Below are 115,343 nucleotides of genomic sequence, written 5' to 3'. Positions count from 1 at the left end.
TTTCACCAGCAATTAGTACATCAACAGCAAAACCAAGCTTTAATGCTGCGTTTATGGTTTTAGAAGTTTCAGGCTTTAAACTGCCATTGTCATGATCTGCTATAACTAATGTTTTCATTTAAATCACCTTCGCTTGTGTTTTTAATAAATCAACTAACTGTGCTACATCATCAACAATGATACCGCCACTGCGTTTTGCCGGTTCATGTACCGCAACAAGTTCGATACGCGGAGTTAAGTCTACACCTAAGCTATCAGCTGCAATTACCTCAAGTGGTTTACGTTTGGCTTTCATAATATTTGGCAATGATGCATAACGGGGTTCATTCAAACGTAAGTCTGTTGTGACTACGGCCGGTAACTTTAATGAAACTGTTTGTAAACCGCCATCAACTTCACGCGTCACATTAACAGTGCCATTTGCTATGTCGACCTTTGATGCAAACGTACCTTGCCCGCGCTCGGTAAGAGCCGCCAGCATTTGACCTGTTTGATTGTTATCTGAATCAATCGACTGTTTACCTAAAATCACCAGTTCAGGGGCTTCTTGCTCGACGATTTTAGCAAGCAGCTTTGCAACGTGCAGTGATTCTAATTTTTCGTCAGTCTCAATATGAATCGCTTTATCGGCGCCCAGTGCCAGTGCTGTACGTAATTGTTCTTGAGATGCTTTAGCACCAATGGTTACAGCAATTACTTCAGTGGCAGTGCCCGCCTCTTTTAAGCGGATAGCTTCTTCAATGGCAATTTCGCAAAATGGGTTAAGTGCCATTTTCACATTAGTTAGATCAACGTCGCTATTATCTGCTTTAACGCGTGCTTTTACGTTGTAGTCGATAACTCTTTTTATTGGAACGAGAACTTTCATAGGAACTCCATAATTATTTAAACCTACAAGCTAACGTGTACGTCAACCTATTTATTTTATGAAATCAGACTACTTCCTGTTGACGTAAACGTCAACCTAAAATAACCTTAAACTATTCATCGCCTGTAACGTTTCATTTGCAAGTATGAAATTGCCCTCGTAAAGGCACAGGTCCGTCACATAAAAGAGGTTAATATGGTCGAACGCGAAACCATGGAATTTGATGTCGTTATTGTCGGCGCAGGCCCTGCAGGCTTAGCTACCGCCATACGATTAGCGCAACTAGCACGAGAAAAACAACAAGAGTGCATGATCTGCGTGGTTGAAAAAGGCTCCGAAGTGGGCGCCCATATTTTATCGGGCGCAGTATTTGAAACCACCGCTTTGGACGAGTTACTGCCCAATTGGCAAGAACTTGGCGCACCAGTGACCACTAAAGTAACCAGTGATGAAATATATTGGTTTAATAATGACAGCAAAGCCACCGCTATCCCTCACTTTGCCGCACCTAAAACATTTCATAATACTGATAACTATATTGTCTCTATGGGTAATGTATGCCGCTGGCTTGCAGAGCAAGCAGAAAACCTAGGGGTTGAGATTTTCCCAGGTTTTAGCGCACACTCACTGATTATTGAAGATGACACAGTAAAAGGCATTATTACCGGCGATATGGGCCTTGATAGCAATGGCAATGAAAAAGATGGCTTTATGCCTGGCATGGAACTTCGTGCTAAATACACTGTATTTGCTGAAGGTTGTCGTGGTCACTTAGGTAAACAGCTGACCAATCAGTTTGCACTTGATCAAGATGCCTCACCGCAACATTATGGTTTAGGCTTTAAAGAAATTTGGCAAATCGATCCTGCTAATCACAAGCAAGGCACGGTAGTTCATGGCACCGGTTGGCCCTTAAGTGCAGATACTAACGGTGGTGCGTTTATGTACCACAGTGATAATAATCAAGTTGTAGTCGGCTTAATTGTTGATTTAAATTACTCAAACCCGCATTTAAGCCCGTTTGATGAATTTCAGCGCATGAAACACCACCCAATATTTAAAGATGTATTAGCCGGTGGCGAACGTATTGCTTATGGCGCTCGTGCGATTGCAAAAGGTGGCTTGCACTCATTACCAAAAATGCACTTCCCGGGTGGTTTGTTGGTCGGCTGTGACGCGGGCACCTTGAATTTTGCCAAAATCAAAGGCAACCACACAGCGATGAAGTCAGGTATGATTGCCGCTGAGGTGATCTTTAACGCGCTTACAAACGAGCAACAGCATACTGACTTAGTTGACTACAGCGAAGCATTTAAACAAAGTTGGGCTTATAAAGAGCTATACCAATCACGTAACTTTGGCCCTGTGATGCATAAGCTAGGAAAATTTCTTGGTGGTGCGTATAACACCCTTGATCAAAATATTTTTGCAGGGGCATTACCTTTTACTTTTAAAGATAATATCCCAGATCACGCAACGCTAGTTGATAAAAATCAGGCCAGTGTCATTGATTACCCGAAGCCTGATGGTCAACTCAGCTTTGATAAATTATCTTCGGTGTTTTTATCAAATACCAATCATGAAGAATCTCAGCCGTGTCATTTAAAACTAAAAAATAGCGCTATTCCTATCGATGTTAACTTAGTTAAATTTGACGAGCCTGCTCAGCGCTATTGCCCGGCGGGTGTGTATGAGATACAGCAAATTGCCGGCAAAGACGAGTTTGTGATCAATGCACAAAACTGCGTGCACTGTAAAACCTGCGATATTAAAGATCCGAGTCAAAACATCACCTGGGTAACACCTGAGGGAGCCGGTGGTCCCAACTACCCAAATATGTAATCTAAATACAATTAAAGCGCTTGATACAGCGTTAAAATAATATTTTACATATAAATTATAAACCTATCCTAAATTGCAGGGGCTTCGGCCCCTTTTTTGCGCTATGCTAATAAGAATTATATATGAGTGAGATATTTTTATGCCGTCGTCTAATGTTGTATTCCGTTTTTTAGCAGAGCCCACCGATGTGAATTTTGGCGGGAAGGTTCATGGCGGTGTCGTCATGAAGTGGATTGACCAAGCAGGTTATGCCTGCGCTGCTGGTTGGAGTGGTCATTACTGTGTCACTGTATCTGTCGCTGGGGTTAAATTTCGTCGCCCTATTCTAGTTGGTCAAATTGTTGAAGTTGAAGCTAAAATTGCCCACACTGGCAAAACCAGTATGCAAATCTTTATACAAGTTCGCTGTGGCGATCCGAAAACGCGTAATTTAGTTGAGACTAACCACTGTGTAATTAGCTTTGTTGCCATGGACGAAACAGGTTACCCCGTAGCAGTGCCAGAATACATCGCAGTGAGTAATGAAGACAAAAAATTAGAAAACTACGCAATTAAGATGAAAGAGATTGCCATAGAAACTGAAACTTTATTGCATAAATCAGAACCCTGATCACCTAAACTATCTATCTGTAAAAGCTACATCCTAGTCAGAAATCTTTTCTCCAGCCAAACTGAACGAGCGTTTAAATAGCGCTCATTGGTATACTTTGTATGCTATAAAAGACTATAACTGGCTGTTTTAAAGCCAAATTAATCATGGCACGCACCATGCAATATTAAAAGTAACCGGTAATTTAAAGGTTATATTTTTTATTTTGTAAAGGAGCTATTAAATGATTAAATCAATTTCACTTTCTGCTATCTCATTAGCATTGTTAGGTTTTAATACTGCTGCTAGCGCAGAGACAACAAACATGGATTACCCTCGCGTATATACCGGTATTGGTTACGGCCAATACTCATTCCAATTTGAAGATTCTGAAAACGACATCGATTTTGACGACGACTCACAGATGCTCAAAGGCTATGTTGGTTCACAATTTAATAAGTATTTGAGTTTAGAACTGGCCTATCAAAACTTTGATGAAGTAAGTGATATAGATAGTTACGCTGAGGTAGATGGTATCTCCCTTGCTGCACGATTAGCAGCACCAATAACAGAAAGCTTTTCTGTCTACGCTAAAGGTGGTTGGTTAGAATGGGACGCCGAGGTCACCAGTGATATTCCAGCCCTTGGTGAAATATCAGCCGATCAAAGTGGTGGCGATATATTCTACGGTGCAGGTATTGAATATGCATTTACCAGTAATATGCAAATACGCTTTGAGTACGAGCGTTACGAATTAGAAGACGATATTGATCCAGATATGGACGTGGCATCAGTATCTGTACAATATATGTTTTAAGGAATGCTTAACCTGTTCTGAGGTTATTTAGCAGTAAAAGGCAGCTTCGAGCTGCCTTTTTTGTTGTTAGCGGTTAGAATATCGTATCTTTAACAGTAATTGAGTTTCATGAGCGATTTTCAACTAACGGCTATTGGCCATATTCAATCTCCTTATAAACAAAAGTTCGCCATTCCTCGCCAACCGCGTTTAGTTCCACAAGCAAAAGCTAAGTTGGTATTTGCTGCTGATTTTAACCGTGAAGAATTTGTTCGTGGTTTAGATGAATTTAGCCATATTTGGTTATTGTTTCGCTTTCATGAAACTGCTGATAAAGGCTACTCAGCCATGGTTAGACCACCGCGTTTAGGCGGTAATGAGCGCAAAGGCGTATTTGCCACACGCGCGACCTTTAGACCCAATGCCATAGGCATGAGTGCCGTCAAGCTTGAAGGCATAGAGTATAAAAATGGCCAGCTGTGTTTATTATTGGCAGGCATAGATTTACTTGATGGCACCCCGATTTTAGACATCAAACCATATTTACCTTATTCAGATGCCATGGTTGATGCCAACTGCAGGCTTTGCTGACACGCGCCCAGAAACGCAAATGACCGTTGAGTTTAGCCCGCAAGTGCAGGCGTTTATTGAACAGCAAACCAACTTCCCAGAGTTGCATGACTTTATTAGTAATGTACTTAAGCAAGATCCTCGCCCTGCCTATAAAAAGCAAAAAGAGGGTGAACAAAGTTATGGAATGACCTTGTATGATTTTAATATCCGTTGGCAAGTAAACGACGAGCATAACTATGTCACTAGCATAGAAAAAAGTTAGAAAAACACACTTAGCGCTTTAGTGTAAAAGCAACCGCTGCTAAACTGAGTGCCCAATTGAAATAATAATTTTATAACTATCGGAATAAACATGCGTACCAGTCAATATATACTCGCAACACTTAAAGAAACGCCATCAGATGCTGAAATTGTATCGCATCAATTAATGTTAAGAGCGGGCATGATCCGTCGCGTCGCGTCGGGCCTATATACTTGGTTACCCTCTGGATTACGCGTGTTACGAAAAGTCGAAAACATTGTGCGTGAAGAAATGGACAAATCAGGTGCAATCGAAATGTTGATGCCTGTTATTCAACCTGCGGATCTATGGGAAGAGTCTGGCCGTTGGGAGCAGTTTGGCCCAGAACTTATGCGTTTTACTGACCGTCACAATCGTACTTTCGCGTTAGGACCAACCCATGAAGAAGTGATCACCGACTTTGTTCGTAAAGAAGTAAGTTCGTATAAACAATTACCGCTTACTTTGTATCAAGTACAAACAAAAGTGCGCGACGAACGTCGTCCTCGTTTTGGGGTTATGCGCGCGCGTGAATTTACTATGAAAGATGCCTATTCATTTCATTTAAGTGAAGAATGTTTAGATGCAACTTATCAAGTAATGCACAAAGCATACTGTAATATATTCGATCGCTTAGGCCTTGATTACCGTCCTGTTATTGCTGATACCGGCTCTATCGGTGGTAGTGTATCTCATGAATTTCATGTGTTAGCTGAATCAGGTGAAGATGCTATCGCCTTTAGTGATAAAAGTGACTATGCAGCAAACATCGAAAAAGCAGAAGCATTAGCGCCAAGTGAAGCGCGCCCTGCTGCCGCAAAAGAATTAAAAGTATTCCCTACGCCTGATGCGAAAACTATCGACGAGCTAAAGAAACACTATGGTGTAAAACCTCATCGCAGTGTTAAAACACTGATTGTTTACGGCGCGCCAAATGAAGATGGTCAACGTGGTTTAGTTGCATTAGTAATACGTGGCGATCATGAGCTTAACGAACTTAAAGCTGAAAAACATCCATTAGTAGATTCTCCACTGGAAATGGCAAACGAGGCTGACATAATTACAGCCATTGGTGCTAAACCAGGTTCATTAGGCCCTGTTGGCTTAACCATGCCAATTTTAGTAGACCGTACAGCCAACGTAATGGCTGATTTTGTAGCCGGTGCTAACAAAGATGACGAGCATTACAGCGGTATTAACTGGGATCGCGATGTAACTGAGTATGAAGTTGCTGATCTCACGTAATATTGTCGAAGGTGATCCTAGTCCATGTGGTAATGGTACTTTACATATTAAACGCGGTATCGAAGTTGGCCATATCTTCCAGCTTGGTACTAAGTACTCAGAAGCGATGAAAGCGGGAGTATTAAACGAAAGCGGTAAGAACCAAATAATGACTATGGGTTGTTATGGTATTGGTGTATCGCGTATTGTCGCAGCGGCTATTGAGCAAAATAATGATCAATACGGCATTATTTGGCCACAGCCAATCGCCCCGTTCGATTTAGCCATTGTGCCAATGAATATGCATAAATCGCATCGTATACCGGATATCGCTAATAACCTTTACGACGGTTTAAAAGCCGCAGGCTTAGACGTGTTATTTGATGACCGTAAAGAGCGCCCAGGTGTGATGTTTAACGACATGGAATTACTCGGTGTACCTTTCACGTTGGTAATTGGTGAGCGTAATCTTGATGAAAACAAGGTTGAGTTGAAAAATCGCCGTACTGGTGAAAAATTAATGATAGATATTGATACCGCTGTTGAAGCAATCAAAGCGGCCATGAACGCTTAATCATCAGCACCTTCTGAAAAAAAACCGCGTAATGCGGTTTTTTTGTTTTTGCACGATCATTAATTGTCATAGATGTTTCGTCAAACAGTCTTATAAACGTCATTCAAGTTGCTTAACTTTGTTGTTATTACACCGTGAGTAACCTCCTATGCACGACATCGAAAAAAGTGATAAAAAGTACTACCCAGCTGTTTGGATATCCGATGTACATTTAGGCTATAAAGATTGTCGAGCAGATTACCTACTCGACTTTTTAAATAGTATTGAGTGCGATACCCTTTATCTAGTGGGTGACATCGTCGATTTATGGTCGATGAAGCGAAATTTTTATTGGCACCCTAGTCACTATCAAGTATTAGCTTGTATTCAAGCCAAAGCAGTTCAAGGTACTCGAGTGATTTATATTCCTGGCAATCACGATGAAACATTCCGACACTACGTCAATAACAGCCTATTTGGTATTGAAGTCCACCAGCAGTTTATTCACACAACCAAAGCCAACAAACGATTTCTTCTGGTTCACGGTGATGATTTTGACTCAGCAACTAGGTATAACAAACTGATCAGTATTGCCGGTGATACAGGTTATGACTTTTTACTGTTTTTAAATCGCTGGACTAATCGTATTCGACGCCTATATGGTGGTAACTATTGGTCACTTGCTGCTTGGATAAAAGCCCGCGTTCATAAAGCGCGTGAAGCAATAGAGGCATTTGAAAATGCTGCTATTCATGAGGCTAAAAAGCAAGGCGTAGACGGTATTATTTGCGGTCACATTCATCACCCACAACTCAAAGTCGTTGATGGCATTGTTTACTGTAATGATGGCGATTGGATAGAAAGTTGTACCGCAGTAGTAGAGCAAGAAAATGGTCGTATCGAATTGCTACACTGGTCTGACACTCAAACAGTGATTAATTCTGCTGATATTACCAAACTTAATCAAAATCTTGGTGGACCAAAGGCTAAACCTGAAAAATCAGTAGCTTAAAATTTAGACTGTGTGGTTTATTTTAACCACATAGCTAATTTATCTTTCAAAACTTTTGGCTTTATGGGTTTGGTAATATAATCATTCATACCAGCTGTAATACAACGCTCTCTGTCACCTGCCATAGCGCTGGCTGTCATAGCGATAATAGGCACTTTTGCATAGTCAGCACCAGCTTTGCTGCTGCGAATTGCAGAGGTTGTGTCATAGCCATTGAGGCTTGGCATTTGGCAATCCATTAAAAGCAGATCAAATAAAGGTGTGTGCTCTGTATTTAATATTTCTAGCGCATCTAGGCCATCGCTGGCACATACAATAGTGACACCGGTATTTTTTAATATTGCTTTGGCAACTTCAAGGTTGATCATATTATCATCAACCAATAATACCTTAAAGTTTGATAAATCGTATTCAACATATTCTGTTTGCTCACTACCTTGGCTAGCAACCAAAAAACTATTATTAACACCAAACAAACTTGCTAACTTATAGCTAAATTGATCTTGAGTAAGCGGCTTATTTAGCACATGGCAATTTTCAGGTACCTGCTCTTTGGCTTTTTTACTAAGCAGTAAATCACGCAAGATTAATACATATTTTTTATTCTGCTTATTACATAAATTAATCAGTGTTTGTAAGTATGGGTGATCATTATCAACAACCAGTAAATCAACTTTTAACTCTTGATATTGTGCTTGGTAGTCAAATCGTTGAATATTATTGGCCGCTACTTGGCAATTTTTAATCAATAAATTAGTGACATTGTTATATACACTGTCGCTATCTATCAGCACGCCAACCTGAATATCTTTTGCCAACTCAACGGCAGTATTAAGTCTTTTCTCAGCTGCAATATGTAATTGCACTTGCGCTGTAAAACAGCTTCCCTTGCCCTTTTCACTGGTTACACTAATATCACCGCCCATCAATTGTGCCAGCTTACGACAAATTGATAAACCAAGCCCTGTACCTCCAAAGTGGCGAGTGGTACTGGTGTCCTCTTGAGTAAAGGCCTCAAACAGCTTATCGATATTTTTTTCAGCAATGCCGATGCCTGAGTCTTCAATAACAAAGCTCATTAATAACTTTTCTTCAGTAAGATACTGACACCCAACAGTCAAACTGACTTCACCTTGATGAGTAAATTTGAATGCATTATTAAGTAAGTTTATTAATATTTGTTTTAATCGGTGGCTATCTCCGACTAACATACGGTCAATAACTTTATCAGTATACAAAAACACTTCTAAGCCTTTACGCTGTGCTTGCAGTGCCATTGAGGTGATCATATCACTGCATACAGTAATCACATCAAAACTGTGATTATCAATACCAAGTTTACCAGCTTCGATTTTTGAAAAATCCAAGATGTCATTAATCAATGTCATTAATGAGTTAGCGCTGCTATTGGCCAGATCTAAATATTGCTGTTGCTGCTGCGTTAGCGTGTCCTCTTTGAGCATTTCCAGCATCCCTAATACACCATTCATAGGCGTACGTATTTCATGGGAAATATTAGCAATAAAATCACTTTTAGTTTTACTGGCTGCCAAAGCTTGTTCAATCGCACTTTCAAGTTCAGTTGTGCGTTGTTGCACTTTTTGCTCTAACGTACTATTGAGTTTTTCAAGCTCAACTTGGGTCTGTTTAAGTGAATTAATGTTTCGTAAAATCGCTGCTACTTGGTAGCGCTGGGTAAAGATATCAAACACGCTAGTAAGTGTAATTGAGTAAAAGTGTTGTTGATCTTGCGGGTCAATAAATACGCCTTCAAATGATGGTTTTGATCCCTGTGCTATTGTTTCATCAATACATGACTTATCACCTTCTGCTAGCGAAAATAATTGCGTAAACTGGGTGTGATCAATAATGATATCAAAGCATTGTAATGCTGTTTTATTAGCATTACTGATAAGGCCATCCTCTTGTACTGTTAAAATTGCATCGAGAGAATTTTCAATAATCTTGTTATTACGCTCCTTCAAGGTGTGAAGCTCTAATTTGCGGTTTATATACCTTTGGTATAACCACACTAATAACCACAAAGCAGTGAAAAGTGAAATAATTACCAACACAAAATGATCACGGCGCTTAGCAACGTCTGTTAACAAAATATCGGTATTAATTGATACCGCAAGTTCAAGGGGCAACATGCTAATGTTATTTTCTAAACTAATACGTTGTTTTAAATAATAATGACTTGGTAAATCATGAAAAGGTAAAGTCGCTTGGCTACTCATATCTTGGCTTTGACTAAATACACTTGACCAAGTAATGTCTTGACCAAACTCAAAACCAAATCGTAGTTTAGGATCTGGGTGAAATAAAAACTGCTGCTGATCATTTAACAGATAAACATCAACCCCAGCAGATGAACTAAAAGTAACACTATTAAATAACTCGTCAGCAAAATAATTTGTTACTAATACAGCAAATACTGCTCCTTGTTTATTAAATACCGGCTTCGCAACTCGGTAGGTGCTCACGTAGGGTATCTGAATTTGACCATGCTCTCGATTATAGTTAATCGGTGATATATAGACAGATTCACTATCTAACCTGCTGGCATTAAGCATGTAATCCCGTTGCCCTTTTTGTTGTAATAAGTCTCCCTCGAGGCGCACCACAACATCATTGATCCTATCAACACGGACAATTTCTTGACCATTATCAGCAAGGGTAATATATCTGGCTTGTAATAGCTGCTGGTCAGTGCGCATAAAGCCACTAAATATTTCAGCTAAGCGCGTTTGCCATATTGCGATGGGCGTATTTAATAGTGGATCAATAAGGTTATTTGCAGCGGCTCGACTAATACCACTGATAGGCGGCGTGACATTTAAAAAGTTGATTGACAAGACACTGTCTTTTAAATGCCCTTTTAATATTTGTGCTTTTGTATCAAGCTCTTGCTGTAGTGTGGTTTGGGCAATCTGGTAAACATCTTTGCGTGCTTTTTGCTCATAAATATATAAAGCAGGAGTTGCTAAGATGAAAAAAACAGCAAAGCTAATAAAGAAAGTTTATTACTGCGAAATAAATTAGAAAATGTCAGAGGGTAGCGCATCAAAATTGCCAGTTTGCTTTCAAAACAAACTATATTATAGAGCAATTAAAAAAGTTATCTTTGAGCTTTTTATCGATTCTTAGTTTTAACCATGAAACTATAAATAAATAATAAAAAATGACGAGCTATCCCGTCATTTTTTATTATTTAACTGAGAGTATTGTAACAACTACGCCCAGCCTACTTCTTTACAACTTGTTACCTAAATAAGACTTCTTCTTTATTAAACCATTTAACACAAAATGCTAATAGTGCACCGGCAACAATCACGGTCGCTAAAAAGATTAGTCCAAGTAACGTGTAATCAATCGTACCTTTGATAATTTCTTTAATCGCTAAAGCCACATTAGTAACCGGAATAAATGCGGTTTTAGCTGTTAGCTCAACATTCGGTAATAAAGCAACAATGATAGGAAATATCACCCCCATGCTCAGTGGTGTCATATAATTTTGTGCTTCTTTAAAACTACGCGCATAAATCGATATTGCTAACGCAAGAGAAGAAAAAATCGCCGCTACGGGTAATAAAATAATAAAAATGAGTGCCAAATCTAATACTCGTAATGAACTAAATGCTGTTTTTATCACATCCAAATCAATGAAAGAAATCGCGATACTGATCCATACGCCCATACTCAACACGGTTATCGTTGTGGTGGCGATTGACGCTGCAAGTAAAGTAATAAATTTACCTAATACAAGTTGCGTACGGGTGATTGGTGTCAGTAGTAACGTTTCTAATGTGCCGCGTTCTTTCTCACCTGCACCTAAATCAATTGCTGGGTATGTTGCTCCCATCAAAACTAATGGGATCAGTAAGTAAGGAATAAAGCCGCCTATTTTCTCACCTAAATTTTCTCGTTTATCAGCGGTATCAACTTTTACAACTTTGATTGGATCAATAATCGCACTTTGTTGCTCAACTGAAACACCATAACTCAATAGTTTTTCAGCTCTTAGCTTATTACCAAATTCTTTAGCAAGCTCTTTTACTCTGTCGAATAAAAAGTTAATCGCTTTGGCATCGTTATAAACCACTTGCCACTGGCTCTGTTTTGCGTCATCAAGGTTTTGTTTGGCATCTGCGGGTAAGAAAATACCCATATCAATGGTGCCAGCTTTAACGGCCTCAGTAAGCTCTGCAACTGTATTAAAGGTGTGTTCACCTTTGTATAATTGAAAACTTTTATGGTAAAAAACTTTATCTGTGAATGATTGCGCATATTCGCCATTGATAATGGCATAGGTATGAACTTTTTGTTCGGCTTCAAGTGTTGCTTGAGAACTAATAAATGCCATCACCGCAAATAATAATGGAAAGATAGCAACTGGCAATGCGACAATAAAAATGAGTGTTTTTTTATCACGTAATAGCTCTTTTAATTCCTTTTTAAATACTTCAAACATTATTTTTCTCCGTCAAAATATTCATAAACGCTTGATTTAGTTCGTCGCTTTTACCCACTTTTTTAAATTCGTCAAGACTGCCGTCAAAACAACTGATACCTTCGTTGATCACCGCAACGCGGTCACACAGTAGCGCTACTTCATCTAAATGATGGGTTGAAAATATAACAGGAGTCCCTTGCGCTTTAAGCCGTTTGATAAACTCGATCACCGTTTGAGTGGTCATTATGTCTAATCCAGTGGTCGGCTCATCAAGTACTACGACTGCCGGGTGGTGCACAACTGCGCGGGCTATATTGGCTTTTTGTTTCATACCCGTTGATAAATTATCAGCACGTTTATCAATAAAGCTATGCATGTCGAGTAAATCAAATAACTCTTCACACCGTGACCTAATCGCGTCTTTACTCATACCGTGCAGTTTTGCAAAATATTCGATATTTTCTTTTACCGTTAAACGGCCATATAAACCGGTACTGCCAGATAGAAAACCAATAGACTTACGACCAAATAGTGGTTTTTTTATGATGTCTTCACCAGCAATAATTATTTGCCCTTCATCGGGTTTTAACGCTGTCGAGATCATTCTTAGCGTGGTGGTTTTTCCTGCACCATTAGGGCCGAGTAAGCCCAGCACTTCGCCTTTATTACAATGAAAGCTGACATCTCGCACCGAATGAAAATAATCTTTATCTTCACGGGGATCTATTTTATCGACTTTGTTTTTTTTATGGTCTTTAGTTAGCTTAAATTTCTTTTTAAGCCCCGTAACTTCTATCATGTTCATGTCCTTCGTTTTGGTCTAAAGTAATCTGTATTACTATAAAACTCGGGGTTATTATTATCATACCAGCCTGGTACGCCTAGCAGTGGTAATGGTGAGAGCTGGCTATTGTCCCTTAAACAGTTATCGACGCTAATCATCTCATAAAGGGTTTGATCAATATACTGATACTGCTGGGCTAAATCTTTACAAAATATGTCACTCGGTACTTTTACAAATAATGCTTTACCTGTCAGACCAATATACGGCTTTGTTAGCATTTCATAATTAGCGTGGCCGAACATAAATGGCGCAATGGTTTTCCCCCACAACGCTCTTTGCTCAATAAATGCCTGCTGCCATTGATGATTTTTAAGTAACGCAGGCCAAATTTCATCACTTACAGCAAGTACAACCCCACATTCATCAAACAAGGTTAAGGCATTGCGGTGTTTTGAGCGTACTTTAGTGCCGTGAAGTGTGATCTCTTCTACATGACGTTGATTGATTAATGCTTTAGTTTTAGGAAATAAACACCAGATAAGTCCACCAAATAAGTCATGCCAATTTTGTTGTCGCGTTGGTACTTTACCGGTATCAAAAATGATTTGCTCATAATAGCGCTCTTCCTCACTAAAGCAGGCGTCATCAACAAAGCGAATTGTTTGCTGATTTGCATTTTTAGCATCTAAAAATGATGAAAACCACGCACATTGCGGCCAGTCGGATAAACCATTTAAAGAAAACAGTGTATTTAAATGGCTAAATGCACCATTTTCTAAACTGGGGCTATGCCATTGTTCGTAAGGGGTAAAACGCTTCATGAGTATCTTTAGCTTTACAATTATTATGGTTGGAGTTTACCGCAAAAACTGGTTCTCTTTAATAGAAGTTCTTATACTGAGCTCACTTAAAACAAAAAAAGAGCGACTATGAAACGTTATTTTTCTCTGACACTCCTTGCAACTGCGGTACTTGCAGGATGTGCAACAACAAGTCTCACCTCTGATGATGTTAGCAAAGGGTATTATTCAATCAATGCCCAACAACTCGCAGAGCATGTCAAAGTGCTTGCCTCCGATGAATTTGGAGGCCGCGCTCCATCTTCAAAAGGTGAAGAACTCACACTAGCTTACCTTACTGAAGAATTTAAAAAACTAGGTTATCAACCAGGTAATGGCGACAGCTTCTTACAAGAAGTTCCGTTGGTGTCTCTTGAAGCAGATCCAAACATGGTGTTAACTATCGGCGGCAAAGATTACCAGTATAAAAAAGACATGGTAATGGGCAGCAGTCGCATTAGCGAACGCCAAAGTATTAAAGACTCTGAACTGGTATTTGTTGGTTATGGTGTTAATGCCCCAGAATATAATTGGAATGATTACGCAGGTTTAGATGTTAAGGGTAAAACTGTGGTGATCTTAGTCAACGACCCTGGTTTTGCCACTAAAGATCCTGCTTTGTTTACCGGTGATGCCATGACTTACTATGGCCGTTGGACTTACAAATACGAAGAAGCCAGCCGTCAAGGTGCTGCTGGGGCTATCATCGTTCATGAAACTGCACCGGCCTCTTACCCTTGGTCTGTGGTTGAAAACTCATGGAGCGGCGAGCAGTTTGGTTTTCAAAAAGAAAACAATAATATGGACAGAGTCGCTGTTGAAGGTTGGGTAACCACAGAGGTTGCTAACGAGCTTTTCACTAAAGCAGGTTTAGATTTTGCCAGTGCAAAAGCCAATGCAGCAAAAGGCGCTTATCATGTTGATATGGGCGATTTAACAGCGTCTATTGCGGTTAAAAACACCATCAAAAAATCAATTTCATATAACTTCATTGCGACTTTACCTGGTAGTGAAAAACCAGATGAGCATATTATATACTCAGCACACTGGGATCACTTAGGTACTGATAAAAACCGTAAAGGCGACCAAATCTACAATGGAGCACATGATAACGCGACAGGCACTGCAGGCTTAATTGAAGTAGCAGAAGCGTTTGCAAGCTTACCAAAGCACCCTAGCCGCTCAATGACTTTTTTGGCAGTGACAGCTGAAGAGCAAGGTTTATTAGGATCTAAGTATTATGCTGCACACCCAGTGATAGCAGCAAATAAGACAGTCGCTAATATTAATATGGATAGCTTGAACTTGTTAGGCAAAGTAAAAGATATCAGCGTAGTTGGTATTGGTAAATCAGAAATGGACTCGCTATTAGCACAGGCAGCTAATGCACAAGGGCGCACCGTCTCGGGCGATCCTAAACCATCTTCAGGCGGGTACTATCGCTCTGATCATTTTGCTTTCGCCAACATGGGTATTCCAGCGATGTATGCGGGTGGTGGCAGTGAAGCACTTGACGAAGATACGGCTAATTATCGTAAACGCATGAGCTTAGTGCTACGTGGTTGTTACCATCAACCATGCGACAGATACCGTGATGAATGGGATCTATCTGGAGCTGTACAAGACTTACAACTGTTTTATCAAGTAGGTTTTGACATTTCTGAGCAACCACAATGGCCAAAATGGAATGCGAACTCAGAATTCCAAAGAAAATAATGTAAATGATATTGATTTTCATTTAATTTAAATCTAAAGTGCAACTTAGATAGCTTTTAGGTTGCACTTATGTTTTCACTTTCACTGCCCAAAATTAGTTTTCCAGCGTCCACACATTTTATTATCAATAATAAACGGCTGTTATTACCGCTATTGTTATTGTGTTGTTTAGCTTATGCTCCTTTGCGAGCAATGACATTAACGGCAATGAGTGATGCGTTTTTTCAAGTTAGTATATTTGTTGCCGCCACTTTATTTATCTATTACTACGCCATTGACCGGCTGCCTCACTTAGAGCTTGGCTATTTAAGTCAAAAATCCCCCTTGTTAGAAATTAGTTTTGCTTCATTACTCGGTGCTTTGCCAGGTTGCGGAGGCGCTATCATAGTAGTGACACAATTTACCAAAGGACAAGCGAGCTTTGGCTCTATCGTTGCTGTATTAACAGCGACCATGGGGGATGCTGCATTTTTACTATTAGCAACGAAGCCGCTTGAAGGCTTACTTATTATGATTATTGGCCTGAGCGTTGGTATTATCAGCGGCTCCTTAGTCAATGCATTTCATAAGCAAGATTATCTTCGCCCAGCAAAAAATGATTATGCTGATGAGTGCTTAAATCAGCCTAGTAAGGCAATTATAGTCAGTAAATCAATTTGGCAAATTATTATGATGCCCAGTCTTATTGTGGCAATAATGATTGCTTTCAATACTGACTTTTCAGCCTTTGACGCTCTACTTGCTGAATCAATAACCTTATTTGGCGCTATTATGGCGCTATTGGCTGTTACCACTTGGGCGCTGTCGTCTAAAGGTCAAAGCTATCAACAAGTAACTTCAGAAGAAGAAACTATAACGCCCCCTTCAAAGCTATATAAAGTTTTGCAAGACACCCATTTTGTCACGGCATGGGTAGTTGCCTCGTTTATGCTATTTGAGTTATTAGTAACATTTGCCGGTGTAGATTTAAAAGCCTGGTTTACTCACTATGCATACTTAGCGCCTTTAATTGCCGTTTTGATTGGTTTTTTACCTGGCTGTGGACCACAAATAGTGGTAACTACATTGTATATTCAAGGCATCATTCCCTTTAGTGCCTTAGCTGCGAATGCAATATCAAATGACGGCGATGCCCTTTTCCCTGCAATCGCAATGGCACCACGTGCCGCATTTGTGGCAACAATATATTCGGCAATTCCCGCTTTACTCGTTGGTTATGGCTTATATTTCTTTGGGTTGTAAGTCACTGACATAAAAAAGCTCAGCGACTGCTGAGCTTTTCATTATACCAATCGTGTTAAGTTACTGACCATTTATAGCGACAGATAAATACAGTGATAACAAGGCATAAATTTTGACATATAGTTGTTCTACTTGAAAAAATTATAACGCAGTTAGCGCTTTATTTAGCTCGCTAGAATGGTTAAATATTTAAGTCAATTGGTATTATTCATTATTTAATTAAACAGTAGCGGATTCTAGAGCAACTTCTTTTGGATTTGGGCCATGATCATTTTCACCTTCTTGCGAATCTTGTGCTAGGAAGATAATCAATACAATCCAACCAACTATTGGCACTAGCCAAAGTAACTGCCACCAACCAGAACGATTCGTATCATGAAGACGACGAGCACCTGCACTTAGTTGCGGGATCAACACAGCCAAACTATATACTGTGCTTATGATGATTGTATCTGTCAACTCATCGAATACACCAGTTACGAACGAAAAAATAATATTGAACAGTATAAACATCCAATATGCTTTGCGACGACTACGTCCATTAAAATCGGCATAACGACGCATTGCTTCCATGAAGTATTTCATAATAATTCCTTAATTTTTTTAAATTCCCTTACGGGTGTCGCTTTTAGCAACAACAATATAATAAATAAAAAACAACAATATGAAAACAAAAAACCAGCATTAAGCTGGTTTTAAAATAGGTAACGTTTAAAGTTAACTCATTGCCATCATCATTTTAGCTGGATTTTCTAAATACGATTTCCACAAGTTATTGAATCGCGCTATCGTAGCGCCATCAATCACTCGGTGATCGCCTGACCAACTAACTTGCATAATTGCAGCAGACACCACTTGCCCTTTGGCATCAAAACGCGGTAGATGTTGTAATTTACCCAATGCCACAATCGCCACTTCTGGCTTGTTGATAATTGGCGTCGCAACTGTGCCGCCAATCGCGCCAATATTAGAAATGCTAATTGTGCCGCCTTTGAGATCGTCAGGGCTAACACGTCCTTCACGGGCAGCATCCGTCAATCGCGTTACTTCATTGGCTACATCAACAATACTCTTTGTTTGACATTGTTTAATATTTGGCACTAACAAACCAATTTTAGAGTCAACTGCCATACCGATATTGTGATCATCAAAGTAGCTAAGCTCAGTGCATTCATCATTTATTTTCGAGTTTAATACCGGAAATTCTTTCATAGCCAGCGATAAGGCCTTGATGAAAAATGGCATCATTGTCAATTTAACGCCTTGTTGCTTATATTGCTCTTTTAAATCACTGCGCAAAGCAATCAAAGTTGTTAAATCAATCTCATCACAAAATGTAAAATGTGGGATAGTCGTTACCGAAGCAACCATTTGTTTAGCCATTGCTGCTTTGATGCCTTTAATTGGCTCAATGCGCATGCCGCCAGTGTCGCTAGCTGTGGTTTTCGTAACGTCAGGCTTCGTTTGCAGTGGTGATGTATCAATACTATTTGGCACTTCCCCTTTCACAAACTGTTCAATGTCCTCTTTGTAAATACGGCCATTCTTACCACTGCCTGGGACTGTGGTTAGATCAACATCAAGTTCACGTGCTTTGCGTCTTACTGCCGGTGATGCGACCGCCTTTTTATTAATTACAGGGGCTGTTACTGACTTTTCAACTACTGCTGGTTTTTGCTCTACCGCTTTGGTTTGTGCTTTCACTAATGCATCATTGATATCGACAACATTTGCTTGAGTGCCTGCAATCGACATTTGAAAAAGTGGACTGTGTACTTGCGCAACATCCCCTTTAGCATAATAAAGTTTTACCACTGTGCCGGTATATTTAGCTGGAATTTGTACGAGTGCTTTATCTGTCATTACATCACAAACGGCTTGATCTTCTTCTATCAAATCGCCTTCGCTGACTAACCACTCAACAATTTCACACTCAACAATTCCTTCACCAATATCGGGAAGGATAAAATCCTCAACGACTTCAGAGTCAGTATTTGTTTGCGTGTGCTCTATTACGCTGGTTGTTTCTGGTTGAGTATGATCGGCTGTAGTCTCACCAGCTACATCCATTGCAAACAGCGGGGCATGCACTAAAGCAATATCCCCTTTAGCATAATAGAGCTTACTGATCACACCATCATGAACCGCAGGAATTTGCACCAGTGCTTTGTCTGTCATTACATCACAAATCGGTTGATCTTCAGCTACGGTGTCGCCTTCGGCTACTAACCATTCAACAACTTCACATTCAACGATGCCTTCACCGATATCCGGTAAAATAAAATCTTTTGCCATGATGACTCCTAAAATTCGACCGATTGCTTGATTGCTGCGAGCACTTTCAACGCATCAGGTACATATTCTTTTTCAAGCGCTAATGGATACGGAGTATCTAAGCCGCAAACACGTAAGATAGGTGATTCTAAATGCAAAAAACATTCTTGTTGGATTGTCGCCGCAATTTCTGCACCAAAACCATTAGTGATTGGTGCTTCATGGCTAACAATAAGTCGCCCTGTTTTTGTCACTGAGTTAACAATCGTTTCCATATCCCATGGTAAAATACTGCGTAGATCAATCACTTCACAACTAATACCCTGCTCACTTGCACGTTTTGCAGCATCTTCGATGATTTCCATCTGTGCGCCCCAAGCAAGTAGTGTTACATCCGTACCTTCACTAACTATTTCAGCTTTACCAAGTTCAATGCTGTAATCTTGTTCAGGAACTTCACCCGTTGATGCACGATATAAACGTTTAGGCTCAAAGAAAATAACTGGATTATCATCTTTAATTGCAGCACGTAATAAGCCCTTTGCTTGGTAAGGGTTGCGAGGGACAACAATCTTAAGTCCCGGGGTATGTGCAAAATAAGCTCCAGGTGATTGCGAATGATATAAACCACCGGCAATACCACCACCGTAAGAGTACGGATAGTCAGGTTGCCAACATTAAACTCGTTACCGCTACGATAACGAAATTTAGCAGACTCATTTACTATTTGGTCAAAGGCTGGAAAGATATAATCGGCAAATTGAATTTCAGCAAGTGCTGGTGCGCCAAACGCTGCTAAGCCATTAGCAAAACCCATGATCCCTTGTTCGGTTAATGGTGTATTAAATACACGGTGCTGACCATATTTCTCTTGTAGTCCAGACGTTGCGCGAAATACGCCGCCAAAATAGCCAACATCTTCACCAAAAATACACGCTTGCGGATGTTCAGCCATAGTTATATCAAGGGCTGAATTAATCGCATGTAACATATTCATTTTAGCCATTACTTAATTCTCCCTGCAGTCACTGGGTAAGCATCGGGGTGTTGCTTGATATGCGTTTTCAATTGCTCGTATTGACGTTGCAAAGAAGGGATCGGTGTATCATATACATCCGACACCAACTCTTCTAAGGCCGGTTTTGCAATCACTTCAGCGCGTTTTAATGCGGCTAGGATATCTTCACGAATTTGCTCTTTGGCTTTATTGTCTTCTTCTTCATTAAGCCAGTTTTGCTTAATTAACCATTTGCGAAAACGTTCGATTGGACAAGATTGATAATTTGCTTCTTCGTCTTTTGAACGATAGCCACTAGGATCATCTGATGTAGAATGCGCGCCAAGGCGATATGCAATCGATTCAATTAAAATCGGCTCACCTGTTTTAGTGGCAAGTTCACGGGCTTTTTTAGTTGCGGCATAAACAGCAAGTGCATCAGCACCATCAACACGAATCGTTTTAATACCGTAACCTACGCCACGAGAAGCGATGCCGTCGCCCTTAAATTGCTCATCCGCAGGAGTTGAAATCGCATAGCCGTTATTGCGAGCAAAAAATATAACCGGTGACTTATGCACTGCGGCCATATTTAAACCAGCATGGAAGTCTCCTTCTGAAGCAGCCCCTTCGCCAAAGTAACAGATAGTTATGTTATCTATCGTTGAGCTTAGTTCACCTGATTTTGCATCTATGTGTTTAATTTTCTGCCCGTACGCGTAACCTGTTGCTTGCGGTATTTGAGTACCTAGCGGCGATGAGATAGTCATGTAATTAAGTGCACTTGAACCGTAGTGAATTGGCATTTGGCGACCTTTACCTAAATCCAACTCATTTGAAAACATTTGATTCATAAACTGATCAAGTGTGAAGCCACGATAATGAAGTGCAGCCTGCTCACGGTATTGCGCCATGATCATATCGTCTTGATCAAGTGCCGCAGCAGACGCTGTCACTGCCGCCTCTTCGCCTAAACATTGCATGTAAAAGCTTACCCGGCCTTGGCGTTGAGCAGCTTGCATACGCTCATCAAGTGCACGAATAAAACGCATTGTTTCATATAACCGCAGCGCAGTACTTTCATCAATATCGGGGGCTGTTGCACCGTCGTGGATATCGCCATCCTCGTTTAAAATACTCAAGGTCGGAATATTCAAGGCATGACCGTCAATAAATGAGAGATCATGACTAATATTCAGCGATACGTTATTTGGATTGCTCATAACCTACCTTCTTTTGTTGTCGTAAACAGTACAAGTCAGTTGTTATTATTGGCTGTGCTCTGCAGGATAAACTTTGCAGAAACTGTACTGTATTTAAATTAAAGCTGCTAACACTTTACGTTAACGTAAAGTGTTATTCAACTAATCATAGACGAAACAAAGTTAATTGGCGACAGTGGCATTGGAAAGTTAACTATACAAGAGCATAAAGTATATACAATCATATAGTTAACGATTTGAGCTGACCTGCAAAGCAACAAATTAAATAATATTATCAGTCAGTTGTAATGGTATTACCGTTAATAATGCACGTTGTCCAAGGGCGACATCGGCATTAGGAAATATAATTGCTTCGCCTTCAACATCTGCGTAATAACAGGTCTGACCATCCGTTGCGAGTAAATCACCTTTGCTAAACCCGGTAAAATTCTCGGCATCATCCGAAAAAGGAAACGAAAAATCGTGTTCAGTGCGATTGATTGATCGGTGCACAGCAAATAACTCAAAGTCACTTGCATCAAATTCTTTATATATCACTTCTTTTTGGCTAATTAATGCGATTAGGGTCGCTTTGGTTTTCGCAAAACGACTCATATCATTTTCACCAAACGGTTTTACTTGACCAAGTTCAACGGTAAATGAATCTGCACCATGAACAAAAGAAGAATAGTAACTAAAAGTGGTGGCTGGTGATTTCATCATTAGCACCGTATTTACTCCACAGCTTAATAAAAACTGTAGTTGCGATTTTTTCCACGGTTTACCATGTAAAAAGGGATATACAGCAAATTTATCATTTTTTGAACCACGAATAGCAGTATGCAAATCGTAATGACAGCGCTCTCGCTGCTGCCCACCGCGTTGATAAAAGTCACTAACATATTGTTCAAGCTTGGCCGCTCGTGTGCGCTCATTATTCATCTTTACACCTTCGACAGTGTGATGACCATTAAATAAACGGTTTAGATTTTCTTCTACAAAACGCTTGTCAATATTAATTGATTGCGGGTTACCAAAAATAAACAGTACACGCTGTGCTAGTTGTAAATCGCCTAAGATAATACGCTTAATTAATTCATCGCAAATTTCAATAGGTGCTGTTTCATTACCATGGATCGCACTTGAAAGTACCACATCGATTGTAGTAGAGCATTTTGGTTGAAACTCTATAACGCCGGTGTCATGAATAGTTACAGTGGTACCATTACTTAAAGTAAAAGCACTCGGTGCTAAGTGCCATTCATTATTACGGCTGAGAGTTAAAAAATCGCCTTGCTGTTGTAATTCGTTTAAATACTCTGAGTTGGCTGTCATAATCCAAATGCCTTCATATTATTATGCAAATGAGAAACAAAAACGGCTGAATAAATCAGCCGTTATAAAATAGTCTAAGCGTTATTAACTAATCACTGAATCAACCAACTTCTTGGCTTCTTTTTCTAATAGCGCTAAATGTTCTTCACCTTTGAATGATTCAAGGTAAATTTTATAAATGTCTTCAGTCCCTGATGGACGCGCTGCAAACCAGCCGTTTTCAGTAACTACTTTTAAACCACCAATAGCGGCATTATTACCAGGCGCATGAGTTAGCTTTTGTAAAATAGGCTCGCCCGCAAGTGTATCTGCCGTAACATCTTTCGCACTTAGCCCTTTAAGTCGCTCTTTTTGGGCAGAACTTGCAGGTGCATCTATACGTTTGTATATAGGCGCACCAAATTCGAGCTCAAGCTCTTTATAAAGTGCTGATGGGGTTTTTCCTGTTACAGCTAAAATTTCCGCGGCTAATAATCCCATGATGAAACCGTCTTTGTCGGTATTCCATACTGTACCGTCAAAACGAAGGAATGATGCCCCGGCACTTTCTTCACCGCCAAACGCGAGTGTTCCAGTACTTAGCCCTTCGACAAACCATTTAAAACCAACAGGTACTTCTCGTACTTGACGATTATTACGGGCAACTACTCGGTCAATCATCGCACTTGAAACAAGTGTCTTGCCAATTTCAACGTCTTTGGACCAATCACGATGATTTAATAAGTAATCAATGGCAACCGCTAAAAAGTGATTAGGATTCATTAAGCCGTCAGGAGTTACAATACCATGGCGATCATAGTCTGGATCATTGCCAATGCTTATATCAAAATCATCTTTAAGGGCGATTAGGTTTGCCATCGCATAAGGTGATGAGCAATCCATACGAATTTTGCCATCTTTATCAAGTGGCATAAATGCAAAGCGCGGATCGACACTTTCATTAACGATTGTTAAATCTAAAGCAAATTTTTCGGCGATAATAGGCCAAAAGTTGATCCCTGAACCACCGAGCGGATCAATACCCACTTTAATATTTGCCTTTGCAATCGCTTTTACATCAACAACATTAATCAAATCTTCAATATAAGGAGTCATTAAATCTTGGTATTTAATAAAACCTGAACGGGCAGCTTTTGCAAATGGGAATAGCTCAACTTCAACTAAATCTTCTAGTAGTAGTTGATTTGCTCTGTCTTCTATCCACTTAGTAACGTCAGTATCTGCCGGCCCGCCATTAGGTGGGTTATATTTAAAACCGCCATCTTCTGGAGGATTATGTGAAGGTGTAACAACAATACCGTCAGCTAATTCATGAGGATGTAATTTGTTATGACACACGACCGCGTGGCTAATCACCGGTGTAGGTGTAAAATCGTCGTTTTCTTGCGTGATCACTTGTACTTCGTTAGCAACAAGCACTTCAATCGCTGAATTGTAAGCCGCCTCACTTAACGCGTGCGTATCCTTACCTAAGAATAGCGGTCCAAAAATATTATTTTGTTTTCGGTAATCACAAATTGCTTGAGTAATGGCGAGAATGTGAGATTCATTGAATTTCACATCATATGAACAACCTCGGTGCCCTGAAGTACCAAAAGCAACACAATGTTCAGGGTTTTGCTCTAGATCGGGTTCATTTAAATAATAAGCAGACACTAATTTTGGTACATTTACTAAATCTGATTGTGTTGCAGGTTTCCCTGCACCGGAATGAATCGCCATTACATTTCCTTTATAAGTAGTCTCGAATTTTTTCAGCTTGTTCAGCACTATAGCCTAAGCCAAGTGCCACTTCGTGTAGCATCATTTTCTTACGGGTAGTATTTGAGTTGGTCATTACCCAGTATTCACTGTCGGTAATGTTTTTTGGATTCATACTGCTGCCACTGTTTACTAACGCTTCTTTGCTGGTTGCGAAGTAAACGCGATCACGCCCTTGCACATCCAATACCGCTGAAAAATCAGTTTTATGAGTTCTATGTAAAGCAGATAAAATAAACAAAAAGCGCCCTACTACGCCTTTTTGCATCGCCAACTCTTCTTTATTGAGTATATTAAAAACACTGGCATGCGCTTGTGTCAATGGTGTGACAGCGGCTGACTTTTTATTCTCGGTCGATGAGGTGTGTTCAGTTGTTTGAGTCGTCTTTGCAACCTCATGCGTGACGGGCTGTTCTGGTTTTTCTTGCGCGGCTAAATCATTTTCGCCGTGAATATTTAATAAACGACGTAAAATAGTTGAGGCGCTTTCGCCTATACTTTGAGTGTTACTTGCAATGTATTGATATAACTCGTCGTCTATGTCAATTTTTTTCATGTTATTCCTGTCGTTACGGGTCACATTTTTTCATCCATGCTGATTATACCCAAACCTGATTTAATTCTCTATGTTTTGCAATTTGTTATTTCACTAGGCAAACTAGGCACACTTTTATGAGATTGTTTTTGGAAACTGTGATGCTGTTAAATTACAAACAAACTGGCCAAGGGCCGCATGTAATTTTGATCCATGGATTGTTTGGTTCACTGGAAAATTTAAATGTTATAGCCAATGCATTGGCAGAAAATTTTACAGTAACGAATCTTGATTTACGTAACCATGGCCGTTCACCACACAGTGATATTATGGATTACCCGAGCAATGGCTGACGACGTACTCGCCTTAATGGACCATTTAAGTATTGATAAAGCCCATTTAGTCGGTCATTCTATGGGCGGGAAAGTTGCTATGCAAATAGCACATATTAATCCAAGCTCAGTAAATAAACTCGTAGTATTAGATATCGCTCCTGTTGCATATCAAAGTCGTCATGATGATATCATTGCGGCATTAAAGCTGGTAAAAAGCCATGCTATTAATGACCGCAAAGAAGCGGATAAATTAATGACGCAGCTAATACCTGAATTAGGTGTTCGCCAGTTTTTGCTAAAAAGCTATGCGAAAAACGAACTTGGTGAACTGCAGTGGCGCTTTAATTTGACTACCCTAAGTGAAAAATATCGCAATATTTTAGCAAATATTAAAGCAAATGATTCTTGTTTATGCGATACTTTATTTATCAAAGGGAACGATTCTGATTATATATTGCCTGAATATCGTGAAGCTATTATGGCTCAATTTAGCAACGCAAAAGCAAAAATTATTCATGGCGCAGGTCATTGGTTGCATGCCCAAAAACCAATGGCGGTTAATAAGTCTATCAATGATTTTTTAATGGCTTAATAAAGCAAAATTTAATCACGTATTTTTGACTTAGCGCACTAAATTATTACAATTTTATATGCTATAGTACGCGCCGTTTAATTTAAAGGTTATACGTTGATGGTCAGTCAGTTAATTAACGAATTTGATACCCTTGGGTTGTACTTTGGCTTAGCCGGTGTGTTCTTTTTTATCGGTATGGCTATCCAAGACGTACTAAAAAAGGGAATGTGCCTAAATTTGGCCGTTATGTAGTATGGCTTGTGCTATTTTTAGGGTGTTCTGGTTTTATCGCTAAAGGACTTATTCAAGTTTTTTGGCAAGGTGCGGGTGTGGGTTAACCATGGCTAAGTCTGAAACAGATAGAACAACGCTCGATTTATTTGAATACGAAAAACGCCCCGGCAGACCAAAAACGAATCCCCTACCAAGGGAGGTTCAGTTAAAGGTAAATAAACGTAATCAAATAAAAAGAGATAAAGCACGTGGTTTAAAGCGTGTCGAATTTAAAGTTTCATCGCAGTTATATCAAGCGTTAAGCGATATGGCCGATGCACAAAATATTAGCCGCAGTGCGCTGATTGAAACTATTTTACAAGAAAGATTGGCTATTGATAGATAAAAGGTTTTAAATCCATGGCAAGTGTAGGTATTTTTTTCGGAAGTGACACAGGTAACACAGAACATGTAGCTAAAATGATCCAAAAAGAATTGGGTAAAAAGTTAGTGGCTGTGCATGATATTGCTAAAAGTTCAAAAGAACAGATCGCAGAATTTGATTTAATCTTATTTGGCATTCCTACTTGGTATTATGGTGAAGCACAATGTGATTGGGATGACTTTTTCCCTGAATTAGAAGAAGTTGATTTTGAAGGCAAGCTTGTGGCTATTTTTGGCTGTGGCGATCAAGAAGACTACGCTGAATACTTCCTTGATGCGATGGGTATGATCAATGACATCGTTACTGAGCGTGGCGCTATTGTTGTGGGTCATTGGCCAACACAAGGGTATGATTTTGAAGCCTCGAAAGGCATGGCTGATGACAACCATTTTGTTGGTTTAGGCATTGATGAAGACCGTCAACCAGAGCTTACTGAACAACGTGTAAAAGCATGGTCAGCACAAGTTTATGAAGAAATGTGTTTAAGTGAACTTGCTGATTAAATGCACTTTATTGCTAGTAATCGTATAAAATAATGACGTTCGTTTTCCTATTACACATTTTATAAGTATTTCTAGCAATTGATCTTTGCACTTAATGACTAGGCACGTTATTCTTATCGTTGCTAATGTGTCGTGTACATCTTTGTAAGGTGTCTAGTATAACCAAATATAATTGAGACAGATTTAATGACTGATCATAACTTGGAATTAAAAAAAGCCGGCTTAAAAGTAACTTTGCCGCGTATTAAAATTTTAGAGATTTTACAATCTCCAGATAACCAACACATCAGCGCTGAAGATGTTTACAAAATTCTTTTGGACCTAGGTGAAGAAATTGGCCTTGCTACTGTGTACCGCGTACTTAACCAATTTGATGATGCGGGTATTGTTAGCCGTCACCATTTTGAAGGCGGTAAGTCTGTATTTGAACTCTCTGGTAGCACACACCATGATCACCTAGTATGTTTAAAATGTGGTAAAGTTGTTGAATTTGAAGATGAAATGATTGAACGTCGTCAACTTGAAATTTCAGAAGAAAATGGTATTAAATTAACCAACCACTCTCTTTATCTGTATGGCGAGTGTACTGACACTGCAGCATGTAAAGCATTTGCTGATAGCCAATAATTTATTAGCTGAATAAAAAAACCTGCAAATTGCAGGTTTTTTTATGTCTGTTACTTTTATCCCCTCGCCTTTGAGCGAAGGGATAAAAAACTACTGCTGTGTTTTAGTCCAAGAATCACGTAAACCAACTGTTTGGTTAAATACAATGTTCTCTGACTTAGTATCACGGCTGAAGTACCCTGTACGTTCAAATTGAAAACCTTGTGCAGGCTCTGCATTAGCAAGTGATGGCTCAAGTTTTGCATTTGCTAAAACCACTAATGAATCTGGATTTAAAGTTGTTGCAAAGTCTTCAGCTGCTGCAGGATTTGGTACGCTGAATAACCGATCATATAAACGAACTTCTGCGGTGATTGACTCACTGGCTGACACCCAGTGGATAACGCCCTTCACTTTACGTCCATCAGTTGGATTTTTGCCCAGCGTTTGTGGATCATAGCTACAAAAAATCGTGGTTATTTCGCCATTTTCGTCTTTTTCAACACGCTCTGCTTTAATAACATAAGCACCACGTAATCGAACTTCTTTATCAAGTACTAAGCGCTTGAATTTGTTATTTGCTTCTTCTTTGAAGTCTTCACGTTCAATATAAATTTCACGGGTGAACGGAACATCACGACGACCCATACTTTCATCATTTGGATGATTTGCAATTGATAAGGTTTCAACGGTATCAACAGCATAGTTTTCAATGATGATTTTAACCGGATCGAGAACGGCCATGGCACGTGGAGCATGTTCGTTTAAGTCTTCACGGATACAGGCTTCAAGCATGCCCATTTCAACCATGTTTTCTTGTTTGGTTACGCCAATACGTAAGCAAAATTCACGAATTGATGCTGGTGTATAACCACGACGGCGCAGACCTGCAATGGTAGGCATACGCGGATCATCCCACCCTTCAACATACTCATTGACCACTAAATCATTTAGCTTACGCTTTGACATTATAGTGTATTCAAGGTTTAACCTTGAAAACTCAATTTGTTGTGGATGACATTCAAGACTGATGTTATCTAACACCCAATCATATAAACGGCGGTTATCTTGAAATTCAAGTGTACACAATGAATGGGTAATGCCCTCTAGCGCATCTGAGATACAGTGCGTAAAGTCATACATTGGGTAAATACACCATTTATCACCGGTTTGATGATGATGAGCAAAACGCACACGATAAATAATAGGATCACGCAGCACCATAAATGAGCTGGCCATATCGATTTTTGCGCGTAATACACACTCGCCTTCTTTAAATTCACCAGCACGCATTTTTTCAAATAGTGCTAGGTTTTCTGAAGGACTAGTATCACGGGTTGGACTATTTTTACCAGGCTCTTTTAACGTGCCGCGATATTCACGCGCTTGATCAGCTGTTAAAAAGCACACATAGGCTAAGCCTTTATTAATAAGCTCTACAGCATAGTCATACAAAGTATCAAAATAATTTGACGAATACTTTATTTCACCATCCCAGTTAAAACCTAACCACTGAACATCTTCTTTGATTGAATTAACGTAGTTAATATCTTCTTTTTCAGGGTTAGTATCATCAAAACGTAAATTACATTGACCACTGTAGTCTTGCGCAATACCAAAATTTAAACAAATTGATTTAGCATGACCAATATGTAAAAAACCATTTGGCTCTGGTGGAAAACGAGTATGTGTAGACGCATGTTTACCTGATGCTAAATCTTCATCAATACGGGTTCTTATAAAGTTACTTGGGCGATTCTCAATTTCCGCCATAGGAATACAATCCTCACAATAGTGCATGGTGACAAAACTACTGCATTATACCCAAACCACCCCAAGATGCGAGTTTCAGTTGGAATTAAAAGCGATTTAGGCAAGGCATTGATTGCAAATAATAGTGGTTCTATTGGTAAAATCAATAACGCAGTATAAATCGTTTTTAAACCAACCTCGTTGGGCGTTTCGCAGGCACTTACTCTCATCGTTGTTACTTCTTAAAAGGGACTGCCATTGTTGCAAAGTAACGCCTTGATATTAAGCCCCTGTGAAACGCTGAATTCTGCATATTGAGGTGGTTTGGGTATATTATAAAAACAAACTTTAACATACAGTAATAGATGCGGGTTTATTACATATTGTGTGCTTAGCGGAAAATACTAGCTAAAGAACCACGCCTGGGTTGTTATTTAATCTCTTAATGACGATAAATTGTTCTAGCGCAATAAAACAGTCATTCAACCAAGCTACAGTGACGTCATTAAAGTAATTCTTTTAAGGAGAAAATAATGGCTTCACTTTCACAGCATCGCGTTTATATCCCAACTACTGCACGCGCAAACCAATATATCTTAGCGGAGTTCGTACCCAGTGCCGATTTATACGCACGTTTTAGTAATATACAGCAATGTTATGAACGTTTAGCACGACAGCTATTCTCTTCATGTGATGAATACGAGCTACACAATGTACATTTGATAGCAAACGATAAGCTCCCCGTTGTTAGGTTTCATGAAGAGTCGTATTGTTTACAAACAGAAAAACAAATTTTATTCTTTTATAACCCGCGTTACCATGAAGCGCATAAATGCATTTACGACAGCAGCAAACCCAGTAAAAAAATTCGCTTACTCTTCCTTGCTACTGGTGAAGACTTGCGTGCGAATGCTGCCATATTCCATACTCGGGTTAAAAAAGTACTCGAATACCTACAAAGCACATTATTGATCGATGAAGCAGCAATAAAAGTGCGTGATCATCAACATTTAACCTATGACTTGTTCGCCAAAGCGAAAGGATGTAAAGAAAGCTACGGTTATAAACTCAGAGGACTCTACCCTCGCTACCAAAGCCGCCATTGTACACTCCTGCAGAACATAATGAGATGACCTATACGACATTTGCGATCCCAATAACACGTACTATTAAAACTCAGTTTCATCATTTACTTAATAAGCCAACATTCACAGAGTTTTACCAGCACTTTTATGACGCATTTATTAAGCAATGCGCCGCCAAAAATTTACATTTAGCGGCGATGATAGCAAATGGTACGATGCCAATAATTAGAAACAGTAAGACTGATAACAACGATGGCAATCATGAATTGCAAAAGCTAAGTTTTTCAACCGACGATCAAAAAACGCAATACAGTCATTATTGGCATGATGAAAAACTAGTAGATTCACTGCATTTTGTTATTGTTGCCAGTGAAAAAGACGAACAAGGAATTGGCCACGGTCGGTTTATGAATCAAGTTGAAAGTGTGATCCGTACACTCATCGAACCATTATCTATTAATATAGAGCGCCAAGATATCACTGTGCGATTTTTTCAACATATCAATCATTATCTATAATAGCGAGCTTGTCGATAATGAACCCCTTAAGCTAAGTTCAGGTTAACTACAGACCTTATCCCTGCCAGTATTTTTAGCATGGTAAAGGTTTGTGTCAGCAACTTTTAATAACGTATTAAGGGCGAGTCCTGGCTGCATTTGTGCTACACCAGCACTGCTTGTTAAAGTGATTTTTTTATCGGTCAAGCTTAACGATTTTAAACAAATGCATAAGTTACCGATAAAATCATGCCCTTGTGCAAGTGTTAAGTTTGGCATTACCACAATAAACTCTTCACCACCAAAGCGAGCAAATTGATACTCAGTATCAGCTAACTGCTCTGTAAGTAACGCGCTAAAAGCAATTAGGGCTTGATCACCGATATCATGACCATATTGATCATTTACTTGTTTAAAATGATCAATATCTAAAATTGAAACTGAAAAGTTTTGTTGCTTCCCGATAAGTTGCGCTGCAATAAAATCGAGAATATAGCGACGGTTATGAGCTCCAGTGAGTGGATCTGTATTTGCTCTGCGTTGGCTTCGTAAATATGCTTTGCGTTGATTTAATGCGAAAATTGTAATGCTTAATATCGCTAATATACCAATAACAGAATAGGCTGCTTGTAACTGTCCTTCTTTAGCTAACTTATCTAAAGTAATTTGTTGGTATTTTAATTTCTCTTCAGCCAACTGCAATTTGATATCTTGTTGAGTAGATTCAAATCGTGAGCGTGCTTCTTGCTCGAGTTTCTGCTGCGTTGTTTCTTTTGCTTGCTCTGTAAGCTTAATCAATAACTTCAGTGCATTAGTAGCCTCTGCAAAACGACCTAATTGTTCTAGGCTTTGCGCCTTTAAGCTGAGTGTATTCCGGCTGTAACGGTTATTAAGCGGCCTATCGTAATCAGTCAACAATAACTCTGATGCTTGAATATATTCAAGTGCTTGCTCTGGTTGCTGTAATGCTAAGAAAGTTTTAGCAAATCCATTATTTAATGCAATTATATGCGCTGGATTTACAATCACTTTATTGACATAACTTTTAGCCAAGTATAGTAGTTGCAACGCTTGCGAATATTTTTTTGCTTCAGAGCAACATTTGCTTTACCAGCTGGCGCTAAAAAAGATAGCGCGGTGCTTTTACCATTGCTGATAACATTATCATTTCTTCATAACAAGCCGCCGCTGAATCAAGTTTTTCGGCGCGCTCATATGTCATGCATAAGATATAGATAACAGGCAAACCATTGACAACATTGCCGTTTTTACTGGCGAGATCGCGTGCTAAAACTGCATATTGCTCACCTTTCTCAAATAGTGACATGGTCGAATAATATGCAGCTAAACTATCATAAACATAAAGCATGGTAGTTGATGACATATTCGCAGTTTTGGCTTCAATGTAGGCATTTTCGATAATTTCTATTGCTTTAGGGTATTCCTCTTGCCAGAGCAACAGAGCCCCTTCAATTGACTCAGCTTGTACCAACATCTCTAAATCGTTTGCTTGAATAAAGGCATTTTGTGCTAAGCGGATTTGTTTAATACTTTCAGGTAACAGCCCTTCTTCTAAAGAAAAAACACTCCAATACATTAACCAATAACCTTGGATCCAATCATCGTCTTTAGGCAGTTGTTGTTGGGCAAGTTCAAAGTAACTTTGTGAACGTGCGATATCACCTTTAAATAAATACAGCCGCGCTAACAAAGTATTATTATAAGCGTGTTCAGTGGTAGAAATACGCTGAGCTGCTTGTGTAATAACTAATTCTTCGATCAACTGATTTGGTTCAGCTAATGCGCGTTGTTCGGTTACTAAAAATGCGGTACGAAATGAAGTAGATGAAAATAAATTGAAAGAGCAACAAAAGCATACAAGGTAGACTGTAAAATAAATTATTCGCATTACTGCTAGATCTTCCAATGATAAAAAGCAATCGCACATTATAACGGCAGTTTTGATTATTACCAGTAGAGTTTATTGAAACAAGCTATTGATTTTTATTATTAAATAAACAGCTAGAGATTCGGAAATTTATCATTATCTAGACATAATACTTTATAAATAATGGCAAAAAAAAGGCTCACTAAGTGAGCCTTTTTTCAAAACATAACAGGTTATTACCAGCCAGTTTTTTCTTTAAGTGCTTTACCGATATCAGCAAGTGAACGTACAGTTTTTACGCCCGCAGCTTCTAATGCAGCAAATTTCTCATCAGCAGTACCTTTACCGCCAGCGATGATTGCGCCAGCATGACCCATACGCTTACCTTCTGGTGCAGTAACACCAGCAATGTAAGAAACAACAGGCTTAGTAACGTTAGCTTTGATGTACTCTGCAGCTTCTTCTTCTGCAGTACCACCGATTTCACCGATCATTACGATCGCTTCAGTTTGTGGATCTTTTTCGAACATTTCTAAAACGTCGATAAAGTTAGTACCAGGAATTGGGTCGCCACCAATACCAACACAGGTAGACTGACCGAAACCTGCATCTGTAGTTTGTTTAACAGCTTCGTACGTTAAAGTACCAGAGCGAGAAACAATACCTACTTTACCAGGTTTGTGGATGTGACCAGGCATGATACCAATCTTAGTCTCACCAGGAGTGATAACACCTGGACAGTTAGGACCGATCATACGAGTACCTGTTTGATCTAGTTTAACTTTAACGTCAACCATATCAAGTGTAGGGATACCTTCAGTGATACAAACGATTAGCTCGATGCCCGCATCGATTGCTTCTAAGATAGCATCTTTACAAAAAGGTGCTGGTACATAGATAACTGATGCAGTTGCACCTGTTGCTTCTACAGCATCACGTACAGTGTTAAATACTGGAAGACCAAGGTGCGTTTGACCGCCTTTACCTGGGCTTACACCACCAACCATTTGTGTACCGTACTCAAGCGCTTGCTCTGAGTGGAAAGTACCTTGGCCACCGGTGAAACCTTGGCAGATAACTTTTGTATCTTTATTGATTAATACAGACATTATTTGCCCTCCGCAGCAGCAACAACTTTTTCAGCCGCGTCTGTTAGTGATTCAGCAGCAATGATATCTAGACCAGAATTCTTAAGAACTTCACGACCTAGCTCAGCGTTAGTACCTTCTAAACGTACAACTACAGGTACGTTTACGCCAACTTCTTTAACTGCGCCAATGATGCCTTCAGCGATCATGTCACAACGAACGATACCACCAAAGATGTTAACTAAAACAGCTTTAACGTTGTCATCTGAAAGAATGATTTTGAATGCTTCAGATACACGTTCTTTAGTCGCGCCGCCGCCAACATCTAGGAAGTTTGCAGGCTTACCACCGTGTAGGTTTACGATATCCATAGTACCCATTGCTAGGCCTGCACCGTTAACCATACAACCAACGTTACCGTCTAATGCAACGTAGTTAAGTTCAAAACTTGCTGCATGTGCTTCACGTGCATCTTCTTGTGATGGATCGTGGAAATCACGCATTTTAGGTTGACGGTAAAGTGCATTACCATCGATACCGATTTTGCCGTCAAGACAGTGAAGGTTACCTTCATCAGTGATAACAAGCGGGTTGATTTCAAGTAGTGCGAAATCGAAATCAGTAAACATTTTACCAAGACCCATGAAGATCTGTACGAACTGTTTCATTTGTACTGGGTTAAGACCCAATTTAAAACCTAGTTCACGTGCTTGGTAAGCTTGAGGACCTACTAATGGGTCGATCTCTGCTTTGTGGATAAGCTCTGGTGTTTCTTCAGCAACAGTTTCAATTTCAACACCGCCTTCAGTAGACGCCATGAAAACAACTTTGCGAGATGCACGGTCAACAACTGCACCTAAATACAATTCGTTGGCGATATCAGTACAGCTTTCTACTAAAATTTTAGCAACTGGCTGACCATTCTCGTCTGTTTGGTAAGTAACTAGGTTTTTACCTAACCAGTTAGCTGCAAACGCTTTAACTTCGTCGATAGTTTTAACTAGCTTTACACCGCCAGCTTTACCACGTCCACCTGCGTGAACCTGAGTTTTAACAACCCACATATCACCGCCGATTTTCTCAGCAGCTGCTGCAACTTCTTCAGGTGTATCGCAAGCGAAACCTTGAGAAACTGGTAAACCATATTCGGCAAAAAGTTGTTTTGCCTGATACTCATGCAAATTCATGATGCTTTATCCAATTTTTTATACTAAAAGAGCTGACTATTTTTATAAATAGACAGCTATCCCAAATTGCGCACCTAGTATAGATCCCAAGGCTTAACATGAAAACCCCAGTACGACCAAAGGCGCAAAAAAAGCTGTGAATATGACTCACAGCTTATATTTTATACTACTGAATTAAACATCCAGTAATAAACGAGTTGGATCTTCAAGTAACTCTTTAATTGTTACTAAGAAGCCAACAGATTCTTTACCATCTATTTGGCGATGATCATAAGATAATGCCAAATACATCATAGGAAGAATTTCAACTTTACCATTCACAGCCATTGGACGATCTTGGATTTTATGCATACCCAAAATTGAAGACTGCGGTAAGTTGATAATAGGTGTTGATAGTAACGAACCGAACACACCACCGTTAGTGATAGTGAAGTTACCACCAGTCATGTCGTCAAGTGTTAACTTACCATCACGACCTTTAAGTGCTAATTCACGAATACCTTTTTCGATTTCAGCAACAGATAGCTTATCGCAATCTTTTAGTACTGGAGTCACTAGGCCACGTGGCGTAGAAACTGCAATGCTGATATCAAAATAGTTGTGGTATACGATATCATCGCCATCAATTGATGCATTTACGTCAGGGAAACGTTTTAGTGCTTCAGTAACTGCTTTTACGTAAAAAGACATGAAACCTAAACGGATACCGTGACGTTTCTCGAACACTTCTTGATACTGCTTACGAAGATCCATGATTGGTTTCATGTTAACTTCGTTAAATGTCGTTAACATTGCAGTAGAGTTTTTCGCTTCAAGAAGACGATTAGCAATGGTTTTACGTAAACGTGTCATAGGAACGCGTTTTTGTGTACGGTCACCCATTGGTGCCGCTGGCGCTGCTTCAGCTTTCGCCGCAGGAGCTGGTGACTTCAAGAATTGATCAACATCTTCTTTTGTCACACGACCATTTTTACCAGAGCCTTTAATTTTAGAAGCATCTAGGCCTTTTTCTGCGATTAAACGACGCACTGACGGTGTTAACACGTCTGAACTATCGCTAGAATCAGCAGCTGGAGCTTGTTCTTTTGCTGCAGGGGCTGCAGCTGGTGCGCCACCGGCTTTAACTTTACCGATAACTTGGTCACCCAGTACTGTATCGCCTTCTGCGTGAATAATTTCACCCATTACGCCATCTTCTTGAGCAACAACTTCAAGAACAACTTTATCAGTTTCGATATCAACTAGGTTTTGATCGCGTGTTACTGCGTCACCTGGTTGCACATGCCAAGTAGCTACTGTCGCGTCTGCGACTGATTCTGGAAATACAGGTACTTTAATGTCCACTTCTTTACCTTCTGATGCTGGTGCTGATTGCGCCGCTGGCGCGTTTTCTTGTTTGTCTGAAGCTGGTGCAGCTTCGCTCTTTGCGTCTTCAGTTGGCGTAGCTGCATCAGCCTCACCAATGATACCGATCACTTGGTCGCCAAGTACGGTTGCACCTTCTTCTTGTGAAATTTCAGTGATCACACCATCATGTGGTGCAACAACTTCTAAAACAACTTTGTCTGTTTCGATATCTACTAAGTTCTGATCACGGCTTACTTTGTCGCCAACACTTACATGCCATGTAGCAACGGAAGCATCAGCAACCGACTCAGGAAGAACAGGAACTTTAATTTCTGTGCTCATTGCTTATCCTTTATTTTCAATAGTAAGCGCGTCTGCGACAAGCGCTTGTTGTTCTTTAGTATGCACTGACATATAACCACACGCTGGAGAAGCAGAGGCTTTACGACCTGCATATTTAAGCTTCGCACCTTGTGGGATTGCATCTACAAAGTGGTGTTGTGAACAATACCAAGCACCTTGGTTTTGCGGCTCTTCTTGACACCAAACAAAGTCTTTCACATGTTGATAACGCGCCATAATGGCTTCCATTTCATCATGTGGGAATGGGTATAACTGTTCAACACGCACAATAGCAACATTCTCTTGCTCAAGCTTACGACGCTCTTGTAATAGCTCGTAGTAAACCTTACCACTACAAAATACTACGCGTTCTACTTTGTTAGCATCAATATCATCGATTTCATCGATCATATTATGGAATACACCTTCTGCAAGCTCTTCAAGCGACGACGTTGCAAGTGGATGACGTAACAATGATTTAGGTGTCATAACAATCAGTGGGCGACGCAGTGGTCTTACTGATTGACGACGTAACATTGCATATACTTGTGCCGGTGTTGAAGGCACACATACTTGCATGTTGTGATCAGCACATAGCTGTAAGAAACGCTCTAAACGTGCTGAACTGTGTTCAGGACCTTGCCCTTCATAACCATGTGGCAATAAAATGGTCAGTCCACATAAGCGGCCCCATTTTTGCTCACCTGAACTTAAGAATTGGTCAAATACAACTTGTGCGCCGTTAGCAAAATCACCAAACTGTGCTTCCCACAGTACTAGTGATGTTGGCTCTGCTGTCGCATAACCATATTCAAACGCCACAACCGCTTCTTCTGAAAGCACTGAGTCAAATACTTGGAAAGTACCTTGATCTTCACTTAAGTGCTGTAAAGGCGTGTAAGTGGCCCCATCAGTTTGACTATGTACAACTGCATGGCGGTGGAAGAAAGTACCACGACCTGAATCTTGGCCTGTTAAACGAATATCAGTACCTTCAGTTGCGATCGTTGCATAAGCAAGTGTTTCTGCCATACCCCAATCAAGTGGTTTCTCACCGTTAGCCATTAATTTGCGATCATCGTAAATCTTTTTAACGCGAGACTGAGCTTTATATTGCTCAGGGTAACTTGCTATTTTGTTACCTAGTTCTTTTAATTTTTCAACTGGAACGCTGGCATCGTAATCAACACTCCATTCATGGCCAACATACTTAGCCCAATCAGATGAGTGTGATGTTTCTGGTTGAATTTCTTCAACAACACAATTGCCTTCGTCTAAACCATTACGGTAGTCATCAGCCAGTGCTTTAATTTCATCTTCGGTAAACGAGCCTTCAGCCATTAACTGATCTGCGTAGATCAAACGTGGCACTGGGTGTTTTTTGATTTTTTGGTACATGATCGGTTGAGTCGCATTCGGCTCATCCGCTTCATTATGGCCGTGACGACGATAACAAACTAAATCAATAACCACATCACGTTTAAATTGATTTCTGAAATCAAGTGCGATTTGCGTAACAAATGCAACCGCTTCAGGGTCATCTGAATTAACGTGGAAAATAGGCGATTGCACCATTTTTGCGATGTCTGTACAGTAATCTGTTGAACGTACATCGTATTGTTTGCTTGTAGTAAAACCAACTTGGTTGTTCACTACAATGCGAATACTACCACCACAACTAAACGCATTTGTTTGCGATAAGTTAAAGGTTTCTTGAACAACACCTTGGCCTGCCACTGCCGAGTCACCATGAATGGTGATAGGTAGTGCTTTAATACCTGAACTGTCACCCAAACGGTCTAAACGTGCACGAACCGAGCCCATAACTACTGGGTTTACGATTTCAAGATGCGATGGGTTAAAGGCAAGAGCCATATGAACTTTGCCACCTTTAGTAGCAAAATCCGAAGAGTAACCCATGTGGTATTTAACATCACCTGAGCTTAATGTTTCTTTATGCTTGCCAGCAAACTCATCAAATAGTTCTGATGGGTTTTTACCAAGCACATTGACAAGAACATTTAAGCGACCACGGTGAGCCATACCAATAACCGCTTCTTGTTGGCCACTTTCGCCAGCACGGTGAATAAGCTCTTTAAGCATTGGTACTAATGCATCACCACCTTCAAGTGAGAAACGTTTAGCACCAGGGAACTTAGCCCCTAAATATTTTTCAAGACCATCCGCTGCGGTTAATCCTTTAAGGATACGCAACTTTTCATCTTTACTGAATGTTGGACGTGATTGCACTGACTCTAAACGTTGCTGTAACCAACGCTTTTCTTCAGTTGATGTGATGTGCATATACTCAGCGCCAACAGAACCACAGTATGTGGTCATTAGAGCTTGATATAACTCACCTAAAGGCATGGTATCGCGGCCTACGGCAAACGATCCCACGTTAAATTCACGGTCAAAATCAGCTTTAGATAATTCATGATATTCAAGCTCTAAGTCTCGAACACGTTCACGTTGCCAAATGCCCAATGGATCTAGGTTGGCATTTTGATGACCACGGAAACGGAAAGCATTTATAAGCTGGAGAACTTTGACTTGTTTAGGGTCACTGCTTCCACCTTCTGCTACCACTACTTCTCTATGCTTGTTTTTCGCAAGCGCCGCAAACTGTGCACGAACTTCTGAATGCTTAACTTCAACATCCACACCATCAACTTTTGGTAATTGTTCGAACACTTCTCGCCATTCTTCTGGCACAGAAGTCGCATTGTCTAAATACGCTTCATAAAGCTCTTCTATATAAGCAACGTTGCCGCCGTTTAAATGTGAAGATTCTAGCCATGCCTTCATCACACCTTCGTGCATTTATAAGCCCTTTTCTTTAGCGCAGAAATTAATTGTAATAACAAGATGGCCAATTCACATTAGCCATCTTACATTTATCAAGATTATTAAACCGAACGGCTTATTAACATTGATTTGATTTGTCCGATTGCCTTAGTTGGATTAAGACCCTTAGGACAAACGCTAACACAGTTCATGATACTGTGACAACGGAACACGCTGAATGCATCGTCTAAATCAGCTAAACGCTCTTCAGTTGCCGTATCGCGGCTATCAGCCAAGAAACGGTAAGCATGAAGAAGACCAGCTGGACCTATGAACTTGTCTGGATTCCACCAAAACGAAGGACACGATGTTGAACAACATGCACATAGAATACACTCATACAAGCCATCTAACTTATCACGTTCTTCGATTGATTGAAGACGTTCACCCGCCGCTGGCGTGTCATTAATTAAGTATGGTTTAACTTTTTCGTATTGAGTGTAGAACTGACTCATGTCAATAACAAGGTCACGTACCACAGGTAAACCTGGTAATGGACGTATTACAATTTTACCTTTGCCATTTTTTTGTAGCGTAGATAAAGGAGTAATACATGCTAAACCATTTTTACCATTCATGTTAACACCGTCAGAACCACATACACCTTCACGGCATGAGCGACGGAATGATAACGTTGGATCTTGCTCTTTTAATAATAAAAGTGCATCCAAAACCATCATGTCGTGGCCTTCTTCCGTTTGCAAAGTATATTCTTGCATACGTGGGGCGTTATCAACATCTGGATTATAACGATAAACAGAAAATTGTACTTGTGCCATCGTCTCGCTCCTAGTAGGTACGTGCTTTAGGTGGAAATGCTTCGCGCAGTTTAGGCGCATAGTTAACATCACGTTTGCTCATTTCATCCGTTACCGGATTGAAAACAGAGTGACATAGCCAGTTTTCGTCATCACGATCTGGGAAGTCAAAGCGAGAGTGTGCACCACGGCTTTCTGTACGGAAGTTTGCAGCGACTGCAGTTGAGTACGCTGTTTCCATCATGTTATCTAGCTCTAGACATTCGATACGTGCAGTGTTGAAGTCTAATGATTTATCATCAAGACGCGCATGCTGCAGACGTTCACGAATTTCTTTAAGTTCTTTAAGACCTGCTGCCATTGACTCACCTTCACGGAATACCGAGAAGTTAAGTTGCATACATTGCTGTAGATCTTTCTTGATTTGGACTGGATCTTCGCCTTGACCAATTGTTGAGTTTTCCCAACGATTAAAGCGAGCAAGTGACGCTTCTAAATCTGACTCAGAGGCATCTTTAGATACTTCAACATCATTTAGGTATGTACCTAAGAAGTTACCAGCTGCACGACCAAATACCACTAAATCAAGCAATGAGTTACCACCTAAGCGGTTTGCACCGTGTACAGATACACAGGCAATCTCACCAACTGCAAATAAGCCTTCAACTACTTTCTCATTGCCTTGGGCATCGATTTGTAGTACTTGCCCATTTACATTGGTTGGTACGCCACCCATCATATAATGGCAAGTAGGAATTACTGGAATTGGCTCTTTAGCAGGGTCAACGTGAGCAAATGTTTTAGCAAGATCACATACACCAGGAAGACGTAGATTAAGCGTTTCTTCACCTAAGTGATCAAGCTTAAGCTTAATGTGTGGACCCCAAGGACCATCACAACCACGACCTTCACGGATTTCTGTCATCATTGAACGAGCAACAACATCGCGTGACGCTAAATCTTTTGCATTCGGTGCATAACGTTCCATGAAACGCTCGCCATCTTTATTTAAAAGATAACCACCTTCACCACGACAACCTTCTGTTACTAGCGTACCCGCACCAGCAATACCGGTTGGGTGAAATTGCCACATTTCCATGTCTTGCATAGAAATGCCGGCACGAGTTGCCATACCAACACCGTCACCAGTATTGATGTGTGCATTAGTCGTTGATGCGAAGATACGACCTGCGCCACCCGTTGCTAGTACAACAGCTTTAGATTTAAAGTAAACAACTTCGCCGGTTTCGATATCGATTGCAGTACAACCAACAACATTACCATCATCGTTTTTAACTAAATCTAATGCATACCATTCAGAAAATACATTGGTTTTGTTTTTAACGTTTTGCTGGTAAAGAAGGTGTAATAACGCATGACCAGTACGGTCAGCTGCAGCCGCAGTCCGTGCAGCTTGCTCACCACCAAAATTCTTCGATTGACCACCGAAAGGACGTTGGTAAACACGGCCATTTTCAAAACGAGAAAATGGTAGACCCATGTTTTCTAATTCAGTAATTGCTTCTGGGCCTGTTTTACACATATATTCGATAGCGTCTTGGTCACCGATGAAATCGGAACCTTTAACAGTATCGTACATGTGCCATTCCCAGTTATCTTCATGTGAGTTACCCAAAGCAACCGTAATACCACCTTGTGCAGACACAGTGTGAGAACGGGTTGGGAATACTTTAGAGATAAGCGCACAGGTTTTACCTGATTCAGTGATTGCAAGTGCTGCGCGCATACCCGCACCACCTGCGCCAATCACAACGGCATCAAATTCACGAACAGAATATTTCACTTAAACACCCCATAAAACGATTAGACCAATAGCTACGTATGCAACGGCCATAAGGTTTAATACAAACCCTAAAACAGCGCGTAATGTTGCATTTTTCACGTAATCAGTCAGTACTTGCCAAAGGCCAATACGGGTATGAACCATAATGCAAACGAGGGTAATTAACGTAAACCCTTTCATTGCGAGGTTTGAAAACAGGCCTTGCCATGCTTCAAAAGTAACTTCTGGTGTACATAAGAAGTAGCCGATAATAAAAATCGCATACGCGGTAATTACTAGTGCCGTGGTACGTAATGAGACATAATCTTGTACACCATCACGCTTTAGAGTTGCTTGATTTAAAACCATATCCACACCCCTGCTAGAACAGAAGCCACAACGCCAAGTGCCATAGCAATTTTAGCGCTGAGGTTACCTGATTCAAGTTCTTCCCAATGTCCCATATCCATAATGATATGACGAATACCGCCGATAAGGTGGTATGCCAATACGGAAATGGTGCCCCAAGCTATAAATTTGGCAATGAATCCGCTAAACAGACCCTTGACGAATTCAAAACCTTCAGCAGAAGAAAGAGACTCAGACCAAGCCCAAATGACAAACGTTAAAGCAAAAAATAACGCAACACCGGTGACGCGGTGAAAAATTGATGCTTTAGCCGTTGCCGGCATTGATATAGTTGTTAGATCTAGATTTACAGGTCTTTGCTTTTTCACAGTTACTTGCCCATCTTGCCCACTAGGAGCTCATCTACTTGTTTTTCTTAACCCACCAGAAAACGATTTTTCTGATGGAACTATCTAAGTAAAGCTTTTTGTTACGACTAAAATTCACATTTTTGCAAAGATTAGCTGTAAAAATAACGTTTACCTACAGACAATACGGTATAAAACCTTCGATAGTATATATAGCCAAAGGTCTTTTTACAATTCTTGTTTAGTTAGAGCTATTTGCGAATTAGCCAATGGTATAATATTTAATCCCGTCAGAATATTTATTATACATTTGTGCATAATGTTTATAAAAATTGACTTTAACCCCCTCTTTCACGTTAAAATGAAAAGGATGTGCTTAAACAGATTCAGAACATAACAATCAGAGTTGTTATCTTAATAGGAGATAAATAGATGGCGGATAAGAAAGCCACAGTCCATATTGATGGTCTAGATCCAATCGAACTTCCAATTTACCAAGGTACTGCTGGTCAGGATGTAATCGATGTACGTACGTTAGGTGCTCACGGTCATTTCACATATGATCCAGGTTTCATGTCGACTGGTTCTTGCGAATCTTCAATTACATATATCGACGGTGGCAAAGGGATATTACTTCACCGTGGTTACCCAATTGAACAACTAGCCGAAGACTCAGATTATGTTGAGTTGTGTTATTTACTGTTAAACGGTGAATTACCAACTAAAGAGCAATATACTGATTTTGCATCACAAATCACACATAGCACGATGCTTGATGAGAAAATTGCAAACTTCTTCCAAGGCTTCCGTTTTGATGCCCATCCAATGGCTATGCTATGTGGTGTAGTTGGTGCATTATCATCTTTTTATCATGAAGATCTTGATATTACTGATGCAACACAACGTAAAACAAGTGCTGTAAAATTAATTGCTAAGCTTCCAACTATCGCAGCGATGGCTTATAAATACAACGTAGGTCAACCATTCGTTTACCCACGCAATGATTTAAGCTATGCAGAAAACTTCTTACATATGATGTTCTCTGTACCAGCTGAAGAATATAAAGTTAATCCAGTGACTGCTAAAGCAATGGATAAAATCTTTATGCTTCACGCTGATCACGAGCAAAATGCATCAACGTCTACAGTACGCTTAGCTGGTTCTTCTGGTGCTAACCCATATGCATGTATTGCCGCAGGTATCGCATCACTTTGGGGCCCTGCACATGGCGGTGCTAACGAAGCATGTTTAAACATGTTAGAAGAAATTGGCTCTGTTGATCGCATCGACGAATACGTTGCTAAAGCAAAAGATAAGTCGGACCCATTCCGTCTTATGGGCTTTGGACACCGTGTTTACAAAAACTTCGATCCGCGTGCAACTGTAATGCGTCAAACCTGTCACGAAGTACTTGCTGAGCTTAATATTCAAGATCCGTTGCTAGATATTGCAATGAAACTTGAGCAAATTGCATTAGAAGACCCATACTTTGTTGAGAAGAAACTTTACCCTAACGTAGACTTCTACTCAGGTATTATCTTAAAAGCAATTGGTATCCCAACAAGCATGTTCACTGTGATTTTCGCAATGGCACGTACTGTTGGTTGGATCACACACTGGGACGAGATGTTATCTCAACCTGGTCATAAGATCAGCCGTCCACGTCAGCTATATACTGGTCACACACACCGTGATTACGTAGCAACAGACAAGCGTTAATTTTATAGTTGATGCTAAATAGGGCCGCATTTGCGGCCTTTTTTGTATCTAGTCCTTGAGAAATATCACAAAGCCATTACAATTCCGGTTCAGTTTTTAATTCGGCTTTGGTGTGCTTGATGTTGAAAAGTTATGTTTAATATAGAAAAAATTCGCGCAGACTTTCCTGCCCTAAAACAACTCATCAACGGGCAACCGCTGGTCTATCTTGATTCGGCTGCAACCACCCAAAAACCACTGTCAGTTATCAGCGCGACTGAGCATTTTTACGCACGTAATAATGCTAACGTTCATCGTGGCCGCCATACCTTAAGCGAACAAGCAACCCACGCCTATGAACAAGCAAGACAGACCGTTGCCAATTATTTTAATATCGACGCAAATGAGTTAGTTTGGACCAAAGGAGCTACTGAGGCAATAAACTTAGTTGCGAATGGTTTAACTGAGCAGCTTGATAATGATTCAACCATCATCATTTCAGCCTTAGAGCATCACGCTAATATTGTGCCATGGCAACAGTTAGCAAAGCGCACGGGAGCAAAGCTGCTGGCACTTCCGTTACAAAAAAATGGCAGCTTTGATGTTCAAGCATGTGTTGAATTCATCAGTCAGCATAAGCCATCTGTACTTGCTATCACTCACGCGTCTAATGCACTTGGTAATATCACAGATCTTGACCCAATATTACATGCCGCAAAACGCCATGACGCAATTACCTTAGTGGATGGTGCGCAAGCTGCGCTGCATTTACAGCCAAATTTACCTCAACTTGGTTGTGATTTTTATGTTTTTTCGGCTCATAAAATGCTCGGGCCGACCGGATTAGGAGGATTATATGGTCGTTATGATCGATTAAATAGTTTAGCTGTGTATCAAACTGGTGGCGAAATGATTGAAACTGTTACATTAGCAAAAACAATATTTCGTCAGGCACCAGCAAAGTTTGAAGCAGGTACACCAAACATTGCTGCAGTGATCGCTTTTGCAGCTGCAATCGATTATCTAACCAGTTTAAATAAGACTAATGTATATACTCATGAACAAGTAATTTTTAATTATGCGGCAGAAAAACTGCAAGCCATCGCAGGAATTACCGTTTATAGCAACATTGAGAACAATATTGGTACCCTTTGTTTCAATTATAAAGACGAACACCCTTTCGATATAGCAACACTTTTAGATGGTTATGGTATAGCAGTTCGCAGCGGTCATCATTGTGCGCAGCCATTAATGCAACATTTAGGTATTAATGGCAGTGTTCGAGCCAGCTTTGCATTTTATAATAACCATAGCGATGTTGATTTATTTATCGCTGCTTTGCAAAATTGCTTAGAGTTATTAGACTAATTATGGATAAGACATGATTAAAACGTTTAAAGAAATTGCTTCATCGCTTGAGAGCTCGCCATCATGGCAACAAAAATACCGTGAAATAATGCTACTAGGTAAACAATTACCAGCTATGCCGGCTGTTTTAAAAACCAGCGATGCCCTTGTACCTGGCTGTGAGAGTAAAGTTTGGCTGTATTTGGATTTTGATCTTGAAGAAAATTGCTTGGTTATTATTGGTGACTCAGATACCCGTATAGTAAAAGGGTTATTAGCGATTATTCTGTCGCTTTATAATGGTTTAACCCCTGAACAAGCTATTAACACTGACGCATTTGCACAGTTTAATCATTTAGGGCTTATCCAGCACCTTAGTCCTTCCAGAGGCAACGGTATTAAAGCCATGGTTGAGCGTATTCAAACCATGGCAGAACAGAAAAACTAATTTTTCACGGTACGTGCGCAGCGATCTAAATATTTACGTATTGATTTTGCTGCGACAAAAAAACCAAAACTTCCGGTTACCATAGTCGCTGAACCAAAACCGTTGTTACAATCCATATTCATGGAGCCATCAGCCCCCTGTTTAGCATGACAAACGCTGCCATCAGTACTTGGATATACCAATTGCTCAGTTGAATAAACACAATCGATGTTGAATTTTCGCTTTGGATTGCTACTAAAGTTGTACTGCTTGCGCAAAATATATCGGACTTTTGCCAGTAATGGATCATGGGTGGTCTTTGCTACATCACCAAAAGTGATTTGACTCGGATCAGTTTGACCGCCAGCACCACCGGTGGTGATCACCGGTATTTTGTTACGTTTACAATGCGCTATTAATGCCGCTTTTTCTTTTACTGCATCAATGCAATCTATGACATAGTCAAAACCACTTATATGCTCACGAATATTATCTAAAGTAATAAAATCATCGACAACACTGACCTCACACAGTGGATTGATCAATTCACAGCGGGCCTTCATTGCGACAACCTTTGCTTCACCCACCGTGCCTGTTAATGCATGTATTTGCCGATTCACGTTGGTTGCACAAATATCATCAAGATCAATTAAGGTTATTTTACCAACTCCAGTACGTGCTAGAGCCTCTGCCGCCCACGAGCCCACGCCACCAATACCAATAACACAAAAGTGGGCTTGTTGTAGCCATTCAAATTCAGTGTTGCCATATAATCTTTTGATACCACCAAAACGGATATCGGTTACTTTTTCACTCATTTACCAATCCAGTTGCCATGGTGTCTGCCAAGGCTGAAAATTTTCATGTTCAATTAATGTTGTAAACTCATCATCGTAATGCGGTAACAAACTAAATTGCTGTAGTTTACCTTGCCACACAAAACTTAGTGCAAAAGCATGTAAATAGGTGCGCTCAGCAGCAGTACCACCGTATATTACATCACCTAAAATCGGCGCAGAAAGGCTTTTTAGCGCGACCCGTAATTGGTGCGTTTTACCCGAGTAAGGCTTTAAGATAAATGCCCTTCTATTGGCTTTAAAATTAATAGAATAAAAGCGAGTTATAGCTGGGTTTTCTTTACTTGTTAGTAGCTTATAGGTACTACGGCGTGATTTAGCCATATCCCCTTTGATCCAACCTTGCTTTTTCTTCGGTTTGCAATCACTTATCGCCAAATAAAACTTATTAACTTGATGAGCAGTAAATAAAACTGTCAGCTTTGCAGCCGCTTCACTACTGCGTGCTAAGATTATTAGCCCCGATGTCACTTTATCAAGGCGGTGCACAGCATATAACTTTTCTGTGAGTTGTTGCTCAGCGAGTACTACAAAACCTGGGCCTTCTTCACTATGGAAATTAAGCCCGGCAGGTTTTTCTATAATATAAAAATCAAGGTGCTTTGCTATAACCTTGAGTAATGTGAACGTGTTCACCACTTAATGACTTTGCAGTATAGCAATTACACGCGCTAAATCATCAGGCGTATCAACCCCTGCTTGGGGTGTTATTTTTGCCTGTTCTATTTTTATTTTATAGCCATGATATAAAACACGTAATTGCTCAAGAGATTCAAGTTGCTCTAATGGGGATGGCGTCAGTGAGATGTATTGTTTAATAAAACCAGCGCGGTATGCATAAATACCCACATGACGTTGAAAATCTTGTGTGTCTAATCCGTTATTCTCACCAGTGTACATATGACTACGATCATAGGGAATGCTGGCACGAGAAAAGTACAGTGCATTTTTATTTACATCGCTGACGACTTTAACTGCATTGGGATTAAAGATCTCATCGACATTCTCAATGGCGGCACTCAAGGTCGCCATTGGCGCACTTGAATTAGCAAGTAAAGCTGCAACTTGCGAGACATTTTCAGCGGCTAATAAAGGCTCATCACCTTGCACATTCACTACAATAATATCGTTATTAAGTGATAATAAATCAACAACTTCAGCTAGCCGTTCAGTGCCTGACTGATGATCATCTCGAGTCATTAAGACATTATTAGTAAAGCCTTTGACAACATCAAAAACCTGTTGATGATCGGTGGCTATTACGACCTTACTAGCCCCTGACGCCATCGCCTTTTCATAAACATGTTGAATCATAGGTTTGCCACAAATATCAGCAAGGGGTTTACCTGGTAGACGACTCGATGCAAAGCGCGCTGGAATAACGACTACGAATTCCACTTTTTCAATCTCTTCTAAGCTCAATTCACGCGCTTCATTTTCTAGTAATACAGGAATATCATCTCGAATAGGGTAAGCAAGTTTTGCAGCTGTGCTGATCAATTCACTGTTTTCTTTGTCTAAACGTAATTTGCCTTTACACACTGGGCAAGCAATTATTTCAAGTAATTTTGTATCAAAGGCCATCTAGGATCCCTTTTTCTCTCAGTAATAAGTTAAGTTTAGATACCACCGCAGGGGATGGCTCTGCGTCAACAGGTAAAAAATACCACGTTGGTTTTGCAAATGAGTGACATTTTACCGCATCTTTCTCCGTCATAAACACTATTTCATCATTAAATTTTATGAAATCTTGTGCTGTATAACCATAATGATCTCGAAAATGATGACAACTTAGCAATGTAATGCCTTGTTGACGTAAGCTATTTTCAAAACGTTGTGGATTACCAATGGCGCTCACTGCGTGACCTCTCAAAAGCGGGACTTTAGTGGCTATATTAGTGGCAACACTTACTAAATCAGCACTTCTTAGCTGATAATTAAACATGGCATTCCCCCCATTTTCAATAACCAAATCAACTGATTTTAAACGTTTTTGTGTTTCTCTCAGTGGCCCCGCAGGCATTAACAAGCCATTGCCAAAACGTCGTTGACTATCAACAATACAGCACTCTATTGTTCTGGCCATTTTATAATGTTGCATACCATCATCGGAAATAATCACATCAAGCTGATGTTGCGCAATTAATTGCTCTATATTAGCTTGTCGATCTGGGCCTACAACTACAGGGCAGTCAAGCCTGCGTTGAATAAGTACCGGCTCATCACCTGCCTGAGTCGTATCAGTATGCTCAGTCACAGTGAGTGGATAGCTATCACTGTTGCCGCCATAGCCTCGACTAATAATGCCAACCCTTAAGCCACGCTGCTTTAGGTAATTAGCAAGCCAGATCACAAAGGGAGTTTTCCCGTTACCACCGACGCTAATATTACCTACCACGATAACTGGCACAGGGCTTTGGTATGCCTTCAATAAACCTAGCGCATACGCTAATTTACGCAGATTACTTATAAACCAAAATAATCCACTCAGTGGTAAAAGTAATACGGTAAGAAAGCTTATACCTCGATACCAGCTTTGTTCTAATTTACTCACCCGTGCTCACCAAATTGCATCTTGCAAAGCGCTGCATACGTGCCATCATTAGCCAGTAAGCTGATGTGATCACCACTTTCTATCACTTGACCATTATCAATAACATAGATGTGGTCGCTTTGTTCTATTGTTGATAATCGGTGAGCAATCACAATAGAGGTTTTATTTTTCATTAATGCTTCTAAAGCTTGCTGGATCAGTTTTTCAGACTCTGTATCTAATGCAGAAGTTGCTTCATCTAAAATCAAAATTGGTGCATCTTTTAAGATTGCTCTTGCAATCGCTATACGCTGGCGTTGCCCGCCAGATAACATAACGCCATTTTCACCGACCATGGTATTTAGACCGTCGGGTAAATCTTTCACAAACTCCCACACATGTGCTTGTTTTGCCACATTCAAGACCTCGTCATCACTAAGTGGACGTGCAATACCATAACTGATGTTATTGGCAATGGTGTCATTAAACAACACTACTTGCTGTGATACTAGAGCAAATTGGCGACGTAAATCTGTTAACTTATAATCCGCCAGTGGCACGCCATCGAGTAAAATCTCGCTTGGCGGTTGTAAGTCATAATAACGTGGTAATAAGTTTGAAATAGTTGATTTACCAGAACCTGAACGCCCAACTAACGCAATACTCTCGCCCGCTTTTATAGTGAGCGATAAGTTTTTTAATACAGCTTCTGCTTTCGTTGGGTAATTAAAGGTGACATTTTTAACTTCAATCATACCTTTTACTTTATCTACACTAATTGTACCAACGTCTTTTTCGGCCTCTTGGTCAAGCACTAAAAATGCTTTGCGCTGCAGATATGCCACGCTGTAAATCGCTATTTACATTAGCTAATTGCTTTAAAGGGCGTAATAACATCATCATCGATGAAATAAGCACCACAAAATCCCCAGAGCTCACTGTATCAATCATTGATGGCATAGAAACCACCCAGAGAATAACTGCCATTGCACTTGCAGCCAAAATTTGAATCACAGACACACTAAGTGCTTTAGTGGCATCCATTTTGATACGCTGCTGACGATTATGATTATTAATTTTTGCAAATTGGGTTATTTCTTGCTGTTGACCGCCAAAGCCATGAATAACTTTATGGCCACTGAGCATTTGCTCTGAGCTACGGGTAACTTGCCCCATTGCCGATTGAATATTTTTAGAGATAAGACGAAAACGTTTTGATACAACGGAAACAATAACTGCCACCAGGGGGATTATGATCAAAAAGATTAATGACAGCTTCCAACTTGTATAAAACATAACAGCCAGTAAAAACACCACAAATGCGCCTTCTCTGACTACTATAAGCATTGCTTTGGTGATCGCTTGCTGCACTTGCTCGGTATCGAACGTTATTTTTGAAATTAAATCCCCAGTTGAATTTTGATCATGAAAGGCAACGGGTAAATGTAAAATATGCTCAAATAATTGCTGACGTAACGAGCGGACAACTTGTGAACCCACATAACTTAAACAATAAGACGAGATATAGTTAAAAATACCCGCCAAACACTAACGCGATGACAACAAATGGTGCGTATTTTAATACTTCAGCGTTGCGTTGATTTAAGCCCTGATCTCATAAATGGCTTCATTAGTTGGATAAATAAAGCATCCATAGCTGAGTAGCCAATCATGCCAATCACAGCAAAAATGGCAACGCTTTTATAATCCCCCACATACGTCAATAAACGCTTATAAATTTGTGATGTAGTTTGGTCCATAGTACTCTCTTATTCATAATCTGTGGCTATTGTAGCCTCCAGTTGCACAAAACTAAACTCAATCTTTTAGAAACCAATAACTTTCATCTTCACGAGCTAGGTTTACTGTGTAGTGATGTTGATAAAACTCAATTTTAACCTGCCCTTTTTCAGCTGTTGTATATTGTAAAGCGTGCTGCTTAGCATAACGTGATAAAACTTCTGTACGTGGAAATTGCCACTGCCCTTTATATGCCGTTGAATGAATAACAACCTCAGGAGCAACCGCATGAATAAATGCATCACTTGATGAGGTATTACTACCATGGTGAGGACTCAATAATACCGTACTTTTAAGCACACCTTGCTGCTGGATTAGTTGTGCTTCTCTTTTTGTTGAAATATCACCAGGAAGCAAAACACTGAACCTGCCATCACTGATATGCACTACACAAGAGTTATCATTGTCAGTTATTAAATGCTGTGCCGGCTCGCTCACGGTAATGATTAAGTCATAAAAACTATATTCGCCCGCTCTGCAAACTTGCTCTGGGCCAGTTGGTTGTAGCAATTTAAAAGTATGCTGGTAACCATGCTCTAACCAATGGGTAAGCCCTCCGGCATGGTCTTTATCCATGTGGCTAATAAGCGAAACTTCAACATCAATACCGTTTCTTTTTAAATAGGGTATTAAGGTTCTATTGACCCGCGTAAATGTATTAAAATAAATTGGGCCAAGATCATAAATAAAACCTTTGTCTTGATTACTGACTAACACCATGGTGCCATGACCCACATCGAATACATTAAGCTGCCAGCGCGGTTTGGTCAGTAAATAGTGATCGAGTACAACCAGTAGTAATGGTATGCATGCCAACAAACGCCAGGGCAAAAAACACACAATTATTGCTGCAATATAGCTACTAACAAGCAATTGCTGGCTAAAATTTGTGGTATCAAACCAACGAAAATTCTGTGGGATCAACAATAAGAGCTGATAAATATGCTGTAATAATGAATCAAACACACTAATCAACCCGCTAATATCAATAAATACACTGATTGCGGAAAATAATACTAAGCAAGGCATGATAATAAAACCAAGTAATGGGATAGCCACTAAATTAACAACTAAGCCAATTACGCTGACCCCATTGAAATAATAAAGCGATAGCGGTAATAAACCAATAAACAAAGCAAACTGTAGGGTAATGAGTGTTTTTATGATGGCTAAAAAGCCGGAGCTGGTTATGGTTATGACACTAAAAACCCAAAAGATAATTGCTACCGCAGTGAATGAAAAATAAAGTCCTGGATTAAGTAAACTAAATGGGTCGATGAGCAATACACATACTAATGCAAACAAGATAAATCGCCAGCGCAGTGCCTGTTTAGCAAAGTAATAAATAACTAAATAACATCCTAACATGATCAAAGCGCGAGTTGCCGATACGATAAAACCACTTAAGTACACATAACTAAAAGCAAGCACAAATCCACCTAAACTATAAATAAGCGACAAATTGATCTGCTGTACTGTTGGTTTAACCACAAAAATAAAAAAACTTATTAAGTAGCGGGTTATAAAAAAACCGATACTAAACATCAAGCCAATATGTAATCCAGAAATGGCTAATAAATGGCTAATACCAAATTGTTGTAATTCTTGCTTTTGTGAAAAACTCATAGCACTGCGGTCGCCAGTCATTAGCGGATAATACAGCCAATTTAGCGAGTTATGTTGGTAGGTGTGTTTGATAAAATCACGGTATTTTTCAATTAGGTCAGCTTCATAGTTATTAGAGATTTCGATAATACTACCAACTTGCTTGCCTTTAAAAAATAGTCGCTCACTAAATGCGTAACGCTCTTTATCAAACACATCATAATTTTTTTGGCTGCGATATTTTTCTAATTCAAGCCACGTTTTAACATGATCACCCACCTTAAGTAACTGGTCGTTATTAAAAGTCAGCAATGCAAAAGGAGGCTTAATATTTGATAGAGGTTGATTATCTATCTTATTGAGCCGAACTTTTAAATAATAGTGATCACGCTGAGAAATAACCTCAACAATCGTAATATTACTTAGATATGGTTTATTTTCATCCAAAGCCAAGCTGGAAATTGCGTAGAAGCTGGTAAAATGTACCCATACACACAAAATTCCACAAATAAAACCTAACAATACACTGTAAAACGGCTTAAAATAGAGACTCGCAATTAACAGAGATAACGCGAAAACTGTAAATACAAGGGTCTGATAATAAAAAACGGTTATAATACAACCAACGACAAACCCAACGCTTAACCAAACAGATGTAAATGGTTGCTTTAAATGGCTAAAAAAACGATCCAACGGTTTTTACCCGATCACAATAAAGTTAAACATCATAAATATTTAAAAATTTTTGGTCGTTTACTCCACGATGCCAATCTATGGCATTTAAATCGTCGTTCAGCTCGTGGGGCATTTTCCGTCGGTTTATTCTTTGCTTTCATTCCGGTTCCTTTTCAGATGGTGCTTGCTGCTGCATTGGCAATTCCGTTACGAGTAAATCTTCCTATTTCTGTCGCAGTAGTTTGGATCACTAATCCGCTAACCATGCCACCTATCTTTTATTGTTCGTATTTAATTGGCACATTAGTGTTAGGACAGCCGGAACAACATTTTGCATTTCAACCAAGTTGGCAATGGTTTATGGAAAGCTTAACAACTATTGGCCCTGCTTTTTTAGTTGGCTCTTTGATCAGTGCTTGTATCGCATCAGTAATAGGCTACTTCGGTGTTGATTTACTATGGCGTCGTTCAGTGCGTAAAGCATGGTTAAATCGTCATAAAAAATAACTGTTTCTAATTTAAAGTATAGACAAAAAAACCTGCTTAGCAAAGCAGGGTTTTTTTTCAATACTAAGTGACCGTTAATGCTGGATCACCCAGTAATAATTTCAAAAACTAACGAAATATACGACGTAGACCAACTAGAGGAAGTAATAATAACGTATACCAAGGGAAACTAGACGATTGACGCTCATATGTGTCAGTTTCAGGATCAGAGCAGCTATCAATAGTCCCATTAATAGGAGATAACTTCACTGGCACAGCAATACTTTCGTATTCTATCTCACCATTAATATCACGAACAATACCACCTAATGAATCAGTTTTTTCTACTGTTTTAGTAGCAACACCAAAAATTTCATTTTTATTGTTAATCACTTTCGCTTCTGCAACGACATAACCATAACGAGTTTCACCGTCTGCTTCATAGCAAGGCAGTAAATCATTTATGTTTGTAATCGCATCTTCACCAATCTTGTACAGGAAACCTTCTCGGCGACGCGCACCAACATTAAATACGTCAGTTTCACCTTCACCAACAATATAACCATTATCATTAATATCATTGGCAACTGAAGTAGAACTATTAAAGAAATCTTTTGGGAATACAGTACTGCTGCTGGCAATATCATGATAGAAAAACTTAAGACGATCAGCGCCTTCAATTCTTTTTATACCATAGCCAACAATAATGTTATTTTCATTAATGGCTACTGACTTACCACCAGTCCAATCATCTTCTTGATTGAGGATTTCAGCAACGTTACCGTCTTTGTAATAAACAGGTAATGCTCTGATTGTTGACGATCTATCATTATCACGAATGTCAGAGTAACCAGCAACAATGCCATTACTATTAACAGCGAGTGCATTACTTATAAATGCAAACCCGTCATCCTCTTCTGGCGTAAGGCCTAAACCAAGCGGTTCAGTTTTAGTAATATTTAAGTTTGTATCAAGTGTCCACTTAATAGCACGGCTATCAAACAGTCGTGATGATGTACTTCTATGCAAATTTTCAATACAAACACTGACAGGTTCATCTTCACCATCACAGTTATCATCAATATTTTCTTGTCTATCAACTGGGATCCCCGTTGATACTTGCCCGACTACAATATATCCTGTGTTGGTTTTAACTATACCGTTGGCTGAACTTAAGCCGCCATGTTCAGCATATTCTGGCACTAATGGCACATTTAAACCGGATGGTGATATAACAACGCCACGGGAGATAAAATCACGCACAAATTGTGTTTCTTCTTCAGTTTCACCATCAGGAAGAAAACTGGTTTTTTCATAAGGCGCACTGCCCCAACCTACCGTAATACCGTCTTCTGCTACTGCATTATAGTTATTGCTAACTGATCGTGTTAGGCCATCATAATCAACTGATGCAACATCAAAAAGAACTTGTTCTTGCGCTATACCGTCCAAAATATTGTAACCGATGATATTAGCCAATTTTTGATATTCTGGGTTGTTAGCTTGTGCTGATAAAAATGAAAGCATAAAACTATGTGCGTCTGGGTTAGTCGCCGCTGCATTATTGTTTTCAATATCATCTAAGGTAAAGGTAATTTCTTTATCAATTAACTCAAAGTAGTTTTCTTGGTTGCTATATGCATTTTTAATTAAGTTATCTGTAAAATCGATGTAACTCACATCTATGGGTAAGTTATATAAGCCGTTAGACTGCCCGATAATATAGCCGCTTTCGCTGACATCTTTTACGTAATTATGCTTGGCTTCGTCTAAAGAACTCAGCTCTGTCAACTGATATGTTGCACTGATTGCTGATGTACTCATCGTAGCTAGAATACTAGCCGCGAGTAATTTATATTTCATTTTAGTCCTTACTACTGATTCTTTAAATCTTCAAGTTCTTCCCAGCGCTCCAGAGCGGCTTCAAGGTCAGACTCAAGTTGTGCTAAATGGTTCAATTCTTTGGTTGTCGCACTGGCATCTTGTTTAAAGAAATCAGCGTCATTAACCACAACTTGCTGCGCTTCTAATGCTTGTTCAAGTTGTTCCAGCTTACTGGGTAATTGTTCTAATTCAAGTTTTAATTTGTAAGAGAGTTTATTACTTTTGTTATCTGCTTTAGCCACAGGAGCTGGTGCAACGACTGCTTCTTTTTTAGCAGGTGTAGTTAGCTGTTTTTTTGTTCCTGTGATAAATAATTAGCATAGGCTTCATAATCACTGTAACCACCGACAATATCTGTAATTACCCCATTACCTTCAAATGCCCAAACACTGGTACAGGTATTATCAATAAACTCACGGTCATGGCTTACAATTAACACGGTTCCCTGATACTGATTAATAATATCCTCTAACAGCTCGAGGGTTTCTATATCTAAATCATTGGTCGGCTCATCAAGCACAAGAATATTTGATGGTTTTAAAAATAGTTTAGCTAATAATAAGCGATTTTTTTCACCGCCAGAGAGTGCTTTAACCGGTGTACGAGCACGCGCAGGCGGGAATAAAAAGTCTTGTAAATAACCGAGTACATGACGTGAGCGTCCGCCCATCATTACTTCTTGCTTACCTTCGGCAACGTTATCTTGTACGGTGGCTTCTTCATCAAGCTTTTGGCGGTATTGATCAAAGTAAGCAAACTCTAAGTTCACCCCTTGCTTAACAATCCCTGCATCAGCTTCAATATCACCAAATAGCAGTTTTAATAAAGTCGTCTTACCAATACCATTAGGGCCAACTAAGCCAATACGATCGCCACGCATAACTAAAGTAGAGAAGTCATTGGCAATTACTTTGTCTTTATTAAATGCATGATTTAGATGTTTAGCTTCAAATACTAATTTTCCTGAACGGTCTGCCGTTTCAATATTGAAGTCAGTTTTACCCACTTGATCAACACGCTGTTTGCGTTCATTACGTAGCTGTTTAAGCTCGCGGACACGGCCTTCATTACGCGTTCGACGTGCTTTTACACCTTGGCGGATCCACGTTTCTTCTTCTGCTAAGCGTTTGTCAAATAATGCGTTTTGCGTTTCTTCTACTTTTAAATCATGGGCTTTTTGCTCTAAATAAGTAGCATAATCGCCAGGGTATGAAATCAGCTTACCGCGATCTAAATCTAAGATCCGCGTCGCCACTGCACGAATAAACGCACGGTCGTGAGAAATAAAGACAATACCGCCTTTAAACTCTTTTAAGAATTGTTCAAGCCACATTACACTTTCCATATCTAAATGGTTAGTAGGCTCATCAAGTAATAATAAATCCGGCTCACTGACAAGTGCCCGTGCAAGGGCAACTTTGCGTAACCAGCCACCAGAAAGTGATTCAAGTTTGGCTTCTGGTGCTAATTCTAACTGTGTTAATACAAGTTGAATTCTACTATCAAAACGCCAACCATCTGCAGCTTCGAGTTGATTTGATAAACGTTCAAGTTTATTAAGTAGTTTATCTGTGCAGTCAGTTTGTAACTCAGTGCTGACGTGATGAAAATCAATTAATAAATTTGCAATCTCAGGCATACCTTGAGCAACATAATCAAACACCGAGCCACTAGCTCCTTTTGGTGGATCTTGCTCTAGACGAGATATTTTAATACTACCTAACTGATTTATTTCACCATCATCTAAAATAACTTGGCCATCAAGGACTTTTAGTAACGTTGATTTACCCGCACCATTACGACCAACCACACACACACGCTCACCAGTTTCGATGACGGCATCAGCGTTGTCTAACAGTGGATGCGTACCATACGCGAGTTGAGCTTTAGAAATTCTAATTAAATCCATACTATCTGTTTACTCTTATTCTGTTTGCGTAAAAAACTGACGCACATCTTGCGCAGTGAAAGGCCAAAATAATTGCGGGCCTTGATCGCTTTTTAAAACGGGTATACTGGTCTGATATTCTGTAATTAATTCTTCATCACTCATAATATCAACAAGCTGTAACAGATCATCACCCAACAACGGCGTGATCAAGCCCTGCGCTTGCTCACATAAATGACAGCCATCGGTATGATACAAAATCCACTTAGCCATGGGTTATCAACCAGCTATTATGTATTTTTTTATTGCGTTTAAAGTCAGGAGAAATCGTCTGCTCTGAAATATTAACAGCTTTTAAGCCTAAGCCAATCAAGCCCACTTCATCCATGGTGAAGCCACGCATATTATTCGAGAAAATCAACGTGCCAGATGGACTGAGAATTTTTTTAACCCATGTCAGTAATTTAATATGATCATTTTGTACATCAAAAGCATCTTTCATGCGTTTTGAATTTGAAAACGTTGGCGGATCTAAAAAGATCAAATCGTATTGGCTTGTGGCATGCTCAAGCCACTTCAAACAATCAGCCTGTTCAAAACGATAACGGGTATTACTGATATTGTTCAGGTCAAAGTTATCTTGGCCCCATTTCAAATAGGTTTTCGATAGATCAACCGTGGTTATCGCTTTAGCGCCACCCAGAGCTGCATGTACAGAGGCTGTCCCTGTGTAGGCAAATAAATTCAAGAAGCGTTTATCTTTGGCATTTTCTTGGATATAACGACGAGCAAGACGGTGGTCTAAAAACAAGCCAGTATCTAAGTAATCAAATAAATTGACTTTAAACTTCGCGCCAAACTCCTCAACCACTTGAGTACGATTTTGCTTAGCCATTGGTGTGTATTGCTCTTCACCTTTTTGCTTTTTACGTACTTTTACAGCAATATTTCCAGGTGCGATATTGAGCTGCTGTGAGGTTAACGAAATCACGTCTTGTAAACGTTTGTGCGCTGTTACATCGTCAATTTCTTTCGGCGCAGCGTACTCAAATATTACCGCTGAATCACCATAAATATCAACGGCTACATTGTATTCAGGAATGTCAGCATCGTAGACACGATAGGCCTGCACATCATTTTGTTTGAGCCAATTTTTCAGGCCTTGCTTATTCTTTTTAACCCGATTAGCAAACGACATTGAACCTTCAAAGTTCAATGCAGGCTTATCTTCAGTTGTTTGGCTGACTTGTTTGTCATCAAGTTGATATAAATTAAGTACCACATCAAGTGGACCATTTTTAAATTTATAACGCTTGAGTTTCACCAGCTTTAATAATTTAAATAAACTCTCATCCATGCCTAGTAGGGCAAGTTTCCAGTTATTAAAATGTTTTTTAAAGCCTGTACCTAAAGCACTGTGTAAACTTACCAACTCAGCCATCGAACCAATACGTTCACCATACGGTAAATTTGAAATAACCACACCTGGTAATTTTGCCACTGAGGTAAGCTTAGTTGCATCGCTTTGTTTAAACTTGATCACATCACCTAGATCAGCTCTACGAGCATTATCTACTGCTTTGCTTAGTACATTAGCGTCATTGTCATGGCCAATAAGCCATAGTTTAGGATCTGTAATTTGTGCTGTAAGCTGCTCTTTTAACTCTTTGTATTTAGCAATACGGAAACTTGGTAAGCGCTCAAATGCAAATCCCTCACGGAATAAACCTGGCGCTTCATTACGCGCCATGCCAGCAGCTTCAATCAAAATAGTGCCTGCACCACAGCAGGGATCAAATAGCGGCTGTTGAACATTGTCAAGCCAACCGCTGCGTTTGATCAGTGCTGCCGCTAAATGCTCTTTAATAGGTGCCTTACCTTGACCTTCTCGATAACCACGTTCAGATAAACGCGGTCCTGAATAATCGATATACATGGCCACACCTTGACGCGATAAACGCGCAACAACGCGTACATTGGCATCTTGTTTATCAACGTTTGGCCGCTGTTCAAATAAATCATTAAAATAATCAACAATCGCATCTTTGATCACTAAACCTGAGAACTGGGTATTTTTAAGTGAGTCGTTGGTACCATTAAAGTCGACTGCAAAAGTTTGCGTTGGACCAAACCATTCCTGCCAAGGCTGTGAGCGAGCAAAATTGTAAAGGCTTTCTTTATTATTTACGCCCTCTTTCTCTTCGATCAACATCAGCACTCGTGTCGCGAAGCGGCTCATTAAACAGACCTTTTGTGCTAATGTAGTGTCGGCGTCAAAACGCACAGAACCAACTGTTTGTTTGGTCACCGTAGCGCCAATGTCAGTAAGTTCATCAACCAATAAATTTTCGATTCCGATAGAAGTAAGTGCGATAAAATGCAAAGTAATAACCCTTAATAGCTAATTGCGCGGGATTATAACATAGGTTGGGAGACAAACACGCGATAAACAAAGGAACTATAAAAAATATGCTAGGCTGTTTTACTGTTTTGTGCGTGGTTATAAATTGGATGGACACGATTGTTAAGTATACGAATAGCTTCAAATTGATTAAGGCTTAAGTTTTCATCAAGCTTAAAATGCTCAGATAGACAAATGCATAAAGAGGCTTCTTTACAGTGGTCAACAATCAAAAACTCACCACTTTGTTCGCTAGTTTGCAATTTTATAACTGCTTCTATACTGGGCTCATTGCCTTTGTAGGGTTCGAAAAACCAACTTTTTGCCAGCATTGGCTTTAAATAAAATTTAGCTGCTGTCGCATTTAGCGCAATTTGACATAGCTGCGCGCCATTCCATAGATTAAATCCAGCAAGATATTGGTAAACCTGCTGATAAAAGGCGGCATCTTCTAAACTAAAGTTAGGTTGGGTTAAAATAGCATCGGTGAGTTGACGTAGTTTATAAGGCGTGCACAGCTGCATATCTTGATCTAAATCGATCAATAAACGATTTCTTACTGGACAAGCAATCCATTTCCACTGCTTTGATGCTTGTAACATGCGTTCCCTACGCCCTTACTAATTAATCTTATGAATATTGTAGTATAGCGGCTTTTGACCAATTAATATATATTTCTTTAGAACATTTATTGAACGATCAAAAGCTTAAATAACGGATCCTTATAAGCCTTGCAGGATCGTTTTTACCAATTGCGGTCCTTTATATATAAATCCAGTGTATACCTGTACAAGATCTGCACCTGCTGATAATTTTTCTTTCGCACTGGCTGCATCATCAATTCCGCCCACTCCAATGATCGGCAACTTACCTGCGGTTAAACGTTTTAATTCTTGCACTACATGAGTGGATCGCTCACGTACTGGCTGACCTGACAGGCCTCCGGCTTCATCAGCATATTGTTGTCCATGCACCGCAGCGCGCTCTAAGGTAGTATTCGTCGCTATTACACCATCGATGTTGTTATTTAATAATGATTCACTAACTTGAGCTATTTGCACAGCATCAAGGTCTGGAGCAATTTTTACTAGCATTGGCACTTGTTTATTATGTTTGGCGATCAAATCAAGCTGCTCATTTTTAAGGCTTTGCAATAGATCATCCAGTGCAGCACCATATTGCAGATCACGAAGTCCAGGCGTATTTGGTGATGAGATATTGACAGTAATATATGAGGCATGTTCAAACACTTTACGCATACAGTGGATGTAATCGTCTTTACCTTGTTCATTTGGGGTATCTTTATTCTTACCAATATTGATACCTAGAATGCCGTCGTATTTAGCAGCCTTAACGTTATTAATTAGGTTATCAACACCTTTATTATTAAAGCCCATACGATTGATAATTGCATTTGACTCTGGCAGACGGAAAATACGCGGCTTGTCATTACCGACTTGTGGACGAGGTGTCACAGTACCTACCTCAATAAAGCCAAAACCCATCTTTGCAAACGCATCAATACATTCTGCATTTTTATCAAGGCCAGCTGCTAATCCTACTGGGTTTTTAAACTGTAAACCTAAAAATTCGACTGGACGATCTGCCACTGATTGCGACCATGCAGCACTGAATGGGGTATTGTTAAAACGGCGTAAGTTATGAAGTGCAAATTCATGGGCCCATTCCGCATCACGGGTGAACATAAAACGGCGAGCAAGATCGTAAAACATGAAATAATCCTCTTAATAAAAAAATACCCCAGACTAGGCTGGGGTATTGTATAACAATTTTAACGATTAACTCATTATTTTCATGTGGGAAAATAATCAGTCAGTATCAATTGCTTATTTTGCAGATGTATCACAGTTATGACTAAGTAGCATAAGTTCACGTAATGCAACTGAGAACTTAGCAAAATCATGACTTTGTGAAGTCTTAAATTCAGCTAACATTTGCTTCCAGCGTTGTAGTAATAAATCTTGGCTGTCCATCCACTGATCAATTTGACCGTCAACATCTTTGTTATCACCAGCAAAGTTATTTAAAACAACTTCAGATAGTGTACGTTGTTGCCAATCAAGCTCTTCACGGTATGAAGCGCGGGCCAATGCTTGCCAATGATTCGCCACCGGCTGATGAGTAATTTGGTCAAGGAACCAATGCAGTCCCATCCGTGCACCTAGTTTGAAGTAGGTATTAGATACCATATCAATACTACGCCCTGAATTTGCAGCAACTTCTGCTAAGTCCATTACTGAGAACAAGCTAGAGAGCGATACAATACGTGTTGCAAGCTCAGCTGGCACTGCACTTTCAATAAGCTTGTCTGCGGCAGCAGATAAACGTTCACTTTCTTTTTCAACCATGTAGTTAGTTAAGTTTGCACTTAAATCAGCGAAGGTCGGTGCAAAGAAGGCAATTGTTTGCTCAATATTTTGCGCTTTATTGCGATGACGTAAGAACCAACGTGTTGCTCGGCGTACTGTACGACGTAACTGATACAACATTTCAGTTTGCACTGCGGCTGGGATCTTGTTATCAAGATCAACAATTGCAGACCAAGTATCACGCATTTGGAATACTTCACTTGCAACAGAGTAACATAACGCTATTTCAGCTTCGTTTGCGCCAGTTTCTTCATGCATACGTACCATGAAGTTCAGACCCATATCGTTAACGATATTATTAGCTAATTTAGTAGCAATAATCTCTTTACGCAGTGGGTGATTATCCATCGCAGTATTGAACTTTTCACGTAGTGGTAAAGGGAAAGACTTCACTAATAGCTGACGATAATATGGATTTTCTGTGATGTCGTCAGTCACGAGTGACTCTTTAAGTACCATTTTAGCGTACGACACAAGCACAGATAACTCTGGGCGAGTTAAATCTTTACCCGCTGCAGCGCGTTCTGCCAACTCTTCATCGCTTGGAATAAATTCAATTGCACGATTTAACTTGCCATCTTTTTCAAGGGCATGAATAAAGCGTACTTTTTCTTTAAGCGTTGATGAGCCTTTTGATTGCGTAATTGACAGTGTATGCGTTTGGCGATAACAATCTTTCAGTACCAGTTGTGCAACTTCATCGGTCATTGAATACAGTAGTTCATCACGTTGTTTACGCGTTAAATCACCGGCTGTAACTAAACCATTAAGTAAAATTTTGATATTTACTTCGTTATCAGAACACGCAACACCACCTACGTTATCGATGAAGTCAGTATTAACGCGACCGCCTTTAGCAGCAAATTCAATACGTCCTAATTGGGTTGCACCTAAGTTGCCACCCTCACCGAGTACTTTTGCACCAAGCTCACTACCATTGATACGTAGGGCGTCATTTGCACGGTCGCCTACATCTGCATCGCTTTCTTTACTGCTCTTGATGTAAGTACCAATACCGCCATTCCATAATAGATCGAATTCCATCATTAAGAATGCTTTGATCAACTCGTTTGGTGTCATGCTGGCTTTTTTAGTGCCCAACATTTTTTTCATTTCTGGCGTTAAAGTGATTGATTTAGCCGCACGTGAGAACACCCCGCCGCCCGCTGAAATCAAGTCTTTGTTGTAGTCTTCCCACGATGAACGAGGTAAGTTAAATAGGCGCTCGCGCTCTGGGTAAGACGTTGCTGAATCTGGGTTTGGATCAACAAAGATATGCATGTGGTTAAATGCCACTTGTAAACGGATATGCTTGGATAACAACATACCATTACCAAATACATCCCCAGCCATATCACCAATTGCAACTACCGTAAAATCAGTTGTTTGTGTATCAATGTCCATTTCGCGGAAATGACGTTTAACCGATTCCCATGCACCTTTGGCTGTAATACCCATTTTCTTATGGTCATAACCTACTGAACCACCTGATGCGAATGCATCACCTAGCCAGAAGTTATATTCATTGGCAATGCCATTGGCAATATCAGAGAAAGTAGCTGTACCTTTATCAGCTGCTACAACCAAATATGCATCATCTTCATCATGACGAGTTACATCAACCGGCGGCACAATTTCACCTTGGATAATGTTATCTGTGATATCTAATAAACCACGAATGAAGATTTTGTAACACTCTTGGCCTTCTTTGAAGAATGCGTCACGATCCGTTGGCAGTTGTTTACAAACAAAGCCGCCTTTTGAGCCTACAGGTACAATAACTGTATTCTTTACTTGTTGTGCTTTAACTAGACCAAGTACTTCCGTACGGAAGTCTTCACGACGGTCTGACCAACGCAGGCCACCACGCGCAACTTTACCACCACGTAAATGCACACCTTCTACACGTGGAGAATAAACAAATATTTCAAATGCCGGTAATGGCAATGGCATATCTGGAATTAAGCTTGGATTTACTTTGAACGACACATAAGACTTAAACTGACCTATGTCATCTTTTTGGAAGTAGTTAGTACGCAGCGTAGCAATGATCATATCGACGTATAAACGAATAATACGGTCATCATCTAAGTTAGCAACGTTTTCAAGTTCTACATAAATTTGTGCAATTAGCTTATCAAGCGTTTTAACACTAGCAGGGCTTTTAACAGAGAACTTTTTAGCAAATAAATTAACAATTTGCGAACCAATGTGCGGGTAATTAGCTAATGTGCTCTCGATGTAGGTTTGCGAGAAAGTAACCCCAACTTGGCGCATGTATTTTGCATAAGCGCGTAAAATTGACGCTTCGCGACCAGTTAAGCCACCCATTAGCACTAAACGGTTAAAGCCGTCATTTTCTAAACGGTTACTCCACACACTAGTAAGTGCGGCACGAAAACGTGCTGATACTTTATCGAAATCTGCAATACCTTTGCTATCAAGTAGCATTGAGAAATCCATGATCCAGTTGATACGGCCATCGCTGGTTTTAACCGAATAAGGCGTTTCACCAATGACGCGCAAGCCAAAGTTTTCAAGCATTGGCATAACGTCTGATAAATGGATTGGCTCATCTTTGTGGAATAAGCTCAAACGTACAATGTTGCTGTTCGCTTCTTCTTGCGGACGGTAAAACAACATTTCAAGCTTGTTATCGTCATTCAATAGTTCAAGCTTTTCAATATCAACAACAGCGGCACTTGGGAGTACTTCATCTTTGTAAGAACGAGCAAACGCATTACAATATTTGCGGTTTAATTCGTTACCACGTGCTTCACCAGCAGACTCTAACAGTGCTGATTGTAATTTATCTTCCCAAGTACGAGCGGCTTCTACTAAATTATTTTCGATGTCTTTCACGTTATATTCTATATTGTTGTCAGTCACACGCACGGTATAATGAGTACGCGCCAGTGTAGACTCAGAGAAGAAGGTAGTAAATTCGACTTTATCGTCTGAATTAAATGCATTGCCTAAAATATCTTGTGTTTCACGGCGCAGCGCTGTGTTATAACGCTCACGCGGTACATAGACCATGCAAGAGAAAAAACGACCATAAGCATCTTTACGCACAAATAAGCGACACATATCGCGCTCTTGTACTTGTAAAACACCCATTGCAACTTCAAGTAACTCGCTTTCACGGGCCTGAACAAGTTCATCACGCGGATAGGTTTCAAGAATATTTAACACCGCTTTATAAGCATGAGTGCCTTTGGCAAAATCACACATTTCCATAATGCGATTTATTTTACTTTTTAAAACCGGCACATCAGCAGCGCTGTTGTTATAAAAACTTGATGAAAACAACCCGATGAAACGGTCTTCGCCAATCACATTCCCCTCATCATCAAAACGCTTAATACCAACATAATCGATGTAAGCTGGGCGATGTACGCGTGATAGCGAGTTAGTTTTAGTAAGGATCAACAAGTTATTGCTACGGGCTTCTTGACGGGCAACTTCTGGTAATTCAGATAATAGGCGAGAATGCTCTTCGGTTGAATTTTTCATTAAACCTAAGCTACCCTCGATTTTACCTTTGAGCTGGTAATCGCCTTGTACTGGCGACAAATCGTATTGGCGATAACCCATTAATGTAAAATTATCTTTTACTAACCAATCTAAGAATTCAACAGTCTCTGCAACTTCACTTGCATTGTTGTTATGGTTACGTTTTGGTAATTCTTTACTGACCGCAATTAACTTTTTGCGGATTGGTTGCCAATCTTCTACCGCAGTAGACACATCGTTCAACACTGACTCAAGCTCTTTTTTGAACGAGTCAATCACTGAAGAATCTGTTTGGCGATCAATTTCGATAAAAAACACTGTTTTTGTAGAGCTAGACTCTTGTTCGGCTTTTAAATTTGATAAAGCTGAAATTTTAGCGTTTTTATCGCGTTGAATCTTAAGTGGGCTGTGTAATAGCAAGTGAGATGCGATATTTTCGCGGGTCATCGCCATACGAACAGAATCAACTAAAAATGGCATATCTTTAGCGATAATTTCGACGATTGTGTGTGATGACTGCCAGCCATCTTTTGCTACTTCAGGATTGAAAACGCGGATCACCGCATCATCAGAGGTATTTTTTTCTAGCGAGTTCCATAGGCTAAGTGCAGCGCCATATAAGTCACTATCATTGCGATGTGCCAAATCTTCTTTAGACATATTGCTGTACAAGGATTTGGCGAATTTCTCAACGAGTAACACATTATCAGCGTGAACTTTTTTCTGGATCAGCTTACAGACATTATCTAAGATAACCGAGGCTTGCCCTTCATTTCGTGTCATTACATGTTCCTTAAATCTATACCACCTACTTAGATGGAAAATTTGTACAGCAATTTATTGTGTGGAGTCAGGCAAATTCTAACCCTTTTAAAATTAATAAACAGCCCTTTCGATGAAAACATTTTAAGCATTTCAGCTATTTGGTCATCTATTCACAAATTATAGATATAAATGGCCTTTACAGGCCATTTAGGAGCAAAATTATTCACATTATTTTTTCTGGTCAGTCCAGATCAAACTACCAATTGCTGGTAAAAGTAATACTGCGCCAAGCATATTGACTAAAAACATGAAGGTTAACAATATTCCCATGTCCACTTGGAACTTAAGATCAGAGAAAATCCAGGTGCTCACACCAATAGCTAACGTGATACCGGTAAATAACACCGCACTACCACGCTCAACGAGTGCATTACGATACGCCACTGGTAAGGCAACACCTTGCTTTAATTGCCCCATCATCGATGACAAAATATAAATCCCATAATCCACCCCAATACCTACACCTAGTGCAATCACTGGCAACGTTGAAACCGTCAGACCGATTTCAAGTTGTACCATTAAAGCTTGCGCAAGAGTCGATACAATATACAAGGGTAACACTACCGCTATGGTCGCTTTTACACTCTTAAAGCTAATCAAGCATAAAATAATAACTGCACCATAAACGTATAACATCATTGGTAATTGTGCAGCAGAAACTGATTCATTCGTCGCAGCCATGACGCCGACAGGCCCTGAGGCCAACTTAAACTGCAGCATATCGGTTTGTTCTTCAATGGCAAATTGCTTAACACTGGCAATGATATGTTCAATGGTCTGCGCTTTATGATCATCTAAAAAGATAATCACTGGCATAACTGAACAATCACCATTGAGTAAACCGGTACTGGTTTCGACTCGTGAGGTAGATTGCACCAAACTTGCTGTATTACGAGGCAAACTTTGCCATTTTAAATTACCTTCGTTATACCCGGCATTAACCGACTGCGCTACTGAGCTTAGGGATACTGCTGATTGAACACCTGCTAAGTTTTCAACTTTATATTGAAAACGACTAATGCGCTCCATTACGTCGTGCTCTGTACATGCTGCAGGGTAAGCTTCGACAATCACTTTTAGAATATCGGATGAAATTGTATATTTGTCCGATATTAAAAAGGTATCTTGGTTATAACGGGCATCTTGATGCAATGACGGTGCACCTGCATGTAAATCGCCGATATGCATTTTCCCTGCTTGCCAATAACCTACAGCAAACAATACTAAGGTGCAGCCAATAATGATTTTCGCGCATTTTGGATCCGTGGCTTTGACTAACAGATCACGAATTGAATCAAGTAAGTTTGGTTTTTCGCTGTTGCCTGATTGAATATGAACTGTGTTTTCAAAGCGCATATACGATGCCCATACTGGCAATAAAATCAAATTAGTAAAAATAATAACAGCCACACCTAAACTTGCTGTGATAGCCAGTTCACGAATTATACCTATATCTATGGTTAGTAACGTCAAAAAGCCGACCGTGTCTGACAGCAATGCAATACCACCGGGTATTAACAGCGATCTAAAACTAGCCTGACAGCAAAGACGCGTATTACTGCTTCCTTCGGCGACTTTTTTACCTATTGCATTGATCATCTGTACGCCATGACTTACGCCGATTGCGAACACTAAGAATGGTACTAGAATCGACATTGGATCTAGACCAAAGCCTAAGCTCGACAATATCCCCAACTGCCAAACCACGGCAATAATTGAACAGGCTATAGGTAAAATAGTGAGCTTGATGCTGCCGCAAAATAACCACACCATGATGAAAGTAAACGCGATAGCAATAGCAAAAAATAACACAACCCCTTTCGCACCTTCGGCAATATCACCGGCCATTTTGGCAAAACCAATAATGTGGATACTTACTTTATCAGTGCTCAATGGCTCTCGAATTTCGCTTTCTAGCTTTTGTGCAAACGCTAACGTATCTAATTTTTCTTGCGTTTGCGGATCAGTTTCCATCAACTGCGCGGTTACCATCGCACACGAATAATCAGAGGCAATCATCCTGCCTACGACTTTCGCTTTTTCGATATTCTCTTTAACAACCGCTAAACCTCGTTGATCAGCAGTAAAATTGGCGGGAATAATTGGCCCACCCGCAAAGCCGTCTTCAACAACTTCGACAAAACGTGCACTGGGTGAAAAAATTGAATTCACTAACGGACGATTCACCCCAGGAATAAAATATAACTGATCATGAACGGCTTTTAATTGGGTGATAAACTCAGGATTAAAAATATCACCGCTATCATCACACACTGAGATCAAAATACTATTTGCGCCACCAAATTGCTTTTCATGCTTTAAATACACTTTCATATAATCATGATTAAGTGGAATATTTTTATTAAATGAAGCATCAAGTTGGATTTGTGTGGCTTTAAAACCTAAAAAACATGTTATTAAAATAAAACTTATCACCATCATTAATCGATGACGAAAAACTGCTTTCTCTAAAAAATTGACGATTGTGTGCATTATGGAGCCATCCCCTTCACTTTAATGCCATTTTCTGATGCCATAACCAATTGATTTTCAAAAATAACGGCATCAAGAATTGCTTTACCATCCGCTAACTGCTCAATAGTAAGTTGATTATTTTTATAGTGGAAAATCACACCGCTGTTGGCAAGTAACAACCATTGATTATCACCGCTAGCGATAATACTATTGATTGTGGCGGTTTTATTATTACTTATTGGTTGCCATTGCTCACCTACCTGACGGCTAAAAATATTGCCTCTTAAACCCGCAACTATTTCTTGCCCTTGTTCATCGCTGGCATAAGCAAAAAAGGAACCCTGGTAGATTTCTTCATCGCGTTGCCATGTTTTTCCGTTGTCTGTACTGTGCGCTAACAAACCCATTTCGCCCACTAACATAAGTTTATCTTTTGTTGTGACAATACGATTAAAGTGCGGCAATATTGATGCAGTTTCGGCTTCATAGCCTTGTGGATCTGATTCTTTTAAATCATTTAAGTAATCTCTATCATCTGCAAATAATAAAGAATCCAGAAAACGCTTTTGCCAATGTTTGCCACCATCACTGGTTTCATAAAACATACCATAGGCACCCACAGCAAAGCCGTGAAGTTCACTGGTAAATAAAATATCTAAGCAAGGTTTATCTAATTGCGTGTTCACCTGTTGCAACTGCCAGTTTGCACCACCATCATTAGTATGAATAATAGTCGCATCATGCCCGCAAGCCCAACCAAGTTCACTGCCACTGAAGGCAACCGCCGTTAATAACACTTGCGTTGGAACGCTCGCTTGTTGCCAATTTTTTGCATTACTGCTTGTAATTATAGTGCCATGTTTTCCGACAGCGACCAGTTGCTTTCCTGTGTATTCAATATCAGTCAACAGGGTTTTATCTGCTTTAGTTGCGACAATTGCAGCAAGTGGTTCAGCTGCAATAGAAAGAGTTGAAAGGCTCGCCACAGCGGCAAGACCTGCATAAAGCATGTACTTCATAAATTAAAATCGCCTTGAAAAGAATGTGTTTGTCGGTATATAACGTGCAGTCGGGGGACTCGGTTAGTGTCATGACCCAGTGCGTGTCAGAGTGACAAACGCGATTTGAAATAATAAAAAAGCACCTAGATAATTCCAGGTGCTTAGAGTGTATTAACGACCTTCGCGGCGCAGTGCACTTGAGGTAAATTCATTATCATTAAACGATTGTGAGAAATCATACATTTTCTCTTGGTTATCTAAACCAATCGCTAGGTAACGGCGTGAATTCAAATCGTAGTAAACGTCTAACGTACTCCAGTTAGTGAGCGCATCGTAATAGTTAATTGTATGAGCCATCGCTACACGGTACATTTGGTCACGGTTATCATAGATATCCGTCACTTGAACTTGCCAGCTATCTTCATCAATATAAAATACGCGCTTCTTATAAATATGACGAGTGTCGCCTTTCAGATCTGCTTCTACAACCCAAACACGGTGTTTTTCATAACGCACATGTTCCGGGTTGATGTGACCGGCCATCAGAATATCGTCATACTGTAACTTATCACTGTGTAGCTTATAACTATTGTATGGTACATAAAGCTCTTGCTTACCTTTGAGCGTCCATGTATAGCGGTTTGGCGAACCGTTAAACATATCGAAATCATCGGTTGTACGCAAGCTATCAGCTGCTGTTCCTGGTGCATCATAAGCAACATTAGGCGCGCGACGAACACGACGCTGGCCAGAATTGTAAGTCCACGCTTGTCGTGGAGTTAAAATTTGGTCCATGGTTTCATGAACTAATAGCGCCGTGCCAGCTAAACGCGCAGGTTCGGTGACTTTTTGTTTAAATTTAAACAAAATATTAGATTCTTGTAACTCTGCAGGTGTTGCTTTTGGATCTGAGTACTTAACTAACAGTTGCTCATCAAAGCCAACCATATTATACGAACCTGAGGCTGTTGGAGCCGCTTGACCGCCAAAACGCTCAATTGACAGACCACGGTAGCGTAATAAATGGTTCCAAATTGCCTCTAAGCCAGTTTTTGGAATAGGAAAAGGAATGCCAATAGCAGTATTTTTTATCCCATTACCTTCTTCAATCAACTCTGCAGTTGGTGCGTATTGTTTTGTTGCATCATAGACAAACTGTGGGTTTGAAGCACTGCGATGAGTAGTATAGATGTTCATTTTAAACGTATCTGGATACGCTTCAAAAAGAGCTACTTGACCAGGACTTAAATTTGCTTTGTATTTATCAACATTTGATTTATCAATGGTGAAAAGTACTTTGTCGTCAGCATACGGATCTGGATGATGCATTCCTGGCGTATAACCTGCCGGTGCTTTAGTAATACCACCTGTCCATGCCGGAATTGAGCCATCAGCATTACCCGCTTTTTCAGCACCTAATGGGGTTAGATCTGCACCTAAGCGCGCAACTTCTTCGCTCGTCATTTTTGCAACGACCGCTGTTGTAGAAAATAAACTACATAGCGTTAGTGCAATGAGGGTAGGTTTTTTTATCATCATGATACCCTTAAATTGAATATTTAATATTAAAAGAAACAAAATCACGGTCTGAGAAAGTATTGGTATCTCCGCCACCCCAGAAAGAGTTGTAGCTAAAGTCAAATGACCATGCATTTTGATAATTAAAGTTGGCTGTCACTCCAAGTGACTTGCGATCTTCAATAAACAAGAACATCGGGTCTGGTGTGTTACCATTTACATCATGTGAGAAAACAAAGCGAGGTGAAAAATTAACTCCTTTAAAGAAGTTGTAATAATCGCCTTTAGCAATTAAGCGATATCCCCATGATGATGCTGTCGCAAACTCTTTTTGTTCGGGGCCATTAGACAAAGCCATATGAAGTGTTGAGTAATCATCTGCATTAGGGCCGGTCATAATACCGCTTCGACCAGTGCCTGAAACATTTAAACGCATTTCATCGTATTCAGGCATATTATTTATGCGCACGCCGCCAATTTCACCCACTACAGCCCAGCTATCTGCACCCAGTGATGGGCCAAATAAATGTGTTGCTGTAAACTGCAATTGGCTAGTATTACGCTCAATATAACCTTTTGCTAATTCCCCAGGGCCTACAACACTAACTGCGTTACCCTGACTCATTTGTGAAATACCGGCAAACTCAGGACGAAGTCCCGCTAACGCTAATTGCTCAGGCATAGCAGCATAAAGCAATTCTACGTCATCGATTTGTAGTGGTTCGTCTTCACGGAAGGTGAACTCACCAGCAAACGCCGTTTCACCAATTGATGTATTAAAGCTTAACCCATACAATTTAATATCTTCTGGATACTCATTGGTTGCTTTAGCAAATGCTTTTAAATCAGAGACATTGTCAGAGGTGATTTTAGTCGTTGCTAACATGGCTAAATCTTGGGCCAGTGACGCTTGTGTAAAGTTAGATACGCGACCTGAAATAAGAGGACGGCGGCTATGGTAGTTTACATGGTAAAGTGCAACTTCAGTGTCATAAAAATCTGGTAAGAACATACCTAAACGTAAACCATATTGACCACCATCATCAGGTTCAGTTTTACCATCATCCCCTTTGCCTTTAAGAGCGACTTTAGTAGGGTATGCCAGATAAGTTTGTGCCAATAATGCTTGCCCTGCGGGACTTGCAGGGTCGATCCCTTTAGCGGCAGCAGCTTGACCAAAGGTAGTCATCAAATTATTTAAGCTATCAGTTAAAAACGCTAAATCGATATCTGGGTTGGAGGTAAAACCAAGCTGTACATTTTGCTGATAACCATTTTCAGCGGCAAAGTCATTGGTTGAAAAATACGTTCCAGCTGCAGGTAAACGTGTTTCATGCCATTGGTATTGGTAAAAGCCTTCCAAAGTCACATTTTCAGTGATCCCTAAAGATGCCCATAACATACCAACTGGAATAAAAGCTTCTTTAAGCTCTGCACCTGGCGCTTTTAACCGATCAATATCGACCGGATTTACGTTAATACCGTGAGAAATTAATGTACTTTCTCCCCAGTTTATGACTTGTTGCCCTAGACGAATAGAAAGTGGGTTATTGCCGTCATTTAAATCAAAGTTAGCCCATACGTAAGCATCTAATAGACGAATATCTGCGCAGCTTTGTTTCTTTGTGTCTTTATCATCACAAGGATCAACTCCTTGCCCTGAAGTTGGATTAACATAGGCACGATCGCCATCCATCAATTCAAAATCATAAAAATACATAAATCGAGTAAATAGACCATAGTTATCTTTGTTGATAGATAAATCATGCGTCCCTTTCAACAGCTTTGAAAAAGATTCACCGCTATCAAAGTTCAAATCACCAGCGTCGCCGTTATTAGAGTAAGAGCCAGGTTGGGCCCAGACATCTTGCGCTGAATAAATTGGATTTAATACAGAGTTATAACCTGTCCAATCAAAAGACGGGTTATTACTTTTACCTATTAAGTTAAAGTTTCGGTCTTCAACACGGATACTTTGTCCATAAGAAAAAGCAGAGTCGAAGGTTATATCAAACCCTCCAGCCTCAAACGTTGCAGCCTGTGTGTGTGCTGCTGATAACCCTAAAGTAGCGGCTGCGATGCCTAGTACTAGTTTATTTTTAACAAAAAGCGATCTTCTTATCATTGTGTGTTCCCCCTGTCGCGGGTAATTTTGTGATCAAGTTATTGTTTTTAGTGTAGTCGTAACGATAGAAGCGAAATAAAGAAATTACAAATAGAACGCGTTCAATCGGTCATAATTTTTCTGTTTAGTTGACGTTAACCTAATGGTAAGACGTCCTACCAGATAATTTATACACGTAAATTAACAATAGGACAAATCGAATTAACAAAAAAACAATATTATAAGTGATTATTTTAAAATATTGTTTTAGGCAACACGCTCCAAACGTAAAAATTTATACTCTGGAGTAAGCAAAAGTCGAAAGCGCCCTCTTACCCCTAAAGAGGAAATAAAAGGACGCAAATGGCTGGCGGCAAAACGTACTTTTTTGCCACCATCTTCAATTACTTGAACTGATGTATACTTACCTTCGTAGTAATCCATGCACTGCTTGTAGGTTAAGTTCAGTAAAAAATAATATTCGATCATAATTTATTGTAGTGCTTTATCAACTTTTTCAAACAAGTCATCACTTAAATTATCAAGCAAAGCTAGGCGTTGCAGCTGAGCTTTGATTGCAACTGAACGTACCTCATCATATCTGCGCCATGACATAAATGGCGTTAACATACGTGATGCATTTTGGGGGTTGATTGCATTAAGCTTAACTAGTAAGTCACCTAGCAATTGATAACCTGTACCATCTTCACGGTGAAACTGTGCGGTATTAAAATGACTAAAACTGCCCACTAGTGCCCTGACACGGTTTGGGTTTGAAAAATCAAAACAAGGGTGATCATATAACTTTTTGATATTACTAATGGCGTCATCGCCACCTTGCATTGCTTGCAATGCAAACCACTTATCCATCACTAACACATCATGGCGCCACTGACTGTCAAATTGGTTTAACAACTCTTTTGCTAATGGATTATCAGCTTTTACCACTGCACTGAGCGCGGCGAGTACATTGGTCATATTGTGTGAATTAGCAGTACTAACAAGAAGTTGATTGATATCAAGCTCATTAATTTTTGCCAAATAATGCAAGCACATACCTTTTAATGCACGTATAGCGACAGCTGTTGCACTTACAGAGCCGTCATCAATTAAACTTTGATAACAGTCTAAGAACTCACTACGCAGTTGCTGAGCAATTTGTAACTCAAACTGATTTGTCACCGCAACCAATTGATCCACAGGGATCACATTAAACTCAGCTGCGAGGGTATCAAAACTAGGCAGCTTTAATAATTCAGCAATTAAAGCTAAATCTCCCTCCTGATCAACTAATAAACTACGTAATGCAGTAATAATTGCTGGATCCAATTGATTATTTTCAGGTGTTATAATGGCCCCTTTAACCGCCCCAATGAACAATTGTTGTTGAGCATCCCAACGCGAAAAGTCACTGCGCGCAAAGCGCATAATGTGTAATAATTCAGTGGCTGTATTTTGTTGCTCAACAATACACGGCGCAGAGAAATCCTCTAGTAGCACCGCTACAGGCTTCGCGGTTAAACCATCAAAGCTAAACGTTTGCTGCGCTGTTGTGACATCTAAGACATGATCAAGTGGCTGTCCTTCAAACTGTAAAGGGACAGACTCGCCCTGTTGATCAAGTAGCTCGATAGCAAATGGGATATGTAATGGCGCATTTTCTGGCTGATTAAGCGGTGCCAGCTGCTCTATATGCAGTGAAAAAGTACCATTGAGCTTATCAAACTCTTGTTTTACGATTAGCCGTGGTGTGCCAGCTTGGCTATACCAACGTTTAAACTGAGTTAAATCGATACCTGAGGCATCACTCATGGCCGCAACAAAATCATCACAGGTGACGGCTTGCCCATCATGACGCTGAAAATAAAGTGCCATGCCCTGCTGGAACTTTTCTTCTCCCAATAACGTGTGCATCATACGGATAACTTCAGCGCCTTTGTCATACACAGTTACTGTATAGAAGTTATTCATCTCAATCACTTGTTCAGGACGGATCGGATGTGCCATAGGACCGGCATCTTCACTGAATTGATGAGTACGCATTACTTTAACCGCATCAATACGATTCAGTGCCCGCGAGCCTAAATCACTGCTAAACTCTTGATCACGAAAAACTGTTAAGCCTTCTTTTAACGACAGTTGAAACCAATCACGACAAGTCACTCGGTTTCCTGTCCAATTATGAAAATACTCATGGCCAACGATTGACTCTATGGTGTGATAATCTTTATCAGTGGCGGTTTCTTGATTAGCCAACACACATTTAGAGTTGAAAATATTCAGACCTTTATTTTCCATCGCGCCCATATTGAAAAAATCCACAGCAACGATCATGTAAATATCTAAATCATACTCAAGATTAAAACGCTGCTCATCCCACTGCATTGATTTTTTAAGTGATGCCATCGCATGAGGAGTTTTCGGTAAATTCCCTTTATCAACAAACAAGGCTAAATCTATTGTACGACCACTTTGCGTAACAAAGGTATCTTCAAGTACATCAAAGTCCCCTGCAACAAGTGCGAACAAGTAACTTGGCTTTTTGAATGGGTCTTGCCATTTTGCAAAGTGACGGCCATTGTCTAATTTACCTTCCGCTAATTTATTACCATTTGATAATAAATGAGTAAACTGCTCGTCAGCAATAATAGTCACGTCAAAGCTTGCAAGTACATCTGGGCGGTCAAGATAATAGGTTATTTTTCTAAAGCCTTGCGCTTCACATTGTGTACAATATGCACCGCCAGATAGATATAAACCTTCTAAAGATGTGTTAGTTTTTGGCGCTATTTCATTAACGATTGTAAGCTGGCATTGCGCTGGTAGATTATGGATCACAAGCTGCTCATCAAGTAGGTCATAATCTGTATATGCGTTGTTATCTACAGTAATTGAGATCAGCGTCAAATCAATGCCATCAAGCACTAAATCTGCCACACCTGCTATTTTTTTCGTGATCGTCATTATACTCGTAACACGGCTGTTTAACGGCAATAAATCGAAGGTCAAATCAATGTGATCAATTAAAAATGGTGGAGCTTGGTAATCTTTAAGATACTGTGCTTGAGGTTTTTTTAATGCAGTCATGTGAAACTCCAAAGTGGCTCCTCTTAGCAGAGGAGCGTATAATTTATGGCTATTGTTTTGGCTTAATACGTAAAATTTTAATGCCTAGGTAAGCATAAATAACAGCTAGTAATGGATTTATAAGATTAAAAAATGCATATAGCGCATAATCAAATGGGTTGATCAATAATACACTTTGCATATATGCACCACAGGTATTCCAAGGGATCAGGGGACTGGTGATCGTCCCGCCATCTTCTAATGTTCTTGATAAATTAACGGGTTTCAAACCACGCTTTGCATATTCTTCTTTAAACATCCGACCAGGGACCACAATAGCGATATACTGATCTGCAGCAATTACATTGGTACCAATACAGGTCGCAATAGTAGCAGTAATTAAAGAGCCAGTGCTTTTCGCAATTTTAAGAATACTTTTTACAAAAATATCTAATAAACCTGTTTTTTCCATAATGGCGCCAAACATCAATGCCGTCATAATCAGCCACGTTGTGGTTAACATGCCAGACATTCCACCACCACTGAGTAATGAATCCATTTTTTCATCGCCTGTGAGGATACTAAAGCCATCAAAAAATGTACTCCAAACCAATTTAAAATAACCGACAATTTGCCCCTGAGAGCCATCAATTTGTGTTGCAATTAGGTCTGATTGAAAAATCATTGCCCATACTGCACCAAGTACCGCACCGATTGAAATTGCCGGAAATGCAGGCATTTTTTTAATTGCTAACACCAGTAAAACAATCAGTGGCACCAGCATCTCTAAACCTATATTAAAGTTTTGTTGTAGAATAGCGGTTATTTCATCAATACGCCCAGCCTCACTTGACGCTGTAGCATTAAAGCCCATAAAAATAAAGATGATTAGTGCAATCACAAAACTTGGTACAGTCGTCCATAGCATATGATGAATATGCTCGAATAAATCAGCTCCCACAACCGCAGGAGCTAAATTTGTTGTTTCAGACAGTGGACTAAGTTTATCGCCAAAGTAAGCCCCAGATATTACGGCACCGGCCGTCACTGTTTGCTCTAATCCAAGGCCTGTAGCAACACCGAGTAGCGCTACACCTATTGTCGCCGCCGTGGTCCAAGAGCTACCAATACTCATTGCTACAATGCCACAAATTAAACAGCTTGCTGCGTAAAACCAACTAGGATTAATTACCTGTAAACCATAATAAATAAGCGTAGGTACAGTGCCTGACAGCAGCCAAGTGCCGATCAGCGCGCCAACCATTAACAAAATTAATATAGCGCCCAAAGATAGAGTGATCCCCTCTATCATCGCTTGTTCAAGTTTTTTCCAAGTATAGCCATTTTTAAGGCCAATAAGTGCAGCTGTAAATGTAGCAAACAGTAGCGCAATTTGATTCGGCCCTGATGACGAACTATCGCCAAATAAATAGACCGCAGCACCTAATAAACAAATCAGTACAGAAATTGGGATCAAGGCATCGAAAAAGCTGGCCTGTAGGATGGTTTTTTCTTTTTGTGAATTCAAAATTGAGACTCCTACGCGCATTTTTATGCGCGTTTAATTATTATTTTTTAGCACAGACGCGACGCTTAGCCTAACTAAGTTACTTACTTTTGTCAGCGTTTAATCAGTAATTATAGCAATATCAAGAGTTTTAGGCAGCAAAAAAGGCGCCAAAGCGCCTTTTTTATTAATATGTAAAACAAGTTATTTCTTAGCTACACGACCAAACTTAATATAATCTTGGGTAATTAATGCAGCTTCTTCTAGGAATGGATCTAAGTCGTCTAAGACATCAGGCGCATCATCCAAGCTCTCAATCGGTTTTTCACCTAAACGAGTAAGCCTTTCATTAGTACGAGCTAATGCACGCGCTTCACCATCGTCTTTTTCTTTAATACGCTGCGCTTCTACAAGAGAAATAGTTTTCCGGTCTTTCTCTTCTTTATAACGCGTAATATCTTGAAAAACATAGTTAAACTCTGGTTCTGATTTAATGCGTTCAGCATGCGCTTTGCTTAAGTAAGCAATGGCTGGGTGTAAGTCATCAACCGAGTTATATTTGGCGCGTACGATACTGTCCCACGGTAATGCATTATCCTCTTGGCTTTCGCCCCATTCCGCTGGATCAATTGCTGATGGGAATGAAATATCTGGGATCACACCTTTATGCTGTGTGCTACCACCATTGATACGATAAAACTTTGCAATCGTATATTGCACACTGCCAAGTGGATTATCGTATAAATCGTAAGCACGGCCTAAGCCCTTATGCTGCTGCACAGTGCCTTTACCAAACGTTTGCTCACCAATTATTACTGCTCGACCATAGTCTTGCATCGCTGCGGCGAAAATCTCAGAGGCAGATGCGCTGTAACGATCAACAAGCACCGTAAAGGGGCCATCGTAAAACGTAACACCATCACGGTCTTTTTGCTCTTCAATGCGATTATTTAGAGTATGAATTTGTACTACTGGACCTTGGTCAAAAAACAAACCAGATAGTTGTGTTGCTTCATATAATGAACCACCACCATTTTGACGTAGGTCAATTATAATGCCATCTACTTTGGCTTCTTTTAATTTCGCCAATTCTACTTTAACGTCTTTAGACAAGTTGTTGTAGAAACCAGGGATCTCAATAACACCTATTTTGCTGGTTAAATCAGAATATTTTGCTTTGAATACTTCTGATTTTGCAGCTCTATCTTCGAGGCGAATTTTATCGCGAATAATTTCAACTACTTTAGGCGCGCCATGATCATCAGCACCTTTTAAGTATTGTAAACGCACCTTAGTGCCTTTTGGTCCTTTGATTAAATCAACTACGTCATCTAAACGCCAGCCAATGACATCAACAAATTCTTCTTTGTCTTGAGCAACGCCGATAATACGGTCATCAGCTTTAATTTGCTCCGATTTATCAGCAGGTCCACCTGGAACCAAGCTGCGAATAACCGTGTAGTCTTCGTCGTAGCTTAGTACTGCACCAATACCTTCTAGTTCAAGATCCATGTCCATTTTGAACTGTTCAGCTCTGCGTGGCGATAAATAGGAGGTATGTGCTTCAATACTTCGCGCAAAAGAGTTCATTACTATCTGAAATACATCTTCACTATTGGTTTGCACTAAACGTTTTTGTGCATTGTGATAACGCTTAGTTAATAATTCTTTTATACCAGGCCAATCTTTGCCGGTCATTTTTAATCGTAGTGCATCATATTTTACACGTTCACGCCAAAGCTCATCTAACTCAGCTTGCGTTTGTGACCAATCAGCATCTTCACGATCAAAGTAATATTCATCCGCATTATCAAAGGTCATTGGTGTTTCAAGTAACTTTAAAGAATACTCATAACGCTCAAAACGACGCTGCATGCTTAGGTTGAAAATATCAAAGGTAAAATCAAGTTTACCGGTCGTTAATGCATTATCAAATTGGTTGCGGTATTGCTCAAATGAGGCAATATCCGCAGCCAAAAAGACGCTTTTATTAAAATCAAGGGATTCGATATAACGGTCAAACACTTTACTTGAAAGTGCGTCATCAAAACGAATTGGTTTATAATGTGCACGAGTAAATAAGTTTGTCACCCGTTTGCTAGCCGTACTATGCTGACTCTCTTGCGTAAGTACTGGCAAGTCTTTTGCTGTAACTACATCATTAACATCAGCAATATCTGATGCAAATAATAAACCTGAATACAGGGCGGCAACTAACGGAATGAGCTTAAACTTCTGACTCATACACAACTCCTTAATTTATATACAGCTTAAATAATGTACAGGCTGTCTGCTTTAGTTTTAACTTGCATGCCAGTTACCAACTCTACATGAACGTCTTCTTTGTTCACTTCAGTGATTACTGCATTAACAAGGGCTTGGCCAAGTTTAACTTTAACTTTGTTATTAACCTTGACCTCACTTGCTGGTAAAGGTTCAATTTTACCTGAACGTTTAACCGGCGCAGCTTTTGCTGGTGTGGTATTAACTTTAGCGTTTTTATCGCCTGGTTTAGCGAATTGGCCTGGTTTCTTTTTGTAAGATTTTGTGTCTGAATCATTACGTGGACGTTGTGACTTTTTACGTTTAGCCATTTTCGCACGACTTTCTTCAAGTGCTTTTTGAGCATGATCAATATGTTCTTGCTCCACTTTAGCACCTTGATTTCCATCAAGATCAATACGAAACTCAGACTTAGTAACAGCTTCTAAATAACGCCAGTTAGACGTATACTTTCTCAGCGCTTGACGTACTTGCGTCTTACTTACTTTTTCAGAACCTTCAATTCGCTCAGCGATATCTTTAAAGATACCTACTTTCAGCGGCTTGATACCGTCTTTTTGTTTAAAACATTCTGGGAATTCTTGGTATAAAAATTCCAATACTTCATTAATATCTTTTAGCTTGTTTGTGGTTTCCATTTTAGAACCTATTTATCACATCTTTTCATCAAGGGACGAATCGACGTAGTGTGTTACCCAGTCGACCAACTCTTCAAAGTCGGCTTCAATTACAGCCATATCGCCTCGAAGGTGTTCCCAAATACCGTTAATTATTTCATCAATTAATTCACATTCAGTGTCATCAGGAAGACGATCCCATGCAATATGAATTAAATCGTTGAGCGTTTCCGCTACATGCTCTTCATCCCCTTCCCAATCACCTACATCAGTGATGGCAAACAGATAATCCTGTACATTTACTAAGTCTTTCATGCAATAGTTGCCTCAAAACATGCGACGAGTGCTTCTAAACCTTGCTTATCATCAACATCAAACCTAGCAATACTTGGGCTGTCGATATCTAATACAGCAAATACTTCACCATTTTTATGAATAGGTATTACTATTTCAGAATTAGACGCTGCATCACAGGCAATATGACCTGCGAATGCATGTACATCTTCAACTAGTTGAGTTTGTGCAGTTGCAGCGGCAGTTCCACAGACACCCTTTCCTACAGGAATTCGGATACATGCAGGATTACCTTGAAACGGACCAAGCACTAATTCAGTTGGTGAATCCATCAAATAAAAACCAGCCCAATTTACATCATCGAGTGACGTAAATAACAGCGCGCTAATATTCGCCATATTGGCAATAATGTTAGGTTCACCAGTAATTAGCGATTCAGTTTGTTTAACTAATGACTGGTAAAATTCTTGCTTTTGCATACCAAACTACTTCTTATCAAACATACAGTAGCTAAAGGTACTCTTTGTCGCCAATAATTGAAACCTTTTCAGGGCAAAAAAAGCAATTTGCCCTAATTTTTCAGCAAGCTTGGTTAATAATTCTTCTATTGAGGAGGTTGTTGTTTTATCGCACCTAACCTTAATCCATATAAAAACAGTCCCGCCGCTAAAGCTGACATCGCGGTATTAATTAAAAAGACCATACCACCTGTTGCACTGAGTAAGTAACTAAAAATTGCACCACCGAGTAAACCTAATGTCAGTACTCCCGAATAATTAACTTTCGCGTACTTGTACATCAATAAATATCCAGGTACTACAAAAGCAGCCATGGTTAAACCGACAATATGCGCGTTAGCTATCGCACTCATAAGTAACTGGAAAAAGGTAGTCAGCGGATCGGTATTGAGCGTTAATGCATAATAAACTCCTAACACACTGCCAATGATCACAGGTGAAAGTAATGATAACCCAACACTTTTTGCAAGCCGATGTTTCATAATGCGTCCTTAAAATCATACCTGAATAAATACTAAGGATGCATGATGTTTTACAACATCGAAATAGAGACTATGGTCGTAATTTACGATGATAAATCATACAGCAATCATGATAGGGTAATTTTGATGCCCGTTTAACCTAAGCAAGATCCAGTTTTAAACCGTTATAGAGTTTAGCGTTATTCACTTTACAGAAAAGTATAATTTTGCCTCTTTATATACAGAGGCTATAAATTTACAGTTGATCGATTTTTCTCGATAAATCAATGCTACTGTGGTCACTATTTCTTCAAGTTCAATGACTCTTGCAACTAGAATCTCTAATTTCTTTTGCATCGCTAAGACAGTATCGGTTCTCTTTGCTTGTTCTAAGAAAAACAACTCTCTTTTAACTAATGTTTTCTAAAAAAAGTAATGTTTAATTATTAGCAATAATACAAATGGTGAACTAAAAACTATCATGACCAAAACAATCCAAGCATCATTATCTCCATTAAATATTTTGAGTGGGTGTTCTAATAAACAGAGTCTAACTATGTGGTTGATTTTGAAATAGTGACGAGAGTGTTACTTCACGCTTTTTCCCACGTCGGATATGTAGGTTAACGTAAACGATACTCAGAATAATGGCTTTTGCTTTGAATAGATTTTTTTAAATCGCCAGCTGCGCCACCAGACATATTAAATATAACGTAAGCCGCATTCGCAATATAACCAAGTAAACCATGTATCTGCTATTGTTGAGATGGTAACAGCCATTTGCGCTGAAATGGCATCATGTCATTGATAAATATGACCCAAGCAGAATATTATAGTACTAATTAGTGCTGCTGGGATGACCCCAAAGATAAAAACGAAACAACATACCAAACAAAGCAGCTCTAAAGACTAGCTCTTCAAAAAAGCCTGCATATATGAATCTGTTACAACCTCTGATATAGAAAGATTTAGCTCATTACTTAAAAAAACGTAGCCTATTAACATAGGTATACAACTTACTAATGCCGCTGATAAATAGTGTTTGAAGTCTTCTATATTACTACCTCACGCGTCATACCAACGAATGTGTATAGATTCAATGGAGCATTAATAAAGGTAAGCAGTAGGCCTTTTTTTATAAGATCGAAAGATAGGGATTCAAACCCAAACTCTCGAATAAAATATTTGAAATAAATGACTTACTAACATAACAATTTTTAAATAAATAACGTAAAAAAGACAAGCAAACACCTAACTCAAAGGTAATATTGTTATTCACCATTACGACCATAATGAGTTTGCAGACTTTGCTCATGCTCTAGACTGAAAGGCACTGAGGGATCAAATGTGGGTGCATCTTTTACTTGCTGCTGCGTCATATCAACATAGATTTTAGAAGTGGGCCAACTCACCTCTTTAATCCATTTTGGGGCAATCAAAACCAGATGACCCAACCACCAATTACTGGTGTTAATAATCAAATAACGAATTTCCCAGGTGTCGGTATCTATCAACATACCATGTAAGTGACCTAGATCACCGTCTATGACATCAAGTTTATAACCCGTTACTGCATTACTACTGCGTAGATGATGATCATTATCTTGAGATAATGCAGCATCAACATCTGCGAAATTATCTGGTGCATCTAAGTTATCAGGCTTTGGTGCGACACTATAATAACCAGGTGACATCATATTAGGACTTGAATAACCACCCCATATATCAGTGTTATCGCAATAATGTGAGTAACCATAATATCGCATGTATTCTAGCTCATACTGCCTAGAAACTGGTTTTTCGCTATCCATGTCAGGGCAGTTTTTAACTTGTTTTCTTGAAATTGTAACAGTGAGCGTCTGTGGTTTCTGATTCAACTCTTTGATTGATATAGGTGAAAGCAATATTTTTTTACTTAATAGCCAAGATCCAGTTTCGACCACCAGATATCGGATCACCCAATGTTTATCATCAAAGTAAAAATCTTTGGTAAGCCCAATATCTCCATCCGATGCATGAATAGCTAAATTTTTTAAATTATTCAGAGTATGTAACATGGCGTATTTGCTCCAGATTAAAAATGATAAACAATAAATCATTGTTTCGCTGATAGGGTTTTCATCTAAAAGCTTGCAACAAATTTCTCATTAAATCTGTTCGCTTTCGCACAGAACTGGCATTAATAAAAGCCTAGTCTAGATTTATCTATAAATTTTAAGGTGAACTGAAATGGCTAAAATAAAAAATTAGAGTTAGCAGCCTATCGCAACGATATCATCGAAGGCGTGAATAATTTGATTAAGAAGTATCGCGCTATTTTTGACTGGGATGTACCCGATATATATGAAAGATTAGAAACAATTTAATTTTGAATGAAGCTCATCAATGGCTTGATAATATTAACAATGAATAAATTTCAACGGCCTATCAAGCTAGCAAAAAAGTTCGCTCTGGAATGAGTTACCATATTACGCTCAAAAATAGATCATAATAAATATCAGATTCGCGACGTATTGGCTGTTAGTTTACCATTTTTTATGTCAGAACAGGACTTCATTGGCCAGACCAATAAAAGATGTGCATCAACACTCCCACGATCAAACTTAGATTCTGACTCACAGTTAAAAGAAAAAGCATTGGGTGCACCACCAGATAATAATAAAACAGTCATTATTGCTTTGAACAAGAATGGCGATCTGATATCGCAGGTCAGAGAAGAGTCACAGCGCCCCGATGAATGATATTACCAAAGCCTTGCAAGTAGCTAACAACTCCACCGATAACAATTAACTTATCAGATAAAATCTGACCAATAGTTTAGCGTATGATTTGATCCGTTAATTTATTTAAAGGCTTATGCGGATTTATATGAAGTGCATGTTATTTGGCGCATTATGAAAATACATTGACTTAGTCAATCTTTATGGAGAACTTCAGAAACAAAAAGGCCGTTGATTATCAACGGCCTTTTTGTTTTATATGGTGGAGAGATAGGGATTTGAACCCTAGAGGGGCTATAAACCCCTGCCGGTTTTCAAGACCGGTGCATTCGACCACTCTGCCATCTCTCCGAAACATTTATAAATCACGAATAAGAGTGTACTCGCAATTATTTTAATTAGGTGGTGGAGAGATAGGGATTTGAACCCTAGAGGGGCTATAAACCCCTGCCGGTTTTCAAGACCGGTGCATTCGACCACTCTGCCATCTCTCCGCACGGCCTGCATAATAGAGAAGGCAGTGCTCTTTGTGAAGCTTTTTTCAAAAAAGTGTTCAAGTGCTTAAAAAATCATTGATTTGTTTATTCTTAACTCACCCCTGAGTAAAAATCACACTAAATTGAACTTTTCTTTTTAATTATCGGTCTATTGAACTACAAAGGTTTGCCCAAATATAGAAGTCTTGGTAATCTAACTTCAGTTTAATTATCGGAACTTACAATAGGTTTCTAAAGGAGCTCTAAAATGGCATTTAATCATTCGTACAATACCGCTAGACCGGTTATGTCGACCATTGAAACAAACAAGGTACTTAAAAACACCTATTTCTTACTGGCCATGACATTAGCATTTAGTGCTGTGACGGCTGGTATCTCAATGGCATTACAACTACCTTATTTTATGGGGTTAGTTTTTACTCTTATTTCATTTGGCCTTTTATTTGTTGTAAATAAAAAAGCCGAAAGCGCGTCAGGCGTTGCATGGGTATTCGCTTTTACGGGTTTAATGGGTGCGGGACTTGGTCCGTTACTTAACCATTATGCAGCGATGCCAAATGGCCCAATGCTTATCATGCAAGCGTTAGGATCAACTGCACTGATTTTCTTTGGTTTGTCTGCGTATGCACTAAATACTAAAAAAGACTTCTCTTTTATGGGCGGTTTTTTAACGGTAGGCCTTATTGTTGTGATTGTGGCCAGCATTGTTAATATCTTCATTGGCAGCTCGCTAATGTTTATGGTATTAAATGCAGCGGTTGTATTGATCATGTCTGGCTTAATCTTGTTTGATACAAGCCGCATCATCAACGGTGGCGAAACAAACTATATTCGCGCTACAGTCTCTTTATATTTAAGTGTATATAACTTGTTTACTTCATTGCTTGCACTGCTTGGCGCAAATAATGACTAATTAAATAGTTCTGTTAAAATAGCCCCTCTTTAGGGGCTTTTTTATTGGAATAGTTTTGGCACGATTTGTACTTTCTCTGCACAGCGCACCATCGGATCATGATACCACGCAACGTTTGGTTAAATTTGCACAAGCATGTTTAACACAAGGGCATAACATTGATGCCATTTTTTTGTATCAAAACGGCGTTTTTCATGCCAGCGAGCAACTAGATTTGGCAGCTGATGAATTAGCAATTAACGCTTTATGGCAACAATTACATGAGCAAGGGATTCATCTTATGTTGTGTGTTACTGCTGCCGAAAAGCGTGGCCTTGATATAAATAATACCGGTTTTTTTGCAGTCGCAGGGTTAGCTGAGTTTGCAATGCTTGCCAGTGATGCGGATAAATGGGTGCAATTTAAATGATCAATGTATTAGTTTTAAGCCACCATAGTCCTTTCGATGATTTACATATTCGTGATGCATTAGATATGACATTAATATTCGCTGCTGTTGAGCAAAATATTAGTTGGTTATTTAGCGGCCCTGCGGTACTTGCCCTAAAAAAACATCAACAACCTGAGCATATAGGTTTAAAGAACTACTTTAAGACCATCAGAACGCTAGAAATTTACGATGTTGAAAACATTTATGTATGTGAAAAGTCTCTGCTCGAGTATGGCCTTGATAAACATAACTTGTTAGTAGAAGTAAAAGCGCTTAATTATCAGCAGCAGACTCAACTTATTGCCCAGCAACAACACATAGTGAACTTATGAGCACTTTACACATATTTTCCAAGCCACTTGGCTATTACAACACGGATCAATTAGTTAACCTGATCCAGTCAACAGACAAAGTATTATTATTAAGTGACGCATGCTTCGCTATTGCCCAATTTAGACAGCTTGCAACGCACTTATTAATACTTGCTGATGACGCCAAGGTACGAGATATCACAATCAATCAGCCCGATCACTCGCTTAGTTATGACGACTTTGTCGCACTAACATTAGCAACATCTCACTCTATTACGTGGTAATACATGCTTGAATTTAATAATCAAATTATCGACACGGATAAACAAGGTTACTTACTTGATCACTCGTTATGGAGTGAACAATTAGCCTGCGTTATTGCCGAGCAAGAAAACATTGAATTAACCTCCCAACACTGGGAAGTGATTCATTTTGTGCGTAATTTTTATTTGGAGTACAACACCAGCCCAGCAATAAGAATGTTAGTTAAAGCAATGGCAAAAGCACTGGGTGAAGATAAAGGCAATAGTATTTATCTGTATACTCTTTTTCCTAAAGGCCCAGCTAAGCAAGCAACTAAAATTGCTGGCTTACCAAAACCCGCACGGTGCATCTAGCAATGACAACAGCTAAACCAAATAATACAGCAAAACGCCGAAATAGCGGCCGTAGCTATAATCGCGGTGCAATTACAACCAAAAAAGTGAATAACTCAATAAAGCGCGAGATAAAACCAGCCATTGCCGCCAGTGAGCGAAAAATTGTCTTATTTAATAAACCATTTGATGTGCTGTGCCAGTTTACTGATGAAGCAAACAGACAAACCTTAGCTGACTTTATTACCATTAAAGATGTATATGTTGCAGGACGATTAGATAGAGACAGTGAGGGCCTGCTATTGCTCACTAATTGTGGGAAATTACAAAACACTTTAACAGCGCCAAACAAAAAAACCAGTAAAACTTACTGGGCACAAGTTGAAGGTGAACCAACTGATGCAGCAATTAAACAACTGTGCCAAGGCGTCGAGCTCAAAGACGGATTAACATTACCAGCCGTTGTTAAACGCATAGATGAGCCAACTTTATGGCCACGTAATCCTCCCGTTAGAGAGCGAAAAAACATTCCAACCAGTTGGCTCAGTATTACCCTTACCGAAGGACGTAATCGCCAAGTAAGAAGAATGACAGCACATATTGGCCACCCTACTTTACGTTTAATCCGCTATCGTATTGGTGACTATACGTTAAAAGGAATTGATAATGGCCATTTTAAAATAATCGCAGATGAACTATAGCTGTGCTTGATCGCAGCTATTTCAAATATGCCTAGTAGCGCTCAGCTGATTTTTTGTATCAATCTTCACTAACAACGATACAATTACGCCCTTGTCTTTTTGCTTGGTACAAAGCTTTATCTGCCGCATCAGCAAAATAGATATAATCGCCAGTTTGGGGATTATGCAAAGTTTTAATGCCCATGCTTAGTGTTATATAGCCAATATCTGTATATTCATGCTTAATAGCTAATTGATTAACTGCTTGCTGGATTTGTAATGCACTATGTAAAGCCTTTTTCGGATCAGCCTCTGGCAGTAACACCACAAATTCCTCACCGCCAAAACGTGCAACAAAGTCCTTTTCGTGATTCATCGTGGCCACTGCAATACATTGTGCAATTTGATACAAGCATTCATCGCCTTTAATATGGCCGTAGTTATCGTTGTATTGCTTAAAATAATCAATATCGATTAAGATCATTGATAACGGCTTTATTTTTTTATTCATTAATTCAAGTTCATTGGCCAACTTCTCATCAAAACAACGTCGATTGGCAATTTGTGTTAATGAGTCTAAAAATGCCATGTCTCGAAGTGTATCTTCAGCAGCTAAATGCTGTGTTACATCCTTAAATATAGCTAAAAATTCGTGCCTAAAATATCTTCCCGAAATTTCCATCATTATATGGGAGCCATCTTTACAAGTAACACAATAAACTTGTGGTTCAATATCAGTATCATTTTCTAACGCAAAGCTAAGAGCTTGTTGCCACGTTTGTCGCACCCACATCAGATAATGTGGATCTGGGTAAGCATTAAGCCACCAATCATTAAGTGTTGGAATATCCTCAATTGTGTAACCGAACACATCGACAAAACGTTGGTTTATACGGATTATATTCTCGGTGAGCATACATACATTACACAACGGTATTGGCACTTGCGTAAATAAATTAACGTACTCACTCAAATCATGCTGGCGGGTTAGTGGTTTATTATCTTGCGTTGAATAATCACTATTTTGCACGATAACAGCATTATTTTGACTCGTTTTTACGCGCATCGATAGCGCGAAATGCCATTCTTGCCACCAGGTTGCTAACTGTGAAACGAGAAAATACTCAGACTCACTTGAAGTTTTCAAATTCACGGCAACACTTTTAAGTAGGCAATCTACTTTACTATATTCAATTACTCCCAATTGTTGATAATTTAAAAGAATATTTTCAAAAAGCCTATACGCATCAACTCTTAAAATACTGCGCGTGTCATCAACCATCGCTGTTAATTGTGATTTAGAATTACCAGCATATTGTGCAATGAAGTTAATTATTGATTGTTGATAGAAAATATAGTCCATATACATTGCCCATTAATTACGTGTGCATAAAAACATGCACTTGGAAGTACACCAGAATAATTTAAAGGAATGTAAGCAGATGAAAATATTCGGCGTGAGAAAATTCGTAAAGAGCAGTTGATTAATGTAAACAATATAAAAGTGAAATCGCAATTTTAAAATACCCTTAATAACTTTATCAGGTCCAGTAATTTACGTTATTTTAGCAATAAAACTTAGCCACTGTTTATTAAACAAACAAAAAACTATCATGTAAGAATAAATAGGGGTAGATTTATCATCTGGAAATGTATAAAAGTGCTAGCTCTTATATATTTTAACAATCCAAAAAGACGACTTTGTGGCGCACAATATGCTTATTTTCTTAAATAACTCAAGTATGTTATTACACTGCCGTTATACATTATTGTATGAATAAACTCTCGACTTAAAATACGGTATTAACTACATTATCGCGCGCATGGGATTAGATGCTAAATGGATATGACCAATGAAGAACTAAATTTTATATCAGATCTTTTCCAAGTGACGGTTCCTTCAAAATTGAGGGACAATCATACACTGACATTACAAAGCTCTATCCCTGCCAATATTGCTGAATTACTAAATAATACAAAATTAACACTACTGGCTGAAGTTGGCGATTATCAATTATGGTTTCCACTTGAAATAAGAATTGATAAAACAGGCGTTGTAACCCCTGTATTAAGCGCACCAGAGGTCATCGACACACAAGGAATAAAGCGCTGTTGGCGTGGCGGGAACCTCAATATTCAGAGCCAAGACTTTGAAGTTGAATCAATCTCAAGTACTGGACTTTTTCTAAAATCAACGACTCAAAAAGCTCCTTTAGCGATTGAGCAACAGATAAAATTAACCCTTCCAAACAAAAAAAATATTACTATCGACATCAAACCGGTACGTTTTAGTAAGCTAGGCATGGCTGCCAAGATCACTCATATTCATCAAGGGAAAGAACATCTAAGGGCTTATTTATTTGAAGCCCATAAGCGCCAAAATGCCAATTTATATGAGTCCACAAACAGCTTATAAATATAATTCACAGTTGTGTATTAGTCGCAGCTAGTTGCAGTGAGGTTAGTACAGCGATAAGCTAAACCTTTATTGTAATAAATGAAGGTTCTATGAGCGAAAATAACTATCCAATAGGTACTCAAGGCACGCCTTGGAATGATAAAGATAAACAGTGCTGGTTTAACCTACAAACGATTAAACGTAGTTATCAATCTGAAGTTGTAACTTTAATCAACGAACTGGATAATGATTTCGAGGTTGAGCAATATGGTGCGCTCAGTTTTGATCCTACTCGCTACCCTCTTTTTATTATTAAATCAAAACAGTGGGCATCGAATAAACCGAGCATATTGATCACCGGTGGCGTACATGGCTATGAAACAAGCGGTGTTCATGGCGCATTACATTTTATGAAAACGCTAGGTATGAAATATGCTAAAGAGTTTAACTTACTGGTTGCTCCTTGTATTAGCCCGTGGGGATATGAAACCATTAATCGCTGGAACCCAGCAGCCATAGATCCAAACCGTTCGTTTTATTCACCAAGCCCAGCACCAGAGTCAGCAGCACTAATAAATTATATTAAAGCACAAAATATACCTTTATTAGCGCATATTGATCTGCATGAAACAACTGACACTGACAACAGTGAGTTTCGCCCTGCACTTGCGGCTCGTGATGGCAAGGTTAACACTAATTGGAATATTCCTGATGGTTTTTATCTTGTCGCTGATAGCAATAAACCTGAAGCGCAATTCCAAAAAGCGATTATTGACACTGTTGCTAATGTGACTCAAATTGCCCCCAGTGATGAAAACAATCAACTCATTGGAGTGCCATTAGAACAACATGGTGTGATCAATTATGCAGCACGAGAACTCGGTTTATGCATGGGCTTTACAGATGCACAGTATGTCACGACGACAGAAGTGTACCCAGATAGTCCGACGGCAACAGATGAGCTATGTATTACAGCACAGGTGGCTGCAATTAAAGGTGCATTAGATCACCTGCTTACAAAATAATTATGACTAGGGTCTATTGGTAATTATATTTAGGCCCTATTCTGACATTTTTAATCTGGTTATATATTATTCACTGATTAATTAATGCAAATTTATAAAAAATTAAAAAATACCTAGACTCCGCGTTTTAATTGTATAAAATTCGCGCTCTTAAATTTTCTTACAAGGAAGCACGTTGAAATTTAGCAATAAACATGGACAGGTTAGTTTACACCGCGAGCAAAATATAATCATTGCTAATTTTTGCGGGAATCTTAATGCAAGTTTAGTAACCTCATTTAGCAATTGCTTATTTGAGCAGGTTAGTCAGCTTGCCAATAAACCATGGGGATATATCAGTGATTCTCAAAATTTGTTGGCTGCAACTCCTCAGGCAGAGCAACAACTTACAGTGTTGGCCTCTGCCATGGTTCGTAATGGATGTATTGCTAGCGCTTATATTTTTGATTCAGCTATCGTAATCAATCAAATGCAACGCATTATTCACAATGCAGGCCTTAGCGTGGATGTTCGCCATCGTCTGTTTAAATGTTTAGTGCAAGCTAAAACCTTTGTTCACCAAACAATGAACGATAATGCAGCTCAATTTCACTCTGCATAACTTAGTTACGATAAAACACACTGCTTATTGATGTATTAATACTGCTATCTTCTTCGGCTGTGATCACAAAATCAAGTTCATTGAGCTTACTTGGTAAATCATAGCCATCGGCAACCACAGTGACCGGGATGCGCTTCATTTGACCAGGCTCGACAGCTGTAAGTTGAGGGCTCTGTAACTTAGCCACATCAAGACCGGTAATCGCTACTCGGTAATGCAGTAACTGTTGTGTTTTATTAATTATTGTCAAGGTGTAAGGGTTTTCAACTAAGCCCTCATAATTTACTCGATATAATGCATTACGATCACGCAGTACTGACACTTCGATTGGCGTGCGTTGAACTAACCACGCTAACATACTGACCATTAATAAAACCGTGAGTGCGCCATAACCAACCAGTTTCAACCGGTATGGATTAGTTTGCTCGCCAGCCATCTGCTTTTCGCTTGCGTACTTGATCAAGCCTTTTTGATAGCCAAACTTATCCATTGTGTCGTCACACGCATCGATACATAAACCACAGTTAATACATTCATATTGTAAGCCGTTACGAATATCAATCCCTGCAGGGCACACTTCCACACATAAATTGCAATCTACGCAATCACCTAAATCTAACGCTTTAGGATCGGCCTTACGTTTACGTGGACCACGACTTTCCCCACGCGCACTATCGTAAGTGACAAGTAATGTATCTTTATCAAACATTACAGCCTGAAACCGTGAGTATGGACAAGCAATGGTGCACATTTTTTCTCTTAAGAAACCGGCATTTCCATAAGTACAAAAGGCAAACAAAAATACCCAAAAACTAGTGATGCCCGACCATTGCAGAGTAAACATATCCCCATACAAGCTTTTAGCCGGAATAAAGTAAGCCATAAATGACGTTGCTGTAAACAATGATATGATTAACCAAGCGCTGTGCTTGATTGTTTTTTCTGCCATTTTGATAACGTCCACGCGGATTTATCTAACTTTATACGTTGATTACGTGTTCCCTCTATACGTTGCTCCACCCATGAAAACATCAGCATCCAAATTGTTTGTGGGCATGTATATCCACACCATACCTGGCCAAGCCAATTGGTAACAAAAAACAACGCAAAAGCGCCTAACATAAATAACAACGCCAAGATCATAAAATCTTGGGGCAGTAAGGTCAGCCCAAAAATAGCAAACTTTTGACTCGCAACATCTAGCAATACCGCTTGCTGGCCTTTGTATGGGATCCAAGGAATAAGAATGAATGTAAGCATGAGTAACCAACCAAGGTTACGGCGAATACGCTGGAAAAATCCTTTTTGCTCACGGATATAAATAGGCCCTTCATGCTTATAGGGCTTGATGATCATATCTTCTTCTTTAATATCAAATTTCATAATAACTACTTACTGTGACGGTTAGGCCTGTAAGTTTGCAAGTTTCAGACCAAACTGAAATTAAATTAAGCAACTGAATATTAATGAATTTTTATTTAATAAATTCGCTAAAATCGCGATATTTAGCGAGCGTCGTGATATTTAACGATTTTTACGGATCATCAACTTGCGCATTTTTGATCGTAACGTACTCTCCGGCATGCCTAATTTAACTGCCGCGCCTTGACTGCCAGAAATTTGCCAATTTGATAGCTCTAATACTGCGATGATATGCTGTCTCTGCGCTTCGTCAAGGCTCAGATCCGTGTTTAGGTTAGCGCTAGCATTGGCATCAAGTGGTTGCGATAACTGCAATACAGACTGCTTTGATAAAATAGCCTCTCGCTCTAGTACATTCTGTAATTCACGAATATTACCTAGCCAATCATACGCTTGTAGCTGTGTTATGGCTTTTTCACTGAGTCCTTTGAGCTGTTTACCAAGACGTTTATTTAATTGCGCAATCAAATTACTACACAAGTATGGGATATCTTCTTTACGCGCTTTCAGTGGTGGAACTGTTATTGGAAATACATTTAGTCGATAATATAAATCTATTCTAAAGCATCCTGACTGCACCATTGCCCATAAGTCACGATTAGTCGCAGCAATTACACGAATATTAACTTTACGTGTTTGGCTACTGCCAACACGTTCAAATTCATGCTCTTGCAATACCCGTAACAACTTACTTTGCGCTTCAAGAGCAAGCTCTCCAATTTCGTCTAAAAAAATGGTGCCATTATTAGCCAACTCAAAACGTCCTTTACGATGCTCCTTAGCCCCCGTAAAAGCCCCCTTTTCATGACCAAATAACTCAGATTCAAGTAAGCTTGGCGTAAATGCGGCGCAATTGACCTTAATAAAGGATTGCCCACTGCGCCCACTTAAGCGATGTAAGTTACGAGCGACTAATTCTTTTCCTGTGCCGTTCTCACCTAAAATCAACACAGTGCTATCGGTCGGGCTAACAAGTTTTATTTGCTCAAGCATGGTTTGAAATACGTGGCTTTTGCCTACCAAACCAGACTCTTGCCAATCTTCATTAAGTTCTGCTATCAAATAGCTATTTTGCTCTTTTAATTGCTCACTTAAGTGATTCACTTGCGCTAAAGCATCACGCAGTGCGTGCTCTGTCTGGTGTTGTTTTGATACATCGCGAAATATCGCGACAGCGCCGATCAACTGATTATTTTTATAAACGGGTGTAGATGTATATTCTACCGCAAAACAGCTGCCGTCTTTACGCCAAAATACCTCATCTTTAACATGCCGATGCTTGCCGTCAAACATAGTGCAATAAATCTGGCATTCATCTGCTGGATATGGCCGCCCGTCAGCATGACTATGATGATGGTACTGATGAATTTTTTTACCCAGCAACTCATCTGCATGCCATCCAGTCATGCGTTCAGCAGCGGGGTTTACAAATACCGCATTACCACTTAAATCAAAGCCATATATTCCCTCACCAACAGCGTTGAGTAATAAAGTTGGATCGTCTAAAAACTGTTTTATCATTGCTTACACCAATCTCGCGAAATATCGCGTTCATTATGCCTATAATGGCGAAGATTTGCACCCTAAGTGACTAAATCATACCGCTCATTAAAGCGAAACTATCCGTCGTTTTGCTTCATCATGAACCGCATCTAAAGTAACTGTAAGACTACAGCACTCATTATTAATCAATTGAAAATAATATTAATAAATACCCAACTATCATCAAGGAAAAGTTAATCAACTTGTAATTTTACTATATTAGCTTTGCAAATATGTATTAACTGCAGTGTCTGCACACTTCTTATTTAATTATTGCATAATCTTTGCTTACAATTTCATCTCTGGTAGTAGTTACATTCTTGGTTGTAACCGATTAAACTCAAAAAAAACAATATTGTAGGGATCACATGTCGTTAATTATTAACAACCTTGAAAAACACTATAAAACGGTTACTGCGGTTAATAAGCTGTCATTTGATGTGCAACCAGGAGAGATTTTTGCTTTACTTGGCCCCAATGGTGCGGGGAAATCATCATTAGTAAAAATGATCGTTGGTTTTTCCTCTCCAGATAGTGGCTCTATTCAACTCAATGAAGCAGGACAAGCGTATTCATCTATTCCGGCACATTTACTGGGCTATCTACCAGAAGACCGAGGCCTCTATCCAGAAAAAACAATAAAACAAAATCTACAATTTTTTGCAGCATTACACGGCGTAAAAGATAGCGAATTTACGCAGCGCTGTGACTATTGGTTAGCTAAATTTAATTTAACCGCACGCTTGAATGACCCCTTAAAATCACTTTCTAAAGGGAACCAACAAAAAATCCAATTGATCACTGCAATTTTACATAAGCCCAAATGGGTAATTTTAGATGAGCCATTTTCTGGCTTAGATCCTATTAATCAGGAATTAGTTGTTGAATTTTTAGCGCAATTAAAACAGCAAGGCATGACCGTTATTTTAAGTGCACATCAGATGGCGATGGTAGAAAAACTTGCTGATCGGGTATTGCTATTAAATCAAGGTGAAAGTGTTTTATACGGCAAACTCAGTAATATACTTCAAAGCGCGCAAAATAATAGTATTCAAGTCGTATTCAACGATCCAATTAATCAAACTTACTTTGAGCAACTATGTGAACATTATTGTGTTGAGCAAATAAAAGCACAGCAACTAACTATCACCCTAAAGCAACACCAATCACTTAACCAGTTACTTCCTCAGTTAATCAGCATCGGGGAAATATGTGAACTCAAAAATAAAGCTCAGTCACTGCATGCAATTTATTTACACGCAGTAGCTGAGCATAACGCTAAACTGGATCAAGGAACGACGCTATGAATAAATCATCGCTTACACAGCAACAGCTCTGGATTGTTGCAAAATGGGAGTTCTTGCATTTTTTTAAATTAAAACAAGAAATTATTTCGAAGTTGATCATGCTCGCTATTGCTGGAGTTATTTATTTTTTTGCCACTGCAAACAGTCAACTTGAACAAGGTTATCATTTAGCAAGCAACCTCGAGTTTAGCGTCAAAACAGAGCCTACATCGACACAATTTAAGTTTACCAAACATGATGATTTAACTGCCATCATTGCAAATTTAGCTGAGGATACTGGCTATGATGGCGTACTTAAGTTTGACCAAGCGACTCACTCATATACGTTAATAACGGCTGTAAAATCAGCATGGCAAACAACATTGCAATCGCTCCTTAGAGCGCAATTGCAACAAGCTCAATTTGATAGCTTAGGCTTAAGCGAGCAACAACGACTAGGATTGACGAAAAATATTTCAATTGAACATAGGGTACTTGACGAGCTTTTGAAAAATCAAGCTGATCGTAGTCAAACATACACAGCATTTGGGGTACTGATATTATTATTTGTTGCGATGTTTGGGATCTTTGGCCAACTCTTTGTCAGTATTACCGGTGAAAAGCAAAACCGCGTAACGGAGCAATTGCTAGCCACCATGACACCACAAACATGGATAGATGGTAAGCTACTTGGGCAAATATTACTTGCAGTAAAAACCATGATTGGCACCTTGCTATCGATTATTTTATCGATGCTATTTTTTACTGTTATCATTAAACAACAAGCCCTCAATTTAGACTTTATTAATTGGTCATTACTGCCTTGGTTGTTAGCCTATGCGATTGTAGGTCTTGGCATCTGCGCTGCATTTATGGCTGCGATCGCAGCGGGTATTGATGATCCTAATCACAGTAGTAAAAGTGCCTTAATGATGCTGCCATTGGCACCTATTGTGATTGCATTTTTTGTTATCGATGCACCAAACAGTGTTTTAACAATCGTGCTTAGTTACTTGCCGATCACGGCATTTGCGGTTATGCCGGTGCGCATGTCATTAGTTGAAATACCAATTTGGCAAGCACTCTTATCCCTGCTTCTCAGTATTGGCTGTTTTTATTACTTACGTATATTTGCCGCTCGTATTTTTAAAATGGGTATGAATATGTACGCAAAAGAACCGAGTTTAAAGGCTATGTGGTTGAGTATCTTTAAATAAAAAAACATATAGGCAGATAGCGTTGCGTTATCTGCTATTTAATGATTGTGAGTTTTGCTATTTATAAAATCAGTGAGAGCAAATAGCACACCTGATATCACAAAAGTAACATGAATTATTACTTTCCACATCAATTCATCACTTGAGTGACTAGTAGAGCTTATAAACACCTTTAACAGTTCGACTGCAGAAATGGCAACAATTGCGCTGATCAATTTCATTTTAAGACCAGAAAAACCTACTTTACCCATCCATGCAGGACGATCTTCATGATTACCAATATTTAATTTAGAAACAAAATTTTCATAGCCACTAAAAATAATTATTAATAATAATCCTGCCAGTAATGCGGTATCAACCAAGGTCAAAATACCCACCAGTAGTTGCTCATTAGTAGCGCTAAATGTATTTATCGCCATTTGATACAGGTATTTAAAAAACTTCAAAAGTAACAGTATAATTGCAACGAGTAAGCCTATAAAAAAGGGAGCTAGTAGCCAGCGGGCTCGAAAAATAAAGCTTTCAACAAACTGTTCTAGTTTAGATGCAACACGAGGTGTGGTGTCAGGTAGTTGGCTTTGAGACATAATTATTCCTAAATTGATAGCTGGCGTAAGATAGCATTGATTAACATAAGTTTCTCATTATTTTACCGTCTCTTAGTACATTATATTTGTCTTTACGATAAAAATATTTCGTTATCTTTTATTGTCATTTCGTTTAAGAATCACTTACCAACAGCATGTTGCTTGATTGGATCACTGTTGTTTTTGAATATAAAACAGCAGTCACTACATTTTTTAGGAATACACGAATGAAAAAAGCATTGCTAGCGCTTATCGTAGCGCCATTATTTGCAGTTTATGCAACTTTTGCTGTTGCTGACGATGCTGTTGAAGCTTCCGCCGAAACAATTAAAGAATACACTGAGATGTGTTTAAACTGGGCCAAAGACGACGACATCAGCAATGAAGAGCTTAAACCATACGTACTAAAGTGCGTAAATGATGAACTTGAATCAGAAGGCTATAAAAAAGTCACTGACGTAAAAATCTAACGTCAAAAATGCCTCTAAAGGCATAATTTTTGATATAAAAAAACCGGAATTGACACAAGGGTGTGCATTCCGGTTTTTTTGTTTTCAGAGCTTAGTATTCTACTCAGCGTCCTTTTTTGTTTTTGCAGCGGCTTTTTTAGGTGCGGCTTTCTTGACTGTTGCCTTTTTAGCGGCTGGTTTTTTCTTAGGTGCGGCTTTCTTCTTTGCCTCTTCAACCCACTTTCCTGCATTGAAATGTGCAGTCCAGCCTGTTGCTTTACCGTCAACCTCAGTCATTACATATTGTTCTTTATTCTTACGGCTATAACGAACAATTGCTAAGTTACCATCAGGATCTTTTACTGGTGCATCAGCTAGATAATAAAACTTAGGTGAAATACGATCTCTAAAACGCTGTAACTCTTCCACCTTAGGGGCACGAGTTTCACGTGATTTAGGGAAGGTATTCGCTGCTAAGAAAATACCTGCAGCGCCGTCACGTAGCACAAAGTATGCATCCGATTTTTCACACTCTAATTCTGGTAACTGAACAGGGTCTTCTTTTGGTGGCGCTGCTTCGCCGTTACGCAGTAATTTACGGGTGTTTTTACACTCATCATTACTACAGCCAAAGTATTTACCAAAGCGCCCTGATTTAAGCTGCATATCTGATGAGCATTTATCACATTCAATGATAGGGCCATCATAGCCTTTAATTTTAAACGTGCCCTGCTCAACGACATAGCCCTTACAAGCAGGGTTATTACCACAAACATGTAATTTACGAGTTTCATCTATCAGGTATGAATCCATTGCCGTTTCACAAATTGGGCAACGCTTCATTTGCATCAATGTTTCGGTTTCGACATCTTCAACGTCAGCGGCAACCGCTTCATCACCTGACACTAAGTTCATAGTGGTAGTACAACGTTCTTTTGGCGGTAAATTATAACCTGTACAGCCTAAGAAAACGCCAGTAGAGGCTGTTCGAATACCCATTTTTCTGCCGCATGTTGGACAGTCAATATCAGTTTCGACCATTTCATTTTTACGCATCCCACCTTCATCTTCTTCACCACTGGCTAAAGTCAGTTGTGTAGAAAAATCAGCGTAAAACTTGTCAAGTACCTGTGTCCAGACACGCTCACCTTCAGCGATGTCATCTAACCGGCCTTCCATTTTTGCAGTAAAGTCAAAGTTCATCAGATCAGTAAAGTTCTCAACTAAACGATCGGTGACAATTTCACCCATTTTTTCTGCAAAGAAACGACGGCTTTCAACACGGACATATCCACGATCTTGTATCGTTGAAATAATCGATGCATAGGTAGATGGACGACCAATACCACGCTTTTCAAGTTCTTTTACTAAACTCGCTTCACTAAAGCGTGCTGGCGGCTTAGTAAAATGCTGTTTTGGATCAAGTTCAACAAGGCTTAATATCTCGCCTTCTTTAATAGCTGGTAGTGATTGATCTTCTTCGTTCTTTTTTCGAACTGCTGGTTGTACTTTAGTCCAACCATCAAAACGTAACACCCGTCCTTTGGCTCTTAATTGGAAATCGGCGGCAGTAACAGTTAATGTTGTTAAGTCATATTCAGCAGGGACCATTTGACACGCAACAAATTGACGCCAAATTAACTCATAAAGCTTTTTAGCATCCGGGTCTACGCCATCTAGGTGACCAGATAACACAGTAACACTTGAAGGACGGATCGCCTCATGCGCCTCTTGTGCATTGCCTTTTGAACTATAACTAATAGCTTCTTTTGGTAAATACTTATCACCAAACTGCTGCGAAACATACTCGCGACACATTGCAACTGCATCTTTCGACAAGTTGGTTGAGTCAGTTCGCATATAGGTGATATAACCTGCTTCATACAAACGTTGCGCTAACATCATGGTCTTTTTAACGCCATAGCCTAAACGCGTACTCGCAGCTTGTTGCATTGTTGAAGTAATTAGTGGCGCACTAGGACGACTTTTACTTGGCTTTTCCTCAACACTAACAACTTTATATTCAGCTTGCTCTAAAGATGCAGTAGCTGCCATAGCTTGCGCTTCATTGACTGGCTTAAAGGCTTTATCACCTTGCTTGAACACCTCTAAACGAAGTGCCGACTCTGTATTTTTCACATCGGCATGAATATCCCAGAACTCTTCAGGAATAAACGCTTTAATTTCACGCTCGCGCTCAACTAACAAACGTACTGCGACAGACTGTACTCGTCCAGCGGATAAACCACGGGCAACTTTTTGCCACAATAATGGCGATACCATAAAGCCTACAACACGATCTAAAAAGCGACGAGTCTGCTGGGCATAGACCATGTCGGTATTTAGCTCACCAGGGGCCTCAAAGGCGGCCTGAATGGCATTTTTAGTTATCTCATTGAATACGACACGCTTATACTTTTCTGGCTCTCCACCGATAATTTCTTGCAGGTGCCAAGCAATCGCTTCTCCTTCCCTATCCAAATCCGTTGCGAGATAGATTTGGTCGGCGTTTTCAGCGAGCTTTTGTAATTCTTGAACAACTTTTTCTTTACCTGGTAATACTTCGTAATGTGGCTCCCAGCCTTTATCTGGATCAATCCCCATTCGAGCTACTAAATTTGTATAATCACGCTGTTTTTTGTACGCGGTCTTTTCTTCTGGTGCCATTTTACGTACTTCTGCAGGTGTTTTTACAGCAGCCGTTTTGGTTTTGCCTGAACCGGAGGTAGGAAGATCTCGTACATGCCCAATAGAGGACTTGACGATAAAATCGTTTCCTAAATATTTATTAATTGTTTTAGCCTTAGCAGGAGACTCTACAATTACTAGCGATTTGCCCATAGTTGCCTATTTCTAACCAAGTATTTTAAATGTGTTTTGCCCATTTACGGGCGCGAATATTTATAGGTATATCTACAAACACCAATTGTTACAAGCTTTTAATACAAACTTTTCTGCTTTTAATGAATAATTAAACAATTATTGTCGTTAATTTAGACAAAACGGTGTTTTAAGGTATTTGCAGTGGAATATATAGAATAGCAACAAAAATGCCAACCTTATGGTTGGCATTTATTTTATTTAAATGTTTGAAACTAGCTAACCATCATCACTAATTTGTAATTGTGCAGTGGTATTGTTCTCTTTAGGCGAAGTAAATGAAAGCTTTAAAAATCCAATAGATTTTTTATTCGGCTCCGCTTCACGACTTATAGAAAGGCCAATTAATGCAGCATTTGTTGCTGAAGAATTGCCAATCACAAATCCGTCTGTACCACTGTAATCTCCGTTTTCTGTACTTATCTCAACATTTGTTTCCGCAGCTAACGGGTTATTGTAAATATCAGAGTAATAAAAATTAAAAGATAACGAAGCTAACTGAACACCCGAGTCATAGCTTGCAATATTGAGCTCTGTGATATCACACATTTGATCGTTAACACTCTCCTCAAGACCAAGAATCACCTCAGATGTAGTCCCAACATCATATTGATTAGTGATGTTTTCACAGCTATCAATACTATTGGCTACTCCCAGAGCATTTATTGAAAGATTTCCAGTGGGATTACCAGCGTCATCTAACTCAATTTCAGCTAACGCCGCAGCAAACTTATTACGTAATGATTCTTTGTCAATTACAAAACGGTAATAAACTGTACTGCCGGACATAATAACTTCAAATGAACGGCGTACATCAATAAGCTCTTTATTACACATGTTAGCAGCCTGTGCTGCTTCGGTGCATAATAACCCATTATATTTGCCATCTAGTAATGTATGCATACCGTTAGAGTCTATATCACCTATTGGCTCCTCAAAATGGGCTCCGTTCGTTGCAAACTCACTACATGGATCAGTATCTGAGCCATCTGTACAGCTTTGTGCATCTTTAGTTAATGAAGCTGTCACTGGGTCATAAATTGCCGATAAACCGTCGTAAGTTCCGCTCTCATTATGATCAACGAACGCTTCATTTAAGTCATAGCCTGAATAGTATTCATTGCTATCGAATAGGCCATTACCATTAATATCAATAAAAGACTCTTGCCCTTTAGCTGTAACTAAAACTGTAGCACGTGCCCCAAGCGGTACACCTAATTCATTCGTGTTAGCATTCAAAATCCCATCAATACAAGGCGCAGGGTTATTCTTATATAAATCGCAGTTACGTGTTTCTTCAACCAATCCTGCAAAATTTGCATTTGCATTTAACTGAGTAAGTGTGACGGCATTACTTTGTACAAATGTAGGATTAGTAACGCCAACTATATCCTCCAAATATTTTGCTTTAACACGTAGCAGCTTTTTAGGGTTGTAATCAGATAATTTATTTCCCCATTTATTTTCAGTAAATGGTCTAGGGTTCTGGCTTCGCCATTGCACTGTACATGCACCATCAACAGAGAGACACTCTAGTTGTGGATTGCCCTCTTCACCATCTAAAGTACCAATAGCGCCCCCCTCTGTTGTTAAATACACTGAGGTACCATCTGGAACCGGGTTATTAAAATGGTCTGCAATGAGCACTGTTATATCAAACGTTTCATTATCGTATTGCAAAGTCTCTGTAGCATAGTTAGTAATCGAAGCGGTAAAACTATTATTATCAGGAAGCCCTGTACTAATAGAGAGTAAATCAGACACGGTGATAATTTGCTGATCCAATGATACCAACGACAAGTTACCTGTTGGACAGCTTACTCCTTGGTCACGGTCTGCCTCTGCTTTTTGGCATTGCGTATATACATCTTGCCAGCAAGTTACATTATCCTTTTGATCGGCTGGTATTTGCTCATCAGGAATAAAACATGCTTGCACTCGCACTGCCATCGGCACAAAACCTGAATTCACTTGAACTCGGGCCAAGCCAGCAGCATCAGTGTCAACACTATGATGCGATAAACTGATCCCACCATTAGTAGAAGTAAGACGGAAATCTAAGCGTTTACTCGTAACATCTTGGCCAATTTTGTCGATTAATTTAAATGTTAGTTCACTATTTTCTTTACGACCAACACCACCAGTACCCTTTAACGCAATTACATTTTGAGTCGCTGAAATAAATTCAATCGACGCCACATCAGCTTCAGAAACAGGAATATTAACTGACGCTATTTCGGGCGTGCCCCCTGTTAATACTGTTGCAATAACAGTATCACCTTGTGCACTTTTACAGCCATTTGTTCTATATGTTGACGTAGCAATACCACCAATACTGATCACTTTTTCATCAACAATTGATTTGCCACTCTCAACACAACTTGATGTAAACTGAACATCAAAAGGCGTTACGATTAAATCATCATTAGTATCTCTAATTTCAACAGTTATAACGGTTGTTGCACCTGCAGCTAGTGGCTGATATTGACCCTCAATTGGATTACCTAAGCTATCTAATAAATTAGGCAAGCCATTATCTATTGATACTTTTAATTCTGCCGTACTAATTGAAAATGCTTTATTTAGGTTTGTATCTTTTGCTGTAGCAGTTAGAGTACCGGCTCCACTACTTGCTCCTGGTTGTAGTTTTAATAGCGCAAATCCAAAGTTATCAGTTAAGGCTTTTCCTGAATCAGGAAGTAATTGACCTAAATCTGTAGATAACTCAGCAATAATCCCTGAAATACCATCACCACTACTGGTGTCTACAACCTTAATGAGTACGTCAATAAGTGAATCGGATGAAAATGTATTGGTCACTGTACAACCACTAGAAGGGTCTAGCGGATTTAATGCGACAGTATTGCGATTTGTATCCCAATTAGCATTACACCCTTGGAGAAGTTTAATATCTAATTCTGCTTGAGCACTTTCAACCGGAGCATCGTCACCATTTGAAACAAAGCCAGCTGTTTTTGTTATTATCTCGTTACTTTCAGATTCATAGCTTGCAACAACTTGACCAGCTCCTTTGAAGTTGCCACTGCTTAGTGTTACTACGGCTACACCATTCTGATCAGTTAATGCAGTACCTAACTCTGGGGTGATTTTACCCGTGAATTTAGATGTAAAACTAATTAATTGAGAAGCAAGTGGCACACCATCATCTCTTAATGTAGCAGAAACAACACCTTTATTATCTTTACTAACCGGATTTAGCTCTGTAAATACTGCTCCATTTTGATCTAAGATATTTAGCTCTAGAGTTATAGTACCCGAGACCCCTGTATCACTACCCTGGCCACCCGTAGTCTGAAAATCAAAAGTTCCAGAATAAGACTCCCCACCGACATTATAAGTGGCAGTCACTTTACCTGCTCCCGCATCTTTACCTGCAGTAAGTTCGATTGTCGCAATACCATCATTTTGAGTTAATGCTGAGCCTGTTGTGGGCTGTAATAGGCCAATCCCATCTGTCAGCGTGAACAAAATACGCTTGCCAGCGACTATTTCGCCATTTTGCTTTAAAGTTGCTCTTAAGTCTAAAGGCGCTTGACTTGTTACACTATTTGAAATTGCTCCGGTATCTTGGCTATAGCCTTGAAGAGTAACTGTATAAGTGTCTTGGGCTGTACTGTCTTGATCACCTGTCGACGTAAAAGTAAAAGGCTCTGTGGTGTTAAACGTTTCACCATTAATTGTGACCGACGCATTAACGGTACCGGCTCCAGCTGTATTACCCACGGAAAGGTATATTTTAGCGCTACCATCAGTTCCAGTCTTGACAGTGCCTGATTCAGGATCAAGCACACCATATCCGCCATCAGTAGTAAAAGTGACAATTACATTAGGTGCTGCTACACCATCTTTCAATAACTTAGCCACGAGCACTAAACGTTGTTCAGAAGAAACGTCGTTAGCAGCTTCACCAGTGGTTTCTGACAAACCATTAATACTTAGTGTATATGAAGGAGAATCAGTGCCCCCTCCATCAAGGCCTCCACCGTCCTTTTCAAGTGTTCCACCGCCACCACACGCAGTGATAAAAAAACTTAACAGTATGACACTGAGCCATCGCATTAAAGGCATTGCCCTCTCCCTAGCTTTGTTATTAATTATTTAAATAATACATTTACTCAATATTAACCTATAACACGCTTGGAAATCACAACTTTTATTTGTTTTTTGTTGTTTTTTTGATCCATATTTTTTTTCATATTTATCGATTTTTTCTGTATAAAAATCTGCATGCTGGTAGGCTATGGCAAATTTATAAAAAATAGATTGTTACTATGTCAAAAATCCGTTCAATGAGTTTAACCACCCGTATCATGATAGGTATGTTTCTGGGGGTTGCTGTAGGCTTCATATTCCAAGCAATATTAGCTGGCGAAGACGATTATCTAATCCCACTTGGATTATTCTCTTTGCCAATTAAAGGCTTTTTTGTTGATGGTTTATTTCATATTGGTGGACAAATTTTTATCGCCAGTTTGAAAATGTTAGTTGTACCACTGGTATTTGTTTCACTTGTTTGTGGTACATGTAGCTTAAGTGATCCGAAAAAATTAGGCCGTTTAGGCGGTAAATCAATCGCTCTTTATCTTATTACTACCGCAATTGCAATTACGGTTGCGATTACCTTGGCATTATTAGTTAATCCAGGGGAAGGGATTAACTTACCTTCTGAAGCGACGTATAGCGCAAAAGAAGCACCAACTCTTGCACAAGTAATCATTGGCATGTTCCCAACCAATCCAATTGATGCCATGGCCAGTGGAAACATGTTACAAGTTATTGTATTTGCATTACTATTTGGTATTGCCATGGCACTTGGCGGCAGTGCAGGTAAACGAGTAGCGGTTGTTTTTGAAGATTTAAATACCGTGATTTTAAAATTAGTTACCTTATTAATGAACGTAGCTCCTTATGGGGTATTCTGTTTAATGGCAAAGCTCTTCACTACTATCGAGTTGAACTTGATAGTCAGCTTAGCTAAATATTTTGGTGTTGTTGTGGCTGCATTATTTTTCCATGCATTTATTAATTACAGTTTATTACTGAAATTTTTAACTGGATTAAACCCTGTTATCTTTTTGAAAAAAATGAAGCATGCCTGTTTATTTGCATTTAGCACTTCAAGTTCAAGTGCAACAATGCCTATTACACTTGAAACAGCCACTAAAAAATTAGGGGCAAAAAATTCAGTTGCGTCATTTACAATTCCACTCGGTGCCACTATTAACATGGACGGTACAGCAATCATGCAAGGTGTGGCTACGGTATTTATTGCACAAGTCTTCAGTGTTGATCTCAACAATTTCAGATTACTTAATGGTAGTTTTAACCGCCACTTTAGCGTCTGTAGGCACCGCTGGTGTTCCTGGCGTAGGATTAATCATGCTTGCCATGGTCCTGAATCAAGTTGGTTTACCTGTTGAGGGCATTGCCATAATTATTGGCGTTGATAGGTTACTTGATATGACCCGCACAGCGGTCAATGTAACGGGCGATTGCATGGTGACATGTGTAGTGGCTAAATCTGAAGGTGAACTAGATGAGGCCGTATTTAACGACCCTAATGCAGCAAAAGACTTAGAGGATTATCACAAATCAACTGACTAAAGTTGTGCGTGTAAAAATAAAAAAACCCGCAAATTTGCGGGTTTTTTTATCATTTAATAACGGAAACCTTTATGGGTTTAGCCCTTTTAAACGAGACAATAATGATATACCGGTTTTGTTAACAGTGTTACTCAACCCGATAGCAAGCTTGTCGCTTAAGCTCTTTTTAACTTTATATTTAATTTTATATATTTGTCGCTCATCTTGATACTTAAGCAATGTGTCATCACTGGTTTCTATGGTATCGACTAGACCTTTTTCAAGCGCTTGAGTCGCAAACCAGTGCTCACCTGTTGCCACTAAGTTAATATCTAAACTTGGCCGTTGACTGCTAACAAACTGTTTGAATAAGTCATGAGTTTGCTCTATTTCTTCTTTAAACTTCTCCCGTGCTTTATCTGTATTTTCACCAAATAAAGTTAGGGTATGTTTAAACTCACCCGCAGTGATTTGTTCAAAATCAACATCGTTTTTCTTCAGAATTTTATTAAAATTTGGAATTTGTGCTATCACACCAATAGAGCCAACGATAGCAAACGGTGCGGCAACAATTTCATCAGCGACACAAGCCATCATGTAACCACCACTGGCAGCAACTTTATCAATCGCAACCGTAAGGTGAATACCTCTATTTTTAATGCGTTGTAGCTGGGAAGCAGCAAGTCCATAGCCATGAACTACACCGCCACCACTTTCTAGCCTAACCAACACTTTGTCTTGCTTAGGATCGGCAATTGCAACAATTGCGGTAATTTCTTCACGTAAGCTATCGACTTCATGAGCATCCATACTACCATTAAAATCAAGTACATATAATCGTGGTTTCGACTGTTCATCAGTGTTTTTTTAGCATCATTCTTTTGTGCTTTATGGTGTGCTTTTAATGCTTTTTTAGATAAGGTGCTTGCAATAAAATCATTTTTCAAATCATCTAACTGCTCAGAAATATCATCAATCTCAATCTCACCTTTTTTACTTTTAGGCTTTATCGCTGCAGCGACACTAATTAATATTACCGCAGCGGCGGCAATCACAAATGTCGCCGTTTTAGCTAGAAACAGCCCGTACTCATATAGAAATTCCAATCGTATTCTCCAAACAAAAATTTGACCTAATTTACCATTCAAACAAAAAAAAGCCACTTTTCAGTGGCTTTTCATTTATTTTAATACTCTAAAAAGTTAATCAGTGACAATCTCGGTATTTTGAATAGATAACGCACGACCTCGAGTTACTAAGTAAGTTGCAATCTGTAATTGCATTTCACTTGTCGCGGCAGCGCTTCCTTCAGCCGTCGCGCCTGCGGCTGCATTCGGTGCAGGTGTAAGTACTGAGCTGTGATGCCCTTTGGTAAATTTAACTAAATAACTCATACCATCGTCAGTAGGCGCTTGCGACTGGGTTACTGTCGTTAAACCCATTAAGTTAGCAAGTGGCAGTGAGCCTGCAATTGGATTGTTTACAGTCATTGGTGGAATCACTTGGTCTGGTTTATTTCCATTAACTTCTCCATCTCCAACTACCACATTCATATAAACAGGTGTGCCAAGCGCTTTTATAGCAGATGCATAGTTTGTAGGATCCCCGCTATCAAGTGCCGTCTGTGCTGCAAATGAGAACTGACTCATTACACCTTGAATGCTAGCTAGCTTAGTCATTTCACCAGCTGCATTTAACGAAGTGTAATATTCTCCATACCCACATGAAATACTCTCGCTCGTAGAAACTGCTTCACCACAATTTGATACAGCAGAGCTCTCTCTATAAGCTTGGAACTCAGCAGATTCAGATGTCCCAGCTGATAGCAATACTGAGCCTTGAACAAATGGGCCAAAACTCGCCGATTCTAGTAAGAAGCTGGCTATCCCACCACCACCGCTAGCAAGTGCGACGCTATTGACTTTGAACAGACCATCAACTTGGCTATCTAAAGGTGTATTTGCTTGAGTAACAAAAGCGGGAGCAACTACTGAGCCTAATGAATGTCCAATAAACACTACATCAGAAGTGTTAAGTGATGTATCGTTTGTAAAGTTTAGACCAAGACGTAAAGCAAGTAAATCAGCTGCAGACTGTCTTAAATTGTCACGTGCTACTAGTAATGATTGCAAATTCATATACGCCAGGACAGAGCCTGTTGATGCATTAAAATCATCATTACCATCGTCATCCACGTCAATACCACGTTCACCATGCACTGGATGGTCTATTGAGGCCGTTGCAAAGCCTTGAATCGCTAAACTAGCCGTTAATGCCAGCATATCTTCTTTTTTAGAAGTAATACCATGTTGCATTATCACCACCGGCCAACCACCAGCTGGCATTTCAAGTGCCGACATACCAAGACTTTGTGTTCTGATAAAATTTATTACAGGCAAAATAGGTTTTGTTATCTGAACAGTTACTTCTTGCTGGCTTTGCACTTTTGGGATCGGATTGTATTTTGTTAAGTGGCGAGTAATATCAATTTTCGGGTAATCATGTAATCTCCCCTCACTTAAACCTTGGCAAAGCGGCTCATATGGACCAACATCAAACATTGTAGGATCAATTTCATCTTCTTTTCCTGCTTCGCGCAGCGCTTGATCAGCTGCTTGCTGGTTAAGTACGGCAACAGGGCTTGAACACATGCCTTGCCAATATGTGTCAGCCAAATTTGAAATTTCTTTTCCTTCAGGCTGAGATAAATACATAGGTAGTGTCACACTACCTTTTTGATATTGAACACCTGCAAATGCTGGCGAAAGTCCAGTAACACCTTGTGAAGCAAAGACTTGCTCAACCGTTAGCAGTGGTTGCTCTGGGATTTGAACCATTGGTGTTGGCAAGGCTGGGTTTTGCAGGCTTGCTGCTAGTAACTTTTTAATAGTACCAAGTACCGGACCAACAGACTGAATCGTCATCGCCCCACTAAAAATAATATCATCTTTACTAATAGTGCCACCTGACGTGACCACATTTTCATAACTGTTTACCACGCCTTGAAGCGCTAATTGGCTCTCGGTGATCAGTGGGGTCTCTTCACTAACCAAACCATAAGTTGATGAAGGCTCGATAGAACGCCCTAATGAGTCTTTAAGCTCAGTCGTCAGCACATTAATATACGAGCTGCCAGCTTTAAACGGTTTTAATGGAATAATAGCAACCGCATTGCCACTTGCTTTAGTGATGAAATCAACGCCAAAGGTTAATTCACCTAATAGTTTACATCCGGCTCCAGCGGGTACCGCTGCGCAATCTGCATCTGTTAAACTAGCGCCCATAACAACTTCAAAAATACGCACAGATCCCGGCGCACCAGCCGAACTTTCATCAAGGCTAACATTCGCAGGAAAAGTAAGATCTATTTTATAAGGAACTTGGCTAGACCAGCCATCAAGTGCACCTAGTGCCAGGGACGGGTTAGCATAGGCGCTTCTTGGCACTGATACACCATTAGCACTCAACTCACCGGGGATATTAATAGTGCCATCTTTTGTACCACTCATTAATAAATCATTTGGTACTGAAATAACCCCATTTGCGGGATCAAACTTAACTGTAGCTGATGGAATAACTGGTGGTGTATCATTTTTAACATCTTCTAACGTTTCACCGCCGCCACAACCAGCTAGAGCAGCTGTAATTGCAAGTGAGAGTAGCATTTTTTTCATATTGTTTGCTCCGCACGTAATCTTTTTTATGTGTGTTGATAAATAAGTGTAGCTAATTTTGTTACTAATTCTTTTAAGTTTTCGCGTAATATTTAGTTAAAATAATGTAATTAGGTTATTAATAAGACATTAGACCAGTTAAAGTTAACGTAAAGTTTCAAATTTCGCCACCTTATTTTGCAATAAATTCGATAACTTGGTGTTTTGCTATGTTAAAATCAACCAAATTGATTTTTTGGACCTTTATTATGCAAACCTATAAAGCGGCTGATAATGCCCTACAAGACAAAGTGATCTTAGTAACTGGTGCAGGTGACGGCATTGGCCGAGTGGCTGCAATAACTTATGCCAAACATGGCGCAACGGTTATATTATTGGGTAAAACCACCAGCAAACTGGAAGCCGTGTACGATGAAATCATTGCCGTTGGCGGGCCAAAGCCTGCGATTGTACCGATGGATTTAAAAGGTGCAAGTAAACAAAACTTTCGTGATTTAGGCGCTACCATTGAACAGCAATTTGGTAAACTAGATGGCTTGCTCAATAATGCAGGAATAATTGGCTCACTGGGTCCACTTGAGCATTTTTGTTCATCAACGTTTGATAACATCATGAAAGTGAATGTTACCGCTCAAGCGATGATCACAAAATATATGTTTCCAGTTTTACGTAAATCTCCAAGTGCTTCAATTATTTTCACCTCTTCTGGGGTTGGTCGCCAAGGTCGTGAGTTTTGGGGCGCGTATGCCATTTCAAAATTTGCAGTTGAAGGAATGATGCAAACATGGGCATGTGAAGTTGGTAAAACGAATATCCGGATAAATTGTATTAATCCCGGCGCCACCCACACAGCTATGCGTGCCAGTGTCTATCCAGGCGAAGATCGCGATAAACTAGCCTGCCCTGAAGACTTAATGCCAACTTATTTATACTTAATGAGTGATGATTCAAAAGACGTCAATGGTCAATCATTAGACGCGCAAACAAAGAAATAATACCAGTCGTGTTAAGTTACTGACCATTTATAGCGACAGATAAATACAGTGATAACAAAGCAGGAATTTTGACATGTAGTTGTTCTACATAAAAAATCCCTAACGCAGTTAGCACTTTATTTAGCCCGCTAGAATGGTTAAATATTTAAGTCGATTGGTATAAACCAAGTACTAAACATAAAAAAGCCGCTAATTAGCGGCTTTTTTAATGCAAGGCAGATATTAACGGCGTTTAGTTTGTTTAACGCGATTATTATGTTTTTTGACTGCTTTACGAATTTGATTAATTTTAGCGCGCTTATCTTTGCGTTTTTCAGGCATAACAGATAATTTTGTTTGCGTTTCACGGCCAAGCTTAACTGTTTTACGTAAGTAATTTACAGTCTCTAAATCTAGCTCAGCCCAACCACCTTGTGGTAGACGTTTATCGAGCTCTAATTTACCATAACGAATACGAATAAGGCGAGAAACCTCAACGTCTTGAGACTGCCATAAACGACGAACTTCACGGTTACGCCCTTCAGTCAGCGTTACATTATACCAGCGGTTAATACCTTCGCCGCCCAGTGGTTTAATAGTAAGAAATTTTGCCATACCATCTTCAAGCTCAACCCCTTTGGTTAAATTTTTGATAGTTTCTGCTGTTACTTCACCAAATACACGTGCTGAATATTCGCGCTCTACTTCGTAACTTGGGTGCATTAAGCGGTTAGCAAGCTCACCATCATTGGTGAACAACATTAAACCTGCGGTATTTATATCTAAACGACCAACAGCAATCCAACGTTCACCATCAACGCGCGGCAGGCGGTCAAATACCGTTCTACGTCCTTCAGGATCTTTACGTGTACATAACTCACCTTCAGGTTTGTTATACATAACAACGCGACAGATACGTTCAGCTTTTTCTTCAATTTTTACCGTATGGCCATCAACACGGATCTGGTCGGTTTCTTCAACACGATCACCCAGCTTTGCTACTTTACCATTAACACTGACACGATTTGCATCAATGTATTTTTCCATCTCACGTCGCGAACCTACGCCCGCTCTTGCTAAGACTTTTTGTAACTTTTCACCTTGTATACTCATTCGGATAGTTCTCTCACAGAAGGATCACTCAATAACTGGTCAATTTTACTTTGCTGCTGTTTTGGCAGTGGCGGTAAGTTATCTAAACCTGTTAACGAAAAATAATCTAAAAATTGTTTGGTTGTGGCATATAAAGCGGGCCTACCTGGCACCTCTTTATGACCAACAACATGTATCCACTCACGCTCGAGCAGACTTTTAATAATAGCTGAGCCTACGGTCACTCCACGTACTTGCTCTATCTCGCCCCGAGTTATCGGCTGACGATAAGCAATAAGCGAAAGAGTTTCTAATAGTGCACGGGAATATTTAGGCGCCCGTTCTTGCCAAAGGTTATTTAACCAAGGGGCTAAGCTGGCACACGCCTGAAATCTAAATCCACTACCGACTTCAACTAAGCGAATACCACGGGTTTGATAATGAATTTGGATCTGTTCAATCGCGAGGTTAATACGTGTCATAGACACACTTAACTCAGTTAATACGGTGTCTTTTAAATGCCGTTTACTGACTGGTTTTCCCGCAACAAAAATCGCCGCTTCAATGATCTCAACAAGCTGCTCATCACTGATTCGTTTCGTAGCCATTTTCGTAGCAGATTTTGTCACCATAGGCACCAAGACGTTGCGGTATATTCAGCGCGCTATTATGCCAGATCAATACAAAGGTTGGAAAAGTTATTCTATAAAAATGTAAAATAGCAGCGATTAAAGCGCTGCTATTGTAGATAAACGAGCTAGTGCGTTACATTTTTAATCAAATTGTCGCACCTTGATATCGTTTCACAAACTCAGTAACCACTTCACCATTACAAATCAATGAGTTTAAGTTTGCTATTTTTTCTTTCACTGGAGCCAAACCTTGCTTCAAGGCAGTAATACATAGCTGTGTTTCTGCCTGTGAGTTTTTAGCAAACACTTCAATTACTTTTTCTTGGCGAACTTTATCATCCACTTTTTTTGCAATATCACGAATATCATCACCATTACACAAAATACTTTTTGAATAACGTGATAAATACACCCCGTGCTGGGCTGCAACTTTGCGTGCTGCAGTAAATCCTTCGTTAGCACTGATTGAGCATAATTTAGATTCAATTTTATGATCAGCATTATAATAATGTGCTGCACTGGCAGTCTCAGAGAAAGCAGTCGCTGCGACGAATAATGCTAATAATTGTAGTTTCATGATTTACCTTTAAGTGGAGTTATATTGTGAGCAATTTTTGCGCATTATATAGACCAAAGTTTACAAATCAACCGAATTATCTATTTAATTTTTTATTTAAAAAAGCGTTAACAATGTTTAATCAAAATTCATACTTTGTTCAACAATTGAGCGGCTTATTATTATAAATAAGCGCATGTACCATACGCTAATTGATGGTAGAATTTGCCATAATCT

At 39.5% G+C, this 115,343-nt stretch carries 83 protein-coding genes, 2 tRNA genes and 11 pseudogenes (1 of these 96 running past the window's edge); 33 read left to right on the top strand and 63 right to left on the bottom strand.

Going from position 1 to position 115,343, the window contains the following annotated elements; translation table 11 throughout:
• Together P4S61_RS17445 and P4S61_RS17440 are read right to left on the bottom strand one after the other, a co-directional pair.
• Positions 1-118, bottom strand: the 5' portion of a protein-coding gene (locus P4S61_RS17445) for an electron transfer flavoprotein subunit alpha/FixB family protein (RefSeq protein ID WP_145233926.1). The gene continues 809 nt to the left of window position 1, outside the view; only the first 118 of its 927 coding nucleotides appear in the window; it begins with the start codon at positions 116-118; the stop codon falls past the left edge of the window.
• The gene (locus P4S61_RS17440; RefSeq protein WP_337118746.1) at positions 119-868 is read right to left on the bottom strand and encodes an electron transfer flavoprotein subunit beta/FixA family protein; all 750 of its coding nucleotides are present in this window, start codon (positions 866-868) and stop codon (positions 119-121) included.
• Positions 869-1,063: 195 nt separating this feature from the next.
• On the opposite strand from P4S61_RS17440, the gene P4S61_RS17435 reads away from it, so the two are divergent.
• The 6 genes and pseudogenes from P4S61_RS17435 to P4S61_RS17410 all read left to right on the top strand — a co-directional run bounded on the left by P4S61_RS17435 (position 1,064) and on the right by P4S61_RS17410 (position 7,737).
• Complete coding sequence (locus P4S61_RS17435) at positions 1,064-2,710, top strand: electron transfer flavoprotein-ubiquinone oxidoreductase (protein ID WP_145233921.1); 1,647 nt, start codon at positions 1,064-1,066, stop codon at positions 2,708-2,710.
• 139 nt (positions 2,711-2,849) lie between these two features.
• A complete protein-coding gene (locus P4S61_RS17430) occupies positions 2,850-3,320 on the top strand; it encodes an acyl-CoA thioesterase (protein WP_145233918.1) in 471 nt (156 codons plus the stop codon).
• A 223-nt stretch (positions 3,321-3,543) separates the two neighbouring features.
• On the top strand, positions 3,544-4,116 hold the full coding sequence (locus P4S61_RS17425) for an outer membrane beta-barrel protein (RefSeq protein ID WP_145233916.1): 573 nt from the start codon (positions 3,544-3,546) through the stop codon (positions 4,114-4,116).
• Between the two features lie 108 nt (positions 4,117-4,224).
• Positions 4,225-4,930 (top strand): annotated as a pseudogene (gene tsaA / locus P4S61_RS17420) (tRNA (N6-threonylcarbamoyladenosine(37)-N6)-methyltransferase TrmO).
• Positions 4,931-5,020: 90 nt separating this feature from the next.
• Positions 5,021-6,746 (top strand): annotated as a pseudogene (locus P4S61_RS17415) (proline--tRNA ligase).
• 148 nt (positions 6,747-6,894) lie between these two features.
• Positions 6,895-7,737: a UDP-2,3-diacylglucosamine diphosphatase gene (locus tag P4S61_RS17410; protein ID WP_182734736.1), complete on the top strand. Its 843-nt coding sequence runs from the start codon at positions 6,895-6,897 to the stop codon at positions 7,735-7,737.
• A gap of 17 nt (positions 7,738-7,754) precedes the next feature.
• Here the strand turns inward: P4S61_RS17410 and P4S61_RS17405 are convergent, their stop codons facing one another.
• From P4S61_RS17405 to P4S61_RS17390, 4 genes are all read right to left on the bottom strand, one after another.
• Positions 7,755-10,595 (bottom strand): ATP-binding protein, encoded by a 2,841-nt coding sequence (locus P4S61_RS17405; RefSeq protein WP_337118745.1) that lies wholly within the window; start codon positions 10,593-10,595, stop codon positions 7,755-7,757.
• 407 nt (positions 10,596-11,002) lie between these two features.
• Positions 11,003-12,211: an ABC transporter permease gene (locus P4S61_RS17400; protein WP_182734739.1), complete on the bottom strand. Its 1,209-nt coding sequence runs from the start codon at positions 12,209-12,211 to the stop codon at positions 11,003-11,005.
• Positions 12,204-12,992, bottom strand: a complete 789-nt coding sequence (locus tag P4S61_RS17395) for an ATP-binding cassette domain-containing protein (protein WP_182734741.1) — start codon at positions 12,990-12,992, stop codon at positions 12,204-12,206. Before P4S61_RS17395 ends, P4S61_RS17400 begins: the two co-directional genes overlap by 8 nt.
• A gap of 2 nt (positions 12,993-12,994) precedes the next feature.
• Entirely contained in the window at positions 12,995-13,798 is an 804-nt protein-coding gene (locus tag P4S61_RS17390) for a DUF3025 domain-containing protein (RefSeq protein ID WP_337118743.1), read from the bottom strand.
• Positions 13,799-13,906: 108 nt separating this feature from the next.
• On the opposite strand from P4S61_RS17390, the gene P4S61_RS17385 reads away from it, so the two are divergent.
• Entirely contained in the window at positions 13,907-15,532 is a 1,626-nt protein-coding gene (locus tag P4S61_RS17385; protein WP_337118742.1) for a M28 family metallopeptidase, read from the top strand.
• A 69-nt stretch (positions 15,533-15,601) separates the two neighbouring features.
• Entirely contained in the window at positions 15,602-16,774 is a 1,173-nt protein-coding gene (locus P4S61_RS17380) for a putative manganese transporter (protein ID WP_337118741.1), read from the top strand.
• A gap of 219 nt (positions 16,775-16,993) precedes the next feature.
• Here the strand turns inward: P4S61_RS17380 and P4S61_RS17375 are convergent, their stop codons facing one another.
• From P4S61_RS17375 to seqA, 7 genes and pseudogenes are all read right to left on the bottom strand, one after another.
• Entirely contained in the window at positions 16,994-17,359 is a 366-nt protein-coding gene (locus tag P4S61_RS17375) for a DUF805 domain-containing protein (protein ID WP_337118740.1), read from the bottom strand.
• A gap of 132 nt (positions 17,360-17,491) precedes the next feature.
• Entirely contained in the window at positions 17,492-19,069 is a 1,578-nt protein-coding gene (locus tag P4S61_RS17370) for a dihydrolipoyllysine-residue acetyltransferase (protein ID WP_182757723.1), read from the bottom strand.
• 8 nt (positions 19,070-19,077) lie between these two features.
• Positions 19,078-20,054, bottom strand: a pseudogene (locus P4S61_RS17365) (alpha-ketoacid dehydrogenase subunit beta).
• Positions 20,054-21,268, bottom strand: coding sequence for a thiamine pyrophosphate-dependent dehydrogenase E1 component subunit alpha (locus P4S61_RS17360; RefSeq protein WP_145233891.1), 1,215 nt, complete (start codon positions 21,266-21,268; stop codon positions 20,054-20,056). The pseudogene P4S61_RS17365 and the gene P4S61_RS17360 overlap by 1 nt, the downstream one beginning before the upstream one ends.
• Positions 21,269-21,529: 261 nt before the next feature.
• The gene (gene astE / locus P4S61_RS17355; RefSeq protein WP_337118739.1) at positions 21,530-22,582 is read right to left on the bottom strand and encodes a succinylglutamate desuccinylase; all 1,053 of its coding nucleotides are present in this window, start codon (positions 22,580-22,582) and stop codon (positions 21,530-21,532) included.
• Positions 22,583-22,666: 84 nt separating this feature from the next.
• The gene (pgm, locus tag P4S61_RS17350; protein WP_182730940.1) at positions 22,667-24,304 is read right to left on the bottom strand and encodes a phosphoglucomutase (alpha-D-glucose-1,6-bisphosphate-dependent); all 1,638 of its coding nucleotides are present in this window, start codon (positions 24,302-24,304) and stop codon (positions 22,667-22,669) included.
• A gap of 10 nt (positions 24,305-24,314) precedes the next feature.
• The gene (gene seqA / locus P4S61_RS17345; RefSeq protein WP_182717858.1) at positions 24,315-24,899 is read right to left on the bottom strand and encodes a replication initiation negative regulator SeqA; all 585 of its coding nucleotides are present in this window, start codon (positions 24,897-24,899) and stop codon (positions 24,315-24,317) included.
• 140 nt (positions 24,900-25,039) lie between these two features.
• Here seqA and P4S61_RS17340 point away from each other — a divergent pair.
• The 5 genes and pseudogenes from P4S61_RS17340 to fur all read left to right on the top strand — a co-directional run bounded on the left by P4S61_RS17340 (position 25,040) and on the right by fur (position 27,575).
• A pseudogene (locus P4S61_RS17340) lies at positions 25,040-25,805 on the top strand (alpha/beta fold hydrolase).
• 99 nt (positions 25,806-25,904) lie between these two features.
• A pseudogene (locus tag P4S61_RS17335) lies at positions 25,905-26,125 on the top strand (DUF2788 domain-containing protein).
• A gap of 2 nt (positions 26,126-26,127) precedes the next feature.
• Positions 26,128-26,406, top strand: a complete 279-nt coding sequence (gene ybfE, locus P4S61_RS17330; protein ID WP_016709654.1) for a LexA regulated protein — start codon at positions 26,128-26,130, stop codon at positions 26,404-26,406.
• Between the two features lie 14 nt (positions 26,407-26,420).
• Positions 26,421-26,948, top strand: a complete 528-nt coding sequence (fldA, locus tag P4S61_RS17325) for a flavodoxin FldA (RefSeq protein ID WP_145233882.1) — start codon at positions 26,421-26,423, stop codon at positions 26,946-26,948.
• Between the two features lie 186 nt (positions 26,949-27,134).
• Positions 27,135-27,575, top strand: a complete 441-nt coding sequence (gene fur, locus P4S61_RS17320; RefSeq protein WP_145233880.1) for a ferric iron uptake transcriptional regulator — start codon at positions 27,135-27,137, stop codon at positions 27,573-27,575.
• A 90-nt stretch (positions 27,576-27,665) separates the two neighbouring features.
• Here the strand turns inward: fur and glnS are convergent, their stop codons facing one another.
• Complete coding sequence (glnS, locus tag P4S61_RS17315) at positions 27,666-29,327, bottom strand: glutamine--tRNA ligase (RefSeq protein WP_145233878.1); 1,662 nt, start codon at positions 29,325-29,327, stop codon at positions 27,666-27,668.
• Positions 29,328-29,839: 512 nt separating this feature from the next.
• Here glnS and P4S61_RS17310 point away from each other — a divergent pair.
• Positions 29,840-30,909 (top strand): annotated as a pseudogene (locus P4S61_RS17310) (DUF3083 family protein).
• 42 nt (positions 30,910-30,951) lie between these two features.
• On the opposite strand, the gene P4S61_RS17305 reads toward P4S61_RS17310, so the two are convergent.
• From P4S61_RS17305 to sdhC, 10 genes are all read right to left on the bottom strand, one after another.
• Complete coding sequence (locus tag P4S61_RS17305) at positions 30,952-31,941, bottom strand: GGDEF domain-containing protein (protein WP_337118738.1); 990 nt, start codon at positions 31,939-31,941, stop codon at positions 30,952-30,954.
• Between the two features lie 67 nt (positions 31,942-32,008).
• Positions 32,009-32,797: a hypothetical protein gene (locus tag P4S61_RS17300; protein WP_337118737.1), complete on the bottom strand. Its 789-nt coding sequence runs from the start codon at positions 32,795-32,797 to the stop codon at positions 32,009-32,011.
• Positions 32,798-33,012: 215 nt separating this feature from the next.
• Positions 33,013-33,885 (bottom strand): succinate--CoA ligase subunit alpha, encoded by an 873-nt coding sequence (gene sucD, locus P4S61_RS17295; RefSeq protein ID WP_145233870.1) that lies wholly within the window; start codon positions 33,883-33,885, stop codon positions 33,013-33,015.
• Complete coding sequence (sucC, locus tag P4S61_RS17290) at positions 33,885-35,051, bottom strand: ADP-forming succinate--CoA ligase subunit beta (RefSeq protein WP_337118736.1); 1,167 nt, start codon at positions 35,049-35,051, stop codon at positions 33,885-33,887. Before sucC ends, sucD begins: the two co-directional genes overlap by 1 nt.
• A gap of 174 nt (positions 35,052-35,225) precedes the next feature.
• Complete coding sequence (odhB, locus tag P4S61_RS17285) at positions 35,226-36,740, bottom strand: 2-oxoglutarate dehydrogenase complex dihydrolipoyllysine-residue succinyltransferase (RefSeq protein ID WP_337118735.1); 1,515 nt, start codon at positions 36,738-36,740, stop codon at positions 35,226-35,228.
• Between the two features lie 3 nt (positions 36,741-36,743).
• Positions 36,744-39,563 (bottom strand): 2-oxoglutarate dehydrogenase E1 component, encoded by a 2,820-nt coding sequence (locus P4S61_RS17280; protein ID WP_337118734.1) that lies wholly within the window; start codon positions 39,561-39,563, stop codon positions 36,744-36,746.
• Positions 39,564-39,649: 86 nt separating this feature from the next.
• Positions 39,650-40,366, bottom strand: a complete 717-nt coding sequence (locus P4S61_RS17275; RefSeq protein ID WP_016709644.1) for a succinate dehydrogenase iron-sulfur subunit — start codon at positions 40,364-40,366, stop codon at positions 39,650-39,652.
• Between the two features lie 10 nt (positions 40,367-40,376).
• Entirely contained in the window at positions 40,377-42,149 is a 1,773-nt protein-coding gene (gene sdhA / locus P4S61_RS17270; RefSeq protein WP_182734755.1) for a succinate dehydrogenase flavoprotein subunit, read from the bottom strand.
• Positions 42,150-42,497, bottom strand: coding sequence for a succinate dehydrogenase, hydrophobic membrane anchor protein (sdhD, locus tag P4S61_RS17265; protein WP_145233859.1), 348 nt, complete (start codon positions 42,495-42,497; stop codon positions 42,150-42,152).
• A complete protein-coding gene (sdhC, locus tag P4S61_RS17260) occupies positions 42,488-42,865 on the bottom strand; it encodes a succinate dehydrogenase, cytochrome b556 subunit (RefSeq protein WP_145233857.1) in 378 nt (125 codons plus the stop codon). Before sdhC ends, sdhD begins: the two co-directional genes overlap by 10 nt.
• A gap of 411 nt (positions 42,866-43,276) precedes the next feature.
• On the opposite strand from sdhC, the gene P4S61_RS17255 reads away from it, so the two are divergent.
• From P4S61_RS17255 to P4S61_RS17245, 3 genes are all read left to right on the top strand, one after another.
• Positions 43,277-44,563, top strand: coding sequence for a citrate synthase (locus P4S61_RS17255; RefSeq protein WP_145233855.1), 1,287 nt, complete (start codon positions 43,277-43,279; stop codon positions 44,561-44,563).
• A 132-nt stretch (positions 44,564-44,695) separates the two neighbouring features.
• Positions 44,696-45,910, top strand: a complete 1,215-nt coding sequence (locus P4S61_RS17250; protein WP_145233853.1) for an aminotransferase class V-fold PLP-dependent enzyme — start codon at positions 44,696-44,698, stop codon at positions 45,908-45,910.
• 13 nt (positions 45,911-45,923) lie between these two features.
• Positions 45,924-46,337, top strand: a complete 414-nt coding sequence (locus P4S61_RS17245) for a SufE family protein (protein ID WP_145233851.1) — start codon at positions 45,924-45,926, stop codon at positions 46,335-46,337.
• Here P4S61_RS17245 and tcdA read toward each other — a convergent pair.
• The 6 genes and pseudogenes from tcdA to P4S61_RS17215 form a co-directional block, all read right to left on the bottom strand.
• The gene (gene tcdA / locus P4S61_RS17240) at positions 46,334-47,134 is read right to left on the bottom strand and encodes a tRNA cyclic N6-threonylcarbamoyladenosine(37) synthase TcdA (protein WP_182730946.1); all 801 of its coding nucleotides are present in this window, start codon (positions 47,132-47,134) and stop codon (positions 46,334-46,336) included. The genes P4S61_RS17245 and tcdA overlap by 4 nt on opposite strands.
• Positions 47,135-47,809, bottom strand: a complete 675-nt coding sequence (locus P4S61_RS17235) for a TIGR01621 family pseudouridine synthase (protein WP_261375513.1) — start codon at positions 47,807-47,809, stop codon at positions 47,135-47,137.
• Between the two features lie 3 nt (positions 47,810-47,812).
• Positions 47,813-48,757, bottom strand: a complete 945-nt coding sequence (gene kdsB, locus P4S61_RS17230; protein ID WP_337118732.1) for a 3-deoxy-manno-octulosonate cytidylyltransferase — start codon at positions 48,755-48,757, stop codon at positions 47,813-47,815.
• Positions 48,747-49,727 carry a tetraacyldisaccharide 4'-kinase gene (gene lpxK, locus P4S61_RS17225; RefSeq protein ID WP_337118731.1) on the bottom strand — a complete coding sequence of 327 codons (981 nt, stop codon included), beginning with the start codon at positions 49,725-49,727 and terminating at the stop codon, positions 48,747-48,749. Before lpxK ends, kdsB begins: the two co-directional genes overlap by 11 nt.
• Positions 49,724-51,466 (bottom strand): annotated as a pseudogene (gene msbA / locus P4S61_RS17220) (lipid A export permease/ATP-binding protein MsbA). The gene lpxK and the pseudogene msbA overlap by 4 nt, the downstream one beginning before the upstream one ends.
• Before the next feature lie 58 nt (positions 51,467-51,524).
• Positions 51,525-53,558, bottom strand: a complete 2,034-nt coding sequence (locus tag P4S61_RS17215) for a DNA internalization-related competence protein ComEC/Rec2 (RefSeq protein WP_337118729.1) — start codon at positions 53,556-53,558, stop codon at positions 51,525-51,527.
• Between the two features lie 225 nt (positions 53,559-53,783).
• Between P4S61_RS17215 and P4S61_RS17210 the strand changes: the two genes are divergently transcribed.
• Positions 53,784-54,293 (top strand): DUF2062 domain-containing protein, encoded by a 510-nt coding sequence (locus P4S61_RS17210; protein WP_145233835.1) that lies wholly within the window; start codon positions 53,784-53,786, stop codon positions 54,291-54,293.
• A gap of 108 nt (positions 54,294-54,401) precedes the next feature.
• Here P4S61_RS17210 and P4S61_RS17205 read toward each other — a convergent pair whose 3' ends face one another.
• From P4S61_RS17205 to P4S61_RS17110, 20 genes and pseudogenes are all read right to left on the bottom strand, one after another.
• Entirely contained in the window at positions 54,402-56,135 is a 1,734-nt protein-coding gene (locus P4S61_RS17205) for a DUF3466 family protein (RefSeq protein ID WP_337118728.1), read from the bottom strand.
• Positions 56,136-56,146: 11 nt separating this feature from the next.
• A pseudogene (gene uup / locus P4S61_RS17200) lies at positions 56,147-58,065 on the bottom strand (ATP-binding cassette ATPase Uup).
• Positions 58,066-58,080: 15 nt separating this feature from the next.
• On the bottom strand, positions 58,081-58,317 hold the full coding sequence (locus P4S61_RS17195; protein ID WP_182730950.1) for a glutaredoxin family protein: 237 nt from the start codon (positions 58,315-58,317) through the stop codon (positions 58,081-58,083).
• Entirely contained in the window at positions 58,310-60,427 is a 2,118-nt protein-coding gene (gene rlmKL, locus P4S61_RS17190; RefSeq protein ID WP_145233826.1) for a bifunctional 23S rRNA (guanine(2069)-N(7))-methyltransferase RlmK/23S rRNA (guanine(2445)-N(2))-methyltransferase RlmL, read from the bottom strand. The genes P4S61_RS17195 and rlmKL overlap by 8 nt, the downstream gene beginning before the upstream one ends.
• A gap of 89 nt (positions 60,428-60,516) precedes the next feature.
• Complete coding sequence (locus P4S61_RS17185) at positions 60,517-61,047, bottom strand: cell division protein ZapC domain-containing protein (RefSeq protein ID WP_145233823.1); 531 nt, start codon at positions 61,045-61,047, stop codon at positions 60,517-60,519.
• Between the two features lie 120 nt (positions 61,048-61,167).
• The gene (gene pyrD / locus P4S61_RS17180; protein ID WP_145233821.1) at positions 61,168-62,178 is read right to left on the bottom strand and encodes a quinone-dependent dihydroorotate dehydrogenase; all 1,011 of its coding nucleotides are present in this window, start codon (positions 62,176-62,178) and stop codon (positions 61,168-61,170) included.
• A 114-nt stretch (positions 62,179-62,292) separates the two neighbouring features.
• A complete protein-coding gene (locus tag P4S61_RS17175; RefSeq protein WP_182734765.1) occupies positions 62,293-67,134 on the bottom strand; it encodes an NAD-glutamate dehydrogenase in 4,842 nt (1,613 codons plus the stop codon).
• A gap of 210 nt (positions 67,135-67,344) precedes the next feature.
• Positions 67,345-69,669, bottom strand: coding sequence for an efflux RND transporter permease subunit (locus P4S61_RS17170; RefSeq protein WP_337118727.1), 2,325 nt, complete (start codon positions 69,667-69,669; stop codon positions 67,345-67,347).
• Positions 69,669-70,670: a YCF48-related protein gene (locus P4S61_RS17165; RefSeq protein WP_337118726.1), complete on the bottom strand. Its 1,002-nt coding sequence runs from the start codon at positions 70,668-70,670 to the stop codon at positions 69,669-69,671. Before P4S61_RS17165 ends, P4S61_RS17170 begins: the two co-directional genes overlap by 1 nt.
• A 153-nt stretch (positions 70,671-70,823) precedes the next feature.
• Positions 70,824-72,188, bottom strand: a complete 1,365-nt coding sequence (locus P4S61_RS17160) for a DUF1329 domain-containing protein (protein WP_145234104.1) — start codon at positions 72,186-72,188, stop codon at positions 70,824-70,826.
• A 10-nt stretch (positions 72,189-72,198) separates the two neighbouring features.
• The gene (locus tag P4S61_RS17155; protein ID WP_145233813.1) at positions 72,199-74,295 is read right to left on the bottom strand and encodes a DUF1302 domain-containing protein; all 2,097 of its coding nucleotides are present in this window, start codon (positions 74,293-74,295) and stop codon (positions 72,199-72,201) included.
• Positions 74,296-74,541: 246 nt separating this feature from the next.
• Positions 74,542-74,763 carry a DUF2835 family protein gene (locus tag P4S61_RS17150; protein ID WP_145233811.1) on the bottom strand — a complete coding sequence of 74 codons (222 nt, stop codon included), beginning with the start codon at positions 74,761-74,763 and terminating at the stop codon, positions 74,542-74,544.
• 3 nt (positions 74,764-74,766) lie between these two features.
• On the bottom strand, positions 74,767-77,361 hold the full coding sequence (gene pepN, locus P4S61_RS17145; protein ID WP_337118725.1) for an aminopeptidase N: 2,595 nt from the start codon (positions 77,359-77,361) through the stop codon (positions 74,767-74,769).
• A 49-nt stretch (positions 77,362-77,410) separates the two neighbouring features.
• Positions 77,411-78,889: a Na+/H+ antiporter NhaC gene (gene nhaC / locus P4S61_RS17140; RefSeq protein WP_337118724.1), complete on the bottom strand. Its 1,479-nt coding sequence runs from the start codon at positions 78,887-78,889 to the stop codon at positions 77,411-77,413.
• 162 nt (positions 78,890-79,051) lie between these two features.
• Positions 79,052-81,091, bottom strand: a complete 2,040-nt coding sequence (gene prc, locus P4S61_RS17135) for a carboxy terminal-processing peptidase (RefSeq protein WP_337118723.1) — start codon at positions 81,089-81,091, stop codon at positions 79,052-79,054.
• A gap of 26 nt (positions 81,092-81,117) precedes the next feature.
• A complete protein-coding gene (proQ, locus tag P4S61_RS17130; protein ID WP_145233803.1) occupies positions 81,118-81,768 on the bottom strand; it encodes an RNA chaperone ProQ in 651 nt (216 codons plus the stop codon).
• Positions 81,769-81,783: 15 nt separating this feature from the next.
• Complete coding sequence (locus P4S61_RS17125; RefSeq protein ID WP_064666123.1) at positions 81,784-82,062, bottom strand: hypothetical protein; 279 nt, start codon at positions 82,060-82,062, stop codon at positions 81,784-81,786.
• Positions 82,059-82,520 carry a GAF domain-containing protein gene (locus tag P4S61_RS17120; protein WP_145233801.1) on the bottom strand — a complete coding sequence of 154 codons (462 nt, stop codon included), beginning with the start codon at positions 82,518-82,520 and terminating at the stop codon, positions 82,059-82,061. The genes P4S61_RS17125 and P4S61_RS17120 overlap by 4 nt, the downstream gene beginning before the upstream one ends.
• 125 nt (positions 82,521-82,645) lie before the next feature.
• Positions 82,646-83,041 (bottom strand): hypothetical protein, encoded by a 396-nt coding sequence (locus P4S61_RS17115; RefSeq protein WP_145233799.1) that lies wholly within the window; start codon positions 83,039-83,041, stop codon positions 82,646-82,648.
• A 1,250-nt stretch (positions 83,042-84,291) separates the two neighbouring features.
• The gene (locus P4S61_RS17110) at positions 84,292-85,077 is read right to left on the bottom strand and encodes a PRC-barrel domain-containing protein (protein ID WP_337118722.1); all 786 of its coding nucleotides are present in this window, start codon (positions 85,075-85,077) and stop codon (positions 84,292-84,294) included.
• Between the two features lie 480 nt (positions 85,078-85,557).
• Here P4S61_RS17110 and P4S61_RS17105 point away from each other — a divergent pair, with 480 nt between their 5' ends.
• Positions 85,558-85,761: a hypothetical protein gene (locus P4S61_RS17105; protein ID WP_337118721.1), complete on the top strand. Its 204-nt coding sequence runs from the start codon at positions 85,558-85,560 to the stop codon at positions 85,759-85,761.
• 239 nt (positions 85,762-86,000) lie between these two features.
• Here P4S61_RS17105 and P4S61_RS17100 read toward each other — a convergent pair.
• Together P4S61_RS17100 and P4S61_RS17095 are read right to left on the bottom strand one after the other, a co-directional pair.
• Positions 86,001-86,091: transfer RNA gene (locus tag P4S61_RS17100), tRNA-Ser, on the bottom strand.
• Between the two features lie 52 nt (positions 86,092-86,143).
• A tRNA-Ser gene (locus P4S61_RS17095) sits at positions 86,144-86,234 on the bottom strand.
• Between the two features lie 250 nt (positions 86,235-86,484).
• Between P4S61_RS17095 and P4S61_RS17090 the strand changes: the two genes are divergently transcribed.
• From P4S61_RS17090 to P4S61_RS17065, 6 genes are read left to right on the top strand one after another with little or no spacing between them, the layout of a single operon-like run.
• Positions 86,485-87,150, top strand: coding sequence for a Bax inhibitor-1/YccA family protein (locus P4S61_RS17090; protein ID WP_145233793.1), 666 nt, complete (start codon positions 86,485-86,487; stop codon positions 87,148-87,150).
• Between the two features lie 55 nt (positions 87,151-87,205).
• A complete protein-coding gene (gene tusD / locus P4S61_RS17085) occupies positions 87,206-87,559 on the top strand; it encodes a sulfurtransferase complex subunit TusD (protein WP_145233791.1) in 354 nt (117 codons plus the stop codon).
• Positions 87,556-87,912 carry a sulfurtransferase complex subunit TusC gene (gene tusC, locus P4S61_RS17080; protein WP_145233789.1) on the top strand — a complete coding sequence of 119 codons (357 nt, stop codon included), beginning with the start codon at positions 87,556-87,558 and terminating at the stop codon, positions 87,910-87,912. The genes tusD and tusC overlap by 4 nt, the downstream gene beginning before the upstream one ends.
• Positions 87,909-88,175 (top strand): DsrH/TusB family sulfur metabolism protein, encoded by a 267-nt coding sequence (locus P4S61_RS17075; protein WP_145233786.1) that lies wholly within the window; start codon positions 87,909-87,911, stop codon positions 88,173-88,175. Before tusC ends, P4S61_RS17075 begins: the two co-directional genes overlap by 4 nt.
• A gap of 3 nt (positions 88,176-88,178) precedes the next feature.
• The gene (locus P4S61_RS17070; protein WP_145233784.1) at positions 88,179-88,508 is read left to right on the top strand and encodes a TusE/DsrC/DsvC family sulfur relay protein; all 330 of its coding nucleotides are present in this window, start codon (positions 88,179-88,181) and stop codon (positions 88,506-88,508) included.
• Positions 88,509-88,510: 2 nt separating this feature from the next.
• Positions 88,511-89,188 carry a pseudouridine synthase gene (locus tag P4S61_RS17065; protein ID WP_337118720.1) on the top strand — a complete coding sequence of 226 codons (678 nt, stop codon included), beginning with the start codon at positions 88,511-88,513 and terminating at the stop codon, positions 89,186-89,188.
• A gap of 58 nt (positions 89,189-89,246) precedes the next feature.
• Here P4S61_RS17065 and P4S61_RS17060 read toward each other — a convergent pair whose 3' ends face one another.
• Positions 89,247-90,530: a sensor domain-containing diguanylate cyclase gene (locus P4S61_RS17060; protein WP_182717881.1), complete on the bottom strand. Its 1,284-nt coding sequence runs from the start codon at positions 90,528-90,530 to the stop codon at positions 89,247-89,249.
• Positions 90,531-91,007: 477 nt separating this feature from the next.
• Here P4S61_RS17060 and P4S61_RS17055 point away from each other — a divergent pair, with 477 nt between their 5' ends.
• The 3 genes from P4S61_RS17055 to P4S61_RS17045 all read left to right on the top strand — a co-directional run bounded on the left by P4S61_RS17055 (position 91,008) and on the right by P4S61_RS17045 (position 93,191).
• Positions 91,008-91,583: a hypothetical protein gene (locus tag P4S61_RS17055; RefSeq protein WP_337118719.1), complete on the top strand. Its 576-nt coding sequence runs from the start codon at positions 91,008-91,010 to the stop codon at positions 91,581-91,583.
• A gap of 92 nt (positions 91,584-91,675) precedes the next feature.
• Positions 91,676-92,590 (top strand): M14 family metallopeptidase, encoded by a 915-nt coding sequence (locus tag P4S61_RS17050; protein WP_182819385.1) that lies wholly within the window; start codon positions 91,676-91,678, stop codon positions 92,588-92,590.
• A gap of 175 nt (positions 92,591-92,765) precedes the next feature.
• On the top strand, positions 92,766-93,191 hold the full coding sequence (locus P4S61_RS17045) for a hypothetical protein (protein WP_337118718.1): 426 nt from the start codon (positions 92,766-92,768) through the stop codon (positions 93,189-93,191).
• Between the two features lies 1 nt (position 93,192).
• Here P4S61_RS17045 and ccoG read toward each other — a convergent pair.
• Both ccoG and P4S61_RS17035 read right to left on the bottom strand, forming a co-directional pair.
• Positions 93,193-94,574: pseudogene (gene ccoG, locus P4S61_RS17040) on the bottom strand (cytochrome c oxidase accessory protein CcoG).
• Between the two features lie 141 nt (positions 94,575-94,715).
• A complete protein-coding gene (locus tag P4S61_RS17035; RefSeq protein WP_337118717.1) occupies positions 94,716-96,134 on the bottom strand; it encodes a sigma-54 interaction domain-containing protein in 1,419 nt (472 codons plus the stop codon).
• A 389-nt stretch (positions 96,135-96,523) separates the two neighbouring features.
• Here P4S61_RS17035 and P4S61_RS17030 point away from each other — a divergent pair, with 389 nt between their 5' ends.
• Both P4S61_RS17030 and P4S61_RS17025 read left to right on the top strand, forming a co-directional pair.
• On the top strand, positions 96,524-97,462 hold the full coding sequence (locus P4S61_RS17030) for an ABC transporter ATP-binding protein (RefSeq protein WP_337118716.1): 939 nt from the start codon (positions 96,524-96,526) through the stop codon (positions 97,460-97,462).
• Positions 97,459-98,658, top strand: coding sequence for an ABC transporter permease (locus tag P4S61_RS17025; protein ID WP_149981040.1), 1,200 nt, complete (start codon positions 97,459-97,461; stop codon positions 98,656-98,658). Before P4S61_RS17030 ends, P4S61_RS17025 begins: the two co-directional genes overlap by 4 nt.
• A 38-nt stretch (positions 98,659-98,696) precedes the next feature.
• Here P4S61_RS17025 and P4S61_RS17020 read toward each other — a convergent pair whose 3' ends face one another.
• On the bottom strand, positions 98,697-99,245 hold the full coding sequence (locus P4S61_RS17020; RefSeq protein ID WP_337118714.1) for a TIGR00645 family protein: 549 nt from the start codon (positions 99,243-99,245) through the stop codon (positions 98,697-98,699).
• 227 nt (positions 99,246-99,472) lie between these two features.
• Here P4S61_RS17020 and P4S61_RS17015 point away from each other — a divergent pair, with 227 nt between their 5' ends.
• The gene (locus tag P4S61_RS17015) at positions 99,473-99,715 is read left to right on the top strand and encodes a hypothetical protein (protein WP_149981038.1); all 243 of its coding nucleotides are present in this window, start codon (positions 99,473-99,475) and stop codon (positions 99,713-99,715) included.
• A gap of 99 nt (positions 99,716-99,814) precedes the next feature.
• On the opposite strand, the gene topA is transcribed toward P4S61_RS17015, so the two are convergent.
• Positions 99,815-102,535 (bottom strand): type I DNA topoisomerase, encoded by a 2,721-nt coding sequence (gene topA, locus P4S61_RS17010; RefSeq protein ID WP_337118713.1) that lies wholly within the window; start codon positions 102,533-102,535, stop codon positions 99,815-99,817.
• Positions 102,536-102,793: 258 nt separating this feature from the next.
• Entirely contained in the window at positions 102,794-106,663 is a 3,870-nt protein-coding gene (locus tag P4S61_RS17005) for a hypothetical protein (RefSeq protein WP_337118712.1), read from the bottom strand.
• Between the two features lie 203 nt (positions 106,664-106,866).
• On the opposite strand from P4S61_RS17005, the pseudogene P4S61_RS17000 reads away from it, so the two are divergent.
• Positions 106,867-108,199, top strand: a pseudogene (locus P4S61_RS17000) (dicarboxylate/amino acid:cation symporter).
• A 69-nt stretch (positions 108,200-108,268) separates the two neighbouring features.
• Here P4S61_RS17000 and sohB read toward each other — a convergent pair.
• A pseudogene (gene sohB / locus P4S61_RS16995) lies at positions 108,269-109,284 on the bottom strand (protease SohB).
• A gap of 96 nt (positions 109,285-109,380) precedes the next feature.
• Positions 109,381-111,852 carry a VolA/Pla-1 family phospholipase gene (locus tag P4S61_RS16990; RefSeq protein ID WP_337118711.1) on the bottom strand — a complete coding sequence of 824 codons (2,472 nt, stop codon included), beginning with the start codon at positions 111,850-111,852 and terminating at the stop codon, positions 109,381-109,383.
• A 248-nt stretch (positions 111,853-112,100) separates the two neighbouring features.
• On the opposite strand from P4S61_RS16990, the gene P4S61_RS16985 reads away from it, so the two are divergent.
• Positions 112,101-112,847: a YciK family oxidoreductase gene (locus P4S61_RS16985; RefSeq protein ID WP_182734863.1), complete on the top strand. Its 747-nt coding sequence runs from the start codon at positions 112,101-112,103 to the stop codon at positions 112,845-112,847.
• A 222-nt stretch (positions 112,848-113,069) separates the two neighbouring features.
• On the opposite strand, the gene rluB is transcribed toward P4S61_RS16985, so the two are convergent.
• The 3 genes from rluB to P4S61_RS16970 all read right to left on the bottom strand — a co-directional run bounded on the left by rluB (position 113,070) and on the right by P4S61_RS16970 (position 115,127).
• Positions 113,070-113,939, bottom strand: a complete 870-nt coding sequence (gene rluB / locus P4S61_RS16980) for a 23S rRNA pseudouridine(2605) synthase RluB (RefSeq protein WP_145233749.1) — start codon at positions 113,937-113,939, stop codon at positions 113,070-113,072.
• Positions 113,936-114,526, bottom strand: coding sequence for an SMC-Scp complex subunit ScpB (gene scpB / locus P4S61_RS16975; protein ID WP_337118710.1), 591 nt, complete (start codon positions 114,524-114,526; stop codon positions 113,936-113,938). The genes rluB and scpB overlap by 4 nt, the downstream gene beginning before the upstream one ends.
• Positions 114,527-114,695: 169 nt before the next feature.
• Positions 114,696-115,127 (bottom strand): exonuclease III, encoded by a 432-nt coding sequence (locus P4S61_RS16970; protein WP_145233745.1) that lies wholly within the window; start codon positions 115,125-115,127, stop codon positions 114,696-114,698.
• Positions 115,128-115,343 lie beyond the last annotated feature (216 nt).

Source organism: Pseudoalteromonas sp. B160, assembly GCF_037162485.1.
GTDB lineage: Bacteria > Pseudomonadota > Gammaproteobacteria > Enterobacterales > Alteromonadaceae > Pseudoalteromonas > Pseudoalteromonas rhizosphaerae.
This window is presented reverse-complemented; position numbering and strand designations above follow the sequence as displayed.

Coding starts and splice junctions, on each gene's coding strand:
- P4S61_RS17440 (WP_337118746.1), bottom strand. CDS start 868: ATGAAAGTTCTCGTTCCAATAAAAAGAGTTATCGACTACAACGTAAAA.
- P4S61_RS17435 (WP_145233921.1), top strand. CDS start 1,064: ATGGTCGAACGCGAAACCATGGAATTTGATGTCGTTATTGTCGGCGCA.
- P4S61_RS17430 (WP_145233918.1), top strand. CDS start 2,850: ATGCCGTCGTCTAATGTTGTATTCCGTTTTTTAGCAGAGCCCACCGAT.
- P4S61_RS17425 (WP_145233916.1), top strand. CDS start 3,544: ATGATTAAATCAATTTCACTTTCTGCTATCTCATTAGCATTGTTAGGT.
- P4S61_RS17410 (WP_182734736.1), top strand. CDS start 6,895: ATGCACGACATCGAAAAAAGTGATAAAAAGTACTACCCAGCTGTTTGG.
- P4S61_RS17400 (WP_182734739.1), bottom strand. CDS start 12,211: ATGTTTGAAGTATTTAAAAAGGAATTAAAAGAGCTATTACGTGATAAA.
- P4S61_RS17395 (WP_182734741.1), bottom strand. CDS start 12,992: ATGATAGAAGTTACGGGGCTTAAAAAGAAATTTAAGCTAACTAAAGAC.
- P4S61_RS17390 (WP_337118743.1), bottom strand. CDS start 13,798: ATGAAGCGTTTTACCCCTTACGAACAATGGCATAGCCCCAGTTTAGAA.
- P4S61_RS17385 (WP_337118742.1), top strand. CDS start 13,907: ATGAAACGTTATTTTTCTCTGACACTCCTTGCAACTGCGGTACTTGCA.
- P4S61_RS17380 (WP_337118741.1), top strand. CDS start 15,602: ATGTTTTCACTTTCACTGCCCAAAATTAGTTTTCCAGCGTCCACACAT.
- P4S61_RS17375 (WP_337118740.1), bottom strand. CDS start 17,359: ATGAAATACTTCATGGAAGCAATGCGTCGTTATGCCGATTTTAATGGA.
- P4S61_RS17370 (WP_182757723.1), bottom strand. CDS start 19,069: ATGGCAAAAGATTTTATTTTACCGGATATCGGTGAAGGCATCGTTGAA.
- P4S61_RS17360 (WP_145233891.1), bottom strand. CDS start 21,268: ATGAGCAATCCAAATAACGTATCGCTGAATATTAGTCATGATCTCTCA.
- astE (WP_337118739.1), bottom strand. CDS start 22,582: ATGACAGCCAACTCAGAGTATTTAAACGAATTACAACAGCAAGGCGAT.
- pgm (WP_182730940.1), bottom strand. CDS start 24,304: ATGGCGATTCATTCCGGTGCAGGGAAACCTGCAACACAATCAGATTTA.
- seqA (WP_182717858.1), bottom strand. CDS start 24,899: ATGAAAAAAATTGACATAGACGACGAGTTATATCAATACATTGCAAGT.
- ybfE (WP_016709654.1), top strand. CDS start 26,128: ATGGCTAAGTCTGAAACAGATAGAACAACGCTCGATTTATTTGAATAC.
- fldA (WP_145233882.1), top strand. CDS start 26,421: ATGGCAAGTGTAGGTATTTTTTTCGGAAGTGACACAGGTAACACAGAA.
- fur (WP_145233880.1), top strand. CDS start 27,135: ATGACTGATCATAACTTGGAATTAAAAAAAGCCGGCTTAAAAGTAACT.
- glnS (WP_145233878.1), bottom strand. CDS start 29,327: ATGGCGGAAATTGAGAATCGCCCAAGTAACTTTATAAGAACCCGTATT.
- P4S61_RS17300 (WP_337118737.1), bottom strand. CDS start 32,797: ATGCGAATAATTTATTTTACAGTCTACCTTGTATGCTTTTGTTGCTCT.
- sucD (WP_145233870.1), bottom strand. CDS start 33,885: ATGTCTGTATTAATCAATAAAGATACAAAAGTTATCTGCCAAGGTTTC.
- sucC (WP_337118736.1), bottom strand. CDS start 35,051: ATGAATTTGCATGAGTATCAGGCAAAACAACTTTTTGCCGAATATGGT.
- odhB (WP_337118735.1), bottom strand. CDS start 36,740: ATGAGCACAGAAATTAAAGTTCCTGTTCTTCCTGAGTCGGTTGCTGAT.
- P4S61_RS17280 (WP_337118734.1), bottom strand. CDS start 39,563: ATGCACGAAGGTGTGATGAAGGCATGGCTAGAATCTTCACATTTAAAC.
- P4S61_RS17275 (WP_016709644.1), bottom strand. CDS start 40,366: ATGGCACAAGTACAATTTTCTGTTTATCGTTATAATCCAGATGTTGAT.
- sdhD (WP_145233859.1), bottom strand. CDS start 42,497: ATGGTTTTAAATCAAGCAACTCTAAAGCGTGATGGTGTACAAGATTAT.
- P4S61_RS17255 (WP_145233855.1), top strand. CDS start 43,277: ATGGCGGATAAGAAAGCCACAGTCCATATTGATGGTCTAGATCCAATC.
- P4S61_RS17250 (WP_145233853.1), top strand. CDS start 44,696: ATGTTTAATATAGAAAAAATTCGCGCAGACTTTCCTGCCCTAAAACAA.
- P4S61_RS17245 (WP_145233851.1), top strand. CDS start 45,924: ATGATTAAAACGTTTAAAGAAATTGCTTCATCGCTTGAGAGCTCGCCA.
- tcdA (WP_182730946.1), bottom strand. CDS start 47,134: ATGAGTGAAAAAGTAACCGATATCCGTTTTGGTGGTATCAAAAGATTA.
- kdsB (WP_337118732.1), bottom strand. CDS start 48,757: ATGGCCTTTGATACAAAATTACTTGAAATAATTGCTTGCCCAGTGTGT.
- P4S61_RS17210 (WP_145233835.1), top strand. CDS start 53,784: ATGGCTAAAAAAACGATCCAACGGTTTTTACCCGATCACAATAAAGTT.
- P4S61_RS17205 (WP_337118728.1), bottom strand. CDS start 56,135: ATGAAATATAAATTACTCGCGGCTAGTATTCTAGCTACGATGAGTACA.
- P4S61_RS17195 (WP_182730950.1), bottom strand. CDS start 58,317: ATGGCTAAGTGGATTTTGTATCATACCGATGGCTGTCATTTATGTGAG.
- P4S61_RS17185 (WP_145233823.1), bottom strand. CDS start 61,047: ATGTTACAAGCATCAAAGCAGTGGAAATGGATTGCTTGTCCAGTAAGA.
- pyrD (WP_145233821.1), bottom strand. CDS start 62,178: ATGTTTTACGATCTTGCTCGCCGTTTTATGTTCACCCGTGATGCGGAA.
- P4S61_RS17175 (WP_182734765.1), bottom strand. CDS start 67,134: ATGACACGAAATGAAGGGCAAGCCTCGGTTATCTTAGATAATGTCTGT.
- P4S61_RS17170 (WP_337118727.1), bottom strand. CDS start 69,669: ATGCACACAATCGTCAATTTTTTAGAGAAAGCAGTTTTTCGTCATCGA.
- P4S61_RS17165 (WP_337118726.1), bottom strand. CDS start 70,670: ATGAAGTACATGCTTTATGCAGGTCTTGCCGCTGTGGCGAGCCTTTCA.
- P4S61_RS17160 (WP_145234104.1), bottom strand. CDS start 72,188: ATGATAAAAAAACCTACCCTCATTGCACTAACGCTATGTAGTTTATTT.
- P4S61_RS17155 (WP_145233813.1), bottom strand. CDS start 74,295: ATGATAAGAAGATCGCTTTTTGTTAAAAATAAACTAGTACTAGGCATC.
- P4S61_RS17150 (WP_145233811.1), bottom strand. CDS start 74,763: ATGATCGAATATTATTTTTTACTGAACTTAACCTACAAGCAGTGCATG.
- pepN (WP_337118725.1), bottom strand. CDS start 77,361: ATGACTGCATTAAAAAAACCTCAAGCACAGTATCTTAAAGATTACCAA.
- nhaC (WP_337118724.1), bottom strand. CDS start 78,889: ATGCGCGTAGGAGTCTCAATTTTGAATTCACAAAAAGAAAAAACCATC.
- prc (WP_337118723.1), bottom strand. CDS start 81,091: ATGAGTCAGAAGTTTAAGCTCATTCCGTTAGTTGCCGCCCTGTATTCA.
- proQ (WP_145233803.1), bottom strand. CDS start 81,768: ATGGAAACCACAAACAAGCTAAAAGATATTAATGAAGTATTGGAATTT.
- P4S61_RS17125 (WP_064666123.1), bottom strand. CDS start 82,062: ATGAAAGACTTAGTAAATGTACAGGATTATCTGTTTGCCATCACTGAT.
- P4S61_RS17120 (WP_145233801.1), bottom strand. CDS start 82,520: ATGCAAAAGCAAGAATTTTACCAGTCATTAGTTAAACAAACTGAATCG.
- P4S61_RS17115 (WP_145233799.1), bottom strand. CDS start 83,041: ATGAAACATCGGCTTGCAAAAAGTGTTGGGTTATCATTACTTTCACCT.
- P4S61_RS17110 (WP_337118722.1), bottom strand. CDS start 85,077: ATGTTACATACTCTGAATAATTTAAAAAATTTAGCTATTCATGCATCG.
- P4S61_RS17105 (WP_337118721.1), top strand. CDS start 85,558: ATGTCAGAACAGGACTTCATTGGCCAGACCAATAAAAGATGTGCATCA.
- P4S61_RS17090 (WP_145233793.1), top strand. CDS start 86,485: ATGGCATTTAATCATTCGTACAATACCGCTAGACCGGTTATGTCGACC.
- tusC (WP_145233789.1), top strand. CDS start 87,556: ATGATCAATGTATTAGTTTTAAGCCACCATAGTCCTTTCGATGATTTA.
- P4S61_RS17075 (WP_145233786.1), top strand. CDS start 87,909: ATGAGCACTTTACACATATTTTCCAAGCCACTTGGCTATTACAACACG.
- P4S61_RS17070 (WP_145233784.1), top strand. CDS start 88,179: ATGCTTGAATTTAATAATCAAATTATCGACACGGATAAACAAGGTTAC.
- P4S61_RS17065 (WP_337118720.1), top strand. CDS start 88,511: ATGACAACAGCTAAACCAAATAATACAGCAAAACGCCGAAATAGCGGC.
- P4S61_RS17060 (WP_182717881.1), bottom strand. CDS start 90,530: ATGGACTATATTTTCTATCAACAATCAATAATTAACTTCATTGCACAA.
- P4S61_RS17055 (WP_337118719.1), top strand. CDS start 91,008: ATGGATATGACCAATGAAGAACTAAATTTTATATCAGATCTTTTCCAA.
- P4S61_RS17050 (WP_182819385.1), top strand. CDS start 91,676: ATGAGCGAAAATAACTATCCAATAGGTACTCAAGGCACGCCTTGGAAT.
- P4S61_RS17035 (WP_337118717.1), bottom strand. CDS start 96,134: ATGATAAAACAGTTTTTAGACGATCCAACTTTATTACTCAACGCTGTT.
- P4S61_RS17030 (WP_337118716.1), top strand. CDS start 96,524: ATGTCGTTAATTATTAACAACCTTGAAAAACACTATAAAACGGTTACT.
- P4S61_RS17025 (WP_149981040.1), top strand. CDS start 97,459: ATGAATAAATCATCGCTTACACAGCAACAGCTCTGGATTGTTGCAAAA.
- P4S61_RS17020 (WP_337118714.1), bottom strand. CDS start 99,245: ATGTCTCAAAGCCAACTACCTGACACCACACCTCGTGTTGCATCTAAA.
- P4S61_RS17015 (WP_149981038.1), top strand. CDS start 99,473: ATGAAAAAAGCATTGCTAGCGCTTATCGTAGCGCCATTATTTGCAGTT.
- topA (WP_337118713.1), bottom strand. CDS start 102,535: ATGGGCAAATCGCTAGTAATTGTAGAGTCTCCTGCTAAGGCTAAAACA.
- P4S61_RS17005 (WP_337118712.1), bottom strand. CDS start 106,663: ATGCCTTTAATGCGATGGCTCAGTGTCATACTGTTAAGTTTTTTTATC.
- P4S61_RS16990 (WP_337118711.1), bottom strand. CDS start 111,852: ATGAAAAAAATGCTACTCTCACTTGCAATTACAGCTGCTCTAGCTGGT.
- P4S61_RS16985 (WP_182734863.1), top strand. CDS start 112,101: ATGCAAACCTATAAAGCGGCTGATAATGCCCTACAAGACAAAGTGATC.
- rluB (WP_145233749.1), bottom strand. CDS start 113,939: ATGAGTATACAAGGTGAAAAGTTACAAAAAGTCTTAGCAAGAGCGGGC.
- scpB (WP_337118710.1), bottom strand. CDS start 114,526: ATGGCTACGAAACGAATCAGTGATGAGCAGCTTGTTGAGATCATTGAA.
- P4S61_RS16970 (WP_145233745.1), bottom strand. CDS start 115,127: ATGAAACTACAATTATTAGCATTATTCGTCGCAGCGACTGCTTTCTCT.